Origin of the sequence: Streptomyces sp. SID14515 (genome assembly GCF_010548505.1) — a bacterium.
In the GTDB taxonomy this organism is placed as follows: domain Bacteria; phylum Actinomycetota; class Actinomycetes; order Streptomycetales; family Streptomycetaceae; genus Streptomyces; species Streptomyces caviscabies.
In genome coordinates, this window is the sequence record NZ_JAAGMH010000091.1 from 1 (window position 1) to 102955 (window position 102955).

Here is a 102955-nt window from a genome sequence, read left to right on the forward strand (position 1 = left end):
GTCCCAGTGTGGCCGGTCGCCCTCTCAGGCCGGCTACCCGTCGTCGCCTTGGTAGGCCATTACCCCACCAACAAGCTGATAGGCCGCGGGCTCATCCTTCACCGCCGGAGCTTTTAACCCCGTCCCATGCGGGACAGAGTGTTATCCGGTATTAGACCCCGTTTCCAGGGCTTGTCCCAGAGTGAAGGGCAGATTGCCCACGTGTTACTCACCCGTTCGCCACTAATCCACCACCGAAGCGGTTTCATCGTTCGACTTGCATGTGTTAAGCACGCCGCCAGCGTTCGTCCTGAGCCAGGATCAAACTCTCCGTGAATGTTTACCCGTAATCGGGTGCACACATCACGAGAGCGGAACAACCGGTCGGAATAAGACCCGTTGTTCACAGCGTCCTCGCTGTGTTATTGCCCACCGTCGCACATGGCGACCGTGGGACTTTCAAAGGAACCACCAACCTGCCGAAGCAGGCCGGGGTATCAACATATCTGGCGTTGACTTTTGGCACGCTGTTGAGTTCTCAAGGAACGGACGCTTCCTTCGGTCCCGTTTCACCGGGGCCCTCCGGGCGCTTCCCTTCGTTCTTGCGTTTCCGACTCTATCAGACTCTTTCGTGTCCGATTTCCGGCCGAAGCGGGTCAAGCAGTTTTCGCTTTCCAGGCTCTTCGCTTTCGCGTTTTCCCTTTCCGGCGGTTCCAACTTTACCAGACTCTTTTTCGTTCCGTTTCCGGTCCGAATTCGATTTCCGGTGGCCTGTGGAGTGGCCTTGCCTTTCGGCGTGTTCACTACGTTAGCCGATTCTCTTGGCAGCTCATAATCGAGCCATTGGGGCGAATTACGGGCGCGCCGAATTCACACCCGCCAGGGTGAGTCGTAGGTAGTGGTTTGGCCGCTTCGGGTGGCTCGGTCCGATCCGATGGACCGTGCCGACAGCTGTACCCGTGTCAAGCGGCTCGGACTACATTAGGCGTCCGCCGAAGGTGCGTCAAGTTGCCTTGCGGCTCGGCCGGCGGCGCGGTGCGTGGGCGCGGTACGGGCTGACGGTGGGGTCCCCCTCGATCCAGAAGCGCCACGGCTGGTGGGCCCCGTCGCCGCCCACCCCGGTGCGGGGGCCGCTGCGTACGAGGTCACGGGGTGGCGGGGTGCCGTGGAGTACGGACAGGGCCGGGGTGGGGCCGTCGAAGAGATCGCTGCCGTTGAGGTCGCGGTCGACGTCGAGGGCGGTGGCGAGGCGGGCCGGGCCTTTGGCCAGTTCCTTGTCGTTTCGGGCCGAGACGCGTCGGTCGCGGGCCAGGCCGGCGCCGACCTCGATCTCGCCGGCCCGGAGCAGGACCCCGCTCGCACGGCCTTCCGGGCCGCAGACCAGGTTGAGGCAGTGCCACATCCCGTACGTGAAATAGACGTACGTGTGACCGGGCGGACCGAACATCACGTCGTTGCGGGCGGTACGGCCCCGGAAGGCGTGCGAGCCCGGGTCGACCTCGCCCGCGTACGCCTCCACCTCGGTCAGGCGCAGCTCGATCGTGCCTTCCTCGCTGCGTCGGACGAGCGTGCGGCCCAGGAGGTCGGGGGCGACTTCCAGGACGGAGCGATCGAAGAAGTCGCGTGTCAGTGGGGTGCGGTCCGGGCGGTTGGTCATGGCGCCCGAGGGTACTGGGATCGCCCGGACGGGAACCGGCTACCGTCGTGGCGCGTATGTAGGGGTCAGGACCAAGAAGGAGTGACTATGGGCTTCAAGCGGCTGCTCGCGAGCATGGGTGCCGGCGGTGCCTCGGTGGAGACCGAGCTCACCGAGGTGAACGTCGTCCCCGGTGGGGTCGTCCAGGGTGAGGTGCGGATCCAGGGCGGTTCGGTCGCCCAGCAGATCGAGGGGCTCAACGTCGGGCTCCAGGCGCGGGTCGAGGTCGAGAGCGGTGACCAGGAGACCAAGCAGGACATCGAGTTCACCAAGCTGAACCTCGGTGGCGCGTTCGAGGTGCAGGCGGGCGCGGTGCACGTGGTGCCGTTCGGCCTGGAGATCCCGTGGGAGACGCCGATCACGATGTTCGGCGGCCGGCAGCTGCGCGGGATGAACATCGGGGTGACCACCGAGCTGGAGATCGCCCGCGCGCTGGACTCCGGTGACCTGGACCCGATCAACGTGCACCCGCTGCCCGCGCAGGAGGCCATCCTCAACGCCTTCGGCCAGCTGGGCTTCGGCTTCCGCAGCGCGGACATGGAGCGCGGTCACATCCGCGGTACGCGCCAGCGGCTGCCGTTCTACCAGGAGATCGAGTTCATCCCGCCGACGCAGTACCGCGGGCTGAACCAGGTGGAGCTGACGTTCGTCGCCGACGACCGCGAGATGGACGTCATCCTGGAGATGGACAAGAAGCCGGGGCTCTTCAGTGAGGGCAGCGACTCCTACCGCGCTTTCAAGGTGGGGCTGCACGACTACCAGCAGACCGACTGGGCGGCGTACCTCAACCAGTGGCTCGCCCAGGTCGGCGGGCAGCGCAACTGGCTCTAGCGGGTGGCACCGCCCCCTAGAGTCGGGTGGGAAGGCAGACGAACCGATCAGGAGAGGTGCGAGACGTGACCGAGCCGAAGAGGGCCCCGCTGCCGCACGACTTCCATCCGGAGGTTCCGGCGTTCACCGTGGTGAGCGACGATCTCGCGCCGGGGGCGGTGCTGGGCGACGCCCAGGTGCTTGCGGCCGGGAACACTTCGCCGCAGCTGCGGTGGGAGGGCTTCCCCGAGGGGACCAAGAGCTTCGCCGTGACGTGTTTCGACCCGGACGCCCCGACGGGCAGTGGGTTCTGGCACTGGGTGCTCTTCGACGTCCCGGTCTCGGTGACGGAGCTTCCGGCCGGTGCGGGCAGCGGTGAGTTCGCGGGGCTGCCCGAGGGGGCCGTCCAGGCCCGTAACGACTACGGCTCCAAGGAGTTCGGCGGTGCGGCGCCGCCGGCCGGGGAGAACCACCGGTATGTGTTCACCGTGTACGCGGTGGACACCGAGAAGCTCGGTATCGACAGTGACTCCTCGCCCGCGGTGGTCGGGTTCAACCTCCGGTTCCACACGCTGGGGCGTGCGCAGCTGATCGGTGAGTACGAGGCTCCCGTCGGCGATTAGTTCGTTTGCTGTTTGCCCTGCTCTGGTCTTGGAGAGATCAGAGCAGGGCATTTTTTATTGCGTTGTCCATCGCGGTCTGCCCAGCCAGAGTTGATCCGGGCCTGCCAGGGGGCGGGCGGCACACGGGAGGTGGGCAGGATGCGTGACACGCTGGTTCTCAACGCGAGCTTCGAGCCGCTGTCGACAGTGACGCTCAACCGTGCGGTGGTCCTGATCCTGACGGACAAGGCCGTCGTCGAGCAGTCGCATCCCGAGCTCCGTATGCGTGGTGCCGCCGTGGACATTCCGGTGCCCCGGGTGATCAGGCTCTGCCGGTACGTACGGGTGCCGTTCCGAAGACAGGCGCCGTGGTCCAGAAGGGGTGTGCTGATACGGGACCAGCACCGGTGCGCGTACTGCGGGCGGCGGGCGTCCACCGTCGACCACGTGGTGCCGCGTGCCCAGGGCGGGCAGGACACCTGGCTGAACACGGTGGCCTCCTGCGCCGAGGACAACCACCGCAAGGCCGCCCGGACGCCGGAGCAGGCGGGGATGCCGCTGCTGAAGCAGCCGTTCGTCCCCTCCCCCGCCGAGGCGATGCTGCTGGCGATGGGGGCCGGCGACCGATCGGCGCTGCCCGAGTGGCTGGACCGGGCGGCGGCGGCGTAGGGCGTGGCGGCGGTCGTGCGATGCGGCCGCCGGGAGCCGTGACGTAGTCGGCGTACGCCTGGTGATGTATGCGTGGGCCCGTCCCTGTGAGGGGGCGGGCCCACGTGTGTCAGCGGAGCAGCAGCTGGACGATGGCCACCGTGCCGACGGCCACGATGAGGGCGCGCAGGACGGTGGGGCTGAGGCGGCGGCCGACCTTGGCGCCTATCTGGCCGCCGATGGCCGAGCCGATCGCGATGAGGACGACGGCCGTCCAGTCGAAGTGGGCGACGAAGAGGAAGAACAGCGCGGCGATGGTGTTGACCACGGCGGCCAGGACGTTCTTGACGGCGTTGAGGCGCTGCATCGTGTCGTCGAGCAGCATGCCCATCAGGGAGAGGTAGATGATCCCCTGGGCGGCGGTGAAGTAGCCGCCGTAGACGCTGGCGAGCATCAGGCCGACGAAGAGGAGCGGGCCGCCGTCGGCGCGGGGCGGGGTGCCGGTGTGTTCACGGCGGCGCTGGACGGCTTTGCTGATGCGTGGTTGCAGGATCACCAGGACGAGTGCCAGGGCGACCAGGACCGGGACGATCGTCTCGAAGGCCGTGGAGGGCAGCGCGAGCAGGAGGGTGGCTCCGGTGAGGCCGCCGATGGCGGCTCCGATGCTCAGTCTGATGATGCGGCGGCGCTGGCCGGCCAGTTCCTTGCGGTAGCCGATGGCTCCGCTGATGGAGCCCGGGATGAGGCCCAGGGCGTTGGACACGGTCGCGGTGACCGGCGGGAGGCCGGTGGCGAGCAGGACGGGGAAGGTGATCAGGGTGCCGGAGCCGACGATCGTGTTGATCGTGCCCGCTCCGACTCCGGCCGCGAAGACGGCGAGTATTTCCCAGATGGACAACGCCATCTCCTTCGGTGGTCAGTGACGCCTCCCCGCCATGAAGGTCGAGGGGCCTCACTGATCATGCACGAAGGGGTTCCGGGGTCAGGAGACGGGGGGTTCCTCGCGTCGTTCCACCGCGGGCGCGGGGATGTGGCCGTTGCCGCCGTTGCCGCCGTTCCCTCCATTGCCGCCGTTGCCGCCGGTGTTGAAGCCGGGCATGCCGCCGCCGAGGTTCCCGAAGGCTCCGCTGAGGCCCTTGAGGGCGTCGCCGATCTCGCTGGGCACGATCCAGAGCTTGTTGGCGTCGCCCTCGGCGATCTTCGGGAGCATCTGGAGGTACTGGTACGAGAGGAGCTTCTGGTCCGGGTCTCCGGCGTGGATGGCCTCGAAGACCGTGCGGACGGCCTGGGCTTCGCCCTCGGCGCGCAGGGCGGCGGCCTTGGCCTCACCCTCGGCGCGCAGGATCGCGGACTGCTTCTCGCCCTCGGCGGTGAGGATCTGGGACTGCCGGATGCCCTCGGCGGTGAGGATCGCGGCGCGCTTGTCGCGGTCGGCGCGCATCTGCTTCTCCATCGAGTCCTGGATGGAGGTCGGCGGCTCGATCGCCTTGAGCTCGACGCGGTTGACGCGGATGCCCCACTTGCCGGTCGCCTCGTCGAGGACTCCGCGCAGGGCCGCGTTGATCTCCTCACGGGAGGTGAGGGTCCGCTCCAGGTCCATGCCGCCGATGATGTTGCGGAGGGTGGTGACGGTGAGCTGCTCGATCGCCTGGATGTAGCTGGCGACTTCGTAGGTCGCGGCGCGGGCGTCGGTCACCTGGTAGTAGATGACGGTGTCGATGTTGACGACCAGGTTGTCCTGGGTGATCACCGGCTGCGGCGGGAAGGGCACCACCTGTTCACGGAGGTCGATCCGGTTGCGGATCGAGTCGATGAACGGGACGACGATGTTCAGGCCCGCGTTCAGGGTGCGGGTGTAGCGGCCGAAGCGCTCCACGATGGCGGCGCTGGCCTGCGGGATGACCTGAATCGTCTTGATCAGGGCGATGAAGACGAGCACCACCAGAATGATCAGAACGATGATGATCGGTTGCATCGTGTCTCTCGTGCCCTTCGGTTGGCCGGTGGATCGCGGTGATCGGGGTCGGTCCTCATGTGCGGCCGGTGGTCGGCGAGTTGTGCGCCGGGCCGGGTTCCCACGATGATCGACATGATCGACTTCGAGTCTGGCAGACCGCGGCCCGCCTCGTGCGCGCTTCGGTCACATGACGACGGCCGTCGCTCCGTCGATGTCCACGACATCGACCTGGCTGCCGGGCTCGAAGACCTGGTCGGCGTCGAGCGAACGGGCCGACCAGACCTCACCGGCGAGCTTGATACGGCCGCCGGCGGCCGATACCCGTTCCAGCACCACCGCCTGACGCCCCTTCAGAGCGTCGATGCCGCTGGCGTGCCCGGTCTGTCCGGCCCGGTGTCTGGCGGCGATCGGGCGCACGACGGCGATCAGCGCGACCGAGACCACGACGAAGACCAGCACCTGGGCGACGATTCCGCCGCCGAGAGCGGCGACGGCCGATGCGGCCACCGCCCCGACGGCGAACATTCCGAACTCGGGCATCGCGGTCAGGACGAGGGGAATGCCCAGTCCCACCGCGCCGATCAGCCACCACACCCATGCGTCGATGTCCACATGGTCATCGTAGGACCGTCGGTGCGTCACCGACAGGGCGCACGGGTGGCCAACTGCGGTGAACGGCTTGCGGATCGGGGGCGACGGCCTGTCGCGGCGCTCTGTTGCGGTGCGCGGTGGCGGTGCTCTGCCGCGGTGCGCTGTGTCGGTCCCGGTGGTCGGGCCGGGACGTCAGGACAGCGGCAGGCCGTGCGCGGTGTAGCGGTCGCCGGTGTGCTCGACGATGAGCGGCAGGCCGAAGCAGAGGGAGAGGTTGCGGGAGCTGAGCTCGGTCTCCATGGGTCCGGCTGCGAGGATCTTGCCCTGGCGGATCATCAGGACGTGGGTGAACCCGGGCGCGATCTCCTCGACATGGTGGGTGACCATGATCATGGAGGGGGCGAACGGGTCGCGGGCGAGGCGGCCGAGGCGGCGGACGAGGTCCTCGCGCCCGCCGAGGTCGAGTCCGGCGGCGGGCTCGTCCAGGAGCAGCAGTTCGGGGTCGGTCATCATGGCGCGGGCGATGAGCGTGCGCTTGCGCTCCCCTTCGGAGAGCGTGCCGAACTTGCGGTCCAGGTACTCGGTCATGCCGAGGCGGTCGAGGAAGGCGCGGGCGCGCTCCTCGTCGACGGCCTCGTAGTTCTCGTGCCAGGTGGCGGTCATGCCGTACGCGGCGGTGAGGACCGTCTGCAGCACCGTCTGGCGCTTGGGCAGCTTGTCGGCCATCGCCACGCCGGCCATGCCGATCCGGGGGCGGAGCTCGAAGACGTCGGTGCCGACGCCGCCGAGCTGCTCACCGAGGATCGTGGCCGTTCCCTTGCTGGGGAAGAGGTAGCTGGAGGCGAGGTTGAGGAGGGTCGTCTTGCCGGCGCCGTTGGGGCCCAGGATGACCCAGCGCTCCCCCTCCTTGACCGACCAGGAGACATCGTCCACCAGAGCGCGTCCGTCGCGGACCACGGATACGTCCACCAGCTCCAACACATCGCTCATGGCGCGTTGTCTCCCCAAGCAGTCTCGTCGATCTTCGCGTGCCGGTGGGCACGGCTCCCAAGGAAAACCTACGCCACCGCGCGAGTGCTTCAGGCGTGAGGGCCGTTCCCGGACGTTGCCTAGGCTGTCGGCATGCTTGTCGAACCACGTTCAGGGTTGTTGGCCGCTTGGGGAAACGCGCTTCTGGCGGGACTCGTCTCGCCGGACGAGGCGGCCCTCGCGATTGTCGGACAGGACGCGGTGCACCGCGTCGAGGGGCTGCCGGGTGAGGCGGGGCCGGTCGGGCTCACGCTGGCGCTCGGCCGGCTGAGGAGGCTCGGAGCGACCGGGTTCCGGGTGGCGCTGCCGGTGCCGGGGCATCCGCTGGGGCTGAGCGGTCCGCCCGATTTCAATGCGCGGGCGCTGGAGGCGGAGGAGGCGGTGGTCGCGTACGGGGTGCCGTACGGGCTGGTGCCCGAGGTGAGCGAAGTGGGGCCGGAGGAGGATCTGCACATCGAGGTGGTGTGGCGGGTGCTGCCGGTACGGGAGGCGCCGCCCGCGGATGTGCCGTCGCTGGGCGAGGCGGAGCGTGAGCTGGCGGAGGCGTTGCGGGATGCGACGGCGGTGCTGTCGCGGCTGGACGTGGCCGGGTCCGGTCCGGTGGCGGAGGCGGCGGTGGACGCGTACCGGGCGCGGGCGGAGCGGGGTCGGGGGCGGGAGGTGCTGGCGCCCGGGTATCCGCCGCGGGCGGTGCGGGTGCTGGAGATGGCGCAGCGGGTGGGGCTGCTGGTCTCGGTGGCGTACGAGAACGGGCACGGCGGTGCGGTGAGCGCGTCGGAGATCGCGGCGCGGGGGGAGGCGTTGCGGCCGGTGGAGCGGGTGGCTCGGCGGGCGTTGGTGGCGGCGTACAACGCGTATGTGGAGGGCGGGGAGGTTCGGCGCTAGGGCCGCGGGCCTTTTGTCCTCAAGCGCCGGACGGGCTGGGGGGTGCGTCTGGGCGGGGCTCGTTGCGCTCAGGGTTCCCTGCGCGAGGGTTCCGTCCTCAAACGCCGGACGGGCTTAGTGGGGTGCCGGGCGGGCTGGAGTGGCGTGCCGGGCGGGCTTAGGGGGCGAGAGGTACGGCGAAAGCCGGGCGGGGCCTTGGGGGAGGGAGGCGCCGTCCGGCTTTCGGGTGGGGCTGGGGTCAGTGGTTGAGGCCGAGGTTGCCGAAGGCCGGGTTGAGCAGGCCCACCACGTTGACCGTGTTGCCGACCACGTTCACCGGGATGGCGACGGGAACCTGCACGAGGTTGCCGCTGGCGACGCCCGGGGAGTGGGTGGCCAGGCCCTCGGCGCCGGCGCCGCTGTGGCCGGTGGCGGAGGCGGCTCCGGCACCGGCGGCGATGAGCCCGCCCGCGATCATGGTGACGGCGGCGGCCTTCTTCAGGTTCTTCACTTCAGGATCCTCCTAGAGAGGCTGCGGCGAGCCGCCGCAGCACGCTCTGGAGAACGCCGTGCGCCCCGGAAGGATGCGCCGTACGGGTGACATACACCCGACAGTATGAATCTCGGTCCGGACGGGAACCCGCCGTGGTGCGGCCCGTTCCGACGTCAGCCCGCCGCTCCGTGGCGTACCGCCCAGAGCGCGGCCTGGGTCCGGTCGGACAGGTCGAGCTTCATCAGGATGTTCGAGACGTGCGTCTTGACCGTCTTCTCCGAGAGGACGAGAGCGCGGGCGATCTCGCGGTTCGAACGGCCGTCCGCGATGAGGCCGAGCACTTCGCGTTCCCGTTCGGTGAGCGTGCTCCCCCGGCCCGTGCCGGTGCCCGCGTCGTCCTGAGCGAGGAGTGCCCCGGCGACCTCCGGCTGGAGCAGGACATGGCCGGCGTGGACCGAGCGGATGGCCCCGGCCAGGGCGTCCGGGTCGACGTCCTTGTAGACGTAACCGGAGGCTCCGGCGCGCAGGGCGGGTACCACCGTGCGCTGTTCGGTGAAGCTGGTGACGATGAGGACCTTCGCGGGGTTGTCGAGCTCCCTGAGGCGGCGCAGGGCCTCGATGCCGTCGGTGCCGGGCATCTTGATGTCCATCAGCACGACGTCGGGGCGGAGCTCCTCGGTCCGGGCCACGCCCTCCGCGCCGTCGGACGCCTCGCCGACGACCTCTATGTCCTCCTGGATCTCCAGGAACGTACGCAGTCCGCGGCGGACCACCTGATGGTCGTCGACCAGCAGCACCCTGATGATCTTGTCAGCCACCGGGGACCTCCATCTCGATCGTGGCGCCCTTGCCGGGCTCCGAGGCAACGGTGAGTCGGCCGCCGACGCTGCTCGCCCGGTGGCGCATGGAGACGAGGCCGAGGTGACGGCCCGCCCGCCGGACGGCGGTGGGGTCGAACCCGACACCGTCGTCGGTGACGCGCAGGACGGTGGCGGTGCCGCGCCGGGCCAGGGTGACGCTCACCCGCTCCGCACCGGAGTGGCGCAGCGCGTTGTGCAGGGCCTCCTGGGCGACCCGGAGCAGCGCTTCCTCCTGAGCGGCGGGCAGTGCGCGCACTCCGCAGCTCTCGAAGGCGACCTCGGCGGTGTGCGCCCGGTCCAGGACCTGGATCTGCGTGCGGAGGGTGGCGATGAGCCCGTCCTCGTCCAGTGCCGCGGGGCGCAGTTCCACCACGGCGGCCCGCAGCTCGTCGACCGCCTCGGCGGCGAGGACGGCGACCTGCTGGAGTTCGCCCTTGGCGCGGGCGGGGTCGCGGTCGACGAGGGCGGTGGCGGCCTGGGCGGTGAGGCGGAGCGAGAACAGCTTCTGGCTGACCGCGTCGTGCAGCTCGTGGGCCAGGCGGGAGCGCTCCTCGGCGATGGTCAGCTCGCGGCTGCGCTCGTAGAGGCGGGCGTTGGTGAGGGCGATGGCGGCGTGCTGGGCGAGGATCTGGAGCAGTTCCTCGTCCTCGGCGGTGAAGCCGCAGCCGCCCTCGGGCTTGGGGCACATCTTGTTGGCGAGGAACAGCGCTCCGATGATCTCGTCGCCGTCCGTGATGGGCAGGCCGAGGAAGTCGGACATGTCGGGGTGGGCGTCGGGCCAGCCCTCGAAGCGGGGGTCCTGGCGGACGTCGGCGAGGCGTTCGGGCTTCGCCTGGTGCAGCATCGCGGCGAGGATGCCGTGCTGGCGGGGCAGAGGGCCGATGGCCTTCCACTGTTCGTCGCTGACCCCGTCGACCACGAACTGGGCGAAGCCGCCGTGGTCGTCCGGGACGCCGAGGGCCGCGTACTGGGCGTCGAGCAGCTCGCGGGCGGAGGCGACGATCGTCTTCAGGACGTCGCCCACTTCGAGGTGCCGGCTCATGGCGAGCAGCGCGGCACTCACCGCGGCGAGGCCCGACGGTGGGCGATGACTCATGGGATCACCGTACCGGCGGGGATCGCGCGGCCGTATCGGGCCGGGGGCGGTGTCGGGCCGGCGGGGGCCTAGGTCCGGCCGGCGGGCCTCTCGGTCGGAGGTCGTAGGTCCCTGGGGCCGGTCGCCACCCGGCCGTCGTCGCCCGGCGGACAGCTGTGTGACGACCGGCCCAGGGACCTACGTCGAAGTGCCGGGTACAGGTGCGGCTCGCGGGCGAGGCGCGGTGCGGTGCGGGCTTCCTACGTTGGGGGCACCGGGGTCTCCCGGTGGACGCCGAGGGTACGAAGGGGACGGTCATCATGCCGGTCGCGATGATCACGGGTGGTTCGAAGGGGCTGGGGCGCGCGCTGGCGGGGGCGCTGGCCGGGCAGGGGTGGGACCTGGTGCTGGACGCCCGGACCGCCGGGGTGCTGGAGGACACGGCGCGGGAGCTGCGCGGGCGGTACGGGACGCGGGTGGTGGCGGTGCCGGGTGATGTCACGGACGCGGCGCACCGGGCGGATCTGGTGGCGGCCGCCGGGGCGCTGGGCGGTCTCGACCTGTTGGTGAGCAACGCGAGCGTCCTGGGCGCGGAACCGCTGGTCCGGCTGGACGTGCTGCCGCTGGAGGGGCTGCGCCGGGCGCTGGAGACGAATGTGGTGGCGGCGCTCGGTCTCGTACAGGAGGCGTTGCCGTCGCTGCGGGCCTCGGCGGCGGGGGCGGTGGTGGTGATCAGCTCGGACGCGGCGGCGGAGCCGTACCCGACGTGGGGCGGTTACGGGGCGTCGAAGGCGGCGCTGGACCAGCTGGCGGCGGTGCTGGGCGAGGAGGAGCCGGGGCTGCGGGTGTGGGCCGTCGACCCGGGTGACATGGCGACGGACCTGTTCGCCGCGGCGGTCCCGGAGGAGGCGGACGAGCCACGGCCGTCGCCGGAGAGCGTGGCGCCGGCGTTCCTCCGGCTGGTGCGGGAGCGGCCGGCCAGCGGACGGTTCGCCGCCCCGGCCCTGCTGGAGGAACCGACGGGCCCGGGCGGGGGCCCGCGATGACCGCGCCGGGGCCCCGCCCGGGCGGAGCGCGGATGGACGGGGTGCGGATGGACGGAGCGCGGATCTACGAGGACCGCACCGGTGTCCACGGTCCGGGCCGGGCCGGAGCAGGCCAGGTGGACGCCGGCCGCGGGACGGCCGGCCCGCCCCTTCCCGGTGGTGCGCGGGCAGCCGCCTCGGGCACCCCCGGGACGGGGCCCGGCTCGGCGGGAGCGGGCGACGGGCGCAGTGGTGAGGCCGTGCGTCGGCGGGGCGGGGGTGGCGGTCCCGGAGGGCTGGAGGACTTGCGGGTGCCGGATGTCCTGTCGGCTCGGGTACCCGCCGAGCAGCGGGGCGCGGGGCGCGACGACGTACGGCTGCTCGTGTCGCGGGGGCGGGCGGTCTCGCATCACGCGTTCCGGGAGCTGCCCGGGGAGCTGCGGGCCGGGGACGTGCTGGTGGTGAACACGTCCATGACGTTGCCCGCCGCGGTGAACGGGCGGGTCGGCGGGGAGCGGGTCGTCGTGCACTTCTCGACGCGGGGTGCGGACGGGCGGTGGGCGGTGGAGCTGCGGGCTCCGGGCGCGGCGGGGGTCACCGGGCCGCGGCCCGGTGGTCCGGCGGGCGCGGTGGTGCGGCTGCCGGGCGGGCGGGCCCTGGTCGTAGAGGAGCCGCTGGGGCCGGCGTCGGGGGCCCGGCTGTGGTGGGCGCGGGTGGCGGAGCCGATGCCGCGGCCGGTGCCGCGGTCAGCGCCGAGGCCGGAGTCGGTGCCGGAGCGGGATCCGATGCAGGAGGCGGAGGCGGAGGCGGCCTCGGTGCGGGAGCCGGCGCCGGAGTCGGCGAGATCCGCGCAGGGGCCGGTGGCGGGGTCGGTCCCGGATTTCGTGCCGGACTCCGTGCCGGAGTTGTTGCGGCGGTACGGGCGGCCGATCCGGTACGGATACACGGAGCGGGATCAGCCGCTGTCCGCCTATCAGACGGTGTTCGCGGCGCCCTCGCCGGACGGCAGCGGTTCGGCGGAGATGCCGAGCGCCGCGCGGCCCTTCACCGCCGCGCTGGTGGCGGAGCTCGTGCGCCGGGGGGTGCTGTTCGCTCCGCTGTCCCTGCATACGGGGGTGGCCTCGGCGGAGGCGCACGAGCCGCCGTACCCGGAGCGGTTCTCGGTGCCGGCGGCGACGGCGTGGCTGGTGAACGCGGTACGGGCGGCGCGCGGCGGCGACCGTGCGGAGGGCGGGCGGGTGATCGCGGTGGGGACGACGGCCGTGCGGGCGCTGGAGTCGGCGGCCGGGCCGGACGGGGTGGTGCGGCCGGTGGCGGGGTGGACGGATCTGGTGGTCACGCCGCGGCGGGGCGTGCGGGTGGTGGACGGGCTGCTGACCGGGCTGCACGAGCCCCGGGCCTCGCATCTGCTGATGCTGGAGGCGGTGGCGGGGCGCGAGGCGCTGCGCCTCGGGTACGAGGCGGCGCTCCTGGAGCGGTACCTCTGGCACGAGTTCGGGGACGTCCACCTCGTCCTGCCGGATGAGGAACGTAACGCTCCGGATTGCTCCAGCAACGAATGGTGAGACTGTTACGTCGCCGATGTGAGCCCAGGCATAGGGCCTACATCACTTACGAACGTACCTAGTGGGCCTATAAGGGTGATTTGAGCAGGCGTGAGCGGGGGTCATTTCGGACGAACAGGACCCTCTTCCACTACCTGGCTTCGTACGTCACACCTTTGCCACAGGATTTTGCTGCCGCTAAGAATTGCTCTCGTCCCCGACGGAGGTACGCATCACCGCCTCCGGTCTCGTCCTCCGTGAGGACACCTGAGCATTCGAAGAGGTAGCCCTACATGTCTGCGACTCGCATTCCCAGCCGTGTCCGTCGTCTGAACAAGGTCCAGAAGATCACTGTGGCCGGTGTGTCGGCCCTTGGCGTCGCCGCCCTGACCTTCTCGCTCGTCCCGTCGAACGCCGAGGCCGAGATCGCCCCGCAGGCCGCGGCGGCCGCCGCGCCGGTGGCCTTCACCAACGCCGCGGGATCCGCCCAGGCCAAGACCGTGCAGAACAGCATGATCGAGCAGCACTCCACCGCCGAGAAGCTGGTGAAGGCCGCCGACGCCGCCAAGGCGAAGGCCGCCGCCGAGACCAAGGCCAAGGCCGCCAAGGCGAAGGCCGCGTCCGAGGCCAAGGCCAAGGCCGCCGCCGACGCCAAGGACAAGGCCGAGAAGGCCGCCAAGGCCAAGGCGGACGCGAAGAAGCGCGCGACCGAGAAGGCCAACCGCTCCACCGCGCGCAAGCCCGTCTACGCGAACAACCTGGACGGTTGGATCCGCGAGGCCATGTCGATCATGAAGAAGGAAGGCATCCCCGGCTCCTACGAGGGGATCCACCGCAACATCATCCGCGAGTCCAGCGGTAACCGCTGGGCCATCAACAACTGGGACATCAACGCCCGGAACGGCATCCCCTCCAAGGGCCTGCTCCAGGTGATCCAGCCCACCTTCGACCGCTACCACGTGGCGGGCACCAAGAAGGACCTGTACGACCCGGTCGCCAACATCGTCGCCGCCTGCAACTACGCGGCCGACCGCTACGGCTCCATGGACAACGTGAACAGCGCGTACTGAGCGCTGAGCCGCTGAGCCGCTGAGCCCAGCCGTACACATGCCGGAGGCCGGCACCCCGCGGGGTGCCGGCCTCGGCGTCGTACCGGTACCGCGCCGTACGGTCGCGGCGGAACGGTCCTACTTGCGCATGACCTCTGGCTCATGGCGCCGCAGCAGTCGCGCGACCGCGATGCCGCAGATCACGCCGAGCGCGAGCAGGACGGTGATGTTGACGCCCCACTGGCCCGCGGTGTGCTCCCACAGCGGGTCGAGGTCGGTGGGGTTCTTCGGGTCCCACGGCGGCATCAGGTGCGCCAGGTCCAGCGTGGTGCCGGCCGCGGCCATCGCCCAGCGGGACGGCATCAGCCAGGCGAACTGCTCCAGGCCGGGCGATCCGTACACCTGGAAGAGCACGCCGGTGAAGACGACCTGGATGATCGCGAACATGACCAGCAGCGGCATGGTCTTCTCGGCGGTCTTCACCAGCGAGGAGATGACCAGGCCGAACATCATCGAGGTGAAGCCCAGCGCGATGATCGAGAGGCAGATCTCGACGGCCGGGGGCATGATCAGGCCCTCCGTCGGCAGCTCGCGGGTGGCGAAGCCGATGCCGCAGATGATCACGCCCTGGAAGGCGGTGATCACGCCGAGGACGATCACCTTGGACATCAGGTACGCGGAGCGGGAGAGGCCGGTGGCCCGCTCCCGTTCGTAGATGACCCGTTCCTTGATCAGCTCTCGTACGGAGTTGGCGGCGCCGGAGAAGCACATGCCGACCGCGAGGATCAGCATGATCGTCCCGGCCTTGCCGTTGAACTGGGACGGCGGCGTCGGTGCGGCCAGCCCGAACTCCGCCGGGATGACCACGCTGACCACACCCAGCACGGCGGGCAGGATCAGCATCAGGCCCATGAAGCCCTTGTCGGACGCGATGACGGAGGAGTACCTCCGGATCAGCGTCCACAGCTGCGCCATCCAGCCCTGCGGCTTCGGCGGGCGCATCTGCTGCGGGGGCGGCATGTTGACCGGCTGGGCCGCGACCGCGTCGATGTCGGCGGCGTACATCTGGTAGTGCTGCGAACCGCGCCAGCGGCCCGCCCAGTCGTAGTCGCGGTAGTTCTCGAAGGCGGAGAAGACGTCGGCCCAGCTGGTGTAGCCGAAGAAGTTCAGCGCTTCCTCCGGCGGACCGAAGTAGGCGACGGAACCGCCGGGCGCCATCACGAGGAGCTTGTCGCAGATCGCCAGCTCGGCGACCGAGTGCGTGACCACGAGCACCGTGCGGCCGTCGTCGGCGAGGCCGCGCAGCAGCTGCATGACATCGCGGTCCATGCCCGGGTCGAGGCCGGAGGTCGGCTCGTCCAGGAAGATCAGCGAGGGCTTGGTGAGCAGCTCCAGGGCGACCGAGACGCGCTTGCGCTGACCGCCGGAGAGCGAGGTGATCTTCTTGTCCTTGTGGATGTCGAGCTTGAGCTCGGCGAGGACCTCGGTGATCCGGGACTGGCGCTCGGCCTCGGTGGTGTCCGCGGGGAAGCGGAGCTTGGCCGCGTACTTGAGGGCCTTGGTGACGGTCAGTTCCTTGTGCAGGATGTCGTCCTGCGGGACCAGACCGATGCGCTGGCGCAGCTCGGCGAACTGCTTGTACAGGTTTCGGTTGTCGTAGAGGACGTCACCCTGGTTGGCGGGCCGGTAGCCGGTGAGCGCCTTGAGCAGGGTGGACTTTCCGGAACCGGACGGGCCGATGACCGCGATCAGCGACTTCTCCGGGACGCCGAAGGAGACGTCCTTGAGGATCTGCTTCCCGCCGTCGACCGTCACCGTGAGGTGGCGGGCGGAGAAGGAGACCTCACCGGTGTCGACGAACTCTTCCAGCCGGTCGCCGACCAGCCGGAACGTCGAGTGACCGACGCCGACGATGTCGTTCGGGCCGATGAGCGCGGAGCCGGACTTGTGGAGCGGCTGGCCGTTGACGTACGTGCCGTTGTGCGAGCCGAGGTCGCGGATCTCGAAGCGGCCGTCGGGCGTCGCGTGGAACTCGGCGTGGTTGCGGGAGACCTGGAGGTCGGAGACGACCAGCTCGTTCTCCAGCGCACGACCGATACGCATGACCCGGCCGAGGGCCAGCTGGTGGAACGTGGTCGGGCTGCGGTCGCCGTAGACCGGCGGCGCCCCCGCGGCACCGCCTTGTCCCGGTCCGCCCGGCTGCCCGGGGCCCTGCTGGTGCGGCACCTGCTGACGCGGAGGCTGCTGAGGCTGCTGGTGCGGGGCCTGCTGCTGGGGCGCCTGAGGCTGCTGCCAGGCCTGCTGCGGGGCCGGAGCCTGGTGCTGAGCCGGGGCCTGGTGCGCGGGCGCCTGCTGTCCGTGCCAGCCCGCGCCGCCGCCCTGGGGCTGCTGGTGGGGCTGCTGCACGGGAGCCTGCTGGGCTCCGGCCGCCTGGCCGCCGGCGACAGCTGCGCCCGCGCCCGCGCTGAGGCTCACCCGGGGCCCGTCGGTGGCGTTGCCCAGGTGCAGCACCGAGCCGGGGCCGATCTCCACCTGCTGGATCCGCCGGCCCTGCACATAGGTGCCGTTGGTGCTGCCGTGGTCCTCGATGAACCAACTGCGGCCGCTCCAGCTGATCGTGGCATGCCGCCACGAGACTCTCGCGTCGTCGATCGCGAGGTCGCCCTGCGGATCACGTCCAAGGGTGTACGACCTGGACGGATCGAGCGTCCAGGTGCTGCCATTCAATTCCAGTACGAGTTCCGGCACTCCGCGCCCCACTAGTTGTCCCCCGTGTTACCCCCGTCGCAGGGAGTCTAGGGATGCTGAACATCGTGGGGAACTATTCCAGGACCAGTCCCCGATCGGAAAGTCGGGCGGGTGAAGACCGCGCGGAGACGTGCGCGAACACCCCGATACCGGGGGGTGAAACATGAGCGGAACGGCCGAAGTCCGGATGAAGACCTGGTTACCGCCCAGAGAATGTTCAGCGACTTCATAGCGGGTGATACAGGACAGCCGACGCGGCCGTGCGCAAGACCCGTACCGGCCAGATCCGCGTCTCCTCGCGTGGCCGGGACCGGGGCCGGGCCGGAACCAGGACCGGAACCGCCGCCCGGGGTCGGCGGCAGCGCCGGGAGCGGTGCCCGGGCGATTCCGTCCGGCACTCGGGACGGGCGACCGGAGGAGGTCGCGGGACCGATACGGTGGGAGCACCATGAGCGCATCTCAGCCACCTCAGCCCCTCTCGTCTCCTGAGCCCTCTGAGCCCCCTGAGCCCCGTCGGGTCGAAGGGATCGTCGACGCGCCCCCTCCGGGCGGCGACGCACCCACCCTTCTCGTCAAGATCTTCGGCAAGGACCGTCCGGGCATCACCGCCGGCCTCTTCGACACCCTCGCCGCGTACGCGGTCGACGTCGTGGACATCGAGCAGGTCGTCACCCGGGGCCGCATCGTGCTGTGCGCCCTGGTCACCGCTCCCACCGCGGGCGGAAGCACCGAGGGCGATCTGCGGGCGACCGTGCACAGCTGGGCCGACTCCCTGAAGCTGCAGGCCGAGATCATCTCCGGCATCGGCGACAACCGCCCTCGCGGTGACGGCCGTTCGCATGTGACGGTGCTGGGGCACCCGCTCACCGCGGAGTCCACCGCCGCCATAGCGGCCACCATCACCTCGACCGGCGGAAACATCGACCGGGTCTTCCGGCTGGCGAAGTACCCGGTCACCGCCGTCGAGTTCGCGGTGTCGGGGACCGGGACCGAGGAGCTGCGGACCGCGCTGGCGACCGAGGCCGCGGAGATCGGCGTGGACGTCGCGGTGGTCTCGGCCGGGCTGAGCCGGCGGGCCCAGCGGCTGGTGGTCATGGACGTCGACTCGACGCTGATCCAGGACGAGGTCATCGAGCTCTTCGCGGCGCACGCGGGCTGCGAGGACAAGGTCGCCGAGGTGACCGAGCAGGCGATGCGCGGCGAGCTGGACTTCGAGCAGTCGCTGCACGCCCGGGTCGCGCTGCTGGCCGGTCTGGACGCCTCGGTGGTGGACAAGGTCCGCGCCGAGGTACGGCTCACCCCCGGCGCCCGCACCCTGATCCGTACGCTGAAGCGGCTCGGCTACCAGGTCGGCGTCGTCTCCGGCGGCTTCACCCAGGTCACGGACGACCTCAAGGAGCGGCTCGGCCTCGACTTCGCCTCGGCCAACACCCTGGAGGTGGTGGACGGGAAGTTCACCGGCCGGGTCGTCGGCGAGGTGGTGGACCGGGCGGGCAAGGCGCGGCTGCTGCGGAGCTTCGCCGAGCAGGCGGGGGTGCCGCTGGCCCAGACGGTGGCGATCGGCGACGGGGCGAACGACCTCGACATGCTGAACACCGCCGGGCTCGGCGTCGCGTTCAACGCCAAGCCGATGGTCCGCGAGGCGGCGCACACCGCGGTGAACGTGCCGTTCCTGGACACCGTGCTCTATCTGCTCGGCATCACCCGCGAAGAGGTCGAGGCGGCGGACGGTCTCGTCGACTGAATCCGTCCGAGCGAAGGACAGGGCCCCGGCACCGCAGTGGCGCCGGGGCCCTGTGCGTGATCAGTCGTTCGGCGTCCAGTACTCGACGAGCTTGCCGGCCCCGTGCTCCACGCTCTTCCAGGAGCCGGGGAACTCCACCACGGCGTACGCGGCCGTGGGGAAGCCGTCCCGGGTCATCCGGGCCAGGGTGTCGCCCTCGGCCGAGCCGGAGAGGGCGTCGGCGGCCCCGTGCATCCCGGGGTTGTGGCCGATGACCAGGAGGTTGCGCACCTCGTCCGGGGTCTCGTTGAACAGGGCGATCAGTTCGCCGAGGGAGGCCTCGTACAGCCTCTCCTCGTAGACGGTCCGGGGTCGCTGGGCGAATTCATGGACCGCCAGCTTCCAGGTCTCCCGTGTCCTGGCGGCGCTGGAGCAGAGGGCCAGATCGAAATCGATGCCGGAATCTGCGAGCCTGCGGCCGGCCACGGGCGCGTCCTTTCGGCCGCGCTCGGCCAGCGGGCGCTCATGGTCGGAAGCCTGTGACCATTCCGCCTTGGCATGCCGGAGAAGGACGATCCTGCGAGGTGTCTCGACGCTCATACACCTCAGCTTCGCATGAAACGCGGCCTCGGGCGCAGGGTGTTGACGTGCTCGTCCGGGGAGTTGGCGGGCTGGTCCGGGGCGGCTTCGCCTCAGCGAGACAGCAGCTGGAGGGTGCGCTCGATCAGCTGTCCGAGCGCGGGGTCGCCGGTGGCGGCCTGGGCCTGTCCGGGGCTGAGGATCATCAGCAGCAGGGCGGCGAACGCGACGGCGGGCAGGGCGACGGCCCACCAGGGCAGCCGGATCTCGACACCCTCCGCGGCCGGTCGGTGGGACCTGGTGTGCGTCGGTGCCGGCATGTCCGCCTCCGTGGGTCATCGGTCGTTACCGAAGAACCTACGGACCGGAGGCGGCCGGCCCCATCCGGTGATCCACCCACTTCACCCTGACCCTGGCCCCCTAGGGGAAGGTGGGGCCAGCACCACCCCTGCGGGGTCCACCGGGTCCTCGGGCGTCAGGGTGAGGCGATCGTGGCGATCACACCGATGACGACGGTGATGAGGAGCATCGCCCCGAACACGAGGAGAAGCTTCTTCTGGCCGTTCTGGGGATTCGGATCGAGCACTGGCATGACGTCAGTGTCGCATCTCAGCATTCGTCCTCGATCGTCCGGTCCCGGCCCGCGAGGATCCCGGCCACCATCTGGGGAATCATCAGGCCCGCCATCAGGGCGATCGGCAGCCCCCAGCCGCCGCTGTGCTGGTAGAGCACGCCGACGAGCAGCGGGCCGGGGATCGAGAGCAGATAGCCGGTGGACTGGGCGAAGGCGGAGAGCCGGACCACGCCCGCGCCGGACCGGGCCCGCATGCCGATCATGGTGAGGGCGAGCGGGAAGGCGCAGTTGGCCACGCCGAGGAGCACGGCCCAGGCCCAGGCTCCGGCGGCGGGGGCGAGGTAGAGGCCGCCGTAGCCGATCAGGCCGCAGAGGCCGAGGACGACGACGATGGGGCCCTGCTGCTTGAGCCGGGAGGCGACCCGGGGGATGACGAAGGCGAGCGGGACGCCCATCGCCATGGTGACCGCGAGCAGGACTCCGGCCGTGCCGGCGGAGACCCCGGCGTCGCGGAAGATCTGCGGCATCCAGCCCATGGTGATGTACGCGGCGGTGGCCTGGAGCCCGAAGAAGCAGGCGAGGCCCCAGGCGGTGCGGCTGTGGGTGATCTTCAGGGCCGGGGCCTCGGCGGCGTTCGCGGCCACCGCGCCCGGAGCCGGCTGGCCGGGGGCCGGGGTGCGGTCGCGTACGAGGACGATCCAGGGCAGTACGGCGACGGCGGCGAGCACGGCCCAGACGGCGAGGCCCGTCTGCCAGTCGCCGCCCAGCGCCCCGGTGACGGGGACGGTGACGGCGGCGGCCAGGGCGGTGCCGAGGGCCAGGGCCATGGAGTAGAGGCCGGTCATGGTGCCGACGCGGTCGGGGAACCAGCGCTTGACGATCACCGGCATCAGGATGTTGCTGACGGCGATGCCCATCAGGGCCAGCGCGCTGGCGGCCAGGAATCCGGCGGTGGAGCCGATGTACGGGCGGATGATCAGGCCGGCCGCGATGGCGGCCATGCCCGCGCAGACGACGGCGCCCGCGCCGAAGCGGCGGGCCAGCCGCGGCGCCATGACGCCGAAGACGGCGAAGCAGAGCGGCGGTACGGAGGTGAGGACGCCGGCCACGCTGCCGCTCATGTGCAGCCCCTCGCGGACCTCTTCGAGGAGGGCGCCGAGGCTGGTGATGGCGGGGCGGAGGTTCAGGGCGGCCAGGACGAGCCCCACGGCGATGAGGCGCAGCAGCCAGGGCGCGGGCGCCCCGTCCGTACCGGGGAGCCGCTCGGCCCGGGGGTCGTGGGAGGTGCGCGCGGCGGGGCCGCGGTTCAGGGTCGGGGTCTGCGTCTCGTCGTCCGGCATAGACCCATCATAGAATCATGGGATGATTGATTGTCCAATCCGTTCCGTCCTCCGATCTCCCCTGATCTCCCCGGCTTCCTGAGAGAATCCGGGCCGGACCCGACCAGCTCACGAACTAGGAGCATCATGGCGCTGACGTCTCCGCGGCGTTCGGCACTCGCCGACCAGGTGATCGCCCAGCTGAGGAACCAGATCACCTCGGGCGAGTGGCCGGTCGGCTCACGGATTCCGACCGAGCCCGAGCTGGTCGAGCAGCTCGGGGTGGCCCGTAACACCGTGCGCGAGGCCGTGCGGGCCCTCGCGCACAACGGGCTGCTGGACATCCGGCAGGGTTCCGGCACCTATGTGATCGCCACGAGCGAGCTGGCCGGGGTGATGCACCGCAGGTTCGCGGCCGCCGACCCCCGGCACATCGCGGAGCTGCGCTCGACGCTGGAGTCGTCGGCGGCCCGGCTGGCGGCGGCCCGGCGCACCGACCGGGATCTGCGGCAGCTGGACACGCTGATGGCGCGCCGGGAGGAGGCCTGGACCTCGGGCGACGCGGAGGCGTTCGTGGCGGCGGACGCGACGCTGCACCTGGCGGTGGTCGCGGCCTCGCACAACGACGTCCTGACCGAGCTCTACGCCGACCTCGGGGATCTGCTGCGCGACTATCTGCGCGGCGACGTGGGCCCGGAGCTGCGGCCGGAGAACCACATGGACCACGGCCGGCTGGTCGAGGCGATCCGGGCCGGGGACGCGGAGACGGCGGCGGCCGAGGCGGCGAGCCATGCGCTGAACTGCCTGGCGGACCGGGTCTGACCCTCTCCCCGGGCCCGTTCACAGGGGCGCGGGGCGGTGGCTGACCCAGGCCGTGGCGACCTCTTTCCAGCAGCGGTCCTCCAGCCGTACGGTCCGGCCGGGCTCCACCGCGACCGCCGCGCCGTCCGCGTCGACGTCCCACCATCGGTCGCACTCGGTGTGCAGCCGCACCAGGTCGGTGGAGGGGTAGGGGTTGTGGCAGTACGCGACGACCCGGGAGCCCTGTATGGACGTACGGCACTCGGAGCCGGCCGGTTCGGGCTTCGGGGGCTCCTCCCCCGTACCGGAGTCGGCCCCTCTGGCGGCGTGGACGCCCAGAGGTACGGCGAGGGCGGCGACGAGCAGCGGGGCGGCCAGCAGGAGACGGGTTCGGCGGCGCGTGGGACGCACGGCGATCTCCCTCCCGCAGCCTGACAAGAAGTCCGGTTCCTCCTCATTCTGCGGTGGATCGGCCGACTTTTCGACCGGAGCGGCAGCGGGCGGCCACGGACTGTGAACGGCCCCCGGCCGCGTACCGCCTCCGGAGAACCGGAAGGGGGTACGCGGCCGGGGGCCATCTCGCAGGGGTGGTGCGCGGTCAGGCGCCCATCATGTGCACGCCGCTGTCGACGTGGATGATCTCGCCCGTCGTCCGCGGGAAGAAGTCGGAGAGCAGAGCGACGATACTGCGGCCGGCCGGCTCCGGGTCGTTCATGTCCCAGGCCAGCGGGGCGCGGGTGTTCCAGACGTCGGCCAGCTCCTCGAAGCCCGGGATGGACTTGGCGGCCATGGAACGCAGCGGTCCGGCGGAGATCAGGTTGCAGCGCAGCCCGTCCTTGCCCAGGTCACGGGCGAGGTAGCGGGAGGTGGCCTCCAGCGCGGCCTTGGCCGGGCCCATCCAGTCGTACTGCGGCCAGGCGTACTGGGCGTCGAAGGTGAGGCCGACGATCGAGCCGCCCTCGCTCATCAGCGGCTTGCAGGCCATGGCCAGCGACTTCAGCGAGAACGCCGAGACGTGCATCGCGGTGGCGACCGACTCGAACGGCGTGTTGAGGAAGTTGCCGCCGAGCGCGTCCTGCGGCGCGAAGCCGATGGAGTGGACGACGCCGTCGAGCGAGCCGAGCTCCTCGCGGACCAGGCCCGCCAGCCGGTCCAGGTGCTCCTGGTTGGTCACGTCGAGCTCGATGACCTTGGCCGGCTTCGGCAGCTTCTTGGCGATGCGCTCGGTCAGGGTGGGGCGGGGGAAGGCCGTCAGGATGACCTCGGCACCCTGCTCCTGGGCCACCTTCGCGGCGTGGAACGCGATGGACGACTCCATCAGCACCCCGGTGATCAGGATGCGCTTGCCGTCGAGAATTCCGCTCATGGTGATCAGTGACCCATGCCCAATCCGCCGTCAACGGGAATGACGGCTCCAGTGATGTACGACGCGTCGTCGGAGGCGAGGAAGCGCACCGCGGCGGCGATCTCCTCGGGCTGCGCGTAGCGGCCGAGCGGCACCTGGGACACGATGCCCTTGCGCTGCTCCTCGGTGAGCGCCTGGGTCATGTCGGTGTCGACAAAACCGGGGGCGACGACGTTGAAGGTGATGTTCCGCGAGCCGAGTTCACGGGCCAGCGACCGGGCGAAGCCGACCAGCCCGGCCTTGGAGGCTGCGTAGTTGGCCTGACCGGCCGAGCCGAGGAGGCCGACGACGGAGGAGATCAGGACGACGCGGCCCTTCTTGGCGCGCAGCATGCCGCGGTTGGCGCGCTTGACGACCCGGAAGGTGCCGGTGAGGTTGGTGTCGAGGACGGAGGTGAAGTCGTCCTCCGACATCCGCATCAGCAACTGGTCCTTGGTGATGCCGGCGTTGGCGACCAGCACCTCCACGGGACCGTGCTTCTCCTCGATCTCCTTGTAGGCCTGCTCCACCTGCTCGGCGTCCGTGATGTCGCAGCGGACCGCGAGGACTCCGGCCTCGGCGAGGACCTGGGGCGGCTCTCCGGAACGGTAGGTGATCGCGACCTGGTCGCCGTTGTCGGCGAAGGCGCGGGCGATGGCGAGGCCGATGCCCCGGTTTCCTCCGGTGACGAGAACCGAGCGGCTCAACGGATCACCCTTTCCTTGGCTGTGTAGTACGTCGAAAACCTATCGGTACCGTGCGCCGATCGAGGAATCGGGCCCTGACAGTGGCTTGTCCGGGGGGCTGTCGGGTTCCTACAGTCCCCGGGCTTACGTGGTCGGCCCACGCGTCCGGGATATCCCCCGGTGCGGTCACCCTCCGGCGTGGTTCACTGCCGTGGTGTATCGAGAAGGGAACTCCCTGTGCCCCACGAGGTAGATCAGTCATTCCTGGCCCTGCCGTCGCGAGCGCTGGCCGATGCGGCGCTCGCCCGAGCACGGGCGCTCGGCGCGACGCACGCCGACTTCCGGCTGGAGCGGGTGCGCAGCGCCTCCTGGCGGCTGCGGGACGCGCGGCCGGCCGGGGCGTCGGACAGCACGGACCTCGGTTACGCGGTGCGCGTGGTGCACGGCGGGGCGTGGGGGTTCGCCTCGGGCGTGGACCTGACGATGGACGCAGCCGCGAAGGTGGCCTCGCAGGCCGTCGCGATGGCCAAGCTGTCGGCGAAGGTGATCGCGGCCGCCGGTTCCGACGAGCGCGTGGAGCTGGCGGAGGAGCCGGTGCACGGCGAGCGGACCTGGGTCTCGGCGTACGACGTCGACCCCTTCTCCGTACCGGACGAGGAGAAGGCGGCGCTGCTCGCCGAGTGGAGCGGGCGGCTGCTGGGCGCGGAGGGCGTCGCGCATGTGGACGCGTCCTTGATGACCGTGCACGAGAACAAGTTCTACGCGGACACGGCGGGCACCGTCACCACGCAGCAGCGGGTGCGGATCCATCCGCAGTTCACCGCCGTCGCGGTGGACGGCACGACGGGCGAGTTCGACTCGATGCGGACGATCGCGCCGCCGGCGGGCCGGGGCTGGGAGTATCTGACCGGGACCGGCTGGGACTGGAACGCCGAGCTGGAGCAGATCCCCGGGCTGCTCGCGGAGAAGATGCGCGCGCCGAGCGTCGAGGCGGGGGCGTACGACCTGGTCGTCGACCCGTCGAACCTGTGGCTGACCATCCACGAGTCGATCGGCCACGCCACCGAGCTGGACCGGGCGCTGGGGTACGAGGCGGCGTACGCCGGGACCTCGTTCGCCACCTTCGACCAGCTGGGCAAACTGGCGTACGGCTCCCCCGTGATGAACGTGACGGGCGACCGCACGGCCGAGCACGGGCTCGCGACGGTCGGGTACGACGACGAGGGCGTCGAGGCGCAGTCGTGGGACCTGGTGAAGGACGGCACGCTGGTCGGCTACCAGCTGGACCGCCGGATCGCGAAGCTGACGGGCCTGGGCCGTTCCAACGGCTGCGCGTTCGCGGACTCGCCGGGCCACGTACCCGTACAGCGCATGGCGAACGTGTCGCTCCAGCCCGATCCTGGCGGGCTGTCCACGGAGGACCTGATCGGCGGGGTCGAGCGCGGGATCTACGTGGTCGGCGACCGGTCCTGGTCGATCGACATGCAGCGCTACAACTTCCAGTTCACCGGGCAGCGGTTCTTCCGCATCGAGAACGGCAAGCTGGCCGGGCAGCTGCGCGATGTGGCGTACCAGGCGACGACCACGGACTTCTGGGGCTCGATGGAGAAGGTCGGCGGCCCCCAGACGTATGTGCTGGGCGGCGCGTTCAACTGCGGCAAGGCCCAGCCGGGCCAGGTCGCGGCGGTCTCGCACGGCTGCCCCTCCGCCCTCTTCCGGGGCGTCAACATCCTCAACACGACGCAGGAGGCCGGACGATGAACGGCGACCACGGAACCGGCTGGGGGTCCGGCCCGCGGCGCAGCCGCAATCGGACGCAGTGTCCCCCGGGTCAGCACAGTCTCGACACGACGCAGGAGGCCGGACGATGAGCCGCGTCAGCAAGCCGTACGAGATCGTCGAGCGGGCTCTGGAGCTGTCCACCACGGACGGCCTGGTGGTCATCGCCGATGAGGAGTCCTCCGCCAATCTGCGCTGGGCGGGCAACGCGCTCACCACGAACGGGGTGACCCGGGGCCGCACCCTGACCGTCATCGCGACCGTCGACGGCGCGCAGGGCACGGCGTCCGGCGTCGTCTCCCGGTCCGCCGTGACCACCGACGACCTGGAGCCGCTGGTGCGTGCCGCCGAGGCCGCAGCCCGGGGCGCGGGTCCGGCCGAGGACGCGCAGCCGCTGGTGAGCGGGGTGCCCTCCTCCCCCGACTTCACGGACGCGCCCGCCGAGACCGGTTCGGAGGTCTTCGCCGACTTCGCCCCGGCGCTCGGCGACGCCTTCGCCCGCGCCCGCTCCGGGGGCCGCGAGCTGTACGGCTTCGCGAACCACGAGCTGACCTCCACCTACCTGGGTACGTCGACGGGGCTGCGGCTGCGCCACGACCAGCCGAACGGGACGCTGGAGCTGAACGCGAAGTCGCCGGACCGGACGCGCTCGGCGTGGGCGGGCCGGGCGACCCGGGACTTCAAGGACGTCGACCCGGCGGCGATGGACGCGGAGCTGGCGCGGCGGTTGCGCTGGGCGGAGCGGCGCATCGAGCTGCCGGCCGGCCGGTACGAGACGCTGCTGCCGCCGACCGCCGTCGCCGACCTGCTGATCTACCAGCTGTGGTCGTCGACCGCGCGGGACGCCGTCGAGGGCCGGACGGTGTTCTCCACGCCGGGCGGCGGTACGCGCCTGGGCGAGACGCTCGCACCGCTTCCGCTCACCCTGCGCAGCGACCCGCACGCGCCGGGCCTGGAGTCGGCGCCGTTCGTGATCGCCCACTCCTCCGGCGACAGCGGTTCCGTCTTCGACAACGGGCTGCCGCTGGCCCCGACGGACTGGATCCGGGACGGAAAGCTGGAGCGGCTGACGACGACCCGGCACACGGCGGGCCTGACCGGCCTTCCGGTCGCCCCGGGCATCGACAACCTGGTGCTGGACGGGGGCGGCGAGCGGTCGCTGGAGGAGATGGTGGCCGCGACGACCGGGCGGGCGCTGCTGCTGACCTGCCTCTGGTACATCCGCGAGGTGGACCCGGCGACGCTGCTGCTGACCGGGCTGACCCGGGACGGCGTCTATCTGGTCGAGGACGGCGAGGTGGTCGGCGAGGTGAACAACTTCCGGTTCAACGAGTCGCCGGTGGACCTGCTCTCGCGGGCCTCTGAGGCGGGGCGTACGGAGAAGACGCTGCCGCGCGAGTGGGGCGACTGGTTCACCCGGGCCGCAATGCCCGCGCTGCGCATCCCGGACTTCAACATGAGCTCGGTCAGCCTGGGCGTATGACCCGCCTAGACTGACACGTACATCTCTACCAGGCATAAGGAGCACCGGAACCGTGACGGACATCGTCGACGAGCTGAAGTGGCGCGGGCTGTTCGCCCAGTCCACTGACGAGGACGCATTGCGCAAGGCTCTCGCGGACGGTCCCGTCACCTTCTATTGCGGCTTCGACCCGACCGCCGCGAGCCTGCACGTGGGGCACCTCGTGCAGGTGCTCACCATGCGGCGGCTCCAGCAGGCGGGCCTGAAGCCGCTCGCTCTGGTCGGCGGCGCCACGGGCCAGATCGGTGACCCGCGGCCCACCGCCGAGCGGACGCTGAACGACCCGGAGACCATCGCCGCCTGGGTGCAGCGGCTGCGGGGGCAGATCGAGCCCTTCCTCACCTTCGAGGGCCCGAACGCGGCGACGATGGTCAACAACCTGGACTGGACCGCGGGCATGTCCGCGATCGAGTTCCTGCGGGACATCGGCAAGCACTTCCGGGTCAACAAGATGCTCACCAAGGACTCGGTCGCCCGGCGGCTGGAGTCGCAGGAGGGCATCAGCTACACCGAGTTCAGCTACCAGCTGCTCCAGGGCATGGACTTCCTGGAGCTGTACCGCCGGTACGGCTGCACCCTCCAGCAGGGCGGCAGCGACCAGTGGGGCAACCTCACCGCGGGCATCGACCTGATCCACCGCCTGGAGCCGGGCGCAGGCGTGCACGCGCTGGCGACGCCGCTGATGACGAAGGCGGACGGGACGAAGTTCGGCAAGTCCGAGAGCGGCGCCGTCTGGCTCGACCCGGAGATGACCACGCCGTACGCGTTCTACCAGTTCTGGCTGAACGTGGACGACCGGGACGTCTCGCGCTACCTGCGCATCCTCAGCTTCAAGAGCCGTGCGGAGCTGGAGGAGCTGGAGGAGCTGACCGAGGAGCGGCCGCAGGCGCGTTCCGCGCAGCGGGCGCTGGCCGAGGAGCTGACCACGCTGGTGCACGGCGGTGCGCAGTGCGCCGCCGTCATCGCGGCGTCGAAGGCGCTGTTCGGGCAGGGCGACCTGGCCGAGCTGGACGAGGCGACGCTGAGCGCGGCCCTGTCCGAGGTACCGCACGCCACCGTCGCCGAGCTGGGCCCGCTGGTGGACCTGCTGGTGGAGGTCGGCCTGGCGCCCAGCAAGTCGGGGGCGCGCCGCACGGTCAAGGAGGGCGGCGCCTACGTGAACAACGTGAAGGTCGCCGACGGCGAGGTCGCGCCGGACGCCGGGGAGCTGCTGCACGGGCGCTGGCTGGTGCTGCGCCGGGGCAAGAAGAACCTGGCGGCCGTGGAGGTCCGCCCGGCGGTCTGACCCCTCCCGCTCAGCACGACGCCGCGGCCGGACACGCTGTTTCTCGCGTGTCCGGCCGCGGCGTTCCGGGTGACCTTTGTACCGGTCAGGTTCTCTGTTTCCGGTTGCCCCGGAAGGCCTGCCAGGCCATGTCGCCGACGGCGACGACCGCCACGGCGCCCGCCAGCTGCAGCACATGACGGATCCAGTCGATGCCCTTGGTGTCCTCGACACCGATCCAGCCGGCCACGGCGTTGCCGAGGATGCTGCCGAGGATGCCGAACACGGCCGTCAGCCAGAGCGGGATGTCCTGCTTACCGGGCAGGATCGCTCTGGCGATGACACCGAGCACCAATCCCACGATGATCGCCCACAACCAGCTCATTTCGCCTCCTCGTACGGCGCGGAGTGCGCGTCCGCCCAGTCTTGACCCGCCGTCCGGCCGGCGCATGCCCGGTTGGGCCGTACGGGGGACCCGGCCCCTCGCGTCGGACGCGCCCCGGTCTCCTCCTCGGCGGACGCCGGGCGTACCGTGGATGCGGCCCGGTCCGGGGAGCGACCGGCGACGAGATCTGGTGGTGGAGCATGCTGCGGAAGAACGCGGGTCCGGAGGTCATCCGGATCACGGGCGCCCGTCAGGGACTCACGGACGACGTCCGCGGCCGACAGCGGCGCTATGTGATCTCGATGTCGGTGCGCACGGTGGCGGTGGTGCTGGCCGCGGTGCTGTGGAACGTGGAGCGGCATGTGGCGATCGTGGCGCTCGTGCTGGGCGTGCTGCTGCCGTACGTGGCGGTGGTCATCGCCAACGCAGGCCGGGAGAACGCGACTTCACTCCCGACGACATTCGTGCAGATGCCGATGCAGCCTGCTCTGGAGGCCGCTCCGGTGGCCGGTTCCGCGGAGTCCGGGACCGCCGACGGGGCGTCCGGCCGGGTACCGCCGCCGCACGAGCACGCCTGACCTCGCGGGCACCGCGAAGCTCATGAAAAGCTCAGATCAATCATGACGTTCCGGTGCACCGCACCCCGGTCCCCGTGACATACTTCGAGTGCGCTCCGCATCCCCCGTCGGAGCGACGGACCGACGCCGGGCAGCTCCCCCCGTGGCTGCTCGGCGTCGCCCTTTCTCCGGCCGGGGATGCGTCAGGAAGCTCGCGGAGCACCTGACTTAGGCTGGGTGGTGTGATCTTTCCCGAGACGTCCGCCGAGAGTTCCACCGGCGCCCCGCTCTGTTCCGCCAAGGGCTGCCGGGCCGCCGCCGTGTGGGTGCTCGCCTGGAACAACCCCAAACTGCACACGCCCGAGCGGCGCAAGACCTGGCTGGCCTGCGACGAGCACCGGGAGCATCTGTCCTCGTTCCTCGGGGTGCGGGGTTTCCTCAAGGACGTCGTGGCGTTGAAGGACTGGGAGTCCGGCCCCGAGGGATCCAAGGGTTCGCGGGACGAGGGTTCTCGGGACGCCTGAGCGTCAGCCGCCGATCGCCGACATCGGGCGGTCGGGCTGCAGGAAGGACGGGTCGTCCAGTCCGGAGCCCGCCTTCTTGCCCCACATCGCCGTCCTCCAGAGCTGGGCGATCTCCTCGTCCGGTGCGTCGCCGCGCAGCGCCCCGCGTAGATCCGTCTCCTCGCGGGCGAAGAGGCAGGTGCGGACCTGGCCGTCGGCGGTGAGCCGCGTACGGTCGCAGGCGCGGCAGAACGGGCGGGTGACGGAGGCGATCACACCGACGCGGTGCGGGCCGCCGTCGACGGTCCAGCGCTCGGCGGGGGCGGAGCCGCGGGAGGCGTCGCTCTCGGCGGTCAGGGTGAAGCGGGTGCGCAGCGAGGCGAGGATGTCCCCGGCGGTGATCATGCCGTCGCGCTTCCAGCCGTGCTGGGCGTCGAGCGGCATCTGCTCGATGAAGCGGAGCTCGTAGTCGTTGGCCACGGCCCAGGCGAGCAGCTCGGGGGCCTCGTCGTCGTTGAGTCCCGGCATCAGGACGGAGTTGACCTTCACCGGGGTGAGCCCGGCCTCGCGGGCGGCCTCCAGGCCGTCCAGCACATCCTGGTGGCGGTCACGGCGGGTGAGGGTCTTGAAGACGTCGGGGCGCAGGGTGTCCAGCGAGACGTTGACCCGGTCGAGGCCCGCGGCCTTGAGGGCGGCGGCGGTCCGCTTGAGTCCGATGCCGTTGGTGGTGAGCGACATGCGGGGGCGCGGGGTGAGCGCGGCGCACTGCTCGACGATGGAGACGAGGCCGGGGCGCAGCAGGGGCTCGCCGCCGGTGAAACGGACCTCGGTGATGCCGAGCGAGGTGACGGCGATGCGGATCAGGCGCACGATCTCGTCGTCGGAGAGCAGCTCGCTCTTGCCGAGCCACTGGAGGCCCTCTTCGGGCATGCAGTAGGTGCAGCGCAGGTTGCACTTGTCGGTGAGTGACACGCGCAGGTCGGTGGCGACCCGGTCGTAGGTGTCGATGAGCACGGTGGGTCCCTCCCCCGGGTGGTGCGGTCGCTCTTCTCTGGCTTCCGTTACTTCCGAGCCTACGTGAGACATGTGACATCGGGGTGGCCCGTTTGCCACGAGGTGCGGCCGGGCCGCGTCGTAGGACTCTACGACGCGGCCCGGCCGCGGGTGGTGGGTGAAGGGCCGAACGGGCCCGCCCGCACCGGTGTGCTCAGTGGGCTCCGACGCCGGTGAGGGACTTGACCTCCAGTTCCGCGTACTTGTCGGTGTCGGGCTTCTCCTTGGAGATCAGCGAGCCGACCCAGCCGAGCAGGAAGCCGAGCGGGATCGAGATCAGGCCGGGGTTCTCCAGCGGGAACCAGGCGAAGTCGACGCCCGGGAACATCGAGGTCGGCTTGGAGGAGACGACCGGCGAGAACAGCACCAGCAGGACGGAGGAGGCGAGGCCTCCGTAGATGGACCAGAGGGCCCCCTGGGTGGTGAAGCGCTTCCAGAAGAGGCTGTAGAGGATCGTCGGCAGGTTGGCGGAGGCAGCGACCGCGAAGGCCAGGGCGACGAGCCCGGCGACGTTGAGGTCGCGGGCGAGCGCGCCGAGCGCGATGGAGACGATGCCGATGGCGACGGTGGCCCAGCGTGCGGCGCGGACCTCCTCCTTCTCGGTGGCCTGCCCCTTGCGGATGACGTTGGCGTAGATGTCGTGCGCGAAGGACGAGGAGGAGGCGAGGGTGAGTCCGGCGACGACGGCCAGGATGGTGGCGAAGGCGACGGCGGAGATCACCGCGAGGAGGATGGCGCCGCCGGTGGATCCGGAGCCGCCGCCGATCTCCAGTGCGGCTAGTGGCGCCGCGGTGTTGCCCGCCTTGTTGGAGGCGATGATGTCGCCCGGCTTGAGGATCGCGGCGGCGCCGAAGCCGAGCACGATCGTCATCAGGTAGAAGGCGCCGATGATGCCGATCGCCCAGTTCACGGACTTACGGGCGGCCTTGGCGGTGGGCACCGTGTAGAAGCGGATCAGGATGTGCGGCAGGCCGGCGGTGCCGAGGACCAGGGCGATGCCGAGCGAGATGAAGTCCAGCTTCGAGACGCCGGTGGCGCCGTACTTCAGGCCGGGCTCCAGGAAGGCCGCGCCCTTGCCGCTGTTGCTGGCGGCGGTGCCGAGCAGGTCGGAGATGTTGAAGTTGAACTTCAGCAGGATCAGGAAGGTGATGAGCAGGGTGCCCGCGATGAGCAGGACGGCCTTGACCATCTGCACCCAGGTGGTGCCCTTCATGCCGCCGATGGTGACGTAGAGGATCATGAGCACGCCGACCAGGGCGACGATGAGGATCTTCCCGGCGTCGCTGGTGATGCCGAGCAGCAGCGAGACGAGGACGCCCGCGCCGGCCATCTGGGCCAGCAGGTAGAAGATCGAGACGACGATCGTGGACGTACCCGCGGCGGTACGGACGGGGCGCTGGCGCATCCGGTAGGCGAGGACGTCGCCCATGGTGTAGCGGCCGGAGTTGCGCAGCGGTTCGGCGACCAGGAGCAGGGCGACGAGCCAGGCGACGAGGAAGCCGATGGAGTACAGGAAGCCGTCGTATCCGAAGAGCGCGATGGCTCCGGCGATGCCGAGGAAGGACGCGGCGGACATGTAGTCGCCGGAGACCGCGAGTCCGTTCTGGAATCCGGTGAACTGGCGGCCGCCCGCGTAGAAGTCGGCGGCGCTCTTGGTCTGGCGGCCCGCCCACACGGTGATGAAGAGGGTCGCCACGACGAAGGCGGCGAACAGCGTGATGATCAGCGGCCGGTGCTCGCTCGCCCCCTCGGTGGCGGCGAGCTGGACGGTGGGGTAAAGGGCGTGGGCGGCGCTCATACGTCGGCCTCCATACGGGACTTGATCGCATCGGCCTTGGGGTCGAGCTTGGTGGCGGCGTGCCGGGAGTAGAGCCAGGCGATGAGGAAGGTGGTGGCGAACTGGGCGAGTCCGAGGACGAGCGCCATGTTGATGTTGCCGACGACCTTGGTGGCCATGAATCCGCCCGCGTAGTTGCAGAGCAGGACGTACAGCAGGTACCAGGTCACGAAGGCGATGGTCAGGGGGAAGGCGAAGGAGCGGTGGGAGCGGCGCAGGTCGGCGAAGTCCGGGCTCGCCTGCATCGCGATGAACGCCTCGGTGGTGGGCTGGACGGGTCCGGCGGGCGATGTGCCCTCGGGCGGCGGTGCATCGGTAGCCACGGAATCTCCTCGCGACGCGGGTGCGGTGATCTGGGGGACGGTGGGTGTCATGGGAGGCCTCGTTACCGGCGGGGGACGGTGATGTACCTCCTGGACAACGGCACGGAGGGCGCGACGAAGCGGTTCACCGCGTCTTTCGCCTTCTCGTTCGCCTTCTCGGAGGTGTCGCGGTACACCCGAATGCCCGTAAGTCCCCCGTCCACATTCGGCCGCATCGGTCACTCTTCGAACTCACTTGCCCGGAAACGTTGATGCGCCGGGATGATCAGCGATAGCTTCACTCGTCATGTACGCGACCGAACACGCCAGGTGTCCGGTCGTTCGGCACGGATGATGTGGAGAACCCATGGCTCATCTGGCATCGAGACGGACCCGCGCACTCGCGGTGCCCGTCGGACTCGCGCTGACCGCCTCGCTCGGCTTCCTGCCGACGGCGACGGCCACGGCGGCGCCCACCGGCGAGCAGGCCGCCGCGAGCGCCCGGACCGACGGGCCGAAGCTGTCCTACGTGGTCAACACCCGGGGCGGCCACGGCGCCGTCAAGGACGTCAAGAAGGCGATCGCCAAGGCCGGCGGCACCGTCGTCGTCGCCTACGAGCAGATCGGCGTCATCGTCGCCCACTCGCAGAACCCGGCCTTCGGCGAAACGATCCGCCGGGCACGCGGTGTGGAGTCGGCGGGCGCCACCCGCACCAACCCGATCGTTCCGCAGGCCACCAAGGACGTCGGCTCGATAGCGCAGCCGCTCACCGCCGAGCAGGCGGCGGCGGCCGCCGCGAAGGCGACGGCCGACGAGGATCCGCTGGAGCCCCTCCAGTGGTCGCTGCCCGCGATCAAGGCGGACAAGGCGCACCAGAAGTCGCTGGGCTCGAAGAAGGTGACGGTCGCCGTCATCGACACCGGCGTCGACGACACCCACCCGGACCTGGCCCCGAACTTCGACAGCCGCGCCTCGGTCAACTGTGTGTCGGGCGCTCCGGACACCACCGCCGGCTCCTGGCGTCCGGCGGCGGGCGAGAGCGACCACGGCACGCATGTGGCGGGCACCATCGCCGCCGCGAAGAACGGCGTCGGGGTCACCGGTGTCGCCCCGGGCGTGAAGGTGTCGGGCATCAAGGTGTCGAACCCGGACGGGTTCTTCTACACCGAGGCCGTCGTCTGCGGGTTCCTCTGGGCCGCCGAGCGCGGCGTGGACGTGACCAACAACAGCTATTACACCGACCCGTGGCTGTTCAACTGCAAGAACGACCCGGACCAGGGCGCCCTGGTCGACGCGCTGACCCGCGCCGTGAAGTACGCGGAGCGCAAGGGCACGGTCAACGTCGCGGCGGCGGGCAACTCCCGCCAGGACCTGGCGTCCTCCGCGATCGAGGACACGACCAGCCCGAACGACTCCGAGACGGTCACGCGGACGGTCGACCCGAAGCTGTGCCCGGACATCCCGACCATGCTGCCGGGCGTCGTGACGGTCTCCGCGACGGGTGCGAAGGGCCTGAAGTCCTCGTACTCGAACTACGGCAAGGGCATCATCGACGTGGCGGCCCCGGGCGGTGACTCGACGGTCTACCAGACCCCCGAGCCGCCGGCCGTCAACGGGCTGATCCTGTCGACCCTGCCGGGCGGCAAGTTCGGCTACAAGGCCGGTACGTCGATGGCGTCCCCGCATGTCGCGGGCGTCGTGGCGCTGATCAAGTCCAAGCACCCCTACGCCTCGCCCGCCGCGGTGAAGGCGCTGCTGACGCTGGAGGCGGACGCGAAGGCGTGCGGCGAGCCGTACGACATCAACGGTGACGGCGTCATCGACGCGGTCTGCGAGGGCGGCAAGAGCTACAACAGCTTCTACGGGGCCGGAGTGGTGGACGCGCTGGACGCGGTGCGCTGGTAGGCATCCGACCGAGCGATGAGCGAGGGCCCGGGGAGGACGTTCTCCCCGGGCCCTCGCCCTGTGCCGTGGCGCTACGGCGTGATGAGCACCTTCAGCGCGGTCCGCTCGTCCATCTCCTGGTAGCCGACGGGCACCTCGTCCAGCCCTACGGACCGGTCGAAGACGGGCGACGGGTCGATCGTGCCGTCCAGCACGTCCGGGAGCAGCTCCGGTATGTACGTGCGTACGGGGGCGACGCCGCCGCGCAGCGCGATGTTCCGGTCGAACATCACTCCGAGGTCCACGCCTGTCCCGCTGCCGTGCGGGACGCCGACGTAACCAATGGAGCCGCCGTCGCGGACGATGCCGAGGGCGGTGCGCATCGACTGCTCGGTGCCGACGGCCTCGATGACGCTGTGCGCGCCCTCGCCCCGGGTCAGCTCGCGGACGGCGGCGAGGGCGGCCTCGCCGCGTTCGGCGACCACGTCGGTCGCGCCGAAGCGGCGGGCGATGTCGGTGCGCGCGGGGTGGCGGCCGAGCGCGATGACGCGCTCCGCGCCGAGCCGCTTGGCGGCGAGCACCCCGCACAGGCCGACCGCGCCGTCACCGACGACCGCGACGGTGGAGCCCTGGGTCACACCCGCGCCGACGGCGGCGTGGTGGCCGGTGCCCAGCACGTCGGAGAGCGCCAGCAGGGCGGTGAGGAGGCGGTCGTCGGAGGCGGCGGCGGCCGGGAGCTTGACGAGGGTGCCGTCGGCGTGGGGGACGCGGACGGCCTCGCCCTGCCCGCCGTCCGACTGCGCGCCGTCGGAGCCGACCGAGCCCCAGAAGCCGCCTTCGGGGCAGGAGGTGGTGAGGCCCTCGGCGCAGTAGGTACAGGTGCCGTCGGACCAGACGAACGGGGCGACGGCCAGATCGCCGACCGCGAAGCCGTGGACGCCGGGGCCGGCCTCCTCGACGACGCCGAGGAACTCGTGGCCGATGCGCTGCCCGGGCCGCCGAGCCGACTCGCCCCGGTAGGCCCACAGGTCGCTGCCGCAGATGCAGGCCCGCAGGACCCTCAGCACCACGTCGGTGGGTCGCTGGATCCTCGGGTCCGGCACCTCCTCCACCCGGATGTCGTGGGGGGGCGTGGATGACGGTGGCGCGCATACGTTCGGGGTCCTTGCCGGTCTCAGCTGCTGGTACCCCGCTCACGGTACGCCCCCGCCGGGAGCGCCCCGAGCGCCCCGAGGGCCAGCAGGGCCTGTGCGGCGATGTAGGTGAGCATCACCCAGAAATCGGGGGCGGGCGCCTGCGGCCAGTCGGCGATGCCGGTGGCGATGAGGGCGTCGGAGAGCAGGAAGAGCGCACCGCCGGCCGCCGCGTACGGTCCGAGCACGCCCGCCCGCCAGGCCATGGCGGTGAGCAGCAGGCTGTAGCCGGTCAGCGGGATCCGCAGGTCCGCCGGAAGGTCCGGCCAGATCAGCACGAGGAAGACGACGAGGACGAGGACGTATCCGGCCCCCGTGGCCAGCGGCGCGCGGGCCCGGCCGCGGCCTTCGACCCGCCCGAACAGCGTCAGGTAGCAGACATGGCCGACGGCGAAGGAGCCCATGCCGACGAGGAAGGCCAGGTCGTCGTCGGCGAGCAGGAAGACATCGCCGCCCCACCCGAACAGCAGGGCCGCGACGAGCAGCCGGGGCCCGCCGCGCAGCGCCGCGTACCCGGCGAGCAGCGGCATCAGCAGCGGCTTGGCGACCAGATGGACGGTCTCGGCCCCGGCGAGGAGCCCGGCCAGGTCGACGGCGGCGGCGAGGAGGAAGGCGAGCAGCACGGGCCGGGCGAACCGCTCGGCGCGTCCGCGGTGTCCGGTGCCGCCGGGGCGGGACGCGGTGGCGGTCACCGGGTGCGTTCCGGGGCGGGGGCGGGGGCCGCAGAAGCGGAGGCAGGCGCGGCGGCCTGGGCGGGTACGGACGCGACGGGTACGGACGCGGATGCCGTGACTCCCGCCCCCGCTCCCCCCGCCGCCTTCGCCGCCGGCTGCCAGCCCGGCCCCCGGAAGACCCGCCCGGCCCGCTCGCTCCAGGTGTCGGCGGCCCGGACGTCCCGGGCGATGGCGGCGTACTCGTGGGTCGCGACGCGCAGCGGGTTGTGGGTGGAGATGTTCTTGGTGAGCCCGTAGACGGGCCGCTCGGTCTCGGCCGCGAAGGACCCGAACATCCGGTCCCAGACGATGAGGATCCCGCCGTAGTTGCGGTCCAGGTAGCTGCCCTGCGAGGCGTGGTGGACGCGGTGGTGGGAGGGCGTGTTGAGGACGTATTCGAAGGGGCGCGGGAGCTTGCCGACGCGCTCGGTGTGCACCCAGAACTGGTAGACCAGGTTGGCCGACTGGCAGAACGCGAGCGCCGCCGGGTGCACCCCGCAGGCGATCAGCGGCAGATAGAAGGGCCAGACGGTCGCGGAGGTCCAGGGCTGCCGCAGCGCGGTGGTGAGGTTGAACTTCCGGCTGGAGTGGTGGACCACGTGGCAGGCCCACAGGATCCGGATGACGTGGTGGCCGCGGTGGGACCAGTAGTAGAAGAAATCCTGCGCGAGGAGCATCAGCAGGACGGTCCACCACAGCACGGGCACCCGCAGCGGCGTCAGCTCGTAGACCCCCATGTAGATGGCCAGGATGGGGATCTTCCACAGCAGGTCGAAGCCCAGGCTGCCGAGGCCCATGGTGAGGCTGGTGGCGGCGTCCTTGGTCTCGTACCCGGCGGCGTCCTCGTCCGGGTGGAGGCGGTAGCTGACCATCTCGATCACGGTGAGCAGGACGAAGGCCGGTATTGACCACAGCACGACATCGGGCAGGTTCGGCTCCATGCGAGCACCGTAGGGCCGCCGGTCGGCGAGGGCTAGACGTTGTTACCCACAAGTATGCGAGACCTGCTGTCAGCAGACTTTGGCAGCTTCCGACAATGGACCTCCGCCCGCCGGTCGGCCCGATAAATACGTGGCGCCCCTCAACACGCCTCCCTAAGCTCCTTCTTGCGCGGGGGCGGCTCCGCGGTGTGCTTCCTTCTCCACCTCTACGACACTCGTAGCGCACCCACTCTCCGCCCCCGCTGCCTCTCTCCTTCTCCTCACCCGCCCCGGGGGCCTGTTTGTCCGTGTCGCCGTCCTTGTCGTCCGTGCTGCTCCGCCGTCTTCGGACGGTGTACGTCGGGGAGGCCGGGCGCCGGCCCGGTGATCCGCCGACGACGACCGGGCTGGTGGCCCTGGAGGCCGAACTCCTGGACCGCGGGTTCGCACTGACGCCGGGTCTGCACACGGCCCTCGCATGGCTGGGACCGGCCGGGCTGGCGGACGCGGGGAAGCGGTTGGTGCGACACATCGACGCGGAGCTGGGCGCGGACCGCACCCACATGCCGCTCTTCCGCAGCTTCCCGGCCTCCGTGCCGGACGACACGCTCCAGCTGTACGTGGACCGGGTGTTCACCCTGCTGTTCCAGTGGCCGCACCAGCCGTGTGTGCTCTGCTCCACGATCGGCAGCGTCCGACCGGTCGCCCCGTGCGCCCACCTCGTGTGCCGGGAGTGCTGGGACGGCGCCGACTACTCCGGCTGTCCGATCTGCCACCGCCGCACCGCCGACGACGACCCGTTCCTGAAGCCCGCGCCGCCCGGGCGGCCGGTGGAGACGGCGGCCGGCCCTGTGCAGCCGCTGGTCCTGGGCATCGACGCCGCGGCGGACTCGGTCAGGGCGCTCGGGCGGCTGCTGGCCCGGCGCACCCCGCTGTCGCCGGAGGACCGCGACGACATCGTGGCGCTGCTCGCCCACGCTCCGGCCGGGCTCGGCTGGCTGCCCGAGGAGATTCCCGTACGGGAGACGAAGGCGCTGGTCCTCGGCACGCTGCTGCGGGACCGGCGGACCCGGGACGCGGTGCGGGCGGTCCTGCCCGAGCGGCTGACCACCGCCACGGACGTGCTGCGGCTGCTCGCCGTCTGGTCGGGCGGCGGGGCTGACCTGCTGGACACCCCCCGGAACCGTTCCCTGCCGCGCGGGCTCCGGCGCGAACTCCTCGCCGTACTGGACGGGTTGGACCCCGCCTCGCTGGTCGAGGACGTGCTGCGGCACCCGGAGCGGTGGAAGCGGGCCGCCGAAACGCTGCACCCCAACGAGCAGCACGCGCGCCATCCTCGGGCCGCCCTGGCCTTCGCGGTGCTGCGGGCCACCCATCTGTCCACGGTGACGAAGCCGCTCGCGGCGACCCTGGCGCGTACGGCCGCCGAGAACCCGCTGGCCGTCCGTGCGGACGGTGCGCTGTTCAAGGCCAACACCTGGACCGGGCGGGTCGAGCAGGCGTTCGCCGCGCGCGACACCGACACGGTGATCGCCCTGCTCGCCCAGCGGCCGGGCACCCTGTTGCGCCGGCTCGACCAGGTGCTGCGGACGGCAAAGGACGGGGAGCCGCCGCACGCGCTGGTCGAGGTGCTGGAGAGCGGGCTCGCCGGGGCCGGTCCCGGCCCGCTGCTGGCCGCGCTGGGGCGGCTGAGGATCCGTGACGTCCCCGGCGCGCGGCGGGTCTTCTTCCCCCGGGGCCAGGTGACGCGCTCGTACACCCTGGACGACACCCGCCCCCCGCTGCCGGCCACGACCGTCGCGCGGGTCTGCGCGCTGCTGGAGCGCGAGGTGCTGCGGCGGCTCTCCACCGCCTCCCGCTTCGATCTGGCGGTGCTCGACGAGGGGCTGGCGGCGCTCGCCGTGCCGACCGCCGAGAGCGCGGCGGCCAAGTCGCTGGTCTCGGTGCCCCGGGGCAGCACGCAGCACCTGCCCGAGGGCGAGGTGCTGCGGATGTTCCTGCACTGGATGCAGCCGCCCGCCGAGATCGTCGACCTCGACCTGTCGGTGGCGCTCTTCGACGCCGACTGGACGTACATCGGGCTCTGCGACTACACGAACCTGGTCTACGGGGACCGGGTGGCCGTGCACTCCGGAGACCTGACGTCCGCCCCCGCGCCGAGGGGCGCCAGCGAATACGCGGACCTGGACCTGCGCGGGCTCACCGGGGCCGGGGTGCGGTTCGCGATGCCGGTGGTGTTCAGCTACAACAACGTGCCCTTCGAACTGCTGCCCGACGCGTTCGCCGGGTTCATGGCCCTGCCGTCGGTGGAGGGGCGCGGCGCGCGCTTCGACCCCCGGACCGTCCGCCAGCGCTACGACCTGATCGGCCACTCCCGGGTCCATGTGCCGATGGTGGTGGACGTGGCGCGGCGCACCTTCCTGTGGACCGATCTGCATCTGCCGCCGTCGGAGGGCTACCACAGCGTGGCTCGGCACGTCGACGAGCTGGGCCGGGCGGGCAGGGACCTGTATCAGTACTTCTCGGCCGGGCGTACGACGTTGTGGGATCTGGCGGTGTGGCACGCGGCGGCCCGGACCGACGAGGTGGCGGTCTCCCGCCGGGACGCCCTCGTGCGCTACCGACGCGCGGCCGGGGAGGACACGGCGGCCTTCGCGGACCGGATACGCACGCTGCGCACCCCGGACGAGGAGGAGCCGCGCGACGCGGAGGACCGGGACGGAGTCGCCGCGATGGAACGGGCGGCGGCCGGGAAGCAGGTGCTGCTCGCCCTGGTGAACGGGGACGCGGCGCCGGAGAAGGTGAGCGGCACGGTCTACCGGTTGCTGCCCGGACCGGTGGACGGCTGCGGTCTCGACCGGGTGACCGCGGGCGATCTGGTCGCCGCGCTCGGCTGACCCGAAGGCGGTTGGCCGGGAACGGAGTTGCGACGGAACCGACGACGCACCCGACCCCGCCCCACCCGGCCGAATAGGGGACTGTCAGTCATGGCCCGTATTCTCTGTGACCATGCTCGACGACCGCCAGACAGCCGCACCGTGGCCGACCGCCTACCCCCAGGGGTACGCGGTCGTCGACGTGGAGACCACCGGCCTCGCCCGCGACGACCGGATAATCTCCGCCGCCGTCTACCGGCTGGACGCCCTGGGCGATGTCGAGGACCACTGGTACACGCTGGTCAACCCGGAGCGGGACCCCGGTCCCGTCTGGATCCACGGGCTGACGAGCGATGTGCTCGAAGGCGCGCCGCTCTTCCCGGAGGTGGCCGCCGAGCTGTCGGAGCGGCTCGCGGACCGGGTGCTCGTCGCGCACAACGCGGCGTTCGACTGGTCGATGATCGCCCGGGAGTACGCACGGGCCTCGGTGATCGCCCCGGTCGAGCACCGGTTGTGCACCATCGCGCTGGCCAAGGAGCTGCGGCTGCCGCTGCCCAACCACAAGCTGGCCTCCCTCGCCGCGCACTTCGGGGTCGTACAGCAGCAGGCCCACCACGCCCTGGACGACGCCCGGGTGCTGGCCGAGGCGTTCCGGCCGAGTCTGCACGCGGCGGCCCGGGGCGGGGTGCGGCTGCCGTTGCTGGAGTGCCGGCCGTTGACCGAATGGACCGACTCCCCCGTCGCCCCGCGCGTCGGGTATCAGCCCTCGCGGCAGCAGAACAGCTGGCGGCCCTCGCGCAAGCGGCCGGCCTGCCCGTATCCCAACCCGGGGCGGTACGAGAAGGAGAAGCCGCTCCAGCAGGGGATGCGGGTGGCCTTCTCCGGGGACACCTCGATCGACCGGGAGCTGCTGGAGGACCGGGCGGTGGAGGCCGGTCTGCATGTGGCGACCAGCGTGTCCCGGCTGACCAGTCTGCTGGTGACCAACGACCCGGACGCGGCCACGTCCAAGACGCAGAAGGCCAAGTCGTTCGGGACGCCGATCCTGGAGGAGAGCGCCTTCACCCATCTGCTGCGCGATGTGGCCCCCGCCGAACCGGCTCCGGGGGCGACTCTGCCGCACCAGACCCCCGCACCGTCATCGGAGTGAACCGGGCACGACTCGCCCGGCAGCCGCTCGCCCCGTGGCCGCCGGGCGTCCCACCCTGTGGCGCATGGCACGTTGCGAGGTTTGCGGAAACGACTACGGCATGTCCTTCGAGGTGCACGCACAAGGTGCGGTGCACGTCTTCGACTGCTTCTCCTGCGCCATCCACCGCATGGCGCCGATCTGCGAGCACTGCCGGGTCCAGGTGATCGGGCAGGGCGTCGAGGTCGACGGGCACTGGTACTGCGGCGCCCACTGCGCCCGCGCCGAGGGGAAGGCGGGCATCGTGGACAAAGTGTGAGGGAACACCTCATTGCCGGATCGCTCCGGCAGCACCCCTGAGTGCCGCACCCCATGACCCCGGTTGTACGGTCATGGGGTGTACCGCTTCCTGTTGACCCGGCAGTGGGTGATCCTCACCCTGCTCGGCCTCGTCCTGATCCCGACGATGATCGAGCTGGGTTTCTGGCAGTTCCACCGGCACGAACACCGGGTCGAGCAGAACAGGCTGATCTCGCGGAACCTCGACGCGCAGCCGGTCCCGGTCACCGAACTCACCTCCCCCGGACACACCGTTCCGCGCTCGGACTACTGGCGGACGGTCACCGCGACGGGCACGTTCGACACCGAGCACGAGGTGGTCGTCCGCCGCCGGACCTCGGACGACGACCGCATCGGCGTCCATGTCCTGACCCCGCTGGACCTCAAGGACGGCGGCACCGTCCTGGTCAACCGGGGCTGGGTGCCGGCCGCGCCGAACCAGACCGCCTTCCCCGACGTGCCGCCCGCGCCCCGGGGCGAAGTGACCGTCACCGGCCGCCTCAAGGCGGACGAGACGACCGGCAGCAGCGGCATCAAGGACCTCGCGGGACTGCCGGACCGGCAGGTGATGCTGATCAACAGCGACCAGCAGTCGCAGCTGCTGTCCCGGACGGTCCTCGGCGGCTACATCGAGCAGACCGCGCCCGCCCCTTCCGGTGATCTGCCGGAGCAGATCGCCCGCCCCGACGACAGCTCGATCGGCCCGCACATGGCGTACGCCATCCAGTGGTGGCTGTTCGTCGCCGCGGTCCCGGTCGGCTGGCTGATCCTCGTACGCCGTGAGAAGCGCGACCGTGAGCAGGCCGCGGCCGAGAACACGACGGCCGACTCCGCCGGGCAGCCGGAGCCGGCGAGCGCCTGAGGCCGGCGGCACACCATCGGGCTGGTTGGCATCGGCCCGGTTCGGGAAAACGCCAGGCGTGACCCCACGCATCGAGGACTACGCCCTGATCGGCGATCTCCAGACCGCCGCGCTCGTCGGCAGGAACGGTTCGGTCGACTGGCTCTGCCTGCCCCGCTTCGATTCCGGCGCCTGTTTCGCCGCCCTGCTCGGCACCGAGGAGAACGGCCACTGGCGCATCGCGCCCCAGGGCGCCGGCACCTCGGACACCTGCACCCGGCGCGGCTATGTGAAGGACTCCCTGGTCCTGGAGACGTACTGGGAGACGCGGACCGGCACGGTGAAGGTCATCGACTTCATGCCGCAGCGCGACAGGTCGCCGGATCTGATGCGGATCGTCGAGGGCGTCAGCGGCAGCGTCGACATGAGTTCGGTGCTGCGGCTGCGCTTCGACTTCGGCTCGGTGGTGCCCTGGGTGCGGCGCTCGCACGGCCACCGGGTGGCGGTCGCGGGCCCCGACTCCGTATGGCTGCGCAGCGAGCCGCCGGTCAAGACGTGGGGCCAGCAGTTCAGCACCTGCTCCTCGTTCACCGTGGCCGAGGGCGACAGCGTGGCGTTCGTGCTGACCTGGCACCCCTCGCACTCGCCGCGACCGAAGCTGATCGACCCGCACAAGGCGCTGAAGCACACCCTGCACGACTGGGCGAAGTGGACCGCGCGGTGTACGTACGAGGGGCCGTACCGCGACGCCGTGATGCGCTCGCTGATCACCCTGAAGGCCCTGACGTACGCCCCGACGGGCGGCATCGTGGCGGCCCCCACCACCTCCCTGCCGGAGGAGATCGGCGGCGTACGGAACTGGGACTACCGCTTCTGCTGGCTGCGGGACGCCACGCTGACCCTCGGGGCGATGGTCTCGGCCGGCTATCTGGAGGAGGCGGCGGCCTGGCGGGACTGGCTGCTGCGGGCCGTGGCCGGCGACCCGGCCGACCTTCAGATCATGTACGGGCTGGCGGGCGAGCGCCGGCTGCCCGAGGCGGAGCTGCCCTGGCTCGCCGGGTACGAGCACTCCCGGCCGGTGCGCACCGGCAACGCGGCCGTCCGTCAGCGTCAGCTCGATGTGTACGGCGAGGTCATCGACGCGCTCCGCCTCGCCCGCGTCGCCGGTCTCGACGACAAGCCGCACGCCTGGAACCTCCAGCTCAGCCTGCTCGGCTTCCTGGAGTCGACCTGGCGCGAGCCGGACGAGGGGCTGTGGGAGATCCGCGGCGCCCGGCGGCACTTCGTGCACTCCAAGGTGATGGCCTGGGTCGCGGCCGACCGGGCGGTGCGCTCGCTGGAGGAGAACCCGGAGCTGCCCGGCGACCCGGAGCGCTGGCGGGCGATGCGGGACGCCGTGCACGCCGAGGTCTGCGAGAAGGGGTACGACTCCGAGCGGAACACCTTCACCCAGTCCTACGGGTCACGGGAGCTGGACGCCTCGACGCTGCTCATCGTGCGGACCGGGTTCCTGCCGCCGGACGATCCCCGGGTGATCGGCACGGTCGACGCGGTCCGCGACGAGCTGGGCAGCGACGGCCTGGTCCGCCGCTACAGCACCGAGGGCGGTTCGGTGGACGGACTGCCGGGCGACGAAGGGGCGTTCCTCGCCTGCTCGTTCTGGCTGGTCGACGCGTTGCGGCGGATCGGCCGGCCGGACGAGGCGCGGGCCCTGTTCGAACGGCTGCTGGAGCTCCGTAACGACCTGGGTCTGCTGGCCGAGGAGTACGACATCGCGGCGGGGCGGCAGCTGGGCAACTACCCCCAGGCCTTCAGCCATATCGGACTGGTGAACTCCGCTGTCGACCTGGCCGGGGATGACCCGGCAGGATAGGGCCATGGATCTTGGACTGAAGGACCGCGTCTACATCGTCACCGGAGCGACCCGGGGCCTCGGCAACGCCACGGCCCGCTCCCTTGCCGCCGACGGCGCGAAAGTGATCATCACCGGCCGGGACGAGAAGGCCGTGACGGAGGCCGCCGCCGAGCTGGGCCCGGACGCGGTCGGGGTCGCCGCGGACAATGCCGACCCGAGCGCGGCCCAGCGTCTGGTGGACACCGCGCGGGAACGGTTCGGGCGGCTCGACGGCATCCTCGTCAGCGTCGGCGGACCGCCGCCGGGCTTCCTCGCGGACAACACCGACGACCAGTGGCAGACGGCGTTCGAGACGGTGTTCCTGGGAGCGGTACGGCTCGCCCGGACGGCAGCGGCCGCGCTCGGCGAGGGTGGTGTGATCGGCTTCGTGCTCTCCGGTTCGGTCCATGAGCCGATCGCGGGGCTGACCATCTCCAACGGGCTGCGCCCCGGTCTCGCCGGGTTCGCCAAGTCGCTGGCCGACGAGCTGGGCCCGCGCGGTATCCGGGTGGTGGGCGTGCTGCCCGCCCGGATCGACACCGACCGGGTCCGTGAGCTGGACGCCCTGTCCGGCGACGCGGACGCCGCCCGCACCGCCAACGAGGCGCGGATCCCGCTGCGGCGCTACGGGACGCCGGAGGAGTTCGGGAAGACCACGGCCTTCCTGCTCTCCCCCGCCGCCTCCTATCTGACGGGAATCATGGTCCCGGTCGACGGCGGGTTCCGGCACGGCTTCTGAGCCCGGCTCCTGCCCGTACGCCCACGGGCCGTCAGGACACCCGCTCCGCGCGGTGCTTGACGGCCTTGAGGCGCACCTCGGCGGGCAGTGACTCCAGACCGGCCGATTCCCTGGCGTGGGTCAGCGCCCCGTCGGCGACCGCGTTCAGTGTGCCGAGCGGCGCGGCGTGCGGCTCCATCAGCAGCCGGAGCCTGGCCCGGGGCGCGGTGCGGCGGCCGGTCAGCATCGCCTGGGCGCGGGCCACTCCGTCCAGTTCGCCCGACTCCCCGGCGAGCACGCTCTCCAGGGCGCGGCCCCGCAGCTGTGCCCCTTCGCCGTCGCCGCTGTCCACCAGCACCTCGGCGAGCCGGCCGCGGCGGAGCTGGGCGAGGAACCACCACAGGGCGAGGACCACGAGGACGGCGAGGACCGCGATCACGGTCGGCCACCACCAGCCCTCGTCGCGCCAGCGGTGCCGGTCGGCCACGCTGAGCAGCACGTCGTTCTTGCCGTCCCAGGGCAACCAGGACGGCAGGGACGCGCCGAGGCCGACGGCGAGCACGGCCCCGCCGACGGCGGCCAGCACCAGCCCGGCCAGGGCCAGCAGGACCCGGTTGACGGTGGAGCGCATGCGGCTCATCCCTTCTTCGCCGGTCGGTGCACCTGGACGGAGAGGGCCGGCGGCTTCGCCAGGCCCAGTTCCGAGACGGCCTTCTCCAGCACGGCGTCCAGGTCGGTGCGTACGTCGTCGAGTTCCCGGAAGTGCGAGAGCGCCCGCACCTTCGCCTTGCGCCGTCCCATGGCGACCCGCACGGACTGCACGCCGGAGACCTCCACGGCCCGGTCCCGCAGGACCAGTGCGGCGGCGGTGCGGTCGAGCCCGGCCCGGACGTCGGCGCGGTCGCGGCGCATGGGCAGCAGGTCGCGCAGTCCGGGGGTGAGGGCCAGCAGGATCAGCCAGAGGCCGATCAGCGCCGCGACGCCCGCCCCGATCAGCACCGCGACATCGTCCAGCTGCCGTTCGGCCAGGCCGTCGGCGAGGGAACGACGCCACTGCATGGCCGGACGGTCGGCCCGTACGGCGGCGATGTCGTAGAGCAGCAGCCCGGCGGCGCCCAGGAGTACGAGGGCCAGCAGGGCGGCCGGGACCCGGCGCGCGGACCAGAAGCGGCCGGCCCGGCCGTCGCCCTGTTCCAGGGTGGGGACCGGTGCGCGGGCCTCGGCCGACGCGTCCGGGACCGGTGTGGGCGGCTCGCTGTCGCTCTGCCCCACCGTGGGCATCCGCCGGGTCGAGCCGGTCGGTTCACCGGGTTCGGTCATCGGATCCTCCCCTGTGCGGCGGCGCTCGATCCGGCGGGGTGCAGCCGTTCGACCTGCACGGCCACTTCGGGCACGTCCATGCCGGCGAGCGCCTTGACGCGCTGGGCGACCCGGCTGCGTACGGCACCGCACTGGCGGCCGATGTCGCAGGGGTAGCCGAGCTCCAGACTGACCCGGACCCGGGCGGCGTCGCGGTGCACGGTGACCGTGGCACGCGGCGACGCCCCGTCCTCGGGAGGATCGTCGACCGCTTCCTTCGCCGCCTGGGCGGCGATCTTGGCGACTACGCGGTCGGCGATCCGGGTCTCGCCCCGTTCTGCGGCGGCGACCCGGCCGGTCACCGCCGTCACCGTCGCCGGTCGCCGCGCTCGCGACTCCGGAAGAAGTCGCCGGGCTCCAGGTCGCCGTCCAGGAAGCGTCCGGCGATGAAGCCGATCGCGCCCAGGGCGGCCACCAGTACGAAGGCTCCGAACCCGCCGAAATATCCGGCGAACCCGAGTGCCATGCCGGCCAACAGGCCGGCGACAGCCATGCTCATCGTGGTGTCTCCTCAACTGCCGTGCGACAGAACTGCGGAAGGTTTACTGGAGACGCTGACTGTCGTCGTCGTCATCGTCGTCCTCGTCGGGCAGCTTGACGTCGCTGACCGCGATGTTGACCTCGACGACCTCGAGGCCGGTCATGCGCTCCACCGCCGCGACGACGTTCTCGCGGACGTCGCGGGCCACGTCGGAGATCGACACGCCGTAGTCGACGACGATCTCCAGGTCGAGGGCCGTCTGGGACTCGCCGACCTCGGCCTTGACGCCGCGGGTGACGGACTTGCCGCCGCCGGGGACCCGGTCGCGGACGGCGCCGAACGTCCGCGACAGGCCGCTGCCCATCGCGTGGACGCCGACCACGTCGCGGGCCGCCATTCCGGCGATCTTCTCGACGACGCCGTCGGCGATGGTGGTGCGGCCCCGGGTGCCGGGGTCTCCGCCGCCGCGCTTGCTGAGCGGAGGCTTGCCGCCCGAACCGCTGTCGGGGTTGTTGCGCTGGGAGGTGTCAGTCATCGCTGCTCATCCCTTCGGGGCAGGGTTGGACTTCCTTGCCCACGTTAAGTGCGCTTTCCCCATCCCGCGCCGTGGATGCGGCAGGCTGGGGCGATGACAACGGCGCAGGGCCCCCAGAGGGCCGATGGATGGACCACCGCGGTACGGCAACGGCTCGGCCTGGGCAGGCTGCTGCCGCTGGGCGGCTCGGCGGACGGCGCGTGGATCGCGGAGACGGCTGCCGCCTCGGTGCTGCGCGGGGCGGCGGCCCGCCCCGGGACGGTGCTGGGGAAGCTGCGGATCGGCCCGACGGAGGAAGCGGTCGCCGGGAGCGGCCCGGACGGTGCGCAGGCCCCGGGCGACCAGGCGCCGCCGACTCCGCCGAGCGGGCTGCCGCCGGTGCCGCTACGGATTCAGGCGGAGTTCTCGGCTACCCCGGACCGGCCGCTGCCCGACACCGCGGCGGCGCTGCGCGCGGCGCTCCTCACGGCCGCCGCGACCCGGCTGGGCCTGGAGATCGCCGAGGTGGATCTGACGGTGACGGCATTGCTGGAGGACGGTGCGCCCGATCAGGTGACGGAGCCGGAAACGACCGTGGCCCGGGTCGCGGAACCGGAGGGCCCGGTGGCGGCCGCGGTCGCCGGGACGCCGGGCGTCGTCTCGCTGACCCGGGTCCTGGGCAGCCCCGTGCACACCGACCGGGACCATGTGCGGGTCGAGGTGGCGACGGCCGGCGACCACCGGGCCCTTGATGTCGCCCGGTCGGTGCGCACGGCGGTGGCGGCGGCCACGGAGGCGCGGCTGCCGGTGTCGGTGCTGGTCACGGAGGTGGTCAGTCGGTGATGCCCGCCAGATCGCGGAGCCGGCGGCCCTGGGCCGCCCGCTCGGCGACGCGCTGCTCCTCGTAGGTACGCGAGAGCGCGCCGCCGAGGAGGGCCTTCGTCTCGACGACGGCGTCGCGGGGTGCTGCCACCAGGGCGGCGGCGAGGTCGCGGGCCGCCGCGTCGAGCTGGTCGGCGGGGACCACGAGGTTGGCGAGGCCGGTGCGCTCGGCCTCCTCGGCGTGCACGAAGCGGCCGGTGGCGCAGATCTCGAGCGCGCGGGCATACCCCACGAGGTGCACCAGGGGGTGGGTGCCCGTGAGGTCGGGAACGAGGCCGAGGCTGGTCTCGCGCATGGCGAACTGCACGTCCTCGGCGACGATCCGCAGATCGCAGGCGAGGGCGAGCTGGAAGCCGGCGCCGATGGCGTGGCCCTGGACCGTCGCGATCGACACGAGGTCGTTGCGGCGCCACCAGGTGAACGCCTCCTGGTACTCGGCGATGGTCGCGTCGAGTTCGGCCTCCGGGCCGCGCGCCATGTCGAGGAACGACGGCTCGCCGTCGAAGCCCTCGGGAGTGAAGGCCTGCCGGTCGAGGCCCGCGGAGAAGGACTTGCCCTCGCCGCGGAGCACCACGACCCGCACCGTGCCGGGCAGCGCCCGTCCGGCCTCGGTCAACGCCCGCCACAGAGCGGGAGACTGAGCGTTGCGCTTGGCCGGGTTGGTGAGCGTCACCGTGGCGACGGCATCGTCGACGGTGAGCCGTACGCCGTCCTTGTCGAGCACAGTGTCGAGCGAGGTCATGGGGCGCCTCCGGATCGGGTGCAGTCAGCACTCAGAACTAAGTGACTGAACAGTAACCACCCGGGCGACCTTGCGGTCAGCCGGGTGGCCACCCCGAGTTCCGTTGGGCCCGAATGACGCCGAAGACACCGAATACGCAGAGGCCTCTCAGGCCGAAGCGGCCTTCTTGCCTCGTGTCGCGCCGCCGCGTCCCCGCAGCGTCACTCCGGACTCACTGAGCATCCGGTGGACGAATCCGTAGGAGCGGCCGGTTTCCTCGGCCAGCGCCCGGATGCTCGCACCGGAGTCGTACTTCTTCTTCAGGTCTGCCGCGAGCTTGTCACGCGCGGCGCCGGTTACCCGGCTGCCCTTCTTCAGAGTCTCGGCCACCCGTGCCTCCTCATGGGAAGTGCGCTCTGGACTCTCATGATCACCCCTCCCGCGCTTCCTGGCCACCCATTCGGCAAGGTCGGTGCGAGCGGTTTCCCCGACGAGAAGGGCGTCGACACGAGCGGAATCCCTGATTCCAACGGGCGCACAAGGGCGTGCGGCCCTCACCGACCCGAGAACGGGCAGGTCAGGGCCGTACGGGGAGAGACCGCCGGAAAAGGGGCGCGCGGGCGGTGAGCGCCGGGCGCACCACCGGAGTACGAGACGTTCTCACGCAGATGATGGATCACGCGTAGGCCGAATGATCTATCCCCGGTGGATCAGGCGAGGGCGACGAGGTCGCGGTAGTCCGCTCCCCAGAGGTCCTCGACACCGTCCGGGAGCAGGATGATCCGCTCCGGCTGGAGCGCCTCGACGGCGCCCTCGTCGTGGGTGACGAGGACGACGGCGCCCTTGTAGGTGCGCAGCGCGCCGAGGATCTCCTCGCGGCTGGCGGGGTCGAGGTTGTTCGTCGGCTCGTCGAGCAGGAGCACGTTGGCGGAGGAGACGACCAGGGTCGCGAGGGCGAGCCGGGTCTTCTCGCCACCGGAGAGCACCCCGGCCGGCTTGTCGACGTCGTCGCCGGAGAAGAGGAAGGAGCCGAGCGTCTTGCGGACCGCGACGAGGTCGAGGTCGGGGGCGGCGGAGCGCATGTTCTCCAGGACCGTGCGCTCGGGGTCGAGGGTCTCGTGCTCCTGGGCGTAATAACCGAGCTTGAGGCCGTGGCCCTCGATGACCTGGCCGGTGTCGGGCTTCTCGGCGCCGCCGAGCAGCCGCAGCAGCGTGGTCTTGCCGGCGCCGTTGAGGCCGAGGATGACGACGCGGGAGCCCTTGTCGATGGCGAGGTCGACGTCGGTGAAGATCTCCAGCGAGCCGTACGACTTGGACAGGCCCTCAGCCATCAGCGGGGTCTTGCCGCAGGGCGAGGGGTCGGGGAAGCGCAGTTTGGCGACCTTGTCGGAGACCCGTACGGCCTCCAGGCCCGAGAGCAGGCGGTCGGCACGCTTGGCCATGTTCTGGGCGGCGACGGTCTTGGTGGCCTTGGCGCGCATCTTGTCGGCCTGCGCGTTGAGGGTCGCGGCCTTCTTCTCGGCGTTCTGGCGCTCGCGCTTGCGGCGCTTCTCGTCGGCCTCGCGCTGCTGCTGGTAGAGCTTCCAGCCCATGTTGTAGACGTCGATCTGGGAGCGGTTGGCGTCGAGGTAGAACACCTTGTTGACGACCGTCTCGACCAGTTCGACATCGTGGGAGATCACGATGAAGCCGCCGCGGTAGGACTTGAGGTAGTCGCGCAGCCAGACGATGGAGTCGGCGTCGAGGTGGTTGGTCGGCTCGTCCAGGAGCAGGGTGTCGGCGTCCGAGAAGAGGATCCGGGCCAGCTCGACGCGGCGGCGCTGACCGCCGGAGAGCGTATGCAGGGGCTGGCCGAGCACCCGGTCGGGCAGGCTGAGCGCGGCGGCGATGGTGGCGGCCTCGGCCTCGGCGGCGTATCCGCCCTTGGTGAGGAACTCCGTCTCCAGGCGCTCGTACTTCTTCATCGCCTTCTCGCGGGTGGCGCCCTGTCCGTTCGCCATCCGGTCCTCGTTCTCGCGCATCTTGCGCAGGATCGTGTCGAGACCGCGGGCGGAGAGGATGCGGTCGCGGGCGAGGATCTCGAGGTCGCCGGTGCGCGGGTCCTGCGGGAGGTAGCCCACCTCGCCGGACGTGGTGATGGTGCCCGCGGCGGGGGTGCCCTCGCCCGCGAGGCACTTGGTGAGGGTGGTCTTGCCCGCTCCGTTGCGGCCGACGAGGCCGATGCGGTCGCCCTTGGCGATACGGAAGGAAGCGGATTCGATGAGGATGCGGGCGCCGGCGCGCAGCTCGATGCCGGAAGCGGTGATCACGGAAAAACTCCAGGGCAGTATGGACGGCGGAGGGACGAGGGCGGAGGTCTCTCGACGCCGCTAATGCACAAGGAGAAAGGCCATACGGCCCATTCTACTGGCGGTGCGCAACTTCTTTTCCGCGTGCCCGGTGGGACGAACCGTCCGATACTCGGCGCAGGGCGTCACCCCGTCGCCCGCCCGAGCCCGAGGGTGGTGCGACCGTGCAGTTCGACGACGACGCCGATCTGGACACGTCCGAGGTCCAGGATGTCCGCGGCAGCCGGATCCCGGGCGGGAAAGCCACCGTGGGCGGCGGCATCGCCGGGGTGATCGCGCTGATTTTGGGCCTGCTCTTCGGCGTCGGCCCCGATCAGCTCGGGCTGACCTCCGACGGCGCGGACCCGGCGGCGACCTCCTCGTCGGCCGGGCAGGTGCAGGAGAGCTGTCTGAAGGGGCAGGACGCGAACAGCCGGGAGGACTGCCGGACGGTGGCGGTGGTCAACAGCGTGCAGGACTTCTGGCGCCAGGAGTTCGAGCGGCGCGACGCCTCCTACGCGGGCGCGCGGACGGTCCTGTTCAGCCAGCGGGTGGGCACCGCGTGCGGGGCCGCCACCTCGGCGGTCGGGCCGTTCTACTGCCCCGGTGACCGCAAGGTCTATCTGGACCTCGGGTTCTTCGACGACCTGCGGACGAAGTTCGGCTCCAGCGGTGGACCGTTCGCCCAGGCGTACGTCGTGGCGCACGAGTACGGCCACCATGTGCAGAACCAGATGGGGACGCTGGGCCGGTCGCAGGACGGGCGGCAGGGCGAGAACAGCAACGCGGTGAAGGTGGAGCTGCAGGCCGACTGCTACGCCGGGGTCTGGGCGCACCACGCGACGACGACGCCGGACGAGTCGACCGGCCGGCCGCTGATCACGGAGCTGACCCGGGCGGACATCCGGGACGGGCTGGACGCGGCGGCGGCGGTCGGCGACGACCGGATCCAGGAGAGGTATCAGGGCCGGGTCACCCCGGAGTCATGGACGCACGGTTCGGCCGCGCAGCGGCAGCAGTGGTTCTCCACCGGGTTCCGCACGGGCGACATGGCCCGGTGCAACACCTTCACCTGAGCCGGCCGCACCGCCTGACCTGCGGTGGAGCCCTCCGGGAGGGCGTTGTCAGTGGCGGGTGGAAGACTGAGACGCAGATCACATCATGGTGGTCCCGGCAGCAGAGAAGCGGACGCGGTACCAGGAGAGGTGAGTGCGATGGCAGGCGCGGGGAGCGGCGTTCCCACGATCTATCCGACGATCCTGTACGACGACGCGAAGGCCGCGATCAGGACGTTGACGCAGGGCCTCGGATTCACCGAGGAGGCGGTCTACGAGGGGGAGAACGGCAGTGTGCTCCATGCCGAGCTGTCCCTCGGCAACGGCAGGGTGATGCTCGGTTCCAAGGGCCGCGAGGGCGTGTTCGCGCGGGCGATGGCGGGCGCGGGCCCGGCGGGGACGTACGTGGTGGTGGACCGGGTGGACGAGCACTACGCCCGGGCCAAGGAGTTCGGTGTGGAGATCCTCATGGAGCCGACCGACCAGGACTACGGCTCGCGGGACTACATGGCGCGGGACGCCGAGGGCAATGTGTGGAGCTTCGGGACGTACGCCCCGGGGTCCGGCTGAGCGGACCCCGGCGGCGGACGGTTCAGGCTCCTCCGGTGTGCACCTGGAATGCGGCCCGGCGGACCGCTTTGGCCAGGGCCGGGTCCGGGTGGGCGGCGGCCAGGGCGACCAGGACCTGGACGGTGCGCGGGTGGCCGACGGCCCTGACCTCGTCGAGCAGGGCCGGGACGGTGCCCTGGACGGCGGAGTCGAGATGGCGCACCAGCAGCCCGGTCTCGCCGTGGTCGGCGACGGCGGCCGCGGTGTCGACCCAGAGCCAGGTGGACTCCTCGCGGCTGAGGACGTCCTGGGCGTCGTCCGGGTCCTTGCCCTCGTACTCGGCGAGCCAGAGCAGCGCGTAGGGCCGCAGCGAGGGTTCGGCGAGCACGGCGCGGACCTCGGGTTCGGCGGGGGCGCCGACCACCCTCAGCGCCTCGAAGGCCAGTCCGCGCAGCAGCGCGTCCTCGCCCCGGGCGACGGCCAGCAGTTCGGCGACGGCGCTGCCGACGGTGCGGGCGGCGAGCCAGGCGCGGTATTCGTCGCGGGCCGGGCCGGGGGTGAGCCGGGCGCAGCCGAGGAGCATGTCGGCGGCGGACTGCTCGATGTTGCCGGCCGGGCTCTGGGCGGCGACGCAGATCTGTTCCAGCTTGACCCAGACCGCCCAGTTGCCGAGCGGGGTGAGGGTGGCGTGCCCTTTGCCGAGGGTCAGCGCCCCGACGGCGGCGAGGCCCTCCAGGGCCCAGTCGAGCAGCAGGGCGTTGAGGTCGGCGCTGCGGGCGGGTCCGGCGGCGGTCGTGGCGGTCGCGGCCGTCTCCGCCGGGGCGGCGGGCACCGTTCTGCCGGGGCCCAGGGGCACTTCGCAGCGCTCCTCCTGGAGTTCGGCGACGCGCTGGCCGAGGAGGTCCAGCAGGGCGGGGACGGTGACGGGGCCCGCGGAGAGCTGGAGGAGCGAGAGCACCTGGGGCACGGCCTCGACGGCTTCGGCGACCGCGCCCGCCTCGATGCCCTCGGGCGCTGCGTGGACGAGCGACCAGGCGTCGAAGAGCGCCACCCAGCCGCGCAGCACGGCGGAGTCGTCCCGGTCCCAGGCGCGCAGCCGCCAGCCTGGGCGGGCGGTGTCGCCGTGCAGCTCGATGAGTCCGGCCAGCCGGGCCCGGTCCCAGCCCGCGCGCACCTGCGCCGGGGAGAGCTCCAGAGCGGTGGCCGCCCGTTCGAGGGCGTGGGCCGCGAGCGGGGCGGTGGCGCCCGGCCCCGGGGCGCCGGCGGCCCAGTGGGCGATGCGTACGGCGTCGGCGAGCACCGCCCTGGCCTGGCGTGCCAGTTCCGTGCGGGGCGGGGTGCCCTCGGGGGGCCGGGGAGCCGGCCTGGTACGCCGGGTGGTCACGGCCTTGCGGGCGGTGGCAAGGGGTCGCGGGCGGACAAGTCGCAGCCTGGAGTCGCGCGGAGTACGGGACGTCACGGGAGCAGTCTTGCCCCTGACGGCCCGAAAGCCCAAACGGAAGGCGTTTCACCGGTACGTGAAAGGTTCCTCCGGCGCGATGGCAAGGGGGAGAGTTCACCCCATCGGCTCACATCAGGGGCGTGAGGAAGCGTCGCAGGGTCTCTTCGTAGCGGGCCGGGTCGGCGTTCCACATCGACGCATGCGGAGCCTGCGCCACGACGTGGAGGCTGACCAGGTCCGGGCGGCGGGCGGCGAGCTCGCGGGAGGGCCCCCAGGGGGCGATCGTGTCGTCCGGGCCGTGCAGGATCAGGGTCGGGGTGCGCAGCGAGGCCGCGGCCGAGGTCTCCAGCACCGGGGCGGCGCTCATCCCGGTCCTGCCCTGGGCGGCGCGGACGGCGAGCGGCAGCAGGGCGGCCGGGACGCCGTGGGCGGCGGCCAGGGCTCGCAGGGTGACCGGCCAGTCCAGCACCGGCGAGTCGAGGACGAGGCCGCTGATCCGGTCGCGGAGCGGTGACTCGACCGCGGCGTACAGGGCCATGGTGGCGCCGGTGGACCAGCCGTGGACGATGACGTTCCGCGCCCCGAGGCGCAGGGCGTGGCGGATGGCGGCGTCGAGGTCGCGCCATTCGGAGGCGCCGAAGTGGCCGAGGCCGTCGGCGGGGCGCGGGGCTCCGGGGTCGCCCCGGTAGGCGAGGTCGAGGACCGGGAAGCGCTGTGCGTGCAGGAAGCCCATGAGGTTCATGGGGTGGGCCCGGGTGGCGCCGAGGCCGTGCACGGTGATGACCCAGGTGTCGCGCGCGCCGGGGACGTACCAGGCGGGCAGGATCCCCAGCTCGCCGGGGATCTCGACCTGCTGGTGGTCCAGACCGAGGTCGCTGCCCGGGTCGCCGCCGTACAGCGCGGGGGTGAGCCGTACCTTCGCGCCGGGTTCGAGGAGCCCCTGGCCGACGCTCTCCAGTCTCCGCACGACCGTGTCGGCGGCCTGGGAGGCCCCGTCGACGACGGGTCCGACGACCGCGTGGACGCCGGGTCCGGCGAGGCCCCAGGTGCCGGGCCGGAGCGCCGAGAAGGAGCGGGTCAGGGTGACCTGCCCGGCCGCCGTGGCGTGCACGGTGAGTCTGCGGTCGGCGGGGAGGGGACGTCCGGGCGTCGCCTTGAGCGCGACGTCACTGGCGTACCGGCCGGCCGCGACCGCTGCCGCACCGACGCCGAGGATCGTGGTGACGGCCGTTGCCGTCGCGGTTACCGGGCGCACCGCTTCAGTGTCGTGGGGCGGGTGACGGGCTGCCAGCGGACGGGGGCCGTCCGGGCGGGCGCGAAGCCGGGAAGGGGGCGCAATGTCGGGGCGCGGGGCCGGGCTCCGACGGTGCGGGGCGCGGGGCGCGGGCGTCGGGCGCGGGGCGCCCGGCGGGGGTCAGCCGGGCTGGCCGTATCCCTTGAGCGCCTCGGTCACCTCGGCCAGCTGGGCCGCGTCGAGCAGGGCCGGGGTGCGGCCGGGCACGGAGCTCGCGGTGAGCCAGAGACGGCACAGCCACTCCAGCTGGGCGGTGCGCTCGTAGGCCTGGTCGAGGGTGTCGCCGTAGGTGACGGTGCCGTGGTTGGCGAGCAGGCAGCCGGTGCGGCCCTGGAGGGCTTCGAGCATGGCGTCGGCCAGTTCCGGGGTGCCGTAGCGGGCGTAGGCGGCGGTGCGGACCGGGCCGCCGAGGATGGCGGCCGCGTAGTGGATCAGCGGCACCTCGGTGACGAGGGTGGAGACGGCGGTGGCGTGCACGGCGTGGGTGTGGACCACGGCGACGGCGTCGGTGGAGCGGTAGACCGCCAGATGGAGAGGGAGTTCACTGGTCGGCCCGAGCTCCCCGAGGACCTGCCGGCCGTCCAGGTCGACGCCGACCGCGTCGTGGGGTCCGAGCCGGTCGTAGGGCACCCCGCTGGGCGTCACCAGGACCAGATCGCCGACCCGGGCGGACACATTGCCCGAGGTGCCGACGACCAGGCCGTCCGCCGCGCTGCGACGGGCCGTCGCGACGACGTCCCGCCAGGTCTCTCCCACGGATTCCGGGTGCTGCTCGCTCATGGGGCGAGCGTAGGCGCGAAGGCGCGCAACCGGAACGTCACACGGGGAGTGACGGGGATCTCTTCCGGGTGCCGAACAGCCGCTCAAAATGTTCGCCAACGGGCGGCAAAGGGCAGTCCACGCCGCACCCCACAGCCATCCCCCAACCTCTCCCGCACACAAGCGGAAGCGACCCACTCCGCTTGGGGTCACCGCAACGCCCTGTCCAGTTCATCTTCCGTTCACTCAGGTTGCCTACGGTCCACGAGCCACTGACGTCGAACGATTGCCTGGGTAAATGGAACACATCACGCTGCTGCTTGCGATTGTTGTCGTAACAGCTCTCGTGTTCGATTTCACGAACGGTTTCCACGACACCGCCAACGCGATGGCCACCACCATCTCGACCGGCGCCCTGAAGCCCAAGACAGCGGTGGCGATGTCCGCCGTTCTCAACCTGATCGGCGCGTTCCTATCGGTGGAGGTCGCCAAGACGATCTCCGGCGGGATTGTCAACGAGGACGGCCTCAGAACCGAGGTCATCTTCGCGGCGCTCGTCGGCGCCATCCTGTGGAATCTCCTGACCTGGCTGGTCGGCCTGCCCTCCAGCTCCTCCCACGCCCTGTTCGGCGGTCTGATCGGCGCCGCGGTCATGTCGGCCGGCTGGTCCTCGATCAACGGCGGCACCGTGGTCACCAAGGTGCTGCTCCCGGCGATCGCCGCCCCGCTGGTGGCCGGCCTCGCCGCGATGCTGGCCACGCGGCTGACGTACCGGATCAACCGCAACGTCACCGACCCGAACCAGCTGAAGTCGACGGCCAAGGGCTACCGGGCCGGACAGATCGCCTCCGCCGGTCTCGTCTCGCTCGCCCACGGCACCAACGACGCCCAGAAGACGATGGGCATCATCACCCTCGCCCTGGTCACCGGCGGCGTCCTCGCCCCCGGCTCCAACCCGCCGATGTGGGTCATCGTCTCCGCCGGTGTCGCCATCGCGCTCGGCACCTACCTCGGCGGCTGGCGCATCATCCGCACCATGGGCAGCGGCCTGACCGACCTCAAGCCGCCGCAGGGCTTCGCCGCCCAGACCAGTGCGGCGACCGTCATCCTGGCCTCCTCGCACCTCGGCTTCTCGCTCTCCACCACCCAGTCCTGCTCGGGTGCCGTGATGGGCGCGGGCCTCGGCCGCAAGGGGGGCGTGGTCCGCTGGTCCACCGCCACCCGGATGTTCGTCGCCTGGGGTCTGACGCTGCCGGCCGCGGGCCTGGTCGGCGCGGGCGCCGAGTTCCTGACCAAGCAGGGCACCTGGGGCATCACCGTCACCGCGATCCTGCTCGTCGGCGGCTCCTTCGCCATCTGGCTGGCCTCGCGCCGCCAGCCGGTCGACCACACCAACGTCAACGACACGGCCGTCGGCGAGGACGAGCCCCAGGGCGTCGTCACCACCGCCATCGCCGCGGTCCAGCCGCCGCCCGTCGGCGGCCCGGCCTCCGACCTCATGACCACCATCCCGGCTCCGGCCACGGCGCCCGACGACCCGGCCCGGCCGCCGGCCACGGTGTAAGGACAGATCCGCATGAAAATCGACTGGGCAGCTCTCGCCTCCGTCTTCGGTGTCAGTCTCGTGGTCACCGTCGCGCTGGTGGGCCTCTTCACCCTGGGCATCGTCGCCCTCTCCAAGCAGTCCGCCACGGCCGGCAGCAGCGCCTCCGGCGGATCAGTCGCGCTGGCGCGCACCGGCGCCTACGCCTGCTTCGCGCTGTGCGTGGCGGCGGTCTCGTACGGGATCTATCTGATCGTCGCCTGACCCCGCTCCACCGCACTCCGCAGCACCGCTTCGGGCCGGACACACCCTCGTGTGTCCGGCCCGAAGCGCGTCCGCGTGTGCGTCCGCACACAGTGGAGCCCCGCAGGTCAACAGCAAGTTGACGGGTGTTCGCGGGGCGTGGTGGACTGCCGGAGCCATTTACGGCGACAGCAGAGGAAGCCGGTGCGAATCCGGCGCGGTCCCGCCACTGTCACCGGGGAGCACTCCCCCACACCGGATGTCACGGCCCGCCGCACGCGGGCTGGAAGGCCGGGGGAACTGCGGATCCGGAAGCCAGGAGACTCTCGTCGCCGGTCACGTCGAACCAGGGCGCGGACCCTGAGTGAGGACCTACGCCATGCCCGGCCGCCGTGCGCCGCATCCCGTGCCCCCCAGTTACGGCCCCGGTGCCGGAACGTATGCCGGAACGCCTCTGACCGCGGCGGCCTGAGCCGTGCGTGCCGACCGCGTCTTCGCGTACGGCGCCACGGCCGGACTGATCGCCGACGCCCTGCTCGGCGACCCCCGACGCGGCCACCCCGTCGCCGGATTCGGCCGCGCCGCCGCGCGGGTGGAGTCCCTGCTGTGGCGTGACGACCGGGGCCGGGGCGCTCTGCACACCCTCGTGTGCGCCGGTGGCGCCGTGGGGGCCGCCGCGCTGGCCGCACGCGCCGTACGGGACCGGCCCGCGCTCGCCGTCGCGCTGACCGCCGCCACCGCCTGGTCCGTCGTCGGCGGTACGTCGCTGGGCCGGGAGGCCCGCGCCATCGGCGGCGCGCTGGCCGCCGGGGACCTGGAGGTGGCCCGGGAGCGGCTGCCGCATCTGTGCGGGCGCGATCCGCACTCCCTGGACGGTCCGGGCATCGCCCGCGCGGTCGTCGAGTCGGTCGCCGAGAACACCTCGGACGCCGTCGTCGGCGCGCTGGTGTGGGGAGCGATCGGCGGGGTGCCGGGGCTCGTCGGCTTCCGGGCCGTGAACACGCTCGACGCGATGGTCGGCCACAAGTCGCCCCGCCACCGCCGTTACGGCTGGGCCTCGGCCCGCCTGGACGATCTCGCGGGGTGGCCCGGCGCCCGGCTGACGGCCGCGCTGGCCGTGGCGGCGGGCGGGCGGCCCTCGGAGGCCGTACGCGCCTGGAAGGCCGACGCGGGCCGTCACCCGAGTCCGAACGCCGGTCCGGTGGAGGCCGCGTTCGCGGGGGCGCTCGGCGTACGGCTGGGCGGGACGCTGGCGTACGCGGGGCGCGTCGAGCACCGGCCGGTCTTGAACGGCGAGTCCGGGCGGGACGTGCGGAGCGCCGACATCGAACGCGCGGTACGGCTGTCGCGCCGGGTGAGTGCGCTGGCCCTCGGGGTGTGCGTGGCGGGGCGGCTGGTCGCCGGGCGCGTGATCGCCGGGCGCGTGGTCGCGGGACGGTCGTCGACAGGACGGAAGCGGGGACGGGCATGAGCGGCGGACTGCTGGTCGCGGGAACCACATCGGACGCGGGCAAGAGCGTCGTCACGGCGGGCATCTGCCGGTGGCTGGTGCGCCGGGGCGTGAAGGTCGCGCCGTTCAAGGCGCAGAACATGTCGCTGAACTCCTTCGTGACCCGGGAGGGCGCGGAGATCGGGCGGGCCCAGGCCATGCAGGCGCAGGCCGCCCGGGTGGAGCCGACGGCCCTGATGAACCCGGTGCTGCTGAAGCCCGGCAGCGACCGGTCCAGCCAGGTCGTGCTGATGGGCAAGCCGGTCGGCGAGATGAGCGCCCGGGGCTATCACGGAGGCCGTCAGGAGGCGTTGCTCGGGACGGTCACGGACTGTCTGGAGCAGTTGCGGTCGACGTACGACGCGGTGATCTGCGAAGGGGCCGGGTCGCCGGCCGAGATCAATCTGCGGCGGACCGACATCGTGAACATGGGGATCGCGCGGGCCGCGAAATTCCCTGTGCTGGTGGTCGGGGACATCGACCGGGGCGGGGTCTTCGCCTCGTTCTTCGGCACGACGGCGCTGCTGAGCGCGGAGGACCAGGCGCTGGTCGCCGGCTACCTCGTGAACAAGTTCCGAGGCGACGTCTCGCTGTTGGAGCCGGGCCTGGACATGCTGTACGACCTGACCGGGCGGCGGACGTACGGAGTGCTGCCGTACGCCCACGGGCTCGGCATCGACGAGGAGGACGGCCTGCGGGTGTCGATGCGGGGCGCGGTGCGCGAATCGGTCGTGGCTCCCCCGCACGGCGAGGACGTGTTGCGGGTCGCGGTCTGCGCGGTGCCGTTGATGTCCAACTTCACGGATGTGGACGCGCTGGCCGCCGAACCGGGCGTCGTCGTGCGGTTCGTGGACCGGGCCGACGAGCTGGTCGACGCGGACCTGGTGATCGTCCCCGGGACGCGCGGCACGGTGAAGGCGCTGGCCTGGCTGCGCGAGCGGGGCCTCGCGGACGCGCTGGTGCGGCGGGCGGCGGAGGGCCGGCCGGTGCTCGGCGTCTGCGGCGGGTTCCAGGTGCTCGGTGAGCGGATCGAGGACGAGGTGGAGTCGCGGGCGGGGGTCGTGGACGGGCTGGGGCTGCTGCCGGTGCGGATCCGCTTCGACCGGGCCAAGACGCTGGCGCGGCCGGTCGGTTCGGCGCTGGGCGAGCCGGTGGAGGGGTACGAGATCCACCACGGGGTGGCCGATGTACGGGGCGGGGAACCGTTCCTGGACGGGTGCCGGGTGGGGGCGGTGTGGGGGACGCACTGGCACGGGTCGCTGGAGAGCGATGCGTTCCGGCGGCGGTTCCTGGTGGAGGTGGCCCGGGCCGCCGGGCGGCGGTTCCTGCCCGCGCCGGACACGAGTTTCGGGGTGTTGCGGGAGGAGCAGCTGGATCGGCTGGGGGATCTGGTGGAGGAGCATGCGGATACGGATGCGTTGTGGCGGTTGATCGAGGGCGGGGCGCCGCCGGGGTTGCCCTTTGTGCCGCCGGGGGCGCCGTCGTTCGGTGCGGGGGCTCCGGAGAGCCGGGGCGCTGCCCCGGGCCCCGCTCCTCAATCGCCGGAGGGGCTTGATTTCGCCCGGTCCGCGGAGGCGAAGCCCCGAGGGCTTGGCGAAGCAGCTGTTGTTCATGTCGACCAGGAGGCCAAGTGAGTACGCCGTATCCCTTCACCGCGATCGTCGGGCAGGACGACCTGCGGCTCGGGCTGTTGCTGAACGCGGTCAGTCCGGCTGTCGGCGGGGTGCTCGTGCGGGGCGAGAAGGGGACCGCCAAGTCCACCGCCGTCCGTGCGCTGGCCGCCCTCATGCCCGAGGTCGCCGTGGTGCCCGGGTGCCGGTTCTCCTGTGATCCCGCCTCTCCCGATCCGGCGTGTCCCGATGGGCCGCACGCGGAGGCGGCCGGTGTGTCGCGGGCCGCGCGGACCGTGGAGCTGCCCGTCGGCGCGTCCGAGGACCGGCTGGTGGGGGCGCTGGACATCGAGCGGGCGCTCTCGGAGGGCGTGAAGGCGTTCGAGCCGGGGCTGTTGGCCGACGCGCACCGCGGGATCCTGTACGTCGACGAGGTCAACCTCCTCCACGACCACCTGGTGGACCTGCTGCTGGACGCGGCGGCCATGGGCGCTTCGTACGTGGAGCGCGAGGGCGTCTCCGTACGGCATGCGGCGCGGTTCCTGCTGGTCGGCACGATGAACCCGGAAGAGGGCGAGCTGCGGCCGCAGTTGCTGGACCGGTTCGGGCTGACCGTCGAGGTGGCCGCTTCCCGGGACACCGACGAGCGGGTCGAGGTCGTGCGCCGCCGGCTCGCGTACGACGACGATCCCGAGGGCTTCGCGGCGCGCTGGGCCGAGGAGGAGAGCGCCCTGCGGGAGCGGATCGCCGATGCGCGCGCCCTGCTGCCCCGCGTCGTGCTCGGCGACGGCGTGTTGCGGCAGATCGCCGCCACCTGCGCCGCGTTCGAGGTGGACGGGATGCGGGCCGACATCGTGATGGCCCGTACCGCCACCGCGCTGGCGGCCTGGGCCGGGCGCGAGGAGGTCACCGCCGACGACGTGCGGCAGGCCGCTCTCCTCGCGCTCCCCCACCGGCGTCGCCGCAACCCCTTCGACGCACCGGGCCTGGACGAGGAGAAGCTCGACCAGACCCTGGACGAGGCGGGCCCGCAGGAGAACAACGACGGCGACGACCAGCCCGATCCCGATCCCGACGGCGGTGGGGACGACGGCGGTGGCGGCGGAGGTGTGCCTCCGCAGGCCGACGGCGACCGTACGCCGCCGCAGGGCGAGGGCGGCGGCGATGGCGACACGCCGTCGCAGGCTCCCGAAGGCGCCCCCGACGCGCCCGGCAGGTCCACCGGGGCCGAGCAGCAGCCGGTGGCGTCCGCCGAGCCGTTCCGGACGAAGATGCTCAGCGTGCCGGGGCTCGGCGAGGGCGCTGCCGGGCGGCGCTCCCGGGCCCGTACCGAGCACGGGCGTACGACCGGCGCGCGTCGCCCGCAGGGGTCGCTGACCAAGCTGCACCTGGCCGCGACCGTGCAGGCCGCCGCTCCGCACCAGCGTGCGCGCGGGCGTGCCGGGCGGGGGCTCGTGGTGCGCCGGGACGATCTGCGGCAGGCGACCCGGGAGGGGCGTGAGGGCAACCTCGTGCTGTTCGTCGTGGACGCCTCCGGTTCGATGGCGGCCCGGCAGCGGATGAGCGCGGTCAAGGGGGCCGTGCTGTCGCTGCTGCTGGACGCCTACCAGCGGCGGGACAAGGTCGGTCTGGTCACCTTCCGGGGCAAGGAGGCGGAGGTGGCGCTGCCGCCGACCTCGTCGGTGGACGCCGCCGCCTCCCGTCTGGAGTCGCTGCCGACCGGGGGGCGCACTCCGCTTGCCGCCGGGCTGCTCAAGGCCCATGACGTGGTGCGGGTGGAGCGGCTGCGCGATCCGTCGCGGCGGCCGCTGCTCGTCGTGGTCACGGACGGCCGGGCGACCGGCGGGCCTGAGCCGGTCGCGCTCGCGGGGCGGGCGGCGCGGCTGCACCAGTCGGAGGGGACGGCCTCGGTCGTCGTGGACTGCGAGTCGGGGTACGTACGCCTCGGTCTCGCCGGGGAGTTGGCCCGGGAACTGGGAGGCACCGCCGTCACGCTCGACGAGCTGCGGGCCGACTCGATCGCCGGGCTCGTCAAGGACGTCACCGCAGCCGGGAGGGCCGCTTAATGCCGCAGGGACAGCCGACATCGGTGCCGGACGACGGGCTCACCACCCGGCAGCGGCGCAACCGCCCGCTCCTGTTCGTCCACACGGGCATCGGGAAGGGCAAGTCGACGGCGGCTTTCGGGCTCGCGCTGCGGGCCTGGAACCAGGGGTGGCCGATCGGGGTGTTCCAGTTCGTGAAGTCGGCGAAGTGGAAGGTCGGCGAGGAGAACGCGCTGAAGGTGCTGGGCGCGAGTGGCGAGGGCGGCACCGTCGACTGGCACAAGATGGGCGAGGGCTGGTCCTGGGTCCAGCGCGACGGTCAGCTGGACAACGAGGAGAAGGCCCGCGAGGGCTGGGAGCAGGTCAAGCGCGACCTGGCGGCCGAGACGTACAAGCTGTACGTGCTGGACGAGTTCGCCTATCCGATGCACTGGGGCTGGATCGACACCGACGAGGTCGTCGAGGTGATGCGGAACCGGCCCGGCACCCAGCATGTGGTGATCACCGGCCGCAACGCGCCGGACGCGCTGATCGAGGCCGCCGACCTGGTGACCGACATGTCGAAGGTCAAGCACCCGATGGACGCGGGGCAGAAGGGCCAGAGGGGCATCGAGTGGTGAATGTGCCCCGTCTGGTCATCGCCGCTCCGGCCTCCGGCAGCGGCAAGACCACCGTCGCCACCGGTCTGATGGCCGCCTTCGCCGCGCGCGGGCTGGCCGTCTCGCCGCACAAGGTGGGCCCGGACTACATCGATCCGGGTTATCACTCGCTGGCGACGGGCCGCCCCGGCCGCAATCTCGACGCGTACATGTGCGGGACGGATCTCATCGCCCCGCTCTTCGCGCACGGGTCGGCGGGGTGCGATCTCGCCGTGGTCGAGGGCGTGATGGGGCTGTACGACGGTGCCTCGGGGCAGGGCGAGCTGGCGTCCACCGCGCAGGTGGCGAAGCTGCTCCGGGCCCCGGTGGTGCTGGTGGTGGACGCCTCCTCGCAGTCCCGGTCGGTGGCGGCCCTGGTGCACGGGTTCGCCTCCTGGGATCCGGAGGTGCGGATCGGCGGGGTGATCCTGAACAAGGTGGCGTCCGACCGGCACGAGGCGCTGCTGCGGGACGCGTTGGACGAGTCCGGGCTGCCGGTGCTCGGTGTGCTGCGGCGGGCCCCGCAGGTCGCGACGCCCTCGCGCCACCTGGGTCTGGTCCCGGTGGCCGAGCGGCAGGGCGATGCGGTGGACGCCGTACGGGCCATGGGCGAGCGGGTGCGCGCCGGGTGCGACCTGGACGCGCTGATGGCGCTGGCGCGGACGGCGCCCGCGCTGCCGGACGAGGCGTGGGAGCCGGCGTACGCCGTCGTGGAACGGCCCCGGCCCGTCGTCGCGGTGGCCGGCGGGGCGGCGTTCACCTTCGCGTACGCGGAGCACGCCGAACTGCTGACGGCGGCCGGTGCGGAGGTCGTGACCTTTGATCCGTTGCGGGACGAGAAGCTGCCCGCGGGGACGGCGGGGCTCGTCATCGGCGGTGGCTTCCCGGAAATGTACGCCCCCGAGCTGTCGGCGAACGAGCCGTTGCGGCGGGCGGTCACGGAACTGGCCCTGAGCGGCGCGCCGGTGGCGGCCGAGTGCGCGGGGCTGCTCTATCTGGCGCGGGAGCTGGACGGGAAGCCGATGTGCGGGGTGCTGGACGCCGAGGCCCGGATGTCGGAGCGGCTCACGCTCGGGTACCGGCAGGCGGTCGCGGTCTCGGACAGCGCGCTGGCGGTGGCGGGGACGCGGATGCGCGGTCACGAGTTCCACCGCACAGTGCTGGAGCCGGGGGCGGGGGCCACACCGGCCTGGGGCATGCACCAGCCGGAGCGGCGGGTCGAGGGGTACGTCCAGCGGGGCGTGCACGCCAGCTATCTGCACACCCACTGGGCGGCTTCGCCCTCGGTGGCCCGGCGGTTCGTCGAGCACTGCCGGGCGCGGTGAGCGACCCGCGCGTCCGTCTCGGCGACGTGTGCGGGCGTACGCGCGGCTCACTCGGCGATGCCGACGACCAGCCAGATGAAGCCCACGCCCCCGATGGTGCAGAGAAGGGTGGAGCGGGCGGGATGGGTGTGGTGCGCCTCGGGAAGGATCTCCGCGGCGGCCAGGTAGAGCAGCGCTCCGCCGAAGAAGCCGAGATAGCCGCCGAGCAGTTCCTCCGGAAGGGTGAACAGCAGCGTCGTCGCGGCGCCCACGACCGGCGCCAGAGCAGCCGCGAACAGCATCAGGAGCGCCTTGCGGCGGGCGTTCCCGTACAGACTGGTGAGGGTGTACGTGTTGAATCCGTCGGCGAAGTCATGACTGATCACCGCCAGCGCGACGGCCAGGCCCATGGCTCCGCTGACCTGGAAGGCGGCGCCGAGCGCGATGCCGTCCATCAGGCTGTGGCCGACCATCGCGGCCGCCGCCGTCAGCCCCACCTGGGGCACGCGTTCGCCGCTCGCCCCGTGTGCCACCTGGCGTACGGCGAGCAGCCCCTCGACCAGATGGGCCACCAGGAAGCCGCCGACGAACAGCAGCAGGGCGGCGGGCACGCCGAACACCGGGGCGCCCGCGGCCTCCATCGCCTCCGGCAGGAGGTCGAGTCCGACCACACCGAGCATCAGCCCGCCCGCGAAGCCGAGCACCAGGTGACGGCGGTCGGTGACGCGTTGGGCGACCCAGCCGCCGGCCAGAGTCATCAGGAACGCGCCGAGCGCGACGAACACCGCCATGGGGCCTTGCTAGCCGATCAAGCCCTCTCTCCGCATCTCAGGGTGTCCTTACCGGCCGGGCTCGCGGCGCCCCTCCTGCCGCCCGGGCCCGTGCTCCGTATACGGAACGGCCGCGCCCGCTCCCTCCGTACCCCTGACGTAACCGCTGACGCACCACCTACGTACCACCCGGACGTTTGACCTGAAAGGCAGGACTCCGCCGATGACCGGAGTATCCGTCGGCCCCGGACCGGAGTCCGGCGCCCGCAGTCTGGTGGTGGGGGTCGGCGCGCGCCGCGGCGCCTCCGGCGATGCGGTGTTCGCCCTGATCGAGGCGGTGTTGAGCGGGGCCGGTCTGGACGCGGCGGACGTGGTGGAGGTGGCGACGGTCGACACGAAGGGGGACGAGCCGGGGATCGTGGGGGCGGCGGCCCGGCTCGGGGTGCCGGTGCGGACCCATCCGGCCGGGGCGCTGGCCGCGGTCCGCGTGCCGCACCCCTCGGGCGCGGTGGGTGCGGCGGTGGGCACTGCCTCGGTCGCGGAGGCGGCGGCGCTGATCGAGGCGGACGAGCTGGTGGTGCCGAAGACCCGCGCCACGGGCGGCGACGCCGGGTCCGGAGGGGTGGCGACCTGTGCGGTGGCCCGGCGTTTTCCGGCCGTCGCCGGGACTTTCGATGTTTCCGGGAGGAAAACTTCCACCTCACCGGTGACGGGGGGCTCCCGCCCGTTCACCATGGCTGCCATGACTCCCCCCACGCAGAACATCGAGAGCGCCGGGCCCGACCTGCGCCACCACGGCGACGCGGAGGTGCGCGGCGAGAATCTGACCGATCTCGCCGTGAACGTCCGTACCCACACTCCCCCGGAGTGGCTGCGCGAGCGGATATCCGCGTCGCTCACCTCGCTGGCCGCCTACCCGGACGGGTCCTCCGCCCGCGCCGCGGTCGCCGGCCGGCACGGACTGCCGGTGGAGCGGGTGCTGCTGACGGCGGGCGCGGCCGAGGCGTTCGTCCTGATCGCCCGGGCCCTTCCGGCCCGGTGTCCGGTCGTGGTGCATCCGCAGTTCACCGAACCGGAGGCGGCGCTCCGGGCGGCCGGGCACGGGGTGGGGCGGGTGCTGCTGCGCGAGGAGGACGGCTTCCGGCTCGATCCGGCGGCGGTGCCCGAGCAGGCGGACCTCGTGGTGATCGGCAATCCGACGAACCCGACGTCCGTGCTGCATCCGGCGGCCCTGCTGGAGCGGCTGGCGCGGCCGGGGCGGACGCTGGTGGTCGACGAGGCGTTCATGGACGTCGTGCCGGGCGAACGCGAGGCGTTGTGCGGGCGGACGGACATCCCGGGGCTCGTGGTGCTGCGCAGTCTCACCAAGACCTGGGGGCTCGCCGGGCTGCGGATCGGCTATGTGCTGGCCGATCCGGAGACGGTGGCGCTGCTCGCGGAGGCGCAGCCGCTGTGGCCGGTGTCCACCCCGGCGCTGGCGGCGGCGGAGGCGTGCATGGAGCCGCGGGCGCTGGTGGAGGCGGCCGAGGCGGCGGACCGGGTCACGGTGGACCGGGCCCATCTGCTCGCCGGGCTGGCCGAGTTCAGCGAGGTGGAGGCGGTGGAGGCGGCCCGGGGGCCGTTCGTCCTGGTGCGTCTGGAGCGGGCGGCGGAGGTGCGGGAGCGGCTGCGGCTGCTGGGCTTCGCGGCCCGGCGGGGCGATACGTTTCCGGGGCTCGGGCCGCAGTGGCTGCGGCTCGCGGTCCGCGACCGGGCCACGACCAACCGTTTCCTCCAGGCCCTGGACCAGGCCGTGCAGGCGCTGCCCGCGAGATCGGGGCGCTGAGGAGCCGCTCCGAGCGGTGTACCGGGGGCGGCGTCCGTCGTGCGGACGCCGCCCCCTCACACGTATCAGCTCTGGCTGCTGCCGCGCCTGCGCGCCAGCACCGTGGCGCCCGCGCCGACGGCCAGCAGCAGGGCCGCTCCGCCCGCGATGTACGGGGTGGTGGAGCTGCCGCCGGTCTCGGCGAGGTTGGCCTCGGTGGGGGCGGGGCCGGTGTCGGAGCCGGTCTGCGTCTTCACGTCGCCGCTCTTGCCGCCGTCGCCCTGGTCGCCGCCGGTGGAGCCGCCGTCCGTGGAACCACCGGAGTCGCCGCCCGTGTCACCGCCGGTGGAACCGCCGTCCGTGGAGCCCGGCTTCTCGGGGGTCTTCGGCTCCTTCGGGGTCTCGCAGGTCGCCTCGGCGAGGGTGACCTCGCCCTCCACCTCGGCGACGTTGAGCTTCAGCGGGTTGACCGACACCTTGAGCTGGAGCGCCGTCGCGGCCGCCGTGCGCTCGGTGGTGACGGTCTTCGACAGATGGAGGGAGACCTCGCCGACGCCCGGCACCGACACCTGCGTCGGCCCGCCCGCGCTGAGCGTCACCTTCTTGCCGAGCACCGCGACATGGCCGAGCACGTTCGACTCGGCGACGGGCTTCTTGCCGGTCTCGCAGACGGCCTTGGAGGTGACCTTCTCGACCTCGATGAGCGAGAGCGCGGTGAGTCCGGGCACATGGATCCGGGCCTTCGCGAGGTTGGTGTACCCCTCGGCCTTGTGCTCGTCCACGGTGGCGTTCGCGGTGGCCACATCGGCGCGCAGGACGCTCACCGGCCGGCCCTCCACGCCGTCCAGGTTCACCGTGAGCGCGGTCTTCTCGGCGCTGGCCGGCGCCTGCACCTCGTTGAGCGTGACCTTGAGGGGCACCTGGACGGACTTGTTGAGGAGCGAGACGTCGAGCCCGGTACGGAGCACGACCGCGCTCGCCTTGCCCTCGCCGGTGGTGGGCGTCGCCGGGGCTGCGTGCGCGGGGACGGCGGCAAGCAGAGCGACGGGAGCGGCGGCGACCGCCAGGGCGGCGAGACGGAAGGTGTTGCTGTTCAAGATGGTGGAACCCCCACAAGAGACATGGAGCCACCGGCACAGTCCAATGGGGGACATCGCCCGTGCCGGCGGCCTCGACTCCGTGAATCTTTACGCACTGAGGGTGAACTGGCGGATACCTGGCGTGAGTTCACCCCAAAGGGGGGTTTCCGCGCGCATATTCGAATCTTTCGGTACGTGCGTTCCCCGGCGTCACTCGTTTCACCCGGCTCCGGTCGTACGGCGCCCGAACACACCGGAAGACACCGCAGTGTGCGCAGAGGTGCTTCAACGAGCCGGGGCCGCCACCGTCACTGCCCGTCAACACGGCACCGCTCCGCCCCCGCCGCCCCTCAGCCGATCACCCGTCCGTTCAGCACGATGTGCCGGGGAGCCGCCAGCACCCGGACGTCCGCGCGCGGATCCTCGTCGTACACGACCAGGTCCGCCGGGGCGCCCTCCTCCAGCACCGGCCGTCCCAGCCAGCGCCTGGCCCCCCACGCGGTGGCGGAGAGGGCCTCCAGCGGCGGGATGCCCGCCTTGACCAGCTCGGCGACCTCGCCCGCGACCAGGCCGTGCGCCAGCGAGCCGCCCGCGTCGGTGCCGACGTAGACCGGGATGCCCGCGTCGTACGCGGCGCGCACGGTGTCGTAGCGGCGTTCGTACAGCTGCCGCATATGGGCCGACCAGCGGGGGAACTTGGCCTCGCCGCCCGCCGCGAGGTCCGGGAAGGTGGCGATGTTGACCAGCGTCGGGACGATCGCGACCCCGCGTTCGGCGAAGAGCGGGATGGTCTCCTCGGTGAGGCCGGTGGCGTGCTCGACGCAGTCGATGCCCGCCTCCACCAGGTCGGTGAGCGACTCCTCGGCGAAGCAGTGCGCGGTGACCCGGGCGCCGAGCCGGTGCGCCTCGGCGATGGCCGCCGCCAGCTCGCCGCGCGGCCAGCAGGCGGTCAGATCCCCGGCGTCGCGGTCGATCCAGTCCCCCACCAGCTTGACCCAGCCGTCCCCGCGCCGGGCCTCCCGGGCCACGTACGCGACGAGGTCGCCGGGCTCGATCTCATGGGCGTAGTTGCGGATGTAGCGGCGGGTCCTGGCGATGTGCCGGCCGGCCCTGATGATCTTCGGCAGGTCCTCGCGGTCGTCGACCCAACGGGTGTCGGAGGGCGATCCCGCGTCCCGGATCAGCAGTGTTCCGGCCTCCCGGTCGGCGAGCGCCTGCTTCTCGGCGGTGGCCGCGTCGACCGGGCCGTGCGCGTCCAGGCCCACATGGCAGTGCGCGTCGACCAGACCGGGCAGCGCCCAGCCGGTGACCGTCACCGCGCGGTCCGCGCCGGGCGGCCGCTCGTAGGCGATCCGCCCGTCCACGGCCCACAGTTCGTCCCGCACCTCGTCCGGGCCGACTAGCACCCGGCCCTTCACCCGCAGCACCCGCTGTTCCTCCTGATCACTCATACGCGGCACTGTACGAGGCCGCCGGAAGGCCGTCGGTAGGCTGCCAGTGTCTTTCGACCGCCGCACGAAACCCGAAGAGAGCCCCACCGTGACGCACCCCTTCCTCGACCTCCCCCCGCTCACCGCCGACCGCTTCGCGGCGATCGAGCGGCGTGTGGCCCGGCTCCTCGCCACGGAGCAGGACGTCGTCATCACCCAGGGCGAGGCGCTGCTGCCGCTGGAAGGCTGTATCCGCAGCGGCGCGCGGCCCGGCTCGACCGCGCTGAACGTGGTCACGGGCCCGTACGGGCAGACCTTCGGCAACTGGCTGCGGGACTGCGGCGCGCAGGTGATCGACCTCGCGGTGCCCTTCCACACGGCGGTGACCGCCGCCCAGGTCGCCGAGGCGCTCGCCGAGCACCCGGAGATCGACTTCGTCTCGCTGGTGCACGCGGAGGCGGCGACCGGCAACACCAACCCGGTCGCGGAGATCGGCGAGGTGGTCCGGGCGCACGGCGCGCTGTTCATGCTGGACGCGGTCGCCTCGGTGGGCGCCGAGCCGCTGCTGCCGGACGCCTGGGGCGTCGATCTGTGCGTGATCGGCGCGCAGAAGGCCATGGGCGGACCCGCCGGGGTGTCGGCGGTGTCGGTGAGCGCGCGGGCCTGGGAGCGGATGGCGGGCAACCCGGCCGCCCCGCGCCGTTCCTACCTCTCCCTCCTGGACTGGAAGGAGCGCTGGATCGACGGTGGCCGCAGGGCGCTGCCGCACGCCCCGGCGCAGCTGGAGATGCTGGGCCTGGAGGCCTGCGTGGCGCGGATCGAGGACGAGGGCCTGGACACGGTGACGGCCCGCCACGCCTCGGCCGCCGCGGCGACCAGGGCGGGCGCGGTGGCGCTGGGCGGCGGTCTGGAACCGTACGTCCACGAGGCGCGGGACGCGGCTCCGGTGGCCACGACACTGCGCGCCCCGGCGGGGACCGACGCCGCCGCGCTGGTCGCGCACGCGCTGGCGGCCGACCCCTCGCTCCCGCTCGTCGCGGGCGGCGGGGCGCTGTCCAAGGAGATGATCCGGGTCAATCACTACGGGGCGGATGCGACGCGGGACGCGGTGCTGTCCTCGCTCGCGGCTCTGGGGGCGGCGCTGTCCGATGCGGGCCGGCGGGTCGATATCGATGCTGCCCGGGTCGCCGTTTCGGAAACCTGGCCGGGCCGCTGATATTCATAATGCGGGGAGCTGCTTTATCGAAAGCAGCTCCCCGCATTCTTCTGCCCGCTTTCCCGGCACCTAAACGCGGAAGTTTTCCCGGGCGCCGAACTTCATGATTCGGACACGTCTCAGGAGAGTTACAACCCTGTGACCGACTCCACACGGGCGGCGTTATGCCCGAAAAATTCGGGACAAAGAGCGTGAAATTGTACCCGGATCATGGTGAATCTCGCGCACGCCTGATAACACATGAAGGCGCTTCACCCAACCCTTCGCGTCGATGCAATTTTGAAATTTGCTGGGTAAATTCAATTCGCATGACCGCCGCACCAGCAGATTTTGCCCGTGCCCGAAGCGAATTCCTCAGTATCGATGCCCCACGAGTGGAGGACGGAGCCGCGATCTGGCGCATCGCCCGCGACTCCCAGGTCCTGGACCTGAACTCCTCGTACAGCTACCTGCTGTGGTGTCGTGACTTCGCCGCGACCTCCGCCGTCGCCCGTGGCGAGAGTGGCGAGCCCATCGCCTTCGTGACGGGCTACATCAGGCCCGACCGCCCCCAGACCCTCGTCGTCTGGCAGGTGGCCGTGGACCAGGCCCACCGCGGCAAGGGGTTGGCCGCCACTCTGCTGGACGCGCTGACCGCCCGGGTCGCCGCCGACCAGGGCCTGTCGTCCGTGGAGACGACGATCACCCCGGACAACACCGCCTCCGACCGGCTGTTCACGTCCTACGCCCAGCGCCACGACGTCGCGCTGGAGCACGAGGTGCTCTTCGAGGGCGCGCTGTTCCCCGAAGGGACGCACCTGCCCGAGGTGCTCTACCGGATAGGCCCGTTCACCACCTGACCGGCACGTTCGCCACCTGAGCCCACCCGGCCACCACCCCGGCGTACCCGACCCGTACGCCCGGCCCCCACAAGACTTTTCGCGCCGGCCGACCACCCGGCGCGGTCCCGGCCGCCTCCGTGCGGCGGGGAGCACTCGACCACCGCCCGTCACACCCCCTCACGCAGGAGATCCGCTGTGACCATCACCCCGCCCGCACTGAGCGTCTTCGAGACTCTTGAGTCCGAGGTCCGGAGCTACTGCCGCGGCTGGCCCGCCGTCTTCGACCGCGCGCAGGGCGCCCGGCTGACCGACGAGGACGGCCACTCCTACCTGGACTTCTTCGCCGGGGCCGGCTCGCTGAACTACGGCCACAACAACCCGGTGCTGAAACGAGCGCTGATCGACTACATCGAGCGCGACGGCATCACCCACGGCCTGGACATGGCGACCACCGCCAAGCGCGCGTTCCTGGAGACCTTCCAGAACGTGATCCTGCGGCCGCGCGACCTGCCGTACAAGGTGATGTTCCCCGGCCCGACCGGCACCAACGCCGTCGAGTCGGCGCTGAAGCTGGCCCGTAAGGTCAAGGGCCGCGAGTCCGTCGTCTCGTTCACCAACGCCTTCCACGGCATGTCGCTGGGCTCGCTCGCCGTCACCGGCAACGCGTTCAAGCGGGCCGGCGCCGGGATCCCGCTGGTGCACGGCACCCCGATGCCGTTCGACAACTACTTCGACGGTACGGTCCCCGACTTCCTGTGGTTCGAGCGGCTGCTGGAGGACCAGGGCTCCGGGCTGAACAAGCCCGCCGCCGTGATCGTGGAGACGGTCCAGGGCGAGGGCGGCATCAACGTCGCCCGCGCCGAGTGGCTGCGCGCGCTCAAGGAGCTGTGCGAGCGCCAGGACATGCTGCTGATCGTCGACGACATCCAGATGGGCTGCGGCCGTACCGGCGGCTTCTTCTCCTTCGAGGAGGCCGGCATCGTCCCGGACATCGTCACGCTGTCGAAGTCCATCAGCGGCTACGGCCTGCCGATGTCGCTCTGCCTGTTCAAGCCGGAGCTGGACATCTGGGAGCCGGGCGAGCACAACGGCACCTTCCGCGGCAACAACCCGGCCTTCGTCACGGCCGCCGCCGCGCTGGACGCCTACTGGGCGGACGGCCAGATGGAGAAGCAGACCCTGGCCCGCGGCGAGCAGGTCGAGCAGACGTTGCTGGCCATCTGCGCCGAGGAGCCGACCGCGCAGTTCCGCGGCCGGGGCCTGGTGTGGGGCATGGAGTTCGAGGACCCGGCGCGCGCCTCGGCGGTCTGCGCCCGCGCCTTCGAGCTGGGGCTCCTGCTGGAGACCTCGGGCCCGCAGAGCGAGGTCGTCAAGCTGCTGCCGCCGCTGACCATCACCCCCGAGGAACTGGACGAGGGCCTGCGCACGCTGGCCCGCTGCGTCCGCGAGACAGCCTGACCCGGTACTCCCGGGGCAGGCGCAGAAGAAGAGGTCCCGGGCCGCGAGGCCCGGGGCCCGTGCAGAGAAGAGAAAGGCAACCGCTCACCGTGATCGTCCGATCGTTCAGTGACATCGAGAACACCGACCGGCATGTGAAGGCCGCGTCCGGCACCTGGGAGAGCAAGCGCATCGTGCTCGCCAAGGAGAAGGTGGGCTTCTCGCTCCACGAGACCGTGCTGTACGCGGGCACGGAGACCTCCATGTGGTACGCGAACCACATCGAGGCGGTGCTGTGCACCGAGGGCGAGGCCGAGCTCACCAACGACGAGACCGGCGAGAAGCACTGGATCACGCCCGGCACGATGTATCTGCTGGACGGACATGAGCGGCACACCATGCGGCCCAAGACCGACTTCCGCTGCGTGTGCGTCTTCAACCCCCCCGTCACCGGACGGGAGGACCATGACGAGAACGGTGTCTACCCACTGCTGACCGAGGAGGGCTGAACCATGACCACCGAAGTACGCGCCGATCTGTACCCCTCGCGCGGCGCCGCCGAGATGACCACTCCCCGCCAGGACCCGGTCATCTGGTCCGCGCCGGGCGCACCGGGTCCGATCGCCGCCAAGGACCTCCAGAGCTACGAGCACGACGGCTTCCTCAGCATCGAGCAGCTGATCACGCCGGACGAGGTCGCCGTCTACCAGGCGGAGCTGAACCGGCTGATCTCCGACCCGGCGATCCGCGCCGACGAGCGCTCGATCGTCGAGAAGCAGTCGCAGAACGTGCGGTCCGTCTTCGAGGTCCACAAGATCAGCGAGGTCTTCGCCGCCCTGGTCCGCGACGAGCGGGTGGTGGGCCGGGCCCGCCAGATCCTCGGCTCGGACGTGTACGTCCACCAGTCCCGGATCAATGTGAAGCCGGGCTTCGGGGCCTCGGGCTTCTACTGGCACTCGGACTTCGAGACCTGGCACGCGGAGGACGGTCTGCCGAACATGCGGACGGTGTCCGTGTCGATCGCGCTGACCGAGAACTTCGACACCAACGGCGGGCTGATGATCATGCCCGGTTCGCACAAGTCGTTCCTCGGCTGTGCGGGCGAGACGCCGAAGGACAACTACAAGAAGTCGCTCCAGATGCAGGACGCGGGCACCCCGTCCGACGAGGCGCTGACGAAGATGGCCGACCGCCACGGCATCAAGCTCTTCACGGGCAAGGCCGGTTCGGCGACCTGGTTCGACTGCAACGCCATGCACGGTTCGGGAGACAACATCACCCCGTACGCGCGCAGCAATGTCTTCATCGTCTTCAACAGCGTGGAGAACGCGGCGCAGGAGCCCTTCGCGGCTCCGATCCGCCGCCCCGAGTTCATCGGGGCGCGGGACTTCACCCCGGTGAAGTAGCGGCAGGCTCAGGCGAGTCGGGGCCGGGACGGTACGCCGTCCCGGCCCTGCGCGCGTAACTCGCTGGACCGCCGCCGGGTCAGCGGAGAGGGTGTCGGCCATGACTTCCCACGTACGCCACATCACGATCGACTGCGCCGACGCCTACGCGCTCGGCGGCTTCTGGTCCCAGGTGCTCGGTGCGCCGCTCTCCGACGAAGACCTCCCCGGCGATCCGGAGGCGCTCGTCGAGGCCCCCGGCGCGGCGATCCTCTTCGTCCAGGTCGACGGGCCCAAGCAGACCAAGAACCGCGTCCATCTGGACATCCAGCCGCAGGACCGCTCCCGGGACGAGGAGGTCGAGCGGCTGCTCGCGCTCGGGGCCACGCTGGTGGGCGACCACCGCAAACCGAACGGGCGCGGTTGGGCGACGCTCGCCGATCCCGAGGGCAACGAGTTCTGTGTGGAGTGCGGCGCGGCCGAGCGGGCGGCGTTGACCGGCACGCGGCTGCCGGTGACCGCCGACGATGTGACCTCGGCGGTGCGGCTCGCGGTGGACGTGCTGGCCGGCGCCCCGGCGGACCGCTGGGACACGCCCGCGGGGAGCCTGACGTGGACCTGCTGGGAGACGGTGGAGCACCTGAGCGACGATCTGTTCGCGTACGCCGCGCAGTTGGGGCCCCGTACGCCTCCGCTGGACCACGATGTGCCCTATCGGTGGGCGCCGGACCGGGAGGGCGGACCGCACAACGCGGTCTTCGCCGACCGCGGGGCCGGGCCCGCCGGGCTGCTCGCCACGCTGGAGGCGAGCGGTGCGCTGCTGGCCTCGATGGCGCGGACGACACCGCCGGAGGTGCGCTCGCACCACGGGTACGGGATCTCCGACCCGGAGGGCTTCGCCGCGATGGGTGTGGTGGAGACCCTGGTGCACACCCATGACCTGGCCGAGGGCCTGGGGCTGGACTGGTCGCCGTCCCCGGCGCTCTGCGACCGGGTGCTGGCCCGCCTCTTCCCCGACGCCCCGGCGGGCGGGGACCGGTGGACCGTCCTGCTGTGGGCCACCGGCCGCGCCGAGCTGCCGGACCGCCCGCGCCGTACCTCGTGGCGGTGGGACGGGCGGCCGTTGGCGGATCAGACGGCGTCGAGCGCCGGGTAGTCGGTGTAGCCCTTGGCGTCGCCGCCGAAGAAGGTCGACGGGTCGGGGGTGTTGAACGGGCCGCCCGCCTTCAGCCGGGCGGGCAGGTCCGGGTTGGCGAGGAAGAGCGCCCCGTAGGAGATCAGGTCGGCGATGCCGTCGTCGATCACCGTGTGATCGCCGGGTCCGGTGGCGCCCTCGGTGTGCACGTTGATGACGAACGTCCCGGAGAAGGCCTTGCGCAGAGCGAGGGTCAGCTCGCGGATCGGGACGGCCTCCAGGACGTGCAGGTAGGCGAGGCCGAGCGGCTCGATCTCCCGGACCAGCGCGGTGTACGTGGCCTCCGGCGCGGGCTCGTCGATGTCGTTGTACGGGTTGCCGGGCGAGATGCGCAGTGCGGTGCGCTCCGGGCCGATCTCGGCGGCGACGGCCTTGACGACCTCGACGGCGAAGCGGATGCGGGCCTCGTCGGAGCCGCCCCACGCGTCGGTGCGCAGGTTGGTGTTGGGGGCGAGGAACTGGTGGATGAGGTAGCCGTTGGCGCCGTGCAGCTCGACCCCGTCGAACCCGGCGTCCACGGCGTTGCGGGCGGCGGCGGTGAAGTCGGCGACGGTCGCGCGGACCTCGGCGTCGGTCAGCTCGTGCGGCTCGACGAAGTCCTTCGGTCCGACGTGGGTGTAGACCTGCCCCTCGGCCTTGACCGGGGAGGCGCTGACGGGGACGAGGCCGTCGGGGAGCAGGACCGGGTGGCCGATGCGGCCCGCGTGCATGATCTGGGCGAAGATCCGGCCGCCCTCGGCGTGCACCGCGTCGGTGACCGTACGCCAGGAGGCGACCTGCTCGGCGCTGTGCAGTCCGGGTGTGGAGGGGTAGCCCTGGCCCACGACGGACGGCTGGATGCCCTCGGTGATCACCAGGCCGGCCGAGGCGCGCTGAGCGTAGTACGTGGCGGTGAGCTCGGTGGCGGTGCCGCCCTCACCGGCCCGGCTGCGGGTCATCGGGGCCAGGGCGATGCGGTTGGCCAGCGGGGTGCCGGACAGGTCGATCGGGTCGAAAGCGGTGGTCATGAAGGCTCCCAAGAAAGTATGTGGTCGGCCAAGCATCGGTGCCGACGGCAACCATAACCCATTCATTGGCCGACCAAGGTAAAGTCGTGGGAAACCGTCGCCCATTCCGTCGGGCATCATCGAAAGCCGCCACCGAACGCCGCCACCGGTGGCCGCCGCTCGCAGCCCCGAGGACCCCAGGAGCCCGCCATGACCACCGGCCACGCCACCCCCGCGGAAGAGGCCTGTACCGACGCGCCGCCCACGGCGGCGCTCAGCGGGCCCGTGAGCCATGCCGTCTCCCGGGTGGCCCGGCTGCACCGGATCGCGGCGGGCAAGGCGCTCAAGGGGGTGGACCTCTACCCGGGGCAGGAGTTGCTGATGATGCATCTGTGGGACCGGGGGGCGGTCCGTCAGACGGAGCTGATCAGGTCGCTGGACCTGGACCCGTCCACGGTCACGAAGATGCTCCAGCGGCTGGAGCAGACCGGGCATGTGCGCCGCCGCCCCGACCCGGCCGACCGGCGGGCCGTACTGGTCGAGGCGACGGACGAGAGCTGCGCGCTGCACACCGCGGTCGAGGCCGCCTGGGGCAGCCTGGAGGAGCACACGCTCGCGGGCCTGGACGGGGCCGAGCGCGCGGAGCTGGTCCGGCTGCTGGCGAAGGTCGAGGAGAACCTCTGCCGGGAGACCGCGGACTGCCCCGACCGGCGCTGAGCCGTACGGCGCCCAGTCCCTCGCGGAGCGATCAGGCCAGGAACTCCAGCACCCGGTCCACATCGGCCTCGGTGTTGTAGAGGTGGCAGGAGATCCGCAGATTCCCGGCCGGGGCCGAGACGGCGATCCCGGCCTTCGTCAGATCGTCCCGACGGCCCTCCAACCCCGGTACGGAGACGATCGCCGACTCCCCGGGAACGACCTCGCGCCCGAGCTCGGCCAACCCGGAGCGCAGCCGGGCCGCGAGCCCGGTGGCGTGCGCGTACAGGGCGTCGGCGCCGACCTCCGCGAGCAGCTCCAGGGAGTGCTCGGCCCCGTGGTACGAGAGAAAGGCGGGCGGCTCGTCGAAGCCGCGGGCGGTCGGGGCGAGGCGCTCCAGCGGGCCGTAGTTGCTGTTCCAGGGCGCGCCGGCGGAGACCCAGCCGGCGAAGAGCGGCGGCAGGGTGTCCTGCGCCTCCTCGGTGACCGTCAGGAACGACGTACCGCGCGGGCAGAGCAGGAACTTGAAGCCGCCGGTGACGGTGTAGTCGTACGCCCCGGCGTCCAGCGGGAACCAGCCCGCCGCCTGGGTGGCGTCCAGCAGGGTCCGGGCCCCGTGCGCCGCGGCGGCCGCGCGGACGGCGGCGAGGTCGGCGACCCGGCCGTCGGCGGACTGCACCGCGGAGAAGGCGACCAGGGCGGTCGAGGGCCGGACGGCCTCGGCGAGGTCCGCGAGCGGCGCGTACCGCACGCGCAGATCGCCGCGGAGCGCGAACGGGCTGACCACGGAGGCGAACTCGCCCTCGGGACAGAGGACTTCGGCGCCGGGCGGCAGCGATGCGGCGATCAGGCCGACATGGACGGTGACGGAACCGCCGGTGGCGACCCGGTCCGGGTGGACCCCGGCGAGCCGGGCGAATCCGGCCCGGGCGGCCTCCACCGCGTCGAAGCTGCCCGCCCCCTCCCGCCGGCCGACGGCGTTCTCGTCGGCCAGGGCCTTGACGGCGGCGATCGTCCGGCGGGGCAGCAGGCCCCAGCTGGAGGTGTTGAGGTAGGTGACCTCGGGCGCGAACTCGACGGCTGCGGCTTGGATGGGCGCGAGGATCGTCATGCGTCCACCCTGAAGCCCCCTTAACCCAAAGTCAATCACGGAGAGTTAAGGGGTGCGCCAAAGGATCGCTTATGAGATGGGGGCCGGCCGGAGCTCAGCTCCCCGGAACCTCGCAGGCCCCGTCCGCGTCGCAGCCCGCCGCGTCTCCGCCGACGGTGGTCAACGCGGTGGCGGGACGGTCCTTCCAGGCCTGCTCCAGCGCCTGAACGAAGACTTCCGACGGCTGGCCGCCGGAGATCCCGTACCGCCGATCGAGGACGAAGAACGGCACGGCGTTGGCGCCCAGTTCGGCCGCCTCGCGCTCATCGGTCCGGACATCGTCCGCGTACGCCTCGGGGTCGGCGAGCACCGTACGGGCCTCGTCGCCGTCGAGTCCGGCCTCCACGGCGAGGGCGAGCAGCACCTCGTCGTCGAAGACGGAGCGCTCCTCGGCGAAGTTCGCCCGGTAGGCGAGGGTCAGCAGCTCGTCCTGACGGCCCCGGGCCTTGGCCAGGTGCAGCAGCCGGTGGATGTCGAAGGTGCTGCCGTGGTCACGGCCCTCGGTGCGGTAGCCGAGCCCCTCGGACTGCGCGTTGGCCGCGACGTTGGCCTCCATCGAGGCGGCCTCCTCGCGGCTGCGGCCGTACTTCTCGGCCAGCATGTCGATCACGAGCGCGGTGTCGCCCTTGGCCCGCCCGGGGTCGAGCTCGAAGGACCGGTGCACCACCTCGACCTCGTCTCGGTGGGCGAACTCCGCGAGGCCCTTCTCGAAGCGGGCCTTGCCGATGTAGCACCACGGACAGGCGATGTCGCTCCAGATCTCGACGCGCATGACTCTTCTTCTCTCCAGGGGTCGCGGACGGGTGCGCGGAGGGTCCCTCCGCGGATCGGGTCACCGGTAGCAACATCGAACCTGACCAGGTGATTCCCGTGCCGGCGGAGGACCGTGGAACAACGAGCTAGAGGGACGTGAGCCATGCGGCGAGCCCACTCCCTGCAGCTGTGGCAAGGGCTGCCACCAGCCACCCGGGGACGCGCTCGATCGTTAAGCGCAGTCCCCCGCAGCGCAGTTCAAACGAAGGGGCGGGTCGGATCTCTCGCGTTGCCTTCGGCATGAAATACCTCGCTCCTGCTGGGAATGGGAAGTGGATAGCGCGTCAAATTAACGCACGCGCAGCCGGGCCACCAAGAAAGTTCGCCGAACCGAAGAAATCTTGGTTCAGCGAAAAAATTCCCGGCACTCAGAGGTACTGACGGACCCTCGGAGACCACATTGCGCCGGCACTCACCCTCGGCCGGACAGGGACCTCCTCCACGGCTTCACTACCGGGGTGCGCTGATGGAACATCCCACCCGATCAGAACGGCGGCTGACCAGGCGGCGCACCCTGGCGCATCCTGGCGAATTCCCCACTACCTGGCCAGTAACGATTACCGGTGAGTACAAACGTAGAACTGGCGTTTGACACTTCACCGGAAATGGTCCTGGCCCAGGGTGAACATTCCCGGTGAGCTGGATTTCGCTCGCCGAGGAGCTTTGTCCACGCAAGGCACCGGATATCACCGGGAGCGTTCTCCGAACCGGCTTCACCACTCATACCGCCCCGGCCGGCTTCCCCGGATGCCGCCCGGGGCCTTCCGCTGCTCCGCCCCCGTCACCGCCCGTCGCGCAGGCTCTCCACTCCCCCGGGCAGGAACGCGATCCGGTCGAAGACCGCGCCGCAGCCCTCGCCGGTCGGTGACTGCACCAGGAAGCCGACGCGGGCGGTCGCCCGTTCCTCCTCGGTGCCGAGGGTGAAGACGCGGACGAAGGTCCAGGTCTCGCCGTCGGTGGAGGCGTGGAAGGCGTAGGCGCTGCCGTTGCGGCTCAGGCGGAGCCAGCAGACGCCCTCCTCCACCACGAAGGCGTTGGCGTCGTCGGAGTGGCCCCGGGTGACGACCGTGCAGACGGTCGGGAGGTCCGCGGAGTGCTCCAGGCAGAGCTTGGCCCAGTCGCGGTCCCCGACATGGAGATACAGCGCGCCCGCGTCACCGGCCGAGGCCAGACCGGGGCGCACCCGGGCCAGCAGCCGGAAGTCGCCCTCCCCCACCGCGCCGAGCAGCCGCGGGGCGTCGGAGGCCGGGTCGAGGGAGTCGCCGGACGGGGGGACGAACAGGTCCTGGCCGGGGCCTGCCCGGCCGGTCAGTACGCCGTCGGCGTGGGTCCAGCGTCCGTCGGGGCCCGCCGCGTCCAGGGCGAAGGGAAGGGCGTCCAGGTGCGGGGTCATGCCCGGCGTCCGTCCACCCGGCGGGGCAGGCCCTGCGGGTTGGCCTCCTGGAGTTCCGGCGGGAGGAGCGTCTCGGGGGTGGACTGGTAGGTGACCGGGCGCAGCCAGCGTTCGATCGCCGTCGCGCCGACCGAGGTGGAGGTGGACGTGGTGGCGGGGTAGGGGCCGCCGTGGTGCTGGGCGGGGGCGACCGCGACGCCGGTCGGCCAGGCGTTGACGAGGATGCGGCCGGCCAGCGGGGTGAGGGCGGGCAGCAGGCGGGCCGCGTCGGGGTCGGGGTTCCCGGTGGCGGTGTGGAGGGTGGCGGTGAGGTTCCCGGGCAGCCGGGCCAGGACGGCGGCGATCTCGTCGACGGAGGCGTACCGCGCGATCACGGCGACCGGGCCGAAGCACTCCTCCAGCAGCGCGTCGTGCGGGCCCTTCGCGGTCAGCCGGGCGGCCGGCACGGTGAGGTATCCGGCGGCGACGGTGTGCTCGCCGGCCGCGCCGGGGGTGACGGGGGCGACGACGTCGGGCAGTGCGGCCCGCTCCCGTACGCCCGTGACGAAGGCGTCCCGCATGCGGTGGTCCAGCAGGACGCCGGAGCCGGTGGAGCTGACCGTCTCGGTGAGGGTCTTCAGGAGCTGGTCGCCCGCCGCGCCCTCGGGGACCAGGACGAAGCCGGGCTTGGTGCAGAACTGGCCGACGCCGAGGGTCATCGACCCGCCGAGCCCTGTGCCGATCTCCCCGGCGCGCTCGGCGGCGGCCGCCGCGGTGACGACGACCGGGTTGAGCGACCCGAGTTCGCCGTGGAAGGGGATGGGGGCGGGGCGGGCGGCCGCCGCGTCGAACAGGGCGCGTCCGCCGCGTACCGAGCCGGTGAAGCCCGCCGCGCTCACCAGCGGGTGCCGGATCAGCTCGACGCCCGCGTCGAAGCCGTGGACCAGGGTCAGCACGTCCTCGGGCAGGCCGGTGCGGGCGGCGGCGCGGCGGAGCACCGAGGCGCAGAGTTCAGAGGTGGCCGGGTGGTCGGGGTGTGCCTTGACGACGACCGGGCAGCCGGCCGCGAGCGCGCTGGCCGTGTCGCCGCCGGGGACGGAGAAGGCGAGCGGGAAGTTGCTCGCCGCGTAGACGGCGACGACCCCGAGCGGGATCTTGTAGCGGCGCAGGTCGGGCCAGGGCGGGGTGCGGGAGCCGTCCTCGTGGTCGATGTGGACGTCGAGGTAGGCCCCTTCGTCGACGACCTCCGCGAAGGCCCTCAACTGCGCTGCGGTGCGGGCCAGTTCGCCGGTGAGCCGGGCCGGCCCGAGGGCGGTCTCGGCGTCGGCGGCCTCGATGATGTGCTCGCCGGACTCCTCCAGCAGCTCCGCCGCCGTACGCAGGAACGCGGCGCGCGCCGTGCGGTCGGCGAGCGCGTCGCGGACGGCGTGGGCCGCCCGGACCACACGGTCGACCTCCTCGGCGGTAGCCTCCACGGCAACCTGCTCCCGCGGGTTCCCGGTTCGGGGGTCGACGCTCCAGACTGGTGCTGCGCTCACCGTGATTCCCTCCCGTCCGTATGACCGTCCTCGGCCGCACATCGGCAAGTGTTCGGTATTCTGAACAGAGTTCCTGATCGTGAATGTGCTGGGACTCTATTTCCGGGCGTTCCGTGTTGGCAATCGTGTGGCGGGCTTTTCGGACGAGGATGCGGACGAGAAGCCGATGAGCTGGAGAAGGGGGCGTGGGCGATGTCGGTCGCCGAGTCCGGTGGGGCACAGGTCAAGTCCGCGGTACGGACCGTGGAACTCCTCGAATACTTCGCGGGGCGGCCCGGCATGCACTCGCTGGCCGCCGTCCAGGAGGCGGTCGGCTATCCCAAGTCCAGCCTCTACATGCTGTTGCGCACCCTGGTGGAGCTGGGCTGGGTGGAGACGGACGCGACGGGCACCCGGTACGGGATCGGCGTCCGCGCCCTGCTGGTCGGTACGTCGTACATCGACGGCGACGAGGTCGTGGCCGCCGCCCGGCCCACCCTGGACCGGCTGTCCGACGACACCACGGAGACCATCCACCTGGCCCGCCTCGACGGGACGAACGTGGTCTACCTCGCCACCCGGCAGTCCCAGCACTATCTGCGCCCCTTCACCCGGGTCGGCCGTCGGCTGCCCGCGCACTCCACCTCGCTCGGCAAGGCGCTGCTGGCCACCCACAGCGACGAGCAGGTCCGCAAGATGCTGCCCGAGTCGCTGCCCGCGCTGACCGAGCACACCATCACGGATCGCGAGAAGCTCATCGAGGAGCTGCGGCTGGTCCGCGAGCAGGGCTACGCGGTGGACCGCGAGGAGAACACGCTCGGCCTGCGCTGCTTCGGTGTGGCGATCCCCTACCGGACGCCCGCGCGCGACGCGATCAGCTGCTCGGTGCCGGTCGCCCGGCTCACCCCGGGGCACGAACAGATGGTGAAGGACGCCCTGTTCGACGCCCGGGACCGGCTGACCCTCGCCACCCGGCGGCTCTGACCGCCGTGTGACGCGCCCGGCCCCCGGGGCCTCCCCCGCGCGGCGGAGACGGATCGTCGCCGGGCAGGAGGCGCCGGCCCGGCCCGCGCGGAAACCTGGTGTCATGACAGCGAACCGCCGAGCCGACAGCAGCGCGCCCTCGACAGCGCCCCCGCCCGTCCCGCGGCACCGCGCCGCACCGCCCGAGGCCTCCCCGTACCGCGTCGGCCGGGCGCGGGCCGTGCTCCGGGCGGTCGCCATGGCGCCCTGTCTGCCCTACATCGGCCTCAAGGCGGCCTGGATGGCGGGCGCTCGGGTCGGCATCCCGGACGGCAGCGCGCTGCTCGACGGCGGTACCGCGCTGCGCGTCGCCAACGGGGTCACGGTGCTGATGGACGGTGCCGTCATCGTCCTCGCCCTGCTGCTCACCCGGCCCTGGGGCAAGCGGGTGCCCGCCTGGCTGCTGGTGGCGCCGATGTGGGTGGCAAGCGGGCTGCTGCTGCCGATCATGACCGGCTTCCCGCTCCAGCTGCTCGTCAGGCTCCTCGGCGGCGGCGACGGGCGTCCGGTCGGCGAGGGGGCCTCCGAGCCGTTCCTCGACCCGTGGGTCTTCGGCGTGGTCTACGGCGGCTTCATCGTCCAGGGCCTCGCCCTCGGCGCCCTCTTCGCGCTGTACGCCAAGGAGCGCTGGGGCCGTCTGTGGCAGGGGCGGCTCCGCGATCTGCCGGAGAGCCCGACCACGCCCGCCCTGCGCGCGACCGCCGTCGCCGCCGCTCTGGCGGCCCTGCTGCCCGGCATCGCCCATCTGTTGTGGGCCGGCGGTTCGACCGCCGGGCTCAACGCGGGCCGGGCGGCGGACCGCACCAGCGACTTCTACGTCCTGGAGGCCGTCAACCTGCTCTTCGTCGTGGTCACCGTCGTCGGGGTGCTGCTGCTCGCCTTCCGGCGCACCGGCCGGCTCCCGCTGCGTCTGCCGCTCGTCCTGGTCTGGGCCGGCTCGGCGGAAATGGCCTGCTGGGGCGGTTGGTTGAGCATCGCCGCACTGATGGAGGCGGGCGAGGCGGCGGACCGGGCGACGGCGGCGGCGACGGTGACCTACGCTGGCCAGGTGCTGGCCGGGGCGCTCGTCGCGACGCTGGGCGCGTACTTCTTCGCGGAGCGCGCGGCGGCGGCTCCCGCGCTGCCCACGGCCGCCGAGACCCCCGCGCCCACCTCTGCGCCTGCGCCCGCTGCCGCCTCTGCCCCGTCCTCCGGCAGCCGGACCACATGAAGCCACGTGTCATGAAGCCAGGTGTCATGAAGCCGCTCGGCGCACTGTTCGGACGGCGGGCGCGGCTGCGCTGGCTGCATCTGATCATCGGCGGCGCGCTGCTGATGCCGTACTTCCTGGTCGGCACGGTCCTGGTGGGCGTGACCAGCGGCGGAGGACCGGTCTTCTCCTCCCCGCCCGCCCAGTTCATCGCGTTCGGCCTCGCCCTGCCGATGGCGGCGGCCACCGGCTTCTTCGCCCTCGTGCGGCCGCTGTCCGTGGCCGCCGCCCGCGCCCTGTGCGGGGTTCCGCCCGCGCTGTTGGCCGACGGGCCCGCCCGGACCCGGCAGGCCCGGGTGCGTACCGCCGGCTGGTACACCCTGCATCTGGCGCTCGGCGGGATCGTCAGCGGGGCCACGCTGACAGTGCCGCCGTTCGCGGTGGCGGTGGCCGCCCTGCCGTTCTTCCCGGGGCTGCGCGGCACCTGGCTGCTCGACGGGCCCCGCGTGCTGCGGGAGCCGTGGGTTCTGGCCCTCGCGCCGTTCGCCGGGCTCGCGATGCTGCTGGCGCTGGCGCTGGCCGCCGCCGTGGCCGGGGAGGCGCTGGCCCGGCGGGCGCCGGTGCTGCTGGGGCCGACGCCCGAGGACCGGCTGGCCGCCGCCGAGCGCCGCGCGGCGGATCTGGCGGTGCGCAACCGGCTCGCCCGGGAGCTGCACGACTCGGTGGGCCATGCGCTGAGCGCCGTGACCCTTCAGGCGGGGGCGGCGCGCCGGGTGCTGGACCGCGATCCGGAGTTCGTCCGCGAGGCGCTGACCGCCATCGAGGAGACGACGCGTCGGACGGTCGGCGAGCTGGACTCGGTGCTGGGGCTGCTGCGGCAGGACGGGGAGCCGGACGACGAGGCGGACACGGCGTACGGGCCGGGGCTGGACGCGCTCGACGGGCTGCTGGCGTACTCCGGGGCGCCGGTGGCGTACGAGCGGGAGGGCGATCCGGGCGTGGTGGACCCGGTGGTCTCGCGGGAGGCGTACCGGATCGTCCAGGAAGGGCTGAGCAACGCCCTGCGGCACGGCGGGGGCGGCCCGCCCCCGGTGCGGCTGCTGATCGCGGTACGGGAGCGGGAGCTGGAGATCGTGATGGAGAATCCGCTGGGCGAACGGCCCGCCGTGGCACGTCCCGGAGGCGGCCGCGGGCTGCGCGGCATCGCGGAGCGGGCCGTCCTGCTGGGCGGCCGGACCGAGGCGGGGGCGCGGGCGGACGACGGCGTCTGGCGACTGACCGCCCGGCTGCCGCTGACGGTGCCGGGGAGCGTGCCGGGGAAGGGGAACGTGCTGGGGAAGGTGTCGGGGGCGGCCGAGCAGACGCGGGAGCGGGAGCGGTGATGGAGGACGCGGGAGCGGTGATGGCGGGCGGAGGAGCGGCGATGAACGGGACTCCGGTGCGGGTGGTGCTGGCGGACGACGAGCGGATGGTGCGTACGGCGCTGCGCGTGATCCTGGACGCCGAGGAGGGCATCGAGGTCGTCGGCGAGGCCGCCACCGGCGCGGAGGCCGTCTCCGTCGTGCGGGAGCTGCGGCCCGACGTGGTGCTGATGGACGTGCGGATGCCGGAGATCGACGGCATCCGGGCCACGGAGCAGATCCTCGCCACGCTGGAGGACCCGCCGAGGATCGTCGTCGTGACGACCTTCGAGAACGACGCGTACGTGTACGAGGCCCTGCACGCCGGGGCGGCCGGGTTCCTGCTGAAGCGGGCGGCGGCCGAGGAGCTGGTGCAGGCGGTGCGCCTGGTGGCGTGCGGCGACTCGCTCCTCTATCCGGCGGCGGTGCGCACGCTGGCCGCCGAGCACGCCGCGCGGCGGCCGGCCGGGGCCCCGCCGTGGGTGGCGCGGCTGACCGGGCGGGAGGCGGACGTGCTGCGGCTGATGGCGGCGGGGCTGACCAACGCGGAGATCGCGGGGCGGCTCGCGGTGGGCCGGGCGACGGCGAAGACCCATGTGGCGGCGATCCTCGCGAAGACCGGCGCCCGGGACCGTACCCAGGCGGTCATCGCGGCGTACGAGTCCGGTTTCATCACCCCGGGCTGAGCGGCCTCCCCCGTGCGCGCCGCGTGAGAAATCGGTGAGAAGCGGCACGATCAGGAACGACCGGAGCGCCCCCGCTCGTCCCTCCAGCGGGATGAACAAGACAATCAGGCGCGCTTCGGTCTTCTGTCTGCTCATGGTGCTCGCCCTGCTGGTGCGGGCGACGTGGGTGCAGGGCTACGAGGCCAAGGCGCTCGCAGACGACGAGCACAACCGGCGGAACACCATCGCGCAGTACGCGCAGCCGCTCGGGGACATCATCGTGGCCGGTTCGCCGGTCACCGGATCGAAGGGGACCAGTGGCGGCGACCTCCGGTACAAGAGGACCTATACGCAGGGCGAGCTGTACGCGGCCGTCACCGGCTACAGCTCGCAGGCGTACGGGGCGACCCAGCTCGAAGGCATCCACAGCGATGTCCTGGACGGCACGGACGACCGGCTGAAGAACCCGAAGGACCTGATCACCGGCGGGCAGGCCGAGCCGGGCAACGTCCTCACCACCATCGACCCGGGCGTCCAGAAGGCCGCCTACGAGGCGCTCGGCGACGACAAGGGCGCGGCGGTGGCCATCGACCCGAAGAGCGGCCGGATCCTCGGCATGGTCTCCACCCCCTCGTACGACCCCTCGAAGATCAGCGGGACGACGGACGGGGACGCCTGGCAGGCCCTGCTGGACGACCCGGACAAGCCGCTGGTCAACCGGGCGCTGCGGCAGCCGCTGGCGCCTGGCTCCACGTTCAAGCTGGTGGTCGCGGCGGCGGCGCTGGAGGACGGGCTGTACGGCTCGGTCGACGAGCGCACCGACAGCCCCGACCCGTACACCCTGCCCGGCACCAGCACGGTGCTCCGCAACGAGAACGCGTCCGCCCCCTGCGAGAACGCGACCCTGCGCACCGCGCTCCAGTACTCCTGCAACAACGTCTTCGCGAAGGCCGCCGCCGACCTCGGCCAGGACAAGGTCAAGGAGATGGCGGACACCTTCGGGTTCGACACCGAGAAGCTGGACGTCCCGGTGCGGGCGGCGCAGAGCGTGTACCCGACCGGGATGGACAAGGCGCAGACGGCGCTGACCGGGATCGGCCAGTTCGAGGTCACCGCGACCCCGCTCCAGATGGCGATGGTCACCTCGGCGCTGGCCAACGGCGGTGAGCTGGCCGCGCCGCACATGGTGTCGCAGGTGACCGACGGGGGCGGCACGGCGCTGGAGGAGACCGCCGACGGCGACACGAAGCGTGTGGTGGAGGAGTCGACCGCCGAGCAGTTGCGGAGCGCGATGGTGACGGTCGTCGAGGAGGGCACCGGCGCCAACGCCAGGATTCCCGGGGCCGAGGTCGGTGGGAAGACGGGCACCGCGCAGAACGGCGTGGACAACAGCAACACCCCGTACGCCTGGTTCACCTCGTACGCGAAGGACCGCGAGAGCGGCAAGGAGGTCGCGGTCGCGGTGATCGTCGAGGACTCCGGCTCGGCGCGCTCCGAGGTCAGCGGCAACGGGCTGGCCGCGCCGATCGCGCAGAAGATGATGAAGGCGGCGCTGGAGCGGTGAGCGAACGCCCCCGAAAGCCCTGACTTAGGTTACCCTTCCCTTACTTGGCGCCCCGGACGGTCCCGGGGCGCCAACGTGCCGACGTACGCAGGTGTGGGAGGTACGGGGATGGCTCCGGGCGAGCACGGTACGGGGCGCGACGCCGACGCCCCCGTTCACTGCCAGGGCGAGGCGGGCCGCGCCCGTACCCGCGACGGGCGCGAGCTGTACTACCAGTGGCTGCCAGGCCCCGCCGGGCCGGACAGGACCCGGCCGACCGTGGTCTTCGAGGGCGGGCTCGCCGCCGGACGCTCCTACTGGGCGGGCGCCCAGGCCGCGCTGGCCGAGGTCGCGCCGACGGTGGTGTACGACCGCAGCGGTCTCGGCCGCAGTCCGGCCGCCCCGGCCGGGGTCTCGCGCCGGCTGCACGCACTCGCCGAGGATCTCGGGGACCTGCTCGACCACCTCGACCGCGTCGGCCCCGGCGGACCGTTCCTCCTCGTCGGCCACAGCTGGGGCGGCCCGCTGGTGCGGCTGACGGCCGCCGCGCAGCCCGCCCGGGTGGCGGGCCTGGTCCTCGTCGACCCCACCGACGAGTCGTGCGACCTGCTGTTCCGGCCCTCGATGCGGCGGACCGAGCGGATCGGGCAGCTGGCGACGGTCGCGCTGGCCCGGCTCGGTCTGCTGGGCCGCGCCTACCGCTCGCTCACCGCCGCGCTGCCGCCCGACGCCGCCGCCGACATGCGGGCCGAGGGCTACACCGTCGCCATGACCCGCACCCGGGGCCGGGAGCTGGAGGACGCGGCGGGCGATCTGCGGGCCCTGCTGGAGAACCCGCCGGGTCTGGCGGGGCTGCCGGTGACCGTGGTGTCGGCGGGCCGGGTGTCTCCGGGCATGCCGAAGTCCGTACGGGAGCGGGCGACGGCCTCGCACGCGTACCGGGCCCGGCAGTCGCCGCACGGGCGGCATGTGGTGCTGCCGGAGGCGGACCACCTGGTGCTGACCACCTCGGCGGCGGAACTCGCCGAGGAGATCCGGCGGTTGGCGGTCGGCGCCGACGACTGACGCGCGCCGCGGCCGGCCGGCCGCTGACATGAACGCCGCACACGCAGGGCCGGTCGGCCGCTACCGCGCCCCGCCCGCGAACGGGATCTCCGCGCCGCCGCCCGTGCGCACCGGCCCCGCCGGGTGCGTCCAGAGACCCGCCTCGGCCAGCCGGGGCAGGACGCCCTCGCCGAACCAGTACGCCTCCTCCAGGTGCGGGTAGCCGGAGAGCACGAACTCGTCGATGCCCAGGGCGTGGTACTCCCGGACGCGTTCGGCAACCTCGGTGTGGCTGCCGACCAGCGCGGTGCCCGCGCCGCCCCGGACGAGCCCGATGCCGGCCCACAGGTTGGGGTGGATCTCCAGACCGTCCCGGCCGCCGCCGTGCAGCTCCAGCATCCGCCGCTGCCCCTCGGACTCGCTGCGGGCCAGGCCCTCCTGGACCGCCCGCACGGTGTCCGGGTCGAACCCCCCCAGCAGCCGGTCCGCCTCGGCCCAGGCCGCCTCGGAGGTGTCCCGGGTGATCACGTGGAGCCGGATGCCGAACCGTACGGTACGGCCCTGTTCGGCGGCGAGGCTCCGGATCCGGGCGATCTTCCCGGCGACCTGGGCGGGCGGTTCGCCCCAGGTGAGGTAGACGTCCGTGTGGCGGGCCGCGACGCGTCCGGCGGCCGGGGAAGAGCCGCCGAAGTAGACCTCCGGCACGGGGTCGGGGAGCTGGGTGAGCCGGGCCTGCTCGACGCGCAGGTGCTCGCCCGCCAGGTCGACGGTCTTGCCGTCCCACAACTGCCGGACGATCTCCAGGAATTCGCCGGTACGGGCGTAGCGGGCGTCCTTGTCGAGGAAATCGCCGTACGCGCGCTGCTCATGGCTCTCGCCGCCGGTGACGACGTTCAGCAGCAGCCGCCCGCCGGTCTGCCGCTGGAAGGTGGAGGCCATCTGGGCGGCGAGGGTGGGCGAGACGAAGCCGGGGCGGAAGGCGACGAGGAACTTCAGCCGCTCGGTGTGCTGGCTGACCATCGCGGTGGTCAGCCAGGCGTCCTCGCACCAGGCCCCGGTGGGGGTGAGTGCTCCGGTGAAGCCCAGGTCCTCGGCGGCGCGGGCGATCTGGGCGAGGTAGCGGACCGTCGGCGGGCGGTCGCCGCCGGCCGCCGTGACCGGGGTGCCGTGGCCGCCGCCGACGACGTGGCGGCTGTCGCCGTTGGTGGGCAGGAACCAGTGGAAGGTCAGGGACATCGTTTCTCCGAAGCGGTTTCCGTACGGGACAGGGCGGTCACAGCAGGCCGTGGCGGGGCGGGCGGGCGCCGTTCAGGACGTACCGCCCGAGGTGCTGGATCTTCCAGCGCGCCGGGTCGTGCAGCGTGTGGGTGCGGGCGTCGCGCCAGTGCCGGTGCAGGTTGAGGCCGTCGAGGGCGGCGCGCGTCCCGGACACCTCGAACAGCGCGTCGGCGATCTCCAGCGCCGCGCTCCCGGCGTACGCCTTCGCCGCCGCCACCGCGATCGACGCCTCGGCCGCGCTGTCGTCATCCAGGTCGGCCCGTGCGGTGTCCACGGCCCGGGCGGCGGTGGCCAGCAGCGCGTCGGCGGCCCGGCGGCGCAGGTCCAGTTCGCCGAAGCGCTGGATGAGCAGCGGGTCCTCGGCTGCGGTCTCGTACCCGCTCTCGAACCAGGGCCGGCTGCGGGTCGTCACGAAGTCGACGGCTTCCGCCAGCGCCCCGGCCGCGATCCCGGCGTCGATGGCGGCGTGCAGCAACTGGGCCAGAGCACCGTGGAGTTGGGGGCCGGTGAAGGTGAGGTGGTGGGGGACGACGTGCGCCGCGGGGACCGGTACGGACTCCAGGCGGACCGTGCCGCTCGCGGTCGTCCGCTGGCCCATGCCGTCCCAGTCGTCGGTCACGGTGAGGCCGGGCGCGTCGGCGGGGACGTACGCGACATGGAGCAGGTCGCCCTCGGCGCGGGCGAGGACGGGGATCCAGTCGGCGAAGAGGGCTCCGGTGGAGTAGTTCTTCACCCCGGTGAGGAGGTATGAGCCGTCTCCGGCATCCGTCAGCCGGGTGCGGATGTCCTGGAGGTGCTTGGTCCCGGCCTCGGACTGGGCGTTGCCGAACCGCCGGCCGGCCAGCACCTCCGCGAAGAAGAACGCCCGCTGCTCCGGGCTGCCCTGCTGCCGCAGCACGTTGACGTACGCGAAGTGGCTCTGCGGGATCTGCGCCAGGCTGGCGTCGGCGGAGGCGAGCAGCCGGAAGACCTCGGCGAGGGTGGCGGCGGAGACGTCGGCCCCGCCGTGCTCGGCCGGGACGGTGACGGCGAGGAGGCCGGTGGCGGTGAGCCGGTCGAGTTCGGCGCGCGGCAGTTCGCGCCGGGCGTCCCGTCCGGAGGCGCCCGAGCGGAACTCCTCGGCGAGTTCGGCGGCGGTGCGCAGCGCCTCGGCGTCGTCGCGGATCACCCGCGCGGTGATGGGTGGTCGTCGTCGGGTCGGCGCGGTCACGGGCCTGCCTCCAGGGTGGGTACGGATCGGGGTCAGCGGGTGGCGGGGACGGGGGCGGTCCGGTCCAGGGCGGCGGCGAACTGGGCGACCACCTGGTCGAGCGGGGCGGAGGAGGCCGGGTCCAGGAGCACTCCCCCGTCGTCGCCGGTCGTGATGTGCCGGTCGAGGACGAACCAGCCCTGGACGATGTGGGCGGCGCCCATCGAGGAGAGCACCGGGCGCAGCGCGTAGTCGAGGGCGAGGACATGGGCGGTGGTGCCGCCGGTCGCCAGCGGGAGGACGGTCTTGCCGGTCAGCGCGTACTGCGGCAGCAGGTCCAGGAGCGTCTTCAGCAGCCCGGAGTAGGCGGCCTTGTAGACGGGGGTGCCGATGACGATGCCGTCGGCGCGGGCGAACAGCTCGGTGGCGCGGACGATCTCCGGGTGCGCGAAGTCCGCGCCGAGCAGGGCCTCGGCGGGCAGGGTACGGACGTCGAGCGGTATCACCTCGTGGCCCTGGGCGACCAGGTCGGCGTCGAGGCGGCGGAGCAGGCGGGCGGTGCGGGAGGTGGCGGAGGGGCTGCCGGAGACGGACAGGACGGTGGCCATGAGGACCTCGTTTCTGGGGGGGTGCCGGGCCCGGGGCGGTGGTGGCGGTCCGCCCCGGGCCCGGGGCCGGTCAGGAGTACCAGGTGGGTTCGGGGAGTTCGCCGGTCAGGACGTGCCGGCCGACCTCGCGGCGCTTGTAGGCGACCGGGTCGTGGAGGGTGTGGGTGCGGACGTTGCGCCAGAAACGGTCGAGGCCCTCGGCGGAGGCGGTGGAGCGGGCGCCGGTGACCTCGAAGATGCGGCTGGTGACCTCCAGCGCGACATCGGTGGCCCGGGCCTTGGCGGCGGCGACCCGGACCTCGAAGGCGGCACGGGACTGCGCGGTCACCTCGTCCGGTGCGTCGTGCAGCTTCTGGCCCTCGGCGGCGACGGCGTCGGCCAGGGCTTCCACGGCCCAGAGCTTGGCGGTGAGGTCGCCGTAGACGTCGATGACGTACGGCTCGTCGACGGCCTGGTCGTATCCGCCGTGCAGCCATGAGCGGGTCTTGGTGCGGGTGTAGGTGGCGGCGGTCTCCAGGGCTCCGGCGGCGATGCCCAGGTAGAAGCTGATGAACACCAGCTGGATGGTGGGCACGTTGAGGGTGTTGTAGACGCGGGGCCGGAACTCCTTGTCCACATAGCCGGCGGCGGAGGCCCACGGGGTGCGGACGCCGTCGATGGTGACGCCGCCGCTCTCGGTGAGCCGCTGGCCGATGTTGTCCCAGTCGTCGTGGAAGGTCAGCCCCGGGCTGTCGGAGGGCACGATGGCGAAGATGTGCTGGTCGGTGCCTTCCAGGACGCCTTCGAGCACGGTCACGTCGGAGACCTTGCTGCCGGTGGAGAAGGTCTTGGCGCCGGTGAAGACGAGGTCGTCGCCGTCCTCGGTGACGACCACGTCGCTGTCGCGCGGGTTGACCGCGCCGCCGAAGAACCAGGTGTGCCGCACCGCCTCGGCCTCTACGTGCTCCCACTGCTCGCGGGTGCCGACGAGGCGGGCCGCCCAGTTCCAGAGGTAGTGGTAGCCGAGGAGCTGCCCGATCGAGCCGTCGGCCTTGGCCACCTCGCGGATCACCCGGTAGGCGGTCGTCCAGTCCTGTCCGCCGCCGCCGTGCTCGGCCGGGCCGAGCAGGGTGACGAGTCCGGAGTCCTTGAGGAGCTGGATCTCGGTGTACGGGGTGGCGCCGGCCTTGTCGCGGGCGGCGGCGTCGGTGGCGAGGAGCGCGGCGACCTCGGCGGCACGCTCGATCCAGGCCGCCGGGCCGTCGGGGGTGGGGAGGGTCTTCCACTCGGTGGGTGCTGCGGTGCTCATGGTGAACCTTTCGCAAGCTGTCGGAAGAGCGTCGGGGACGGCGGGAATTGCCCTAGCGGGAGGCGTCCTCCAGCTCGCGGACGAGCGGCAGCACCTTCTTGCCGAAGTACTCGACCTCCTCGTGGTAGTGCAGGAAGCCGAGGAGCAGCAGGTCCACGCCGAGGCGCTTGTAGGCGACGATGCGTTCCGCGATCTGTTCCGGGGTGCCGATCAGCCCCGTACGGAAGCCGTCGTTGTACTGGACGAGGTCCTCGAAGGAGGAGTCCTGCCACATGCCCTTGCCGTCGGCGGTGGAGCTCCCGGCCTGTTTGACGGCCGAACCGAAGCCGTGGACGGCCTCGGTGTCGGCCTTGGCGACGATCTCGCGGAGGGTGTCGCGGGCCTCCGCCTCGGTGTCGCGGGCGATGAGGAAGCCGTTGAGGCCGAAGCGCGGCGGGGTGCGTCCGGCGCTCTCGGCGGCGGTGCGGACGTCGTCGATCTGCTCGGTGACGCCGTCGAAGTCCTTGCCGTTGGAGAAGTACCAGTCGGAGACGCGGCCGGCCATCCGCCGGGCGGCGGTGGAGTTGCCGCCCTGGAAGATCTCCGGATGCGGGCGGTCCGGTGAGGCGATCGGCTTGGGCTTCAGCGAGAAGTCGCGGATGCGGTAGAAGTCGCCGGCGAGTTCGGCGTGGTCCTCGGTCCAGACGGCGCGCAGGGCCCGGATGAACTCCTCGGAGCGGCGGTAGCGCTCGTCGTGCTCCAGCCACGGTTCGCCGAGCGCGGTGAACTCGTCCTTGAACCAGCCGCTGACCACGTTGACGGCGAAGCGTCCGTTGCTCAGGTGGTCGGCGGTGGCGCCGAGTTTGGCGAGGACTCCGGGGTGCCAGAGGCCGGGGTGGACGGCGGCGATGACCTTCAGCCGCTGGGTGGCGAGCAGCAGGGCGAGGCTGAAGGAGGTGGACTCGTGCTGGTACTCGGCGCCGTAGCTGGCCATGTAGCGGACCTGGCTGAGCGCGTAGTCGAAGCCGTTGTTCTCGGCGAGGACGGCGAGTTCGCGGTTGTAGTCGTACCCCCAGTCGGTGCGCTGCTCGATGGTGCTGGTGACGAGGCCACCGCTGACGTTGGGGACCCAGTACGCGAAGCGCACCGGGTCGGCGGAGGGCGGATGGGACATGAGGTTCTCCCGGAACAGGAAGGCGGGTGGTGCGCGGTGGCGGGCACGGCGCGGCGGCCCCGGTGATCGTGAAACCCGATCAGGGGCGATGGGCGCGGCAGAAGAGTCGCGAGGGCGTGCACGGGCTCACACGGCCGGACATGGGCGTACGTGTGGGGGCGCGGGGGCGCGCAGGAGGGGCCGGGCCCTCGGACCTCGCGTCAGCGGGAACAACAGAAGGCGCTGGAAACGCGGCCGAGGTCGATGTGGCGGCGACGGGTCAAGCGGCGCACATCCCTCTCCTTTCGCGTTCCGCGGCGGGCGCCCGGTGGCTCACGGGGCGCCTTCGGGTTCCAGGGTAGGGCGCGGGAACGCTCCAGGTCGAGAAGGCATCGGCGAAGGAGCGATAGGGTTCCCCTTCCACCTCCTCCGAAGATGAGGAAAGACGATGCGGATCGAGCAGCTGGAGTACATCGAGGCCGTCACCCGGCTGGGTTCGCTGCGCCGGGCGGCGGAGGAACTGCACCTGTCCCAGCCCGCGTTGAGCGAGACGGTCCGCAATCTGGAGCGTGAGCTGGGCGTCGTCGTGCTGGACCGGAAGCGGTCGGGGGCGACGATCAGCGAGGCGGGGCGCGAACTGCTGCCGCACATCATCGGAGTGCTGGACGCGGTCGACCGGCTGCGCCGGGCCGCCGACGAACAGCACCGCACCAGCCGCACGGTGCGGCTCGGCACGGTGTTCGCGGCGACGGTCCCGCTGCTGGTCCCGGCGATCCGGGAGTTCCGCGCGCTGCACTCGGCCACCGAGGTGGAGGTGATCGCGGCCCAGCAGTCCGTCATCCACCGCTCCCTGCTGGAGGGCGCGGTCGACCTCGGGCTGGTGAACTACCTGGAAGGCGACGACATCGCGCCGGACCTGGACACCACGGAGCTGATCCGGGGCCGCCCGGTCGTCTGCCTGCGGAAGGACAGTCCGCTGGCCGCGCTGGAGTCGGTCGGGGTGGACGATCTGCTGGGCGAGCCGCTGATCGTGATGCGTTCCGGTTATCTGATGCACCGCTTCACCCACCGGCTGCTGAAGGGCCGGGTGCCCTCGTTCTCGTACTCCGCCGACGGCGCGGAGATGGGCAAGCTGATGGTGGCGGAGGGGCTGGGCGTCACGGTGCTTCCGGACTACAGCGTCCTCGGGGATCCGCTGGAGCGCACCGGGGCGATCACCTGCCGGCCGCTGGCGGGCGACGCCACCACGGTGCTGCTGGTGGTGCAGCGCAGCCGTACGGGTTCGGTGTCCCGGGCCGCCCGCGATCTGCACCGGATCTTCGTCGAGCGCTCCGAGGAACACCGTAGCCGCGGCCGCGGGGCCCAGGGGTCGTCCGGCCGCCTCTAAGGCATCCGCCCGATGCCCGCCGATCGCCTTACTCCGCAGCATGAGCCGCACGGTACGGGTGCGGAGTACGAGGCGGAGGGCGGGCGGCATGGGCGGCGCGGGCGGTTCGGGGGTGGGCCGGGTCCTGCGGGACCGGACGGCGGGGCGCTGTCTGGCGGGGGTGGTCGTCTCCGGGTTCGGTACGTCGGCGATGTGGCTCACGGCGGGCATCTGGGTCAAGTCGCTGACCGGGTCGAACAGTCTGGCGGCGCTGACGGTGTGCGCGATGTGGGCCCCGGTGCTGGCCGGGCCCGCACTCGGCGCGCTCGCGGACCGGATGGAGCGCAGGGCGCTGCTGGTCCGGGTGAATCTGGCGGTGGCCTGTCTGCTGGTCACGCTGGTGCTGGTCGACTCGGCCGGCACGGTCTGGCTGGTCTTCGTGGTGCTGGTGCTCTACGGGGCGAGCGGCGTGCTGCTCGACGCGGCGGAGTCGGCGCTCGTCGCCGGAACCGTGCACGCCTCGCTGCTGGCGGACTTCAACGGGCTGCGGACGACGGCCAACGAGGGCATGAAGCTGGTCGCCCCGCTGGCGGGTGCGGGACTGTACGCACGGTTCGGCGGCCCGGCCGTGGCCCTGCTGGACGCGGCGACCTGTGCCCTGGCCGCCCTGGTCTTCGCCCGTCTGCCGGTGCGGGAAGCTCCTCGGGACCCGGCCCCGGCGGGGGCCTGGCGCGATGAACTCGCCGTCGGGCTGCGGCGGATACGCGCCTCGGCCGTGCTGCGCCCGCTGGTGGCGGCGGGGGCGGCGACGATGCTGTTGGCGGGGGTGAACGGGGCCGTGACGTTCGCGTACGTCGACGAGGTGCTCGGCCGGGCCCCGGCGTACGCGGGGGTGCTGTACGCGGTGCAGGGCGCCGGTTCGGTGGCGGTGGGGCTGCTGGTGGGGCCGTTGCTGCGCCGGCTGCCGGAGCGGGTGTTCGCGGCGGGCGGGATGGCGTTGTTCGGGCTGGCGGTGGGGGCGCGGACGCTGCCGCTGGACGGGGTGGCCCTGGCGGCGAGCGCGGCGATCGGGTTCGGTCTGCCGTGCGTGCTGATCGCGGCGATGACGGCGGTGCAGCGGGAGACGCCGGACGCGGCGCTGGGGCGGACGGTGGCGACGGCGGGCTCGCTGATGACGGCGCCCAACGCGGTGGCCCTGGCTCTGGGGGCGGGGCTGGTCGCGGTGGTGGACGTACGGTCGCTGACGGCGGTGGCCGGGGCGGTGGGGGTGCTGGCCGCGGCGGTGCTGGCGGCGGGGGCGCGACGACACCGCTGCCGTGCCCCCGCGTCACCCCGGCCGTGAAGCGCGACACCGCCTACCCCCGCGCCCTCTCGGCCGTGAAACGCGACACCGCCGCACTCCCGGCCGTAGGCGTGCGACACCGCCGCGCCTCCGCGTCACCCCAGCCGTGAGAGCGCGGCGGTGACCGCTTCCAGGTCCGGGCCGGAGGCGAGTCCCGCGTGGTACAGGCGCAGTTGGTCCGCGCCGAGCGAGGCGGCGTGGGTGGCGTCGCGCTCCAGGGTGCGGGGGCTGCCGCCCATCCCGGTGACGATCCCGAAGTTGGCGGCGCGCACCCCGCCCCGGCCGGCGAACGGCCCGAGGACCGCCTCCCGGGCGGCGTCGGACCCGGTGCAGGGCAGCACCACGCCGTCGGCCACGGCGAGGATGTGGTCCGCCTCGACGCCGACGTCGGCGCCGGTGCGGTACGGGGCGGGGTCGGCGTGCAGCAGTACCGGGAAGCCGGGCGGGGCCTCGGCCCGCACCGCGGCGACGGCGGCTTCCTGGAAAGCGCGGGCGACCCGGCCGCGCCATCGCAGCGTGACGTCCGCGTGTTCGGGCCCGAGCAGCTTCTCGATGCCGTCCCGGCCCGACTCCGGGGAGCCCGCGCCGGACCAGGCGGGTTCCAGCGCGCGGCGTACGGCGGCGGCCAGTTCGCCGGGATCGGCGCCGACGGCCCCGTACCCCGCACGGCACTCGGCGCAGAAGCACAGCGACATCAGATACTGCGCGGCGTCGCCGAGGCCCACCCCGGCGACCTTGTCGTGGGCGTGCAGATGGGCGAAGCCGTACCAGCCGCAGGACTCCAGTTCGGTGCCGTGCGTGCCCGGCCGGGCGGCGGCCTCCGCCGCGAGGTCCACGAGGTGCTCGCGTACGGCGGGGCGGGCGATGCAGGGGGCCCAGGGGTAGCGGTCCCCGTAGGCGTTGACCACCGAGGTGTCCGGGTGCTCCGCGCCGAGCCGTGAGTTGTGCGCGAGGACCACCCAGCTGTGCACCTCCAGGCCCGCGGCGGTCAGCGCCTCGGCGGCCTCCCCGTACGGATCGTCGCCGGGCGTCCAGCTCTGGCGGTACGGGGCGAGGTCGCGTCCGGCCCAGCGGTCCGGGTCCGGCGGGTAGAGGACCGCGGCGTGCTCGGCGGTCACGATGCGGTGGGCGGGGTGGCGGGGGGTCAGGGCCCGGGTGGAGTGGTAGGCGGAGGCCAGGGTGACCTGCCGGACGCCGAGGTCCGCGATCCGGGCCGCGGCGTCCGGATCGCCGACGACGTCCCACGGGTAGAGGAAGACGCCCGCCTTCACGCCCGGCCCCCCGCGGCGGTGTGCTCCTCCAGCAGGGCGCGGCCGCCCGCGATGATCTCGATGAGGTCCTTGACGTGCGCGGCGGGCGGTTCGGTGAGCGGGGTGCGTACCTCGCCGACGTCCAGGCCCTGGAGCCGGACTCCGGCCTTGACCAGGGAGACGGCGTATCCGCGGCCCTTGGCGCGCAGTTCGACGAGCGGCCGGTAGAAGTGGTCGAGCAGCGCGTCGACCAAGGCGTCGTCGCCGGAGTCCAGGGCCCGGTAGAAGGCCAGGGCGATGTCCGGGGCGAAGGCGAAGACGGCGGAGGAGTAGAGGGTGACGCCGATGCCCCGGTAGGCGGGGCCGGTGAGTTCGGCGGTGGGCAGTCCGTTGAAGTAGAGGAAGTCGCCGTCGGGCCGGTGGGTGCGGACCGCGCTGACGATGCGCTGCATGAGGTCGAGGTCGCCGTGGCCGTCCTTGAGCCCGATGATGCCGGGGGTGCGGGCCAGGGCGACGACCGTCTCGGGGGTGAAGATCGCGTTGTCGCGCTGGTAGACGATCGTCTCCAGGCCGGTGGCCGCCGCGAGCGCCGCGTAGTGGTTCAGCAGCCCCTCCTGGTCGGCGACGACGAGGTAGGGCGGCATGGCGAGCAGCCCGTCCGCGCCGGCCTCCTCGGCGGCCCGCGCGAACTGGACGGCGAGCGCCGTGCCGTAGCCGGCCCCGGCGACGACCGGGACCTGTCCGGCGGTCTCCTCGACGGCGGCGGCGACCGCGACGCGGAACTCCTCGGGGGTCAGCGCATGGAACTCGCCCGTGCCGCAGCAGGCGAAGACCGCGGCGGCTCCGGCATCGATCCCGGCCCGCACGTGGGCCCGGAAGACGTCGAGGTCGACGGCGCCGTCCGGCCCGAAGGCGGTCACGGGGAAGAAGAGCGGCCCGGCGACTTCGCTGAGCCGGGCGGCAAGGGGGGCTGAGGTCACGGGCGCTCCCTGAGCAGATTCAGGCGTGCACAACTCTGATCGGTGTCCATATTTCTGAACAACATAACGCTAAGGCAGCCTCCGAGGGCAGGTCAAGGCGGACGCAAGCTCTTGACGCACCACATCTCCCCTCCCTAACTTGTCCACGCATGTGAATGCCAGCCAGGATTGCGCACAGCGCGCCTCGCGTACGCCCCGAGGAGACCCCCGTATGACCGCTCCCCGTACCGTCCTGCTCACCGGCGCCGCAGGCGGCCTCGGCACCCTGATGCGGGGGCTGTTGCCCGCGTACGGCTACGACCTGAGGCTCTTCGACCTGGTCCCGGTGGACGGCGCGCCCGACGCGATCACCGCCGACCTGAACGACCGGGAGGCACTGCGCGAGGCCGTGCGCGGGGTAGACGCGGTCATCCACCTGGCGGGCATCTCGCTGGAGTCCACGTTCGACAAGATCCTCCGCGCCAACATCCAGGGCACGCACCACCTCTACGAAGCCGCCCGCGAGGAAGGCGTCCGCCGCATCGTGGCCGCCTCCTCCAACCACGTCATCGGCCACACCCGCCGCCCCGGGCCGGGCGATCCGCTGATCCCGCTGGACACCCCGCGCCGCCCCGACACCTTCTACGGGCTCTCGAAGTGCTTCGGCGAGGACCTGGCCCAGCTCTACTGGGACCGGTACGGGCTGGAGACGGTCTCGGTGCGGATCGGGTCCTGCTTTCCGGAGCCCACCTCGGTGCGGATGCTGTCGGTCTGGATGAGCCCCGGCGACGGCGCACGGCTGTTCCACGCGGCCCTCACCGCCGAGGACGTCGGGCACACCGTCGTCTACGGCTCCTCGGCCAACACCCGCCTGTGGTGGGACCTGACGTCGGCGCGGGCGCTGGGCTACCGGCCGCTGGACGACTCGGAGCCGTACGCGGCGAAGCTCGTCGCCGAACAGGGCGAACTGGCCCCGGACAATCCGGCGCACGCCTGCGTGGGCGGCCACTTCCTCACCGACCCGCCGATCTGGCCGCACTGAGCCGCACCGGGCCGCCCGGAAATCCGGGCGACGCGGGCGCGGCCGGGAGGGCAGGATACGGGCCATGCCGAGACCTTCCGGATTCCAGTACGAACAGCACGGCGACCAGAGCGTCACCATCACCCACCAGGGCCGCCCGGCGGGCACCCTGCGCGGCGGCCGGGCCGAGAAGTTCCTGGCCGAGGTGACATCGGGCGACGCCCAGCTGGTGATGGCGCGCTGGACCGGCGCGTACAAGCACGGCAACGAACGCACCGCCCGCAACCACCCGCGCAACCGCCGCTGAGGCGCTGCCGGGGCCGCCGGTGAACCACTGCCGGGCGGCCGAAAAGCATCTGGTCGAAGGCCGCGAAGGTAAGGGAACGGCAAAGCCGGGTCGTTCGTTACCCCGTTCATGACCGCTATGACCCCCGGCTCGAACATCCCTCTCTCCGCCGCCCGCGTGGCGGTGGACGTCGCCGCTCCGGTGCGGCTCGACGTCTCGGGCCTGCTGCTCACCGCCGACGGCAAGGTGCGCTCCGACGACGACTTCATCTTCTACAACCAGCCCTCGGGCCCCGGAGTGACGTACCGCTCCGGCGGGGGCTCCGCACCGGACGCGATCGTGGTGGACACCGCGGCCGTCCCGCCGGGCATCGAGAAGATCGTCGTCACCGCGAGCCCGGACGCCGCCGGCCAGACCTTCCAGGGCATCGAGCCCACCGCCACCGTGCGCAACGCGGACGACGGCAGCGCGCTCGCCACCTTCACCCCGCCGCAGCTGGGCGCCGAGACGGCGCTCGTGGTCATCGAGGTCTACCGGCGCAACGGCGCCTGGAAGGCGCGCGCGGTCGGCCAGGGCTATGCCGACGGGCTGGCCGGCATCGCCACGGACTTCGGCGTCTCGGTCGAGGAGCCCGCGGCCCCGGTCGCCCCGCCGACGCCGGTGGCCCCCGCCCCGGTCGCCCCGCCCGCGCCGCCGGTCGC

General features: G+C 72.1%; 98 protein-coding genes, 1 rRNA gene, 1 pseudogene and 1 riboswitch. Of the genes and pseudogenes, 50 read left to right on the plus strand and 50 right to left on the minus strand.

Annotation, left to right across the window (positions count from 1 at the left end; genetic code table 11):
• Together G3I54_RS19250 and G3I54_RS19255 are read right to left on the minus strand one after the other, a co-directional pair.
• Positions 1-316: ribosomal RNA gene (locus G3I54_RS19250) — 16S ribosomal RNA — on the minus strand; the annotation flags it as partial.
• A gap of 666 nt (positions 317-982) precedes the next feature.
• On the minus strand, positions 983-1636 hold the full coding sequence (locus tag G3I54_RS19255) for a DNA-3-methyladenine glycosylase (protein ID WP_164616105.1): 654 nt from the start codon (positions 1634-1636) through the stop codon (positions 983-985).
• Positions 1637-1723: 87 nt separating this feature from the next.
• Between G3I54_RS19255 and G3I54_RS19260 the strand changes: the two genes are divergently transcribed.
• The 3 genes from G3I54_RS19260 (at position 1724) to G3I54_RS19270 (ending at position 3756) form a co-directional block, all read left to right on the plus strand.
• Entirely contained in the window at positions 1724-2506 is a 783-nt protein-coding gene (locus G3I54_RS19260) for a sporulation protein (protein WP_164616106.1), read from the plus strand.
• A 65-nt stretch (positions 2507-2571) separates the two neighbouring features.
• Positions 2572-3108 carry a YbhB/YbcL family Raf kinase inhibitor-like protein gene (locus tag G3I54_RS19265; protein WP_164616107.1) on the plus strand — a complete coding sequence of 179 codons (537 nt, stop codon included), beginning with the start codon at positions 2572-2574 and terminating at the stop codon, positions 3106-3108.
• Between the two features lie 138 nt (positions 3109-3246).
• Positions 3247-3756, plus strand: a complete 510-nt coding sequence (locus G3I54_RS19270) for an HNH endonuclease (RefSeq protein ID WP_015607712.1) — start codon at positions 3247-3249, stop codon at positions 3754-3756.
• 109 nt (positions 3757-3865) lie between these two features.
• Here G3I54_RS19270 and G3I54_RS19275 read toward each other — a convergent pair whose 3' ends face one another.
• The 4 genes from G3I54_RS19275 to G3I54_RS19290 all read right to left on the minus strand — a co-directional run bounded on the left by G3I54_RS19275 (position 3866) and on the right by G3I54_RS19290 (position 7273).
• On the minus strand, positions 3866-4639 hold the full coding sequence (locus tag G3I54_RS19275; protein ID WP_164616108.1) for a sulfite exporter TauE/SafE family protein: 774 nt from the start codon (positions 4637-4639) through the stop codon (positions 3866-3868).
• 78 nt (positions 4640-4717) lie between these two features.
• Positions 4718-5710: an SPFH domain-containing protein gene (locus G3I54_RS19280; RefSeq protein WP_164616109.1), complete on the minus strand. Its 993-nt coding sequence runs from the start codon at positions 5708-5710 to the stop codon at positions 4718-4720.
• A gap of 165 nt (positions 5711-5875) precedes the next feature.
• The gene (locus G3I54_RS19285) at positions 5876-6304 is read right to left on the minus strand and encodes an NfeD family protein (RefSeq protein WP_164616110.1); all 429 of its coding nucleotides are present in this window, start codon (positions 6302-6304) and stop codon (positions 5876-5878) included.
• Positions 6305-6475: 171 nt separating this feature from the next.
• A complete protein-coding gene (locus G3I54_RS19290) occupies positions 6476-7273 on the minus strand; it encodes an ABC transporter ATP-binding protein (RefSeq protein ID WP_137233921.1) in 798 nt (265 codons plus the stop codon).
• Between the two features lie 132 nt (positions 7274-7405).
• On the opposite strand from G3I54_RS19290, the gene G3I54_RS19295 reads away from it, so the two are divergent.
• Positions 7406-8197 carry a hypothetical protein gene (locus G3I54_RS19295; protein WP_164616111.1) on the plus strand — a complete coding sequence of 264 codons (792 nt, stop codon included), beginning with the start codon at positions 7406-7408 and terminating at the stop codon, positions 8195-8197.
• Between the two features lie 238 nt (positions 8198-8435).
• On the opposite strand, the gene G3I54_RS19300 is transcribed toward G3I54_RS19295, so the two are convergent.
• From G3I54_RS19300 to G3I54_RS19310, 3 genes are all read right to left on the minus strand, one after another.
• Positions 8436-8687: a chaplin gene (locus tag G3I54_RS19300; protein WP_164616112.1), complete on the minus strand. Its 252-nt coding sequence runs from the start codon at positions 8685-8687 to the stop codon at positions 8436-8438.
• Positions 8688-8842: 155 nt separating this feature from the next.
• Positions 8843-9487, minus strand: a complete 645-nt coding sequence (locus G3I54_RS19305; protein WP_030088560.1) for a response regulator transcription factor — start codon at positions 9485-9487, stop codon at positions 8843-8845.
• The gene (locus tag G3I54_RS19310; RefSeq protein ID WP_164616113.1) at positions 9480-10625 is read right to left on the minus strand and encodes a GAF domain-containing sensor histidine kinase; all 1146 of its coding nucleotides are present in this window, start codon (positions 10623-10625) and stop codon (positions 9480-9482) included. The genes G3I54_RS19305 and G3I54_RS19310 overlap by 8 nt, the downstream gene beginning before the upstream one ends.
• Positions 10626-10924: 299 nt before the next feature.
• Here G3I54_RS19310 and G3I54_RS19315 point away from each other — a divergent pair, with 299 nt between their 5' ends.
• From G3I54_RS19315 to G3I54_RS19325, 3 genes are all read left to right on the plus strand, one after another.
• Positions 10925-11650, plus strand: a complete 726-nt coding sequence (locus G3I54_RS19315) for an SDR family oxidoreductase (RefSeq protein WP_164616114.1) — start codon at positions 10925-10927, stop codon at positions 11648-11650.
• A 62-nt stretch (positions 11651-11712) separates the two neighbouring features.
• Positions 11713-13194 carry an S-adenosylmethionine:tRNA ribosyltransferase-isomerase gene (locus tag G3I54_RS19320; RefSeq protein WP_343240367.1) on the plus strand — a complete coding sequence of 494 codons (1482 nt, stop codon included), beginning with the start codon at positions 11713-11715 and terminating at the stop codon, positions 13192-13194.
• Positions 13195-13466: 272 nt separating this feature from the next.
• The gene (locus G3I54_RS19325) at positions 13467-14243 is read left to right on the plus strand and encodes a transglycosylase SLT domain-containing protein (RefSeq protein WP_164616115.1); all 777 of its coding nucleotides are present in this window, start codon (positions 13467-13469) and stop codon (positions 14241-14243) included.
• Between the two features lie 117 nt (positions 14244-14360).
• Here G3I54_RS19325 and G3I54_RS19330 read toward each other — a convergent pair whose 3' ends face one another.
• Positions 14361-16982: an ABC transporter ATP-binding protein/permease gene (locus G3I54_RS19330; protein WP_164616116.1), complete on the minus strand. Its 2622-nt coding sequence runs from the start codon at positions 16980-16982 to the stop codon at positions 14361-14363.
• 436 nt (positions 16983-17418) lie between these two features.
• Here G3I54_RS19330 and serB point away from each other — a divergent pair, with 436 nt between their 5' ends.
• The gene (gene serB / locus G3I54_RS19335; protein ID WP_164616117.1) at positions 17419-18714 is read left to right on the plus strand and encodes a phosphoserine phosphatase SerB; all 1296 of its coding nucleotides are present in this window, start codon (positions 17419-17421) and stop codon (positions 18712-18714) included.
• Between the two features lie 60 nt (positions 18715-18774).
• Here the strand turns inward: serB and G3I54_RS19340 are convergent, their stop codons facing one another.
• The 4 genes from G3I54_RS19340 to G3I54_RS19350 form a co-directional block, all read right to left on the minus strand.
• A complete protein-coding gene (locus tag G3I54_RS19340) occupies positions 18775-19293 on the minus strand; it encodes a histidine phosphatase family protein (protein WP_164616118.1) in 519 nt (172 codons plus the stop codon).
• Positions 19294-19385: 92 nt separating this feature from the next.
• Positions 19386-19592 carry a hypothetical protein gene (locus G3I54_RS19345; protein ID WP_164616119.1) on the minus strand — a complete coding sequence of 69 codons (207 nt, stop codon included), beginning with the start codon at positions 19590-19592 and terminating at the stop codon, positions 19386-19388.
• Positions 19593-19747: 155 nt separating this feature from the next.
• The gene (locus G3I54_RS40000) at positions 19748-19864 is read right to left on the minus strand and encodes an SGM_5486 family transporter-associated protein (RefSeq protein ID WP_007446146.1); all 117 of its coding nucleotides are present in this window, start codon (positions 19862-19864) and stop codon (positions 19748-19750) included.
• Between the two features lie 17 nt (positions 19865-19881).
• Positions 19882-21186 (minus strand): MFS transporter, encoded by a 1305-nt coding sequence (locus G3I54_RS19350; RefSeq protein WP_164616120.1) that lies wholly within the window; start codon positions 21184-21186, stop codon positions 19882-19884.
• 126 nt (positions 21187-21312) lie between these two features.
• Here G3I54_RS19350 and G3I54_RS19355 point away from each other — a divergent pair, with 126 nt between their 5' ends.
• Positions 21313-21987: an FCD domain-containing protein gene (locus G3I54_RS19355; RefSeq protein ID WP_164616121.1), complete on the plus strand. Its 675-nt coding sequence runs from the start codon at positions 21313-21315 to the stop codon at positions 21985-21987.
• Between the two features lie 18 nt (positions 21988-22005).
• On the opposite strand, the gene G3I54_RS19360 is transcribed toward G3I54_RS19355, so the two are convergent.
• The 3 genes from G3I54_RS19360 to fabG all read right to left on the minus strand — a co-directional run bounded on the left by G3I54_RS19360 (position 22006) and on the right by fabG (position 24057).
• Positions 22006-22377, minus strand: a complete 372-nt coding sequence (locus G3I54_RS19360; RefSeq protein ID WP_164616122.1) for a hypothetical protein — start codon at positions 22375-22377, stop codon at positions 22006-22008.
• A 187-nt stretch (positions 22378-22564) separates the two neighbouring features.
• Complete coding sequence (gene fabI / locus G3I54_RS19365; RefSeq protein WP_006123573.1) at positions 22565-23332, minus strand: enoyl-ACP reductase FabI; 768 nt, start codon at positions 23330-23332, stop codon at positions 22565-22567.
• A gap of 5 nt (positions 23333-23337) precedes the next feature.
• Positions 23338-24057 carry a 3-oxoacyl-[acyl-carrier-protein] reductase gene (fabG, locus tag G3I54_RS19370; RefSeq protein WP_164616123.1) on the minus strand — a complete coding sequence of 240 codons (720 nt, stop codon included), beginning with the start codon at positions 24055-24057 and terminating at the stop codon, positions 23338-23340.
• Between the two features lie 216 nt (positions 24058-24273).
• Here fabG and G3I54_RS19375 point away from each other — a divergent pair, with 216 nt between their 5' ends.
• The 3 genes from G3I54_RS19375 to tyrS all read left to right on the plus strand — a co-directional run bounded on the left by G3I54_RS19375 (position 24274) and on the right by tyrS (position 28622).
• Entirely contained in the window at positions 24274-25797 is a 1524-nt protein-coding gene (locus tag G3I54_RS19375; protein WP_164616124.1) for a TldD/PmbA family protein, read from the plus strand.
• Between the two features lie 106 nt (positions 25798-25903).
• The gene (locus G3I54_RS19380) at positions 25904-27298 is read left to right on the plus strand and encodes a metallopeptidase TldD-related protein (protein WP_164616125.1); all 1395 of its coding nucleotides are present in this window, start codon (positions 25904-25906) and stop codon (positions 27296-27298) included.
• Between the two features lie 52 nt (positions 27299-27350).
• The gene (gene tyrS, locus G3I54_RS19385; protein WP_164616126.1) at positions 27351-28622 is read left to right on the plus strand and encodes a tyrosine--tRNA ligase; all 1272 of its coding nucleotides are present in this window, start codon (positions 27351-27353) and stop codon (positions 28620-28622) included.
• Positions 28623-28707: 85 nt separating this feature from the next.
• On the opposite strand, the gene G3I54_RS19390 is transcribed toward tyrS, so the two are convergent.
• Entirely contained in the window at positions 28708-28986 is a 279-nt protein-coding gene (locus tag G3I54_RS19390) for a GlsB/YeaQ/YmgE family stress response membrane protein (RefSeq protein ID WP_103531896.1), read from the minus strand.
• A gap of 200 nt (positions 28987-29186) precedes the next feature.
• On the opposite strand from G3I54_RS19390, the gene G3I54_RS19395 reads away from it, so the two are divergent.
• On the plus strand, positions 29187-29564 hold the full coding sequence (locus tag G3I54_RS19395; protein WP_164616127.1) for a DUF3099 domain-containing protein: 378 nt from the start codon (positions 29187-29189) through the stop codon (positions 29562-29564).
• A 221-nt stretch (positions 29565-29785) separates the two neighbouring features.
• Positions 29786-30067 carry a hypothetical protein gene (locus tag G3I54_RS19400; RefSeq protein WP_164616128.1) on the plus strand — a complete coding sequence of 94 codons (282 nt, stop codon included), beginning with the start codon at positions 29786-29788 and terminating at the stop codon, positions 30065-30067.
• Between the two features lie 3 nt (positions 30068-30070).
• Here G3I54_RS19400 and moaA read toward each other — a convergent pair whose 3' ends face one another.
• From moaA to G3I54_RS19415, 3 genes are all read right to left on the minus strand, one after another.
• On the minus strand, positions 30071-31060 hold the full coding sequence (gene moaA / locus G3I54_RS19405) for a GTP 3',8-cyclase MoaA (protein ID WP_343240366.1): 990 nt from the start codon (positions 31058-31060) through the stop codon (positions 30071-30073).
• Between the two features lie 193 nt (positions 31061-31253).
• Positions 31254-32897: a cation acetate symporter gene (locus G3I54_RS19410; protein ID WP_137233903.1), complete on the minus strand. Its 1644-nt coding sequence runs from the start codon at positions 32895-32897 to the stop codon at positions 31254-31256.
• Positions 32894-33259: a DUF485 domain-containing protein gene (locus G3I54_RS19415; protein ID WP_164616130.1), complete on the minus strand. Its 366-nt coding sequence runs from the start codon at positions 33257-33259 to the stop codon at positions 32894-32896. Before G3I54_RS19415 ends, G3I54_RS19410 begins: the two co-directional genes overlap by 4 nt.
• 346 nt (positions 33260-33605) lie before the next feature.
• Here G3I54_RS19415 and G3I54_RS19420 point away from each other — a divergent pair, with 346 nt between their 5' ends.
• Entirely contained in the window at positions 33606-35144 is a 1539-nt protein-coding gene (locus G3I54_RS19420; protein WP_164616131.1) for a S8 family serine peptidase, read from the plus strand.
• A gap of 71 nt (positions 35145-35215) precedes the next feature.
• On the opposite strand, the pseudogene G3I54_RS19425 reads toward G3I54_RS19420, so the two are convergent.
• The 3 genes and pseudogenes from G3I54_RS19425 to G3I54_RS19435 all read right to left on the minus strand — a co-directional run bounded on the left by G3I54_RS19425 (position 35216) and on the right by G3I54_RS19435 (position 37970).
• Positions 35216-36275, minus strand: a pseudogene (locus G3I54_RS19425) (zinc-dependent alcohol dehydrogenase family protein).
• Positions 36276-36297: 22 nt separating this feature from the next.
• The gene (locus G3I54_RS19430) at positions 36298-37008 is read right to left on the minus strand and encodes a lysoplasmalogenase (RefSeq protein WP_164616132.1); all 711 of its coding nucleotides are present in this window, start codon (positions 37006-37008) and stop codon (positions 36298-36300) included.
• Entirely contained in the window at positions 37005-37970 is a 966-nt protein-coding gene (locus G3I54_RS19435; RefSeq protein ID WP_164616133.1) for a sterol desaturase family protein, read from the minus strand. The genes G3I54_RS19430 and G3I54_RS19435 overlap by 4 nt, the downstream gene beginning before the upstream one ends.
• A 287-nt stretch (positions 37971-38257) precedes the next feature.
• Between G3I54_RS19435 and G3I54_RS19440 the strand changes: the two genes are divergently transcribed.
• The 6 genes from G3I54_RS19440 to G3I54_RS19465 all read left to right on the plus strand — a co-directional run bounded on the left by G3I54_RS19440 (position 38258) and on the right by G3I54_RS19465 (position 45767).
• Positions 38258-40846 (plus strand): MXAN_6230/SCO0854 family RING domain-containing protein, encoded by a 2589-nt coding sequence (locus G3I54_RS19440; RefSeq protein WP_164616134.1) that lies wholly within the window; start codon positions 38258-38260, stop codon positions 40844-40846.
• A gap of 106 nt (positions 40847-40952) precedes the next feature.
• A complete protein-coding gene (locus tag G3I54_RS19445; RefSeq protein ID WP_164616135.1) occupies positions 40953-41975 on the plus strand; it encodes a DEDDh family exonuclease in 1023 nt (340 codons plus the stop codon).
• A 64-nt stretch (positions 41976-42039) separates the two neighbouring features.
• Positions 42040-42273, plus strand: coding sequence for a hypothetical protein (locus G3I54_RS19450; protein ID WP_007459448.1), 234 nt, complete (start codon positions 42040-42042; stop codon positions 42271-42273).
• Positions 42274-42351: 78 nt separating this feature from the next.
• On the plus strand, positions 42352-43155 hold the full coding sequence (locus G3I54_RS19455; RefSeq protein WP_164616136.1) for an SURF1 family protein: 804 nt from the start codon (positions 42352-42354) through the stop codon (positions 43153-43155).
• A 58-nt stretch (positions 43156-43213) separates the two neighbouring features.
• Entirely contained in the window at positions 43214-45007 is a 1794-nt protein-coding gene (locus G3I54_RS19460; protein ID WP_164616137.1) for a glycoside hydrolase family 15 protein, read from the plus strand.
• Between the two features lie 4 nt (positions 45008-45011).
• The gene (locus tag G3I54_RS19465) at positions 45012-45767 is read left to right on the plus strand and encodes an SDR family oxidoreductase (protein ID WP_164616138.1); all 756 of its coding nucleotides are present in this window, start codon (positions 45012-45014) and stop codon (positions 45765-45767) included.
• A gap of 31 nt (positions 45768-45798) precedes the next feature.
• Here the strand turns inward: G3I54_RS19465 and amaP are convergent, their stop codons facing one another.
• Genes amaP through G3I54_RS19490 form a run of 5 tightly spaced genes read right to left on the minus strand, consistent with a single transcriptional unit; the run spans position 45799 to position 48121 of the window.
• Positions 45799-46377, minus strand: a complete 579-nt coding sequence (gene amaP, locus G3I54_RS19470; RefSeq protein WP_164616139.1) for an alkaline shock response membrane anchor protein AmaP — start codon at positions 46375-46377, stop codon at positions 45799-45801.
• Positions 46378-46382: 5 nt separating this feature from the next.
• The gene (locus G3I54_RS19475) at positions 46383-47066 is read right to left on the minus strand and encodes a DUF6286 domain-containing protein (RefSeq protein ID WP_164616140.1); all 684 of its coding nucleotides are present in this window, start codon (positions 47064-47066) and stop codon (positions 46383-46385) included.
• Positions 47063-47416, minus strand: a complete 354-nt coding sequence (locus G3I54_RS19480) for an Asp23/Gls24 family envelope stress response protein (protein WP_164616141.1) — start codon at positions 47414-47416, stop codon at positions 47063-47065. Before G3I54_RS19480 ends, G3I54_RS19475 begins: the two co-directional genes overlap by 4 nt.
• A complete protein-coding gene (locus tag G3I54_RS19485; protein ID WP_006123598.1) occupies positions 47413-47604 on the minus strand; it encodes a hypothetical protein in 192 nt (63 codons plus the stop codon). Before G3I54_RS19485 ends, G3I54_RS19480 begins: the two co-directional genes overlap by 4 nt.
• 43 nt (positions 47605-47647) lie before the next feature.
• Positions 47648-48121 carry an Asp23/Gls24 family envelope stress response protein gene (locus tag G3I54_RS19490; RefSeq protein WP_164616142.1) on the minus strand — a complete coding sequence of 158 codons (474 nt, stop codon included), beginning with the start codon at positions 48119-48121 and terminating at the stop codon, positions 47648-47650.
• Positions 48122-48214: 93 nt separating this feature from the next.
• On the opposite strand from G3I54_RS19490, the gene G3I54_RS19495 reads away from it, so the two are divergent.
• On the plus strand, positions 48215-48943 hold the full coding sequence (locus G3I54_RS19495; RefSeq protein ID WP_164616143.1) for a hypothetical protein: 729 nt from the start codon (positions 48215-48217) through the stop codon (positions 48941-48943).
• On the opposite strand, the gene G3I54_RS19500 is transcribed toward G3I54_RS19495, so the two are convergent.
• The 3 genes from G3I54_RS19500 to G3I54_RS19510 form a co-directional block, all read right to left on the minus strand.
• Positions 48933-49724, minus strand: coding sequence for an enoyl-CoA hydratase/isomerase family protein (locus tag G3I54_RS19500; RefSeq protein ID WP_103507765.1), 792 nt, complete (start codon positions 49722-49724; stop codon positions 48933-48935). The two genes, G3I54_RS19495 and G3I54_RS19500, sit on opposite strands and share 11 nt — an antisense overlap.
• Before the next feature lie 147 nt (positions 49725-49871).
• Positions 49872-50093 carry a helix-turn-helix domain-containing protein gene (locus G3I54_RS19505; RefSeq protein WP_006123601.1) on the minus strand — a complete coding sequence of 74 codons (222 nt, stop codon included), beginning with the start codon at positions 50091-50093 and terminating at the stop codon, positions 49872-49874.
• Positions 50094-50413: 320 nt separating this feature from the next.
• Positions 50414-52012 carry an ABC-F family ATP-binding cassette domain-containing protein gene (locus G3I54_RS19510; RefSeq protein ID WP_164616144.1) on the minus strand — a complete coding sequence of 533 codons (1599 nt, stop codon included), beginning with the start codon at positions 52010-52012 and terminating at the stop codon, positions 50414-50416.
• 203 nt (positions 52013-52215) lie between these two features.
• On the opposite strand from G3I54_RS19510, the gene G3I54_RS19515 reads away from it, so the two are divergent.
• Positions 52216-53106 (plus strand): neutral zinc metallopeptidase, encoded by an 891-nt coding sequence (locus G3I54_RS19515; protein ID WP_164616145.1) that lies wholly within the window; start codon positions 52216-52218, stop codon positions 53104-53106.
• A gap of 138 nt (positions 53107-53244) precedes the next feature.
• Positions 53245-53655 carry a VOC family protein gene (locus tag G3I54_RS19520; RefSeq protein WP_164616146.1) on the plus strand — a complete coding sequence of 137 codons (411 nt, stop codon included), beginning with the start codon at positions 53245-53247 and terminating at the stop codon, positions 53653-53655.
• Between the two features lie 22 nt (positions 53656-53677).
• Here G3I54_RS19520 and G3I54_RS19525 read toward each other — a convergent pair whose 3' ends face one another.
• The 3 genes from G3I54_RS19525 to G3I54_RS19535 form a co-directional block, all read right to left on the minus strand.
• Positions 53678-55018 (minus strand): hypothetical protein, encoded by a 1341-nt coding sequence (locus G3I54_RS19525; RefSeq protein ID WP_164616183.1) that lies wholly within the window; start codon positions 55016-55018, stop codon positions 53678-53680.
• A 184-nt stretch (positions 55019-55202) separates the two neighbouring features.
• Positions 55203-56330, minus strand: a complete 1128-nt coding sequence (locus G3I54_RS19530) for an alpha/beta fold hydrolase (RefSeq protein WP_164616147.1) — start codon at positions 56328-56330, stop codon at positions 55203-55205.
• A 159-nt stretch (positions 56331-56489) separates the two neighbouring features.
• Positions 56490-57149, minus strand: coding sequence for a class II aldolase/adducin family protein (locus G3I54_RS19535; RefSeq protein ID WP_164616148.1), 660 nt, complete (start codon positions 57147-57149; stop codon positions 56490-56492).
• A gap of 277 nt (positions 57150-57426) precedes the next feature.
• On the opposite strand from G3I54_RS19535, the gene G3I54_RS19540 reads away from it, so the two are divergent.
• The 7 genes from G3I54_RS19540 (at position 57427) to G3I54_RS19570 (ending at position 66021) form a co-directional block, all read left to right on the plus strand.
• On the plus strand, positions 57427-58692 hold the full coding sequence (locus G3I54_RS19540) for an inorganic phosphate transporter (RefSeq protein ID WP_164616149.1): 1266 nt from the start codon (positions 57427-57429) through the stop codon (positions 58690-58692).
• A 12-nt stretch (positions 58693-58704) separates the two neighbouring features.
• Positions 58705-58935, plus strand: coding sequence for a hypothetical protein (locus G3I54_RS19545; protein ID WP_137233883.1), 231 nt, complete (start codon positions 58705-58707; stop codon positions 58933-58935).
• Positions 58936-59107: 172 nt separating this feature from the next.
• Positions 59108-59240: riboswitch (cobalamin riboswitch) on the plus strand.
• Between the two features lie 149 nt (positions 59241-59389).
• Complete coding sequence (locus G3I54_RS19550) at positions 59390-60385, plus strand: cobalamin biosynthesis protein (protein ID WP_164616150.1); 996 nt, start codon at positions 59390-59392, stop codon at positions 60383-60385.
• A complete protein-coding gene (locus G3I54_RS19555) occupies positions 60382-62037 on the plus strand; it encodes a cobyric acid synthase (protein ID WP_164616151.1) in 1656 nt (551 codons plus the stop codon). Before G3I54_RS19550 ends, G3I54_RS19555 begins: the two co-directional genes overlap by 4 nt.
• Positions 62034-64079, plus strand: coding sequence for a putative cobaltochelatase (locus G3I54_RS19560; protein WP_164616152.1), 2046 nt, complete (start codon positions 62034-62036; stop codon positions 64077-64079). Before G3I54_RS19555 ends, G3I54_RS19560 begins: the two co-directional genes overlap by 4 nt.
• Entirely contained in the window at positions 64079-64678 is a 600-nt protein-coding gene (gene cobO / locus G3I54_RS19565) for a cob(I)yrinic acid a,c-diamide adenosyltransferase (RefSeq protein ID WP_018512216.1), read from the plus strand. The genes G3I54_RS19560 and cobO overlap by 1 nt, the downstream gene beginning before the upstream one ends.
• On the plus strand, positions 64672-66021 hold the full coding sequence (locus G3I54_RS19570) for a cobyrinate a,c-diamide synthase (RefSeq protein ID WP_164616153.1): 1350 nt from the start codon (positions 64672-64674) through the stop codon (positions 66019-66021). Before cobO ends, G3I54_RS19570 begins: the two co-directional genes overlap by 7 nt.
• A gap of 47 nt (positions 66022-66068) precedes the next feature.
• On the opposite strand, the gene G3I54_RS19575 is transcribed toward G3I54_RS19570, so the two are convergent.
• Positions 66069-66791 carry a ZIP family metal transporter gene (locus tag G3I54_RS19575; protein ID WP_164616154.1) on the minus strand — a complete coding sequence of 241 codons (723 nt, stop codon included), beginning with the start codon at positions 66789-66791 and terminating at the stop codon, positions 66069-66071.
• A gap of 202 nt (positions 66792-66993) precedes the next feature.
• On the opposite strand from G3I54_RS19575, the gene cobC reads away from it, so the two are divergent.
• Positions 66994-68595: an Rv2231c family pyridoxal phosphate-dependent protein CobC gene (cobC, locus tag G3I54_RS19580; protein WP_164616155.1), complete on the plus strand. Its 1602-nt coding sequence runs from the start codon at positions 66994-66996 to the stop codon at positions 68593-68595.
• 65 nt (positions 68596-68660) lie between these two features.
• Here the strand turns inward: cobC and G3I54_RS19585 are convergent, their stop codons facing one another.
• Together G3I54_RS19585 and G3I54_RS19590 are read right to left on the minus strand one after the other, a co-directional pair.
• Positions 68661-69671 (minus strand): SCO1860 family LAETG-anchored protein, encoded by a 1011-nt coding sequence (locus G3I54_RS19585; protein ID WP_164616156.1) that lies wholly within the window; start codon positions 69669-69671, stop codon positions 68661-68663.
• Positions 69672-70003: 332 nt separating this feature from the next.
• Positions 70004-71104 carry an amidohydrolase family protein gene (locus tag G3I54_RS19590; protein WP_164616157.1) on the minus strand — a complete coding sequence of 367 codons (1101 nt, stop codon included), beginning with the start codon at positions 71102-71104 and terminating at the stop codon, positions 70004-70006.
• Positions 71105-71192: 88 nt separating this feature from the next.
• Between G3I54_RS19590 and G3I54_RS19595 the strand changes: the two genes are divergently transcribed.
• The 6 genes from G3I54_RS19595 (at position 71193) to G3I54_RS19620 (ending at position 77098) form a co-directional block, all read left to right on the plus strand.
• Positions 71193-72299 carry an aminotransferase class V-fold PLP-dependent enzyme gene (locus G3I54_RS19595; RefSeq protein WP_164616158.1) on the plus strand — a complete coding sequence of 369 codons (1107 nt, stop codon included), beginning with the start codon at positions 71193-71195 and terminating at the stop codon, positions 72297-72299.
• A gap of 308 nt (positions 72300-72607) precedes the next feature.
• A complete protein-coding gene (gene ectA, locus G3I54_RS19600) occupies positions 72608-73138 on the plus strand; it encodes a diaminobutyrate acetyltransferase (protein ID WP_164616159.1) in 531 nt (176 codons plus the stop codon).
• Between the two features lie 177 nt (positions 73139-73315).
• Positions 73316-74578 (plus strand): diaminobutyrate--2-oxoglutarate transaminase, encoded by a 1263-nt coding sequence (gene ectB / locus G3I54_RS19605; RefSeq protein ID WP_164616160.1) that lies wholly within the window; start codon positions 73316-73318, stop codon positions 74576-74578.
• Positions 74579-74667: 89 nt separating this feature from the next.
• Positions 74668-75066 (plus strand): ectoine synthase, encoded by a 399-nt coding sequence (locus tag G3I54_RS19610; RefSeq protein WP_006123624.1) that lies wholly within the window; start codon positions 74668-74670, stop codon positions 75064-75066.
• A 3-nt stretch (positions 75067-75069) separates the two neighbouring features.
• Positions 75070-75963: an ectoine hydroxylase gene (gene thpD / locus G3I54_RS19615; RefSeq protein ID WP_164616161.1), complete on the plus strand. Its 894-nt coding sequence runs from the start codon at positions 75070-75072 to the stop codon at positions 75961-75963.
• 100 nt (positions 75964-76063) lie between these two features.
• Positions 76064-77098, plus strand: coding sequence for a VOC family protein (locus tag G3I54_RS19620; RefSeq protein WP_164616162.1), 1035 nt, complete (start codon positions 76064-76066; stop codon positions 77096-77098).
• On the opposite strand, the gene G3I54_RS19625 is transcribed toward G3I54_RS19620, so the two are convergent.
• Entirely contained in the window at positions 77074-78144 is a 1071-nt protein-coding gene (locus G3I54_RS19625; protein WP_164616163.1) for an alkene reductase, read from the minus strand. The two genes, G3I54_RS19620 and G3I54_RS19625, sit on opposite strands and share 25 nt — an antisense overlap.
• A gap of 189 nt (positions 78145-78333) precedes the next feature.
• On the opposite strand from G3I54_RS19625, the gene G3I54_RS19630 reads away from it, so the two are divergent.
• Entirely contained in the window at positions 78334-78840 is a 507-nt protein-coding gene (locus G3I54_RS19630) for a MarR family winged helix-turn-helix transcriptional regulator (protein ID WP_164616164.1), read from the plus strand.
• A 31-nt stretch (positions 78841-78871) separates the two neighbouring features.
• On the opposite strand, the gene G3I54_RS19635 is transcribed toward G3I54_RS19630, so the two are convergent.
• The 4 genes from G3I54_RS19635 to G3I54_RS19650 form a co-directional block, all read right to left on the minus strand.
• Positions 78872-79930 (minus strand): aminotransferase class V-fold PLP-dependent enzyme, encoded by a 1059-nt coding sequence (locus G3I54_RS19635; RefSeq protein WP_164616165.1) that lies wholly within the window; start codon positions 79928-79930, stop codon positions 78872-78874.
• 94 nt (positions 79931-80024) lie between these two features.
• The gene (locus G3I54_RS19640) at positions 80025-80741 is read right to left on the minus strand and encodes a DsbA family oxidoreductase (protein WP_164616166.1); all 717 of its coding nucleotides are present in this window, start codon (positions 80739-80741) and stop codon (positions 80025-80027) included.
• An 822-nt stretch (positions 80742-81563) separates the two neighbouring features.
• A complete protein-coding gene (locus tag G3I54_RS19645; RefSeq protein WP_164616167.1) occupies positions 81564-82175 on the minus strand; it encodes a DUF1349 domain-containing protein in 612 nt (203 codons plus the stop codon).
• A complete protein-coding gene (locus G3I54_RS19650) occupies positions 82172-83692 on the minus strand; it encodes an aldehyde dehydrogenase (NADP(+)) (protein ID WP_164616168.1) in 1521 nt (506 codons plus the stop codon). The genes G3I54_RS19645 and G3I54_RS19650 overlap by 4 nt, the downstream gene beginning before the upstream one ends.
• 192 nt (positions 83693-83884) lie before the next feature.
• On the opposite strand from G3I54_RS19650, the gene G3I54_RS19655 reads away from it, so the two are divergent.
• From G3I54_RS19655 to G3I54_RS19680, 6 genes are all read left to right on the plus strand, one after another.
• Positions 83885-84655 carry an IclR family transcriptional regulator gene (locus G3I54_RS19655; RefSeq protein WP_164616169.1) on the plus strand — a complete coding sequence of 257 codons (771 nt, stop codon included), beginning with the start codon at positions 83885-83887 and terminating at the stop codon, positions 84653-84655.
• 238 nt (positions 84656-84893) lie between these two features.
• On the plus strand, positions 84894-85904 hold the full coding sequence (locus tag G3I54_RS19660) for a hypothetical protein (RefSeq protein WP_239144448.1): 1011 nt from the start codon (positions 84894-84896) through the stop codon (positions 85902-85904).
• 26 nt (positions 85905-85930) lie between these two features.
• Entirely contained in the window at positions 85931-87265 is a 1335-nt protein-coding gene (locus G3I54_RS19665; protein WP_239144449.1) for a histidine kinase, read from the plus strand.
• A 41-nt stretch (positions 87266-87306) separates the two neighbouring features.
• Positions 87307-87969, plus strand: a complete 663-nt coding sequence (locus tag G3I54_RS19670; protein ID WP_164616184.1) for a response regulator transcription factor — start codon at positions 87307-87309, stop codon at positions 87967-87969.
• A 91-nt stretch (positions 87970-88060) separates the two neighbouring features.
• Entirely contained in the window at positions 88061-89512 is a 1452-nt protein-coding gene (locus G3I54_RS19675; RefSeq protein WP_164616170.1) for a penicillin-binding transpeptidase domain-containing protein, read from the plus strand.
• A 108-nt stretch (positions 89513-89620) separates the two neighbouring features.
• Positions 89621-90556: an alpha/beta fold hydrolase gene (locus G3I54_RS19680; protein WP_164616171.1), complete on the plus strand. Its 936-nt coding sequence runs from the start codon at positions 89621-89623 to the stop codon at positions 90554-90556.
• A 60-nt stretch (positions 90557-90616) separates the two neighbouring features.
• Here G3I54_RS19680 and G3I54_RS19685 read toward each other — a convergent pair whose 3' ends face one another.
• From G3I54_RS19685 to sfnG, 5 genes are all read right to left on the minus strand, one after another.
• On the minus strand, positions 90617-91771 hold the full coding sequence (locus G3I54_RS19685; RefSeq protein WP_164616172.1) for an LLM class flavin-dependent oxidoreductase: 1155 nt from the start codon (positions 91769-91771) through the stop codon (positions 90617-90619).
• Between the two features lie 37 nt (positions 91772-91808).
• Positions 91809-92981 (minus strand): SfnB family sulfur acquisition oxidoreductase, encoded by a 1173-nt coding sequence (locus G3I54_RS19690; RefSeq protein ID WP_343240368.1) that lies wholly within the window; start codon positions 92979-92981, stop codon positions 91809-91811.
• A 74-nt stretch (positions 92982-93055) separates the two neighbouring features.
• On the minus strand, positions 93056-93610 hold the full coding sequence (gene ssuE, locus G3I54_RS19695) for an NADPH-dependent FMN reductase (protein WP_164616173.1): 555 nt from the start codon (positions 93608-93610) through the stop codon (positions 93056-93058).
• Positions 93611-93680: 70 nt separating this feature from the next.
• Complete coding sequence (locus tag G3I54_RS19700) at positions 93681-94898, minus strand: acyl-CoA dehydrogenase family protein (protein ID WP_164616174.1); 1218 nt, start codon at positions 94896-94898, stop codon at positions 93681-93683.
• Between the two features lie 52 nt (positions 94899-94950).
• A complete protein-coding gene (gene sfnG, locus G3I54_RS19705) occupies positions 94951-96051 on the minus strand; it encodes a dimethylsulfone monooxygenase SfnG (protein WP_164616175.1) in 1101 nt (366 codons plus the stop codon).
• Positions 96052-96478: 427 nt separating this feature from the next.
• Here sfnG and G3I54_RS19710 point away from each other — a divergent pair, with 427 nt between their 5' ends.
• On the plus strand, positions 96479-97417 hold the full coding sequence (locus tag G3I54_RS19710) for a LysR family transcriptional regulator (RefSeq protein WP_164616176.1): 939 nt from the start codon (positions 96479-96481) through the stop codon (positions 97415-97417).
• An 88-nt stretch (positions 97418-97505) separates the two neighbouring features.
• Complete coding sequence (locus G3I54_RS19715) at positions 97506-98738, plus strand: MFS transporter (protein WP_164616186.1); 1233 nt, start codon at positions 97506-97508, stop codon at positions 98736-98738.
• Positions 98739-98833: 95 nt separating this feature from the next.
• Here the strand turns inward: G3I54_RS19715 and G3I54_RS19720 are convergent, their stop codons facing one another.
• Positions 98834-100009: a hypothetical protein gene (locus tag G3I54_RS19720; RefSeq protein ID WP_164616177.1), complete on the minus strand. Its 1176-nt coding sequence runs from the start codon at positions 100007-100009 to the stop codon at positions 98834-98836.
• The gene (locus G3I54_RS19725; protein ID WP_164616178.1) at positions 100006-100968 is read right to left on the minus strand and encodes a 5-dehydro-4-deoxyglucarate dehydratase; all 963 of its coding nucleotides are present in this window, start codon (positions 100966-100968) and stop codon (positions 100006-100008) included. The genes G3I54_RS19720 and G3I54_RS19725 overlap by 4 nt, the downstream gene beginning before the upstream one ends.
• Positions 100969-101179: 211 nt before the next feature.
• Between G3I54_RS19725 and G3I54_RS19730 the strand changes: the two genes are divergently transcribed.
• The 3 genes from G3I54_RS19730 to G3I54_RS19740 all read left to right on the plus strand — a co-directional run.
• Complete coding sequence (locus G3I54_RS19730) at positions 101180-101989, plus strand: NAD(P)-dependent oxidoreductase (RefSeq protein WP_164616179.1); 810 nt, start codon at positions 101180-101182, stop codon at positions 101987-101989.
• A 64-nt stretch (positions 101990-102053) separates the two neighbouring features.
• Positions 102054-102275, plus strand: a complete 222-nt coding sequence (locus tag G3I54_RS19735) for a hypothetical protein (RefSeq protein WP_164616180.1) — start codon at positions 102054-102056, stop codon at positions 102273-102275.
• Positions 102276-102383: 108 nt separating this feature from the next.
• The coding region (locus G3I54_RS19740; RefSeq protein ID WP_164616181.1) for a TerD family protein at positions 102384-102955 on the plus strand (572 nt) is incomplete at its 3' end.

Excerpts from the sequence above, each read along its gene's own strand:
- G3I54_RS19255 (WP_164616105.1), bottom strand. The coding sequence starts at position 1,636 with ATGACCAACCGCCCGGACCGCACCCCACTGACACGCGACTTCTTCGAT.
- G3I54_RS19260 (WP_164616106.1), top strand. The coding sequence starts at position 1,724 with ATGGGCTTCAAGCGGCTGCTCGCGAGCATGGGTGCCGGCGGTGCCTCG.
- G3I54_RS19270 (WP_015607712.1), top strand. The coding sequence starts at position 3,247 with ATGCGTGACACGCTGGTTCTCAACGCGAGCTTCGAGCCGCTGTCGACA.
- G3I54_RS19275 (WP_164616108.1), bottom strand. The coding sequence starts at position 4,639 with ATGGCGTTGTCCATCTGGGAAATACTCGCCGTCTTCGCGGCCGGAGTC.
- G3I54_RS19280 (WP_164616109.1), bottom strand. The coding sequence starts at position 5,710 with ATGCAACCGATCATCATCGTTCTGATCATTCTGGTGGTGCTCGTCTTC.
- G3I54_RS19290 (WP_137233921.1), bottom strand. The coding sequence starts at position 7,273 with ATGAGCGATGTGTTGGAGCTGGTGGACGTATCCGTGGTCCGCGACGGA.
- G3I54_RS19295 (WP_164616111.1), top strand. The coding sequence starts at position 7,406 with ATGCTTGTCGAACCACGTTCAGGGTTGTTGGCCGCTTGGGGAAACGCG.
- G3I54_RS19310 (WP_164616113.1), bottom strand. The coding sequence starts at position 10,625 with ATGAGTCATCGCCCACCGTCGGGCCTCGCCGCGGTGAGTGCCGCGCTG.
- G3I54_RS19315 (WP_164616114.1), top strand. The coding sequence starts at position 10,925 with ATGCCGGTCGCGATGATCACGGGTGGTTCGAAGGGGCTGGGGCGCGCG.
- G3I54_RS19325 (WP_164616115.1), top strand. The coding sequence starts at position 13,467 with ATGTCTGCGACTCGCATTCCCAGCCGTGTCCGTCGTCTGAACAAGGTC.
- serB (WP_164616117.1), top strand. The coding sequence starts at position 17,419 with ATGAGCGCATCTCAGCCACCTCAGCCCCTCTCGTCTCCTGAGCCCTCT.
- G3I54_RS19340 (WP_164616118.1), bottom strand. The coding sequence starts at position 19,293 with ATGAGCGTCGAGACACCTCGCAGGATCGTCCTTCTCCGGCATGCCAAG.
- G3I54_RS19345 (WP_164616119.1), bottom strand. The coding sequence starts at position 19,592 with ATGCCGGCACCGACGCACACCAGGTCCCACCGACCGGCCGCGGAGGGT.
- G3I54_RS40000 (WP_007446146.1), bottom strand. The coding sequence starts at position 19,864 with ATGCCAGTGCTCGATCCGAATCCCCAGAACGGCCAGAAGAAGCTTCTC.
- G3I54_RS19350 (WP_164616120.1), bottom strand. The coding sequence starts at position 21,186 with ATGCCGGACGACGAGACGCAGACCCCGACCCTGAACCGCGGCCCCGCC.
- G3I54_RS19355 (WP_164616121.1), top strand. The coding sequence starts at position 21,313 with ATGGCGCTGACGTCTCCGCGGCGTTCGGCACTCGCCGACCAGGTGATC.
- fabI (WP_006123573.1), bottom strand. The coding sequence starts at position 23,332 with ATGAGCGGAATTCTCGACGGCAAGCGCATCCTGATCACCGGGGTGCTG.
- G3I54_RS19380 (WP_164616125.1), top strand. The coding sequence starts at position 25,904 with ATGAGCCGCGTCAGCAAGCCGTACGAGATCGTCGAGCGGGCTCTGGAG.
- G3I54_RS19390 (WP_103531896.1), bottom strand. The coding sequence starts at position 28,986 with ATGAGCTGGTTGTGGGCGATCATCGTGGGATTGGTGCTCGGTGTCATC.
- G3I54_RS19395 (WP_164616127.1), top strand. The coding sequence starts at position 29,187 with ATGCTGCGGAAGAACGCGGGTCCGGAGGTCATCCGGATCACGGGCGCC.
- G3I54_RS19410 (WP_137233903.1), bottom strand. The coding sequence starts at position 32,897 with ATGAGCGCCGCCCACGCCCTTTACCCCACCGTCCAGCTCGCCGCCACC.
- G3I54_RS19420 (WP_164616131.1), top strand. The coding sequence starts at position 33,606 with ATGGCTCATCTGGCATCGAGACGGACCCGCGCACTCGCGGTGCCCGTC.
- G3I54_RS19435 (WP_164616133.1), bottom strand. The coding sequence starts at position 37,970 with ATGGAGCCGAACCTGCCCGATGTCGTGCTGTGGTCAATACCGGCCTTC.
- G3I54_RS19450 (WP_007459448.1), top strand. The coding sequence starts at position 42,040 with ATGGCACGTTGCGAGGTTTGCGGAAACGACTACGGCATGTCCTTCGAG.
- G3I54_RS19465 (WP_164616138.1), top strand. The coding sequence starts at position 45,012 with ATGGATCTTGGACTGAAGGACCGCGTCTACATCGTCACCGGAGCGACC.
- amaP (WP_164616139.1), bottom strand. The coding sequence starts at position 46,377 with ATGCGCTCCACCGTCAACCGGGTCCTGCTGGCCCTGGCCGGGCTGGTG.
- G3I54_RS19475 (WP_164616140.1), bottom strand. The coding sequence starts at position 47,066 with ATGACCGAACCCGGTGAACCGACCGGCTCGACCCGGCGGATGCCCACG.
- G3I54_RS19485 (WP_006123598.1), bottom strand. The coding sequence starts at position 47,604 with ATGAGCATGGCTGTCGCCGGCCTGTTGGCCGGCATGGCACTCGGGTTC.
- G3I54_RS19490 (WP_164616142.1), bottom strand. The coding sequence starts at position 48,121 with ATGACTGACACCTCCCAGCGCAACAACCCCGACAGCGGTTCGGGCGGC.
- G3I54_RS19495 (WP_164616143.1), top strand. The coding sequence starts at position 48,215 with ATGACAACGGCGCAGGGCCCCCAGAGGGCCGATGGATGGACCACCGCG.
- G3I54_RS19500 (WP_103507765.1), bottom strand. The coding sequence starts at position 49,724 with ATGACCTCGCTCGACACTGTGCTCGACAAGGACGGCGTACGGCTCACC.
- G3I54_RS19520 (WP_164616146.1), top strand. The coding sequence starts at position 53,245 with ATGGCAGGCGCGGGGAGCGGCGTTCCCACGATCTATCCGACGATCCTG.
- G3I54_RS19535 (WP_164616148.1), bottom strand. The coding sequence starts at position 57,149 with ATGAGCGAGCAGCACCCGGAATCCGTGGGAGAGACCTGGCGGGACGTC.
- G3I54_RS19540 (WP_164616149.1), top strand. The coding sequence starts at position 57,427 with ATGGAACACATCACGCTGCTGCTTGCGATTGTTGTCGTAACAGCTCTC.
- G3I54_RS19545 (WP_137233883.1), top strand. The coding sequence starts at position 58,705 with ATGAAAATCGACTGGGCAGCTCTCGCCTCCGTCTTCGGTGTCAGTCTC.
- G3I54_RS19555 (WP_164616151.1), top strand. The coding sequence starts at position 60,382 with ATGAGCGGCGGACTGCTGGTCGCGGGAACCACATCGGACGCGGGCAAG.
- cobO (WP_018512216.1), top strand. The coding sequence starts at position 64,079 with ATGCCGCAGGGACAGCCGACATCGGTGCCGGACGACGGGCTCACCACC.
- G3I54_RS19575 (WP_164616154.1), bottom strand. The coding sequence starts at position 66,791 with ATGGCGGTGTTCGTCGCGCTCGGCGCGTTCCTGATGACTCTGGCCGGC.
- cobC (WP_164616155.1), top strand. The coding sequence starts at position 66,994 with ATGACCGGAGTATCCGTCGGCCCCGGACCGGAGTCCGGCGCCCGCAGT.
- G3I54_RS19590 (WP_164616157.1), bottom strand. The coding sequence starts at position 71,104 with ATGAGTGATCAGGAGGAACAGCGGGTGCTGCGGGTGAAGGGCCGGGTG.
- ectA (WP_164616159.1), top strand. The coding sequence starts at position 72,608 with ATGACCGCCGCACCAGCAGATTTTGCCCGTGCCCGAAGCGAATTCCTC.
- thpD (WP_164616161.1), top strand. The coding sequence starts at position 75,070 with ATGACCACCGAAGTACGCGCCGATCTGTACCCCTCGCGCGGCGCCGCC.
- G3I54_RS19620 (WP_164616162.1), top strand. The coding sequence starts at position 76,064 with ATGACTTCCCACGTACGCCACATCACGATCGACTGCGCCGACGCCTAC.
- G3I54_RS19625 (WP_164616163.1), bottom strand. The coding sequence starts at position 78,144 with ATGACCACCGCTTTCGACCCGATCGACCTGTCCGGCACCCCGCTGGCC.
- G3I54_RS19630 (WP_164616164.1), top strand. The coding sequence starts at position 78,334 with ATGACCACCGGCCACGCCACCCCCGCGGAAGAGGCCTGTACCGACGCG.
- G3I54_RS19635 (WP_164616165.1), bottom strand. The coding sequence starts at position 79,930 with ATGACGATCCTCGCGCCCATCCAAGCCGCAGCCGTCGAGTTCGCGCCC.
- G3I54_RS19640 (WP_164616166.1), bottom strand. The coding sequence starts at position 80,741 with ATGCGCGTCGAGATCTGGAGCGACATCGCCTGTCCGTGGTGCTACATC.
- G3I54_RS19645 (WP_164616167.1), bottom strand. The coding sequence starts at position 82,175 with ATGACCCCGCACCTGGACGCCCTTCCCTTCGCCCTGGACGCGGCGGGC.
- G3I54_RS19655 (WP_164616169.1), top strand. The coding sequence starts at position 83,885 with ATGTCGGTCGCCGAGTCCGGTGGGGCACAGGTCAAGTCCGCGGTACGG.
- G3I54_RS19660 (WP_239144448.1), top strand. The coding sequence starts at position 84,894 with ATGGCGCCCTGTCTGCCCTACATCGGCCTCAAGGCGGCCTGGATGGCG.
- G3I54_RS19665 (WP_239144449.1), top strand. The coding sequence starts at position 85,931 with ATGAAGCCGCTCGGCGCACTGTTCGGACGGCGGGCGCGGCTGCGCTGG.
- G3I54_RS19670 (WP_164616184.1), top strand. The coding sequence starts at position 87,307 with ATGAACGGGACTCCGGTGCGGGTGGTGCTGGCGGACGACGAGCGGATG.
- G3I54_RS19675 (WP_164616170.1), top strand. The coding sequence starts at position 88,061 with ATGAACAAGACAATCAGGCGCGCTTCGGTCTTCTGTCTGCTCATGGTG.
- G3I54_RS19680 (WP_164616171.1), top strand. The coding sequence starts at position 89,621 with ATGGCTCCGGGCGAGCACGGTACGGGGCGCGACGCCGACGCCCCCGTT.
- G3I54_RS19685 (WP_164616172.1), bottom strand. The coding sequence starts at position 91,771 with ATGTCCCTGACCTTCCACTGGTTCCTGCCCACCAACGGCGACAGCCGC.
- ssuE (WP_164616173.1), bottom strand. The coding sequence starts at position 93,610 with ATGGCCACCGTCCTGTCCGTCTCCGGCAGCCCCTCCGCCACCTCCCGC.
- G3I54_RS19700 (WP_164616174.1), bottom strand. The coding sequence starts at position 94,898 with ATGAGCACCGCAGCACCCACCGAGTGGAAGACCCTCCCCACCCCCGAC.
- sfnG (WP_164616175.1), bottom strand. The coding sequence starts at position 96,051 with ATGTCCCATCCGCCCTCCGCCGACCCGGTGCGCTTCGCGTACTGGGTC.
- G3I54_RS19710 (WP_164616176.1), top strand. The coding sequence starts at position 96,479 with ATGCGGATCGAGCAGCTGGAGTACATCGAGGCCGTCACCCGGCTGGGT.
- G3I54_RS19715 (WP_164616186.1), top strand. The coding sequence starts at position 97,506 with ATGGGCGGCGCGGGCGGTTCGGGGGTGGGCCGGGTCCTGCGGGACCGG.
- G3I54_RS19730 (WP_164616179.1), top strand. The coding sequence starts at position 101,180 with ATGACCGCTCCCCGTACCGTCCTGCTCACCGGCGCCGCAGGCGGCCTC.
- G3I54_RS19735 (WP_164616180.1), top strand. The coding sequence starts at position 102,054 with ATGCCGAGACCTTCCGGATTCCAGTACGAACAGCACGGCGACCAGAGC.